Source organism: Pseudomonas frederiksbergensis (genome assembly GCF_003732665.1).
Lineage (GTDB): Bacteria > Pseudomonadota > Gammaproteobacteria > Pseudomonadales > Pseudomonadaceae > Aquipseudomonas > Aquipseudomonas frederiksbergensis_G.
This window is the reverse complement of sequence record NZ_MOBP01000015.1, coordinates 166,995-265,954: the sequence shown is the minus strand read 5'-3', so window position 1 is coordinate 265,954 and position 98,960 is coordinate 166,995. Positions and strand designations below refer to the sequence as shown.

The 98,960-nt window shown below is 60.4% G+C and carries 95 protein-coding genes (1 of these 95 only partly in view); 80 read left to right on the top strand and 15 right to left on the bottom strand.

Translation table 11 applies throughout. The features are described from left to right. Nucleotides 1-472 precede the first annotated feature (472 nt). The 6 genes from BK665_RS25015 to BK665_RS24990 all read right to left on the bottom strand — a co-directional run bounded on the left by BK665_RS25015 (nt 473) and on the right by BK665_RS24990 (nt 4,808). Complete coding sequence (locus BK665_RS25015) at nt 473-1,813, bottom strand: sensor histidine kinase (RefSeq protein WP_123409239.1); 1,341 nt, start codon at nt 1,811-1,813, stop codon at nt 473-475. Nucleotides 1,814-1,991: 178 nt separating this feature from the next. After that, entirely contained in the window at nt 1,992-2,441 is a 450-nt protein-coding gene (locus BK665_RS25010; RefSeq protein ID WP_123409238.1) for a Spy/CpxP family protein refolding chaperone, read from the bottom strand. 260 nt (nt 2,442-2,701) lie between these two features. Next, nucleotides 2,702-3,379, bottom strand: a complete 678-nt coding sequence (locus BK665_RS25005; protein ID WP_123409237.1) for a response regulator transcription factor — start codon at nt 3,377-3,379, stop codon at nt 2,702-2,704. 7 nt (nt 3,380-3,386) lie between these two features. Beyond that, nucleotides 3,387-3,800 (bottom strand): SH3 domain-containing protein, encoded by a 414-nt coding sequence (locus BK665_RS25000; RefSeq protein WP_123409236.1) that lies wholly within the window; start codon nt 3,798-3,800, stop codon nt 3,387-3,389. Nucleotides 3,801-3,910: 110 nt separating this feature from the next. Continuing rightward, a complete protein-coding gene (locus BK665_RS24995; protein ID WP_123409235.1) occupies nt 3,911-4,210 on the bottom strand; it encodes a YciI family protein in 300 nt (99 codons plus the stop codon). A gap of 1 nt (nt 4,211) precedes the next feature. Further along, nucleotides 4,212-4,808, bottom strand: coding sequence for a septation protein A (locus BK665_RS24990; RefSeq protein ID WP_123409234.1), 597 nt, complete (start codon nt 4,806-4,808; stop codon nt 4,212-4,214). 87 nt (nt 4,809-4,895) lie between these two features. On the opposite strand from BK665_RS24990, the gene BK665_RS24985 reads away from it, so the two are divergent. The 6 genes from BK665_RS24985 (at nt 4,896) to rluB (ending at nt 10,121) form a co-directional block, all read left to right on the top strand. Further along, nucleotides 4,896-5,759, top strand: a complete 864-nt coding sequence (locus tag BK665_RS24985; RefSeq protein ID WP_123409233.1) for a PHP domain-containing protein — start codon at nt 4,896-4,898, stop codon at nt 5,757-5,759. Nucleotides 5,760-5,772: 13 nt separating this feature from the next. Then, complete coding sequence (locus BK665_RS24980) at nt 5,773-6,402, top strand: L-threonylcarbamoyladenylate synthase (RefSeq protein ID WP_123409248.1); 630 nt, start codon at nt 5,773-5,775, stop codon at nt 6,400-6,402. Then, nucleotides 6,403-7,221: a segregation and condensation protein A gene (locus tag BK665_RS24975; RefSeq protein WP_123409232.1), complete on the top strand. Its 819-nt coding sequence runs from the start codon at nt 6,403-6,405 to the stop codon at nt 7,219-7,221. An 11-nt stretch (nt 7,222-7,232) separates the two neighbouring features. Continuing rightward, nucleotides 7,233-8,219, top strand: coding sequence for an SMC-Scp complex subunit ScpB (gene scpB, locus BK665_RS24970; RefSeq protein WP_123409231.1), 987 nt, complete (start codon nt 7,233-7,235; stop codon nt 8,217-8,219). Nucleotides 8,220-8,480: 261 nt separating this feature from the next. Next, entirely contained in the window at nt 8,481-8,672 is a 192-nt protein-coding gene (locus BK665_RS24960; protein WP_123409230.1) for a DUF1289 domain-containing protein, read from the top strand. A 156-nt stretch (nt 8,673-8,828) separates the two neighbouring features. Next, nucleotides 8,829-10,121: a 23S rRNA pseudouridine(2605) synthase RluB gene (rluB, locus tag BK665_RS24955; protein ID WP_123409229.1), complete on the top strand. Its 1,293-nt coding sequence runs from the start codon at nt 8,829-8,831 to the stop codon at nt 10,119-10,121. 218 nt (nt 10,122-10,339) lie between these two features. On the opposite strand, the gene BK665_RS24950 is transcribed toward rluB, so the two are convergent. Both BK665_RS24950 and BK665_RS34975 read right to left on the bottom strand, forming a co-directional pair. Further along, nucleotides 10,340-11,305, bottom strand: coding sequence for a M29 family metallopeptidase (locus BK665_RS24950; RefSeq protein ID WP_123409228.1), 966 nt, complete (start codon nt 11,303-11,305; stop codon nt 10,340-10,342). 70 nt (nt 11,306-11,375) lie between these two features. Continuing rightward, nucleotides 11,376-11,510, bottom strand: coding sequence for a hypothetical protein (locus tag BK665_RS34975; RefSeq protein WP_259699656.1), 135 nt, complete (start codon nt 11,508-11,510; stop codon nt 11,376-11,378). Nucleotides 11,511-12,405: 895 nt separating this feature from the next. Here BK665_RS34975 and BK665_RS24945 point away from each other — a divergent pair. Continuing rightward, complete coding sequence (locus BK665_RS24945) at nt 12,406-13,818, top strand: amino acid permease (protein WP_123409227.1); 1,413 nt, start codon at nt 12,406-12,408, stop codon at nt 13,816-13,818. 319 nt (nt 13,819-14,137) lie between these two features. Here BK665_RS24945 and BK665_RS24935 read toward each other — a convergent pair whose 3' ends face one another. Continuing rightward, entirely contained in the window at nt 14,138-14,980 is an 843-nt protein-coding gene (locus BK665_RS24935; RefSeq protein WP_123409225.1) for an alpha/beta fold hydrolase, read from the bottom strand. A 352-nt stretch (nt 14,981-15,332) separates the two neighbouring features. On the opposite strand from BK665_RS24935, the gene arfB reads away from it, so the two are divergent. Next, a complete protein-coding gene (arfB, locus tag BK665_RS24930) occupies nt 15,333-15,746 on the top strand; it encodes an alternative ribosome rescue aminoacyl-tRNA hydrolase ArfB (protein ID WP_123409224.1) in 414 nt (137 codons plus the stop codon). On the opposite strand, the gene BK665_RS24925 is transcribed toward arfB, so the two are convergent. The 6 genes from BK665_RS24925 to phhA form a co-directional block, all read right to left on the bottom strand. Then, on the bottom strand, nt 15,743-16,942 hold the full coding sequence (locus BK665_RS24925; RefSeq protein WP_123409223.1) for an MFS transporter: 1,200 nt from the start codon (nt 16,940-16,942) through the stop codon (nt 15,743-15,745). The two genes, arfB and BK665_RS24925, sit on opposite strands and share 4 nt — an antisense overlap. Before the next feature lie 104 nt (nt 16,943-17,046). Continuing rightward, nucleotides 17,047-17,229, bottom strand: coding sequence for a hypothetical protein (locus tag BK665_RS24920; protein WP_123409247.1), 183 nt, complete (start codon nt 17,227-17,229; stop codon nt 17,047-17,049). A 76-nt stretch (nt 17,230-17,305) separates the two neighbouring features. After that, nucleotides 17,306-17,437, bottom strand: coding sequence for a hypothetical protein (locus BK665_RS34970; RefSeq protein ID WP_259699655.1), 132 nt, complete (start codon nt 17,435-17,437; stop codon nt 17,306-17,308). A gap of 274 nt (nt 17,438-17,711) precedes the next feature. Next, on the bottom strand, nt 17,712-18,905 hold the full coding sequence (locus tag BK665_RS24910) for an amino acid aminotransferase (protein WP_123409222.1): 1,194 nt from the start codon (nt 18,903-18,905) through the stop codon (nt 17,712-17,714). Continuing rightward, nucleotides 18,905-19,261 (bottom strand): 4a-hydroxytetrahydrobiopterin dehydratase, encoded by a 357-nt coding sequence (locus BK665_RS24905; protein ID WP_123409221.1) that lies wholly within the window; start codon nt 19,259-19,261, stop codon nt 18,905-18,907. The genes BK665_RS24910 and BK665_RS24905 overlap by 1 nt, the downstream gene beginning before the upstream one ends. 113 nt (nt 19,262-19,374) lie before the next feature. Further along, on the bottom strand, nt 19,375-20,166 hold the full coding sequence (gene phhA / locus BK665_RS24900; RefSeq protein ID WP_123409220.1) for a phenylalanine 4-monooxygenase: 792 nt from the start codon (nt 20,164-20,166) through the stop codon (nt 19,375-19,377). 421 nt (nt 20,167-20,587) lie between these two features. On the opposite strand from phhA, the gene BK665_RS24890 reads away from it, so the two are divergent. The 72 genes from BK665_RS24890 to BK665_RS24525 all read left to right on the top strand — a co-directional run. Further along, nucleotides 20,588-22,147: a sigma-54-dependent transcriptional regulator gene (locus BK665_RS24890; protein ID WP_123409218.1), complete on the top strand. Its 1,560-nt coding sequence runs from the start codon at nt 20,588-20,590 to the stop codon at nt 22,145-22,147. A 310-nt stretch (nt 22,148-22,457) separates the two neighbouring features. Then, nucleotides 22,458-23,198: a flagellar basal-body rod protein FlgF gene (gene flgF, locus BK665_RS24885; protein WP_123409217.1), complete on the top strand. Its 741-nt coding sequence runs from the start codon at nt 22,458-22,460 to the stop codon at nt 23,196-23,198. Between the two features lie 46 nt (nt 23,199-23,244). Further along, entirely contained in the window at nt 23,245-24,030 is a 786-nt protein-coding gene (flgG, locus tag BK665_RS24880; protein ID WP_054049256.1) for a flagellar basal-body rod protein FlgG, read from the top strand. Nucleotides 24,031-24,082: 52 nt separating this feature from the next. Continuing rightward, entirely contained in the window at nt 24,083-24,778 is a 696-nt protein-coding gene (flgH, locus tag BK665_RS24875) for a flagellar basal body L-ring protein FlgH (protein ID WP_123409216.1), read from the top strand. 27 nt (nt 24,779-24,805) lie between these two features. Then, a complete protein-coding gene (locus BK665_RS24870) occupies nt 24,806-25,894 on the top strand; it encodes a flagellar basal body P-ring protein FlgI (RefSeq protein WP_054049260.1) in 1,089 nt (362 codons plus the stop codon). 14 nt (nt 25,895-25,908) lie between these two features. Next, nucleotides 25,909-27,219, top strand: coding sequence for a flagellar assembly peptidoglycan hydrolase FlgJ (flgJ, locus tag BK665_RS24865; RefSeq protein WP_123409246.1), 1,311 nt, complete (start codon nt 25,909-25,911; stop codon nt 27,217-27,219). A gap of 23 nt (nt 27,220-27,242) precedes the next feature. Continuing rightward, nucleotides 27,243-29,282, top strand: coding sequence for a flagellar hook-associated protein FlgK (flgK, locus tag BK665_RS24860; RefSeq protein WP_123409215.1), 2,040 nt, complete (start codon nt 27,243-27,245; stop codon nt 29,280-29,282). 13 nt (nt 29,283-29,295) lie between these two features. Beyond that, nucleotides 29,296-30,876, top strand: coding sequence for a flagellar hook-associated protein 3 (locus tag BK665_RS24855; RefSeq protein WP_123409214.1), 1,581 nt, complete (start codon nt 29,296-29,298; stop codon nt 30,874-30,876). 116 nt (nt 30,877-30,992) lie between these two features. Then, nucleotides 30,993-34,583 carry a glycosyltransferase gene (locus BK665_RS24850; protein ID WP_123409213.1) on the top strand — a complete coding sequence of 1,197 codons (3,591 nt, stop codon included), beginning with the start codon at nt 30,993-30,995 and terminating at the stop codon, nt 34,581-34,583. 133 nt (nt 34,584-34,716) lie between these two features. Next, entirely contained in the window at nt 34,717-37,320 is a 2,604-nt protein-coding gene (locus BK665_RS24845) for a beta strand repeat-containing protein (protein WP_123409212.1), read from the top strand. A 315-nt stretch (nt 37,321-37,635) separates the two neighbouring features. After that, complete coding sequence (gene rfbF / locus BK665_RS24840) at nt 37,636-38,409, top strand: glucose-1-phosphate cytidylyltransferase (protein ID WP_123409211.1); 774 nt, start codon at nt 37,636-37,638, stop codon at nt 38,407-38,409. Continuing rightward, nucleotides 38,391-39,473 carry a CDP-glucose 4,6-dehydratase gene (gene rfbG, locus BK665_RS24835; protein ID WP_123409210.1) on the top strand — a complete coding sequence of 361 codons (1,083 nt, stop codon included), beginning with the start codon at nt 38,391-38,393 and terminating at the stop codon, nt 39,471-39,473. The genes rfbF and rfbG overlap by 19 nt, the downstream gene beginning before the upstream one ends. Further along, on the top strand, nt 39,470-40,030 hold the full coding sequence (locus BK665_RS24830; protein ID WP_123409209.1) for a dTDP-4-dehydrorhamnose 3,5-epimerase family protein: 561 nt from the start codon (nt 39,470-39,472) through the stop codon (nt 40,028-40,030). Before rfbG ends, BK665_RS24830 begins: the two co-directional genes overlap by 4 nt. Next, nucleotides 40,027-41,253: a class I SAM-dependent methyltransferase gene (locus BK665_RS24825; protein WP_123409208.1), complete on the top strand. Its 1,227-nt coding sequence runs from the start codon at nt 40,027-40,029 to the stop codon at nt 41,251-41,253. The genes BK665_RS24830 and BK665_RS24825 overlap by 4 nt, the downstream gene beginning before the upstream one ends. Next, nucleotides 41,250-42,107: an NAD-dependent epimerase/dehydratase family protein gene (locus tag BK665_RS24820; protein ID WP_123409207.1), complete on the top strand. Its 858-nt coding sequence runs from the start codon at nt 41,250-41,252 to the stop codon at nt 42,105-42,107. Before BK665_RS24825 ends, BK665_RS24820 begins: the two co-directional genes overlap by 4 nt. Then, a complete protein-coding gene (locus BK665_RS24815; protein WP_123409206.1) occupies nt 42,097-43,167 on the top strand; it encodes a class I SAM-dependent methyltransferase in 1,071 nt (356 codons plus the stop codon). The genes BK665_RS24820 and BK665_RS24815 overlap by 11 nt, the downstream gene beginning before the upstream one ends. 17 nt (nt 43,168-43,184) lie before the next feature. After that, nucleotides 43,185-43,922: a cephalosporin hydroxylase family protein gene (locus BK665_RS24810; protein WP_123409205.1), complete on the top strand. Its 738-nt coding sequence runs from the start codon at nt 43,185-43,187 to the stop codon at nt 43,920-43,922. Between the two features lie 54 nt (nt 43,923-43,976). Beyond that, a complete protein-coding gene (locus BK665_RS24805; protein WP_123409204.1) occupies nt 43,977-46,895 on the top strand; it encodes a glycosyltransferase family 2 protein in 2,919 nt (972 codons plus the stop codon). A 31-nt stretch (nt 46,896-46,926) separates the two neighbouring features. Then, nucleotides 46,927-47,928 (top strand): UDP-N-acetylglucosamine 4,6-dehydratase (inverting), encoded by a 1,002-nt coding sequence (gene pseB / locus BK665_RS24800; RefSeq protein WP_123409203.1) that lies wholly within the window; start codon nt 46,927-46,929, stop codon nt 47,926-47,928. Further along, nucleotides 47,925-49,082, top strand: a complete 1,158-nt coding sequence (pseC, locus tag BK665_RS24795; protein ID WP_123409202.1) for a UDP-4-amino-4,6-dideoxy-N-acetyl-beta-L-altrosamine transaminase — start codon at nt 47,925-47,927, stop codon at nt 49,080-49,082. The genes pseB and pseC overlap by 4 nt, the downstream gene beginning before the upstream one ends. A 210-nt stretch (nt 49,083-49,292) precedes the next feature. Beyond that, nucleotides 49,293-49,913, top strand: a complete 621-nt coding sequence (locus tag BK665_RS24790) for a pseudaminic acid biosynthesis-associated methylase (protein ID WP_123409201.1) — start codon at nt 49,293-49,295, stop codon at nt 49,911-49,913. Continuing rightward, entirely contained in the window at nt 49,910-50,611 is a 702-nt protein-coding gene (gene pseF, locus BK665_RS24785; protein WP_123409200.1) for a pseudaminic acid cytidylyltransferase, read from the top strand. The genes BK665_RS24790 and pseF overlap by 4 nt, the downstream gene beginning before the upstream one ends. Then, nucleotides 50,608-52,113, top strand: a complete 1,506-nt coding sequence (gene pseG / locus BK665_RS24780) for a UDP-2,4-diacetamido-2,4,6-trideoxy-beta-L-altropyranose hydrolase (RefSeq protein WP_123409199.1) — start codon at nt 50,608-50,610, stop codon at nt 52,111-52,113. Before pseF ends, pseG begins: the two co-directional genes overlap by 4 nt. Continuing rightward, nucleotides 52,106-53,158, top strand: coding sequence for a pseudaminic acid synthase (pseI, locus tag BK665_RS24775; RefSeq protein WP_123409198.1), 1,053 nt, complete (start codon nt 52,106-52,108; stop codon nt 53,156-53,158). The genes pseG and pseI overlap by 8 nt, the downstream gene beginning before the upstream one ends. Before the next feature lie 229 nt (nt 53,159-53,387). After that, nucleotides 53,388-54,314: a ketoacyl-ACP synthase III gene (locus tag BK665_RS24770; protein WP_123409197.1), complete on the top strand. Its 927-nt coding sequence runs from the start codon at nt 53,388-53,390 to the stop codon at nt 54,312-54,314. 79 nt (nt 54,315-54,393) lie between these two features. Next, on the top strand, nt 54,394-55,686 hold the full coding sequence (locus BK665_RS24765; RefSeq protein WP_123409196.1) for a motility associated factor glycosyltransferase family protein: 1,293 nt from the start codon (nt 54,394-54,396) through the stop codon (nt 55,684-55,686). Next, complete coding sequence (locus BK665_RS24760) at nt 55,683-55,949, top strand: hypothetical protein (protein ID WP_123409195.1); 267 nt, start codon at nt 55,683-55,685, stop codon at nt 55,947-55,949. Before BK665_RS24765 ends, BK665_RS24760 begins: the two co-directional genes overlap by 4 nt. A 244-nt stretch (nt 55,950-56,193) precedes the next feature. Further along, the gene (locus BK665_RS24755) at nt 56,194-57,057 is read left to right on the top strand and encodes a flagellin domain-containing protein (RefSeq protein ID WP_123409194.1); all 864 of its coding nucleotides are present in this window, start codon (nt 56,194-56,196) and stop codon (nt 57,055-57,057) included. A gap of 72 nt (nt 57,058-57,129) precedes the next feature. Then, entirely contained in the window at nt 57,130-57,510 is a 381-nt protein-coding gene (locus BK665_RS24750; RefSeq protein WP_123409193.1) for a flagellar protein FlaG, read from the top strand. 82 nt (nt 57,511-57,592) lie between these two features. Continuing rightward, nucleotides 57,593-59,014 (top strand): flagellar filament capping protein FliD, encoded by a 1,422-nt coding sequence (gene fliD / locus BK665_RS24745; RefSeq protein WP_123409192.1) that lies wholly within the window; start codon nt 57,593-57,595, stop codon nt 59,012-59,014. 131 nt (nt 59,015-59,145) lie between these two features. Then, nucleotides 59,146-59,541, top strand: a complete 396-nt coding sequence (gene fliS / locus BK665_RS24740) for a flagellar export chaperone FliS (protein WP_054049312.1) — start codon at nt 59,146-59,148, stop codon at nt 59,539-59,541. A 10-nt stretch (nt 59,542-59,551) separates the two neighbouring features. Continuing rightward, a complete protein-coding gene (gene fliT, locus BK665_RS24735) occupies nt 59,552-59,848 on the top strand; it encodes a flagellar protein FliT (protein WP_123409191.1) in 297 nt (98 codons plus the stop codon). 172 nt (nt 59,849-60,020) lie between these two features. Continuing rightward, nucleotides 60,021-61,496, top strand: coding sequence for a sigma-54 dependent transcriptional regulator (locus tag BK665_RS24730; protein ID WP_054049316.1), 1,476 nt, complete (start codon nt 60,021-60,023; stop codon nt 61,494-61,496). A 128-nt stretch (nt 61,497-61,624) separates the two neighbouring features. Then, nucleotides 61,625-62,818, top strand: a complete 1,194-nt coding sequence (locus BK665_RS24725; RefSeq protein WP_185076630.1) for a sensor histidine kinase — start codon at nt 61,625-61,627, stop codon at nt 62,816-62,818. 5 nt (nt 62,819-62,823) lie between these two features. Continuing rightward, nucleotides 62,824-64,203 carry a sigma-54-dependent transcriptional regulator gene (locus tag BK665_RS24720; RefSeq protein WP_123409189.1) on the top strand — a complete coding sequence of 460 codons (1,380 nt, stop codon included), beginning with the start codon at nt 62,824-62,826 and terminating at the stop codon, nt 64,201-64,203. 228 nt (nt 64,204-64,431) lie between these two features. Further along, entirely contained in the window at nt 64,432-64,761 is a 330-nt protein-coding gene (gene fliE / locus BK665_RS24710; RefSeq protein ID WP_054049322.1) for a flagellar hook-basal body complex protein FliE, read from the top strand. A 15-nt stretch (nt 64,762-64,776) separates the two neighbouring features. Then, nucleotides 64,777-66,564, top strand: a complete 1,788-nt coding sequence (gene fliF / locus BK665_RS24705; protein ID WP_123409187.1) for a flagellar basal-body MS-ring/collar protein FliF — start codon at nt 64,777-64,779, stop codon at nt 66,562-66,564. Further along, on the top strand, nt 66,557-67,576 hold the full coding sequence (fliG, locus tag BK665_RS24700; RefSeq protein WP_054049327.1) for a flagellar motor switch protein FliG: 1,020 nt from the start codon (nt 66,557-66,559) through the stop codon (nt 67,574-67,576). Before fliF ends, fliG begins: the two co-directional genes overlap by 8 nt. Before the next feature lie 7 nt (nt 67,577-67,583). Beyond that, complete coding sequence (gene fliH, locus BK665_RS24695; RefSeq protein ID WP_123409186.1) at nt 67,584-68,402, top strand: flagellar assembly protein FliH; 819 nt, start codon at nt 67,584-67,586, stop codon at nt 68,400-68,402. After that, complete coding sequence (gene fliI / locus BK665_RS24690) at nt 68,392-69,750, top strand: flagellar protein export ATPase FliI (protein ID WP_123409185.1); 1,359 nt, start codon at nt 68,392-68,394, stop codon at nt 69,748-69,750. The genes fliH and fliI overlap by 11 nt, the downstream gene beginning before the upstream one ends. A 6-nt stretch (nt 69,751-69,756) precedes the next feature. After that, nucleotides 69,757-70,206: a flagellar export protein FliJ gene (gene fliJ, locus BK665_RS24685; RefSeq protein ID WP_123409184.1), complete on the top strand. Its 450-nt coding sequence runs from the start codon at nt 69,757-69,759 to the stop codon at nt 70,204-70,206. 217 nt (nt 70,207-70,423) lie between these two features. Beyond that, the gene (locus BK665_RS24680) at nt 70,424-70,729 is read left to right on the top strand and encodes an STAS domain-containing protein (protein WP_123409183.1); all 306 of its coding nucleotides are present in this window, start codon (nt 70,424-70,426) and stop codon (nt 70,727-70,729) included. Between the two features lie 5 nt (nt 70,730-70,734). After that, nucleotides 70,735-72,441, top strand: coding sequence for a fused response regulator/phosphatase (locus BK665_RS24675; RefSeq protein ID WP_123409245.1), 1,707 nt, complete (start codon nt 70,735-70,737; stop codon nt 72,439-72,441). A 31-nt stretch (nt 72,442-72,472) separates the two neighbouring features. Beyond that, on the top strand, nt 72,473-72,820 hold the full coding sequence (locus tag BK665_RS24670) for an Hpt domain-containing protein (protein WP_123409182.1): 348 nt from the start codon (nt 72,473-72,475) through the stop codon (nt 72,818-72,820). Between the two features lie 105 nt (nt 72,821-72,925). Continuing rightward, nucleotides 72,926-74,296, top strand: coding sequence for a flagellar hook-length control protein FliK (locus BK665_RS24665; RefSeq protein ID WP_123409181.1), 1,371 nt, complete (start codon nt 72,926-72,928; stop codon nt 74,294-74,296). 225 nt (nt 74,297-74,521) lie between these two features. Then, nucleotides 74,522-75,028: a flagellar basal body-associated protein FliL gene (gene fliL / locus BK665_RS24660; RefSeq protein WP_123409180.1), complete on the top strand. Its 507-nt coding sequence runs from the start codon at nt 74,522-74,524 to the stop codon at nt 75,026-75,028. Nucleotides 75,029-75,037: 9 nt separating this feature from the next. Next, complete coding sequence (gene fliM, locus BK665_RS24655; RefSeq protein WP_123409179.1) at nt 75,038-76,006, top strand: flagellar motor switch protein FliM; 969 nt, start codon at nt 75,038-75,040, stop codon at nt 76,004-76,006. A 63-nt stretch (nt 76,007-76,069) separates the two neighbouring features. Continuing rightward, nucleotides 76,070-76,528, top strand: coding sequence for a flagellar motor switch protein FliN (fliN, locus tag BK665_RS24650; protein ID WP_123409178.1), 459 nt, complete (start codon nt 76,070-76,072; stop codon nt 76,526-76,528). Next, a complete protein-coding gene (gene fliO, locus BK665_RS24645) occupies nt 76,529-76,975 on the top strand; it encodes a flagellar biosynthetic protein FliO (RefSeq protein ID WP_123409177.1) in 447 nt (148 codons plus the stop codon). It abuts the gene before it with no gap. Then, complete coding sequence (gene fliP / locus BK665_RS24640) at nt 76,975-77,733, top strand: flagellar type III secretion system pore protein FliP (protein WP_123409176.1); 759 nt, start codon at nt 76,975-76,977, stop codon at nt 77,731-77,733. The genes fliO and fliP overlap by 1 nt, the downstream gene beginning before the upstream one ends. After that, the gene (gene fliQ, locus BK665_RS24635; protein WP_123409175.1) at nt 77,730-77,999 is read left to right on the top strand and encodes a flagellar biosynthesis protein FliQ; all 270 of its coding nucleotides are present in this window, start codon (nt 77,730-77,732) and stop codon (nt 77,997-77,999) included. The genes fliP and fliQ overlap by 4 nt, the downstream gene beginning before the upstream one ends. A gap of 3 nt (nt 78,000-78,002) precedes the next feature. Continuing rightward, nucleotides 78,003-78,785: a flagellar biosynthetic protein FliR gene (gene fliR / locus BK665_RS24630; RefSeq protein ID WP_123409174.1), complete on the top strand. Its 783-nt coding sequence runs from the start codon at nt 78,003-78,005 to the stop codon at nt 78,783-78,785. 3 nt (nt 78,786-78,788) lie between these two features. Further along, complete coding sequence (gene flhB / locus BK665_RS24625; protein WP_123409173.1) at nt 78,789-79,928, top strand: flagellar biosynthesis protein FlhB; 1,140 nt, start codon at nt 78,789-78,791, stop codon at nt 79,926-79,928. A 262-nt stretch (nt 79,929-80,190) separates the two neighbouring features. Next, nucleotides 80,191-80,394: a cold-shock protein gene (locus tag BK665_RS24620; protein ID WP_123409172.1), complete on the top strand. Its 204-nt coding sequence runs from the start codon at nt 80,191-80,193 to the stop codon at nt 80,392-80,394. A gap of 339 nt (nt 80,395-80,733) precedes the next feature. Further along, nucleotides 80,734-82,863, top strand: coding sequence for a flagellar biosynthesis protein FlhA (gene flhA / locus BK665_RS24610; protein WP_123409171.1), 2,130 nt, complete (start codon nt 80,734-80,736; stop codon nt 82,861-82,863). Between the two features lie 11 nt (nt 82,864-82,874). Continuing rightward, complete coding sequence (gene flhF / locus BK665_RS24605) at nt 82,875-84,209, top strand: flagellar biosynthesis GTPase FlhF (RefSeq protein ID WP_123409170.1); 1,335 nt, start codon at nt 82,875-82,877, stop codon at nt 84,207-84,209. 116 nt (nt 84,210-84,325) lie between these two features. Further along, nucleotides 84,326-85,156, top strand: coding sequence for a flagellar synthesis regulator FleN (gene fleN, locus BK665_RS24600; RefSeq protein WP_003222917.1), 831 nt, complete (start codon nt 84,326-84,328; stop codon nt 85,154-85,156). Then, entirely contained in the window at nt 85,153-85,893 is a 741-nt protein-coding gene (gene fliA / locus BK665_RS24595; RefSeq protein WP_007894214.1) for an RNA polymerase sigma factor FliA, read from the top strand. The genes fleN and fliA overlap by 4 nt, the downstream gene beginning before the upstream one ends. A gap of 168 nt (nt 85,894-86,061) precedes the next feature. Continuing rightward, nucleotides 86,062-86,433, top strand: a complete 372-nt coding sequence (locus BK665_RS24590; RefSeq protein WP_003183998.1) for a chemotaxis response regulator CheY — start codon at nt 86,062-86,064, stop codon at nt 86,431-86,433. 22 nt (nt 86,434-86,455) lie between these two features. Beyond that, a complete protein-coding gene (locus BK665_RS24585; protein WP_123409169.1) occupies nt 86,456-87,244 on the top strand; it encodes a protein phosphatase CheZ in 789 nt (262 codons plus the stop codon). 36 nt (nt 87,245-87,280) lie between these two features. Continuing rightward, nucleotides 87,281-89,521, top strand: coding sequence for a chemotaxis protein CheA (locus BK665_RS24580; RefSeq protein ID WP_123409168.1), 2,241 nt, complete (start codon nt 87,281-87,283; stop codon nt 89,519-89,521). 49 nt (nt 89,522-89,570) lie between these two features. Further along, nucleotides 89,571-90,698: a protein-glutamate methylesterase/protein-glutamine glutaminase gene (locus BK665_RS24575; protein WP_123409167.1), complete on the top strand. Its 1,128-nt coding sequence runs from the start codon at nt 89,571-89,573 to the stop codon at nt 90,696-90,698. Next, nucleotides 90,698-91,438, top strand: coding sequence for a flagellar motor protein (locus tag BK665_RS24570; RefSeq protein WP_054049369.1), 741 nt, complete (start codon nt 90,698-90,700; stop codon nt 91,436-91,438). The genes BK665_RS24575 and BK665_RS24570 overlap by 1 nt, the downstream gene beginning before the upstream one ends. Nucleotides 91,439-91,453: 15 nt before the next feature. Beyond that, a complete protein-coding gene (gene motD, locus BK665_RS24565) occupies nt 91,454-92,344 on the top strand; it encodes a flagellar motor protein MotD (protein ID WP_123409166.1) in 891 nt (296 codons plus the stop codon). A gap of 43 nt (nt 92,345-92,387) precedes the next feature. Beyond that, a complete protein-coding gene (locus tag BK665_RS24560; RefSeq protein WP_123409165.1) occupies nt 92,388-93,176 on the top strand; it encodes a ParA family protein in 789 nt (262 codons plus the stop codon). 115 nt (nt 93,177-93,291) lie between these two features. Next, nucleotides 93,292-94,179 carry a CheW domain-containing protein gene (locus BK665_RS24555; protein ID WP_123409164.1) on the top strand — a complete coding sequence of 296 codons (888 nt, stop codon included), beginning with the start codon at nt 93,292-93,294 and terminating at the stop codon, nt 94,177-94,179. A gap of 87 nt (nt 94,180-94,266) precedes the next feature. Next, nucleotides 94,267-94,752 carry a chemotaxis protein CheW gene (locus tag BK665_RS24550; RefSeq protein ID WP_008155806.1) on the top strand — a complete coding sequence of 162 codons (486 nt, stop codon included), beginning with the start codon at nt 94,267-94,269 and terminating at the stop codon, nt 94,750-94,752. Continuing rightward, nucleotides 94,753-95,145: a DUF2802 domain-containing protein gene (locus BK665_RS24545; RefSeq protein WP_123409163.1), complete on the top strand. Its 393-nt coding sequence runs from the start codon at nt 94,753-94,755 to the stop codon at nt 95,143-95,145. Nucleotides 95,146-95,501: 356 nt separating this feature from the next. Further along, nucleotides 95,502-96,440, top strand: coding sequence for a tyrosine-type recombinase/integrase (locus tag BK665_RS24540; protein WP_123409162.1), 939 nt, complete (start codon nt 95,502-95,504; stop codon nt 96,438-96,440). A gap of 551 nt (nt 96,441-96,991) precedes the next feature. Next, complete coding sequence (locus BK665_RS24535; RefSeq protein ID WP_123409161.1) at nt 96,992-97,354, top strand: acyl carrier protein; 363 nt, start codon at nt 96,992-96,994, stop codon at nt 97,352-97,354. Continuing rightward, nucleotides 97,347-98,474 carry a hypothetical protein gene (locus BK665_RS24530; protein ID WP_123409160.1) on the top strand — a complete coding sequence of 376 codons (1,128 nt, stop codon included), beginning with the start codon at nt 97,347-97,349 and terminating at the stop codon, nt 98,472-98,474. Before BK665_RS24535 ends, BK665_RS24530 begins: the two co-directional genes overlap by 8 nt. Further along, nucleotides 98,471-98,960 carry the beginning of a beta-ketoacyl-[acyl-carrier-protein] synthase family protein gene (locus tag BK665_RS24525; protein ID WP_123409159.1) on the top strand. It continues 770 nt past the right edge of the window, so only the first 490 of its 1,260 coding nucleotides appear in the window; it begins with the start codon at nt 98,471-98,473; its stop codon lies off the right edge, out of view. The genes BK665_RS24530 and BK665_RS24525 overlap by 4 nt, the downstream gene beginning before the upstream one ends.

Genomic DNA, 98,960 nt, shown 5'->3' with positions numbered 1-98,960 from the left:
GTCTCCGGTTTAAAACGTAAAGGATGTCCCCGGTTTCTACCCGAGCAAGCCCGCTCCCACAGGAGATTGAGGTCAAATTGCAAATCCTGCGTTCGCCAAAGATCCAATGTGGGAGCGGGCTTGCTCGCGAATGCGGCTTCACTTTCAACAGAGATGTTGACTGACCCGACGCCTTCGCGAGCAAGCACGCTCCCACAGGAGATTGAGATCAAATTGCAAATCCTGCGTTCGCCAAAGATCCAATGTGGGAGCGGGCTTGCTCGCGAATGCGGGTTCACTTTCAACAGAGATGTTGACTGACCCGACGCCTTCGCGAGCAAGCTCGCTCCCACAGGGATTGAGGTCGTACACAAATGCTGTGGTCGCCGAAGATCCAATGTGGGAGCGGGCTTGCTCGCGAATGCGTCGTGTCAGTCGATGATGGGTCGACTGACACACCCTCTTCGCGAGCAAGCCCGCTCCCACAGGTGGCTCAGGGTTGTACGACGGCTCCCGGCACCAACGGTAATTCCAGGCTGGCGATAAACCCGCCGTCCGGGTGATTGGCCAGGACCAGGCTGCCGCCATGCCGTTCGGCGGCTCGCCGGGCGATGGCCAGGCCCAGGCCATGACCGGCCGCAGTCTGCCCCGGCGCGCGGTAGAAGGGTTCGCCCAGCAGGTTCAAGTGCTCGGCCTCGACTCCCGGCCCATGATCACGCACGCTGACCACCATTCGCTCGCCCTGGCGCGAGGCCTGCAATTCAATCGGCTGACCCACCGGGTTGAAGCGCTGGGCATTGCGCAGCAGGTTGTCCACAGCGCGTTCGATCATGGTCGGCCAGCCCTTGAGGTTCAACTGCGGCTCAGCTTGCAGGTGCACGGTCTGTTCCGGGAAACCCAGTTGCGCGTCCTTTTGCAGGGTGTGAAGCAAAGCGTTGAGATCGACTTCTTCGGCACTGGCGTTGTCCGCATCGACCCGAGCCAGGACCAGGATTTCGCTGATCAAGGCTTCCAGTCGGTCGCATTCCCGCGTCAGGCGCGGCCAGAGTTTTTCCCGTTCTTCGGGGTTGGCCCGCTCGGCCAGGGCCAGGGCAATGCGCAACCGGGCCAGGGGCGAGCGCAGCTCGTGGGACACATCCCGCAGCAATTGCCGCTGGCTGCCGATCAGGCTTTGCAGGCGCGCACCCATGCGGTTGAAGTCGTTGGCCAGCACACCGAATTCATCGCGGCGGTTGGCCAGTTTTACCAGGCTGTTCTGCTGATAGGTGGTTTGCCCCAGGTCATGCACCGCGCCGCGCAAACGGCTGAGGGGGCGGGTGATCGAGAGTGTCACCAGCAAACTGAACAAGGTCAGCACCACCAGCGCGATACCCAGCGCACTCAACGGCCAGAGCAGGCTTTCGCGGTGCCAGGAATCCAGTTCCGGGTGCGGGATGCGGTAGATCAGCAGATAGGTGTTGCCGGTTTTTTCGCTGGTGTACTCGGCGGTCAGGCGGCGCCATGGCAGGCGACGATCATCATCATTCTGCCGCGCTTCAAACGCTGCCGCCCGGCGCGGGAAAGTGCCGCGCACCACCGGGTCGCCGCTCTCGTTAAGCACCTGGACGTCGATGTGATATTGGCGTTTGCGTTGTTCGAGAATGTCCTGTGCGGCGTCTTCACCCTGGGCTTCGTAGGTTTGTGTCCATTCTTCGGCCAGTGTGTTGAGGCCCGGATGGCGGCTGAGAATCCACGCGTCCTGGTTGAGCATGTGCCCCAGCAAAAGGGAAAGCCCTGCAACCAGAGCGATGGCCAGCCAGAAGCTGGCCAGGATACGCCAAAACAATGAACGCACGGAAAATCCTCAAGCAAACACAAGATCCTTGTAGGAGCGAGGCTTGCCCGCGAAGGCGATTTAATGACCAACAGAGATGTTGAATGTTAAATCGCCTTCGCGGGCAAGCCTCGCTCCTACACGGATCTAAATGGCAAAAAAACCGACGGGGTTAACCGTCGGGTCTGTGGTTAACGCATTATTGCGCTTTTTGCGGCTGCTGCGCTTTCCAGGCCTTGAACTCGGCCCATTCCGCACGACGCTCGGCCTGTTTCTTCTGGATCTCGTCGAATTTCTTCTGTTGATCCGGTTTCAGCACGGCGCGGACATCGGCCTGGGCTTTCTGATGCTTGGTGGCCATTTCGTCTTTCATGGCTTTCTGGTCAGCCGGGGAGAGTTTCTCCAGGTATTTCTCGACCAGTTGTTTGCGATCATGCATCTGCTCGCCCATGATTTTACGGATCTGCTCACGTTGTTCGCGGCTCAGGTCCAGTTGGCTGTACGGGCCGCCTTTACCGTGATGGTACATCTGACCGCCGTGGCGCGGGCCGTCCAGCGGGCCACCCATCGGGCCGGCACCTTCAGGCATGGCCATGGCAACGGTCGGCAGGGCGGCGGCGAACATCAGAGCGATAAGAGTCTTGCGCATGGTGAATCTCCTTGTCTCGTTCCCGGTAAGTTCCGGATGAGTTCAGATTACGGAGATCAAGGTCAGCGGCGGTCAGCGGAGCGTAAAGCTTGGGTAAAGACAGTTTTGCGCCGACCTGACACTTCTGCGAGGCACTGGTCTGTGGCGAGGGAGCTTGCTCCCGTTGACTGCGCAGCAGTCTGCTTCTTTTCAGGTCAAGAGAGGGCCGCTTCGCAGCCCAGCGGGAGCAAGCTCCCTCGCCACAGGTCGCATTTAGCCAGTTAGAGGCTGTAGTAGTAGCCGCGGCTACGCAGGGCGACGATGCGCGGGCGACCATCGGGGTGCGGGCCGATCTTTTTGCGCAGGTTGCTGACGTGCATGTCCAGGCTGCGGTCGTACAGGGTCAGCTTGCGACCCAGGGCGATTTGCGCCAGTTCCTGTTTATCCAGGGGCTCGCCGGGTTGCTTGATGAGGGCTTCGAGCAAGCGGCTTTCAGAGACGGTGAGGGTGAATTCCTGTTCATCGATGCTGACCACGCCGCGCACCGGGCTGAAGCAAAGGTCACCGAGTTCGAGCTGGCTCGACACGGCTGCCGGATGACTGCGGCGTAATACGGCGCGCAACCGGGCTGTCAGTTCTCGTGGGTCGCACGGCTTGGCCAGGTAATCGTCGGCGCCCAGTTCCAGGCCGAGAATGCGGTCCAGGGGTTCGCCCCGGGCCGAGAGCATCAGCACCGGCAAGTCGGGGTGGTCGCTGCGCAACTGCTTGAGCAACTCCAGGCCACTGCCGTCGGGCAGCATCACGTCCAGCACCACGGCGGCGGGGGAGGTTTCGGCCAACGCACGGCGGGCACTCTGGCCATCGTGACAGGCACGGACCACAAAACCTTCCTGGCTCAACCAACTGCCCAGGAGCTCACACAGCTCCTGGTCATCATCAATTAATAACAGCTCGCTCATGACTCACTCAATTTAGCCATTGCCGACGTTTTCGACTTGCTCCACTGGCAAAGATACCGCAGAGCAGGGCCAATAGCGCTACTCCGCCACCGGTGACGAACCATTGTTGCTGATCGGTCAGCAAGCGAGGCAGCGGGCTGCTGGCCAGGGCCTCCTTGAGTTGCAGCTTCAAACGCTGATTCTCCTGGCGCAGCCGGCTCAACTGGGCGCTTTCGCGTTCGCCATCGGCACTTTGCAGTTGTTTGTTCAGTTCTTCTCGTTGCTGCTCGCTGACCTTCAAGCGTTGCTGCAACTCGGCGATCTGGCTGCCGGCGCTCAAGGACAGCGGCGTGGAATTGCTGCCAGCGGCAGCCTCTTCACCGTGCGCGGGAGCCACGATCGACAACGTCACCAACATCAGACACAACGGACCCTTGCGCATCACGACTCCTGATTCCAATCGAGTTATTGGGCAAGTTGTCGGCAGGCAAACGAGAATAATGAGCGATTGAGAGCGCGATGAACCGACAAGGTTCATCGCGAGGGGGAAATTTACGGCAGGACTTGCTTGAACGGCTTCACGGAAACGTTGGCGTAGACGCCTGCGGCGACGTACGGGTCAGCGTCGGCCCAGGCTTGCGCAGCGCTCAGGGAATCGAATTCGGCGACAATCAGGCTGCCGGTGAAACCCGCAGCGCCCGGATCATTGCTGTCCACGGCCGGGTTGGGGCCGGCCAGCACGATGCGGCCTTCGCCCTTGAGCACTTGCAGGCGCTCAAGGTGTGCCGGGCGTGCGCCCAGGCGAGCTTCCAGGGAGTTGGCGACGTCTGTTGCAACGATGGCGTAGAGCATGTCAGTCCTCGGTTTTTGGCGTTGTAGTGTCGGCGTCATGCAGGTGGCGGGACAGGTAGATGCCCTGCGCAACCAGGAACAGCAGCGTCATGCCCAGGCTGCCGAACACCTTGAAGTCAACCCAGTAGTTCTGGAAGGTGAAGGCGACGAACAGGTTGGCAGCGCCGCAGAACAGGAAAAAGGCGATCCAGGCGATGTTCAGGCGGGTCCAGACTGCATCCGGCAGGGTCAACGCGTGGCCCATAATGCGTTTGATCAGCAGTTGATCACCGATGAAGTGACTGCCGATGAAGGCCAGGGCGAACAGCCAGTTGACTACCGGGGCTTTCCATTTCAGGAAGGTTTCGCTGTGGAACGCCAGGGTCAGGCTACCGAAGACCAGGCAGGCGATCAGCGTCAGCCACTGGCTTTTCTCCAGCTTGCGCTGCTTGATGAAGATCGTGCCGTATACCACCAGGGAACTGATGATCAGCATCGCCGTGGCGCTGTAAATACCGCCTACAGTGACCTCATGTCCGGCAATGTCGACGACCCGTGGATCGATTTTGAAGACGATGAAAAACAGCAGAAGCGGGATGAAGTCGATGAATTGTTTCACAGTGGCAGCCAGAAGCAGGATGTGTCGGCATAATAACAAACATATTGGCGCGCGATAGCGCCAGCTGATTTGAGGTTACAAAGCCCTGTGAATGTTGATTTGCACTGCCATAGCACGGCCTCCGATGGCGCCCTGGCGCCTGCGGTACTGGTTGCGCGTGCGTTCGAGAAAGGCGTGCGAGTCCTGGCCTTGACCGATCACGACACCCTCGAAGGCCTCGATGAGGCCCGCAGCGCCGCCACCGCGTTGGGGATGCAACTGGTCAACGGTGTCGAATTGTCCTGCACCTGGGGCGGTGCGACCATTCATGTGTTGGGCTACGGTTTCGACGTCAACGCCATACCATTGGTCGAGGCAATCGCCAGATTGCACGATGGCCGTTGGCTACGGTCAGAAGAAATAAGCCGCAAACTGGCGCTTAAAGGTATGCCAGGCGCGATGGACGGTGCCCGGGAGATGCAACAAGCATTGGGCGACAGCGGCAACGCGCCGGCCCGTCCGCATTTTGCCGACTGGATGGTGCGTGAAGGTTACGTCAAGGATCGCGCCGAGGCCTTCCGCAAATGGCTGGGCGCCGGCAAGCTGGGGGACGTCAAGCAACACTGGCCGACCCTCGAAGACACCGTCGCGACCCTGCGTGCCGCCGGTGCCTGGGTCAGCCTGGCGCATCCGTGGCATTACGATTTCACTCGCAGCAAGCGTCGTCGCCTGATTTCTGACTATATTCAAGCGGGGGGCCACGCGATTGAAGTGGTCAATGGCCATCAGCCCGCCGAACAGGTCGGCAGCCTGGCCATTCTTGCTCGCGAGTTCGGTCTGCTGGTCAGCGCCGGCAGTGATTTTCATGGCCCTGGAGGCTGGTCGGAAATCGGTGAATACCGCCCGGTTCCGGAGGATCTGCCACCGTTATGGTGTCGATTCAAACATGACCCAATTATTGCCGCCGTCTGAACAGGTAGAGAATGTGAGTCAATTTTTCCAGATTCATCCGGAAAACCCGCAAGCGCGCCTGATCAAACAGGCGGTCGAGATCATCCGCAAAGGCGGGGTGGTGATTTACCCTACAGACTCGTCCTACGCCATTGGTTGCCAGATCGGCGACAAAAACGCTGTGGAGCGCGTGCGACGGTTGCGTGGGCTGGATGACAAACACAACTTCGCGCTGATTTGCAGCGACCTGTCGCAACTGGGGCTGTTCGCCAAGATCGACACCGGCACCTTCCGCATCCTCAAGGCCCACTTACCTGGGCCTTATACGTTCATTCTCAACGCCACCCGGGAAGTGCCGCGCCTGTTGCTGCACGCCAAGAAGCGCACCATTGGCCTGCGGGTGCCGAGCCATCCAATTGCCCTGGCGCTGCTGGCCGAATTGGGCGAGCCGCTGATGAGCGTGACCCTGATCATGCCCGGCGACACCGATCCGCTGAGCGATCCCCATGAAATGCGCCAGTTGCTGGAGCACCAGGTGGACCTGATCATCGACGGCGGTTTCGGCGGGATCAAGGCGTCCACGGTGATCAACCTGGCCGACGGCGAGCCCGAAGTGATCCGCGTCGGTTGCGGCGACCCCACGCCGTTCATGGCCGAGGCCTAGATGTCCGCAGTAGAACCCGTCGACAGTCAGGCCGGAGCCCAGCAAGAGCTGCCCTTCGCCATGGTCTATGGCCAGGCGGTCATGGAAATGCCGCTGGACCTGTACATCCCGCCGGATGCCCTGGAAGTCTTTCTCGAAGCCTTTGAAGGCCCGCTCGATTTGCTGCTGTACCTGATCCGCAAACAGAACATCAACATCCTCGACATCCCGGTGGCGGAAATTACTCGCCAATACATGGGGTATGTCGAGCTGATGCAGTCGGTGCGCCTGGAACTGGCCGCCGAGTACCTGGTGATGGCGGCGATGCTGGCCGAGATCAAGTCGCGGATGCTCCTGCCCCGTGCCGAATCCATCGAAGCCGAAGAAGACGATCCTCGGGCCGAACTGATCCGTCGCTTGCAGGAATACGAGCGCTTCAAAGCCGCTGCCGAAGGCATCGACGGCCTGAGCCGGGTCGGTCGCGATGTGGTGGTGCCCAAGCTCGATGCCCCGGAAGCCCGGGCGCGCAAGCTGTTGCCGGATGTCAGCCTGGAAGAATTGCTGATGTCCATGGCCGAGGTGCTGCGCCGGGGCGACATGTTCGAAAGCCACCAGGTCAGCCGCGAGGCGTTGTCCACTCGCGAGCGCATGAGCGATGTGCTGGAGCGGCTCAAGGGTGGCGGTTTCGTGCCCTTTGTCGAGCTGTTCACTGCTGAGGAAGGACGGCTTGGGGTGGTGGTGACCTTTATGGCGATCCTCGAACTGGTCAAGGAATCCTTGGTCGAGCTGGTGCAAAATGAAGCGTTCGCGCCGATCCATGTGCGGGCCCGAGCCGAATAACGAGTTGAATCATGAACCTGACTGAACCCCGCGAGCTGGCGCCACTGCTTGAAGCCTTTCTGTTGGCCTCGGGAAAACCGCAATCCCTTGAACGCCTGTTCGAACTCTTCGAAGAGGGCGAACGGCCCGAGCCACCGGTATTCAAGAAAGCCCTGACGATCCTGGCCAAGTCCTGCGACGGTCGCGCCTTCGAACTGAAGGAAGTCGCGTCCGGCTATCGCCTGCAGATTCGCGAAAAGTTTTCGCCGTGGGTCGGCCGCTTGTGGGAAGAACGCCCGCAGCGTTATTCCCGGGCCATGCTCGAAACCATGGCGCTGATCGCCTACCGCCAGCCGATCACCCGGGGCGAGATCGAAGACGTGCGCGGAGTGGCGGTCAACAGCCACATCGTCAAGACGTTGCTGGAGCGCGAGTGGATTCGCATCGTCGGTTACCGCGATGTGCCGGGCAAACCGGCGATGTTCGCCACCACCAAGGTGTTTCTCGATCACTTCAACCTGAAAAACCTCGACGATTTGCCGCCGCTCGCTGAGCTGCGGGAAATGGAGCCGGACCCCGTGCTCGATTTCGACGACGCGCCGGTGCCGGCCGGGTTGCAGGAACTGGCCGACGCCAGCGCCGAGCCGGAAGAACCCAAGGAAGAAACCAGTTTCCACACGCTGTTGCTGGAACTGGATGATATGGAGCAGGGGATCAAGACCGACTTTGATGACTTGTTGCGTGATGGGGCGGTGACGGAGGGCGAGGAGGTTCAGGAGCAGTCCGAGCCTGAGATTGAAGTTGAACTTCAGCCTGAGCCTGAAGCCACAATCGAAGATGAGCCGCAAGCAGAGCTTGAAGACGATGTCCTCGGCGTGGCCGAAGCGCGAGAGAAACTCCTGGCCGCCGTCGCTGCTTTAGAGCAGCACAAACCGGAACCCGAGCTCAGCGACGAAGAAGCCGAAGCCCGCGCCCTCGCCGAAGCGATCGAAGCCGAACGCCGGGAATTCGACGACTGACCCCACACCCGCGGGCAACGCAGCTCCCCTTGTGGGAGCGGGCTTGCTCGCGAAGGCGGCTTATCATTCAACATAGATGTCGCCTGACACTGCGCATTCGCGAGCAAGCCCGCTCCCACAGTGGACCTGAGCCGCACCGAACCCTGTGGGAGCGAGCTTGCTCGCGATAGCAATCTATCAGTCACTCAGATGTTGAATGTGCCGCCCTCATCGCGAGCAAGCTCGCTCCCACAAGGGTTTGTGGAGTTTTCTGGAGTAGGTATGAGCTCAACCAAAGACCCCTGCATCAGCATCTGCAAGTTCACCGACGACATCTGCGTCGGTTGCGGGCGCAGCAAGCGCGAAATCAAGGCCTGGAAGAAACTCGACAAGGCCGACAAGCGCACGGTGCTGGCCGAGGCGGCGCTGCGCTTGATCAAGCTCGGCGCCACCGGTCGGCGGAAAAGCAAGTGAATCTGCATTCATCAGCTAGTCTCTGATGCGCGAACGCTGACATGAGCGTATGATTCGCGACCCTCCGGCGATCCCTTCGTCCGAGACCCAGTTTTACATCGCTTCAGGCCCCTCACCCCAGAGCTGCCTGAACAGACCACACCGGGAGGTGCCCAGATGAGTATCAACGACCAGAAAGACGACGCCGAAATCGGCCCAGCAGGCGAAAAACTGCAGAAAGTCCTCGCCCGTATCGGCGTCGGCTCGCGCCGTGACGTGGAAGCCTGGATCAGCCACGGCCGCATCAAGGTCAACGGCAAAGACGCCACCCTTGGTCAGCGCGTCGACATGCACGACGCCATCACCATTGATGGCCGTGTGATCAAGCGCGAAGAAGCCGCCGAGTCGGTACGCCGCGTGATCATGTACAACAAGCCCGACGGCGAAATCTGCACCCGCCTTGACCCGGAAGGCCGTCCGACCGTATTCGACAAGATGCCAAAACCGAAAGAAGGTCGCTGGATCAACATCGGTCGCCTGGACATCAACACCACCGGTCTGCTGATGTTCACCACCGACGGTGAACTGGCCAACCGCCTGATGCACCCTTCCTACGAAATGGACCGTGAATACGCGGTACGTGTGCGTGGCGAAGTCGATGACGAGATGATCGAGCGTCTGAAAGCAGGCGTCGTCCTCGAAGACGGCCCGGCCAAGTTCACCGACATCAAGCAGGCGCCGGGTGGCGAAGGTTTCAACCACTGGTATCACTGCGTGGTGATGGAAGGTCGCAACCGCGAAGTTCGTCGCTTGTGGGAATCCCAGGGCCTGGTGGTCAGCCGTCTGAAGCGCGTGCGTTTCGGTCCGGTGTTCCTCAACTCCGACCTGCCGATGGGCCGCTGGCGCGAAATGAGCCAGTACGAAGTCGACATTCTCAGTGCCGAGGTTGGCCTGACGCCTGTGGCCATGCCGCAGATGAACGCCAAGAGCAAAGACAAGCTTGATCGCATGCAGCGTAAATCGTCGCGTCCGATGGGCAAGACCGAGCGTGTGCGTTCGTTGCGTCCAGCCATCGGCAACCAGACCGCTGCAACCCCGCGTGATACCCGTGAACCGCATTTCGAAGGCGAGCGTCCAGCACGCAAGCCGGCAGAACCGCGTGCTGATGGTGAGCGCGGTCCACGCACGCCACGTCCGGCCAACGGTCGCACCGAGCGCGGCGAAGGCCGTGGTGCTCCGTCCGGTGGTCGTAGCGATCGCGGTGCTCCTCGTGGTGAGTCCCGTGGTGATTCGAGTCGCGGTACGCCGGTGGCAGACCGTCCGGCCGACACCAAGCGTCCGGCCAAGGCACCGGCGAAGAAACGCCCAGGCATCGTTCTGGTCAACAAGGACGCGCCATCGGGCAAACGCCGTGGCGCGCCAGCCGGTTCGGGTCAGCGTCCTGGGTTTGGGCGTCGTAAGCCGGAGTGAAGCAGCGGTGAGTTTTTAGCTGCAAGCTGCAAGTGAAAAACGCCAACCTTAGGGTTGGCGTTTTTTTTGGACGGGCTTTAAGGGTGTAGTGAATGTTCGGGCCTCTTCGCGAGCAAGCCCGCTCCCACAGGTGACCGAGTTCTATCAGGGGAATGCGATCAACTGTGGGAGCGGGCTTGCTCGCGAAGGCGCCAGCAACAGCACCGCTTTCTCACGGACTAAAACACAAACCGCCCATCAAACACCGGCTCATCATCCAGCGCCAACACGCCTCCGGAGAAGATCAGGTCCAGGTGATGACTGCCCTTGGCCCCGCCACCCAACCCAAGGTGCAAGCCGCAATGGCGCTCCTCGAACCCGGCGTTGCGCGCATAGAGCGCCTTCACGCCTTCGTTGGTGCCGATGCCCAGCTCCTCGATCCGCCGATTCGACGGATTGGCGTCCAGGAACTTATTGAAATCATGTTCCAGCCCCGGCACGTCCGTGGCGATTTTGCTGATGGTCGAGTTCTCGATCCACAACTCCAGCGGCGACTCCAGCACCCCATATTTGCGGGCAAACGGAATGGTGCTGAGGAACGTCCCCATAAACTTCACACGGCCGTTAATGTCTTCGCTGTGGGTGGCTATTTCACCGGGCGCCAAATCAAAGTTGCCGACACCGTTGATGTCCGTCCACTTCTTGATACTGCTTAGCGGTGTTTCGAACCATGAGCCGTGATCATCTTTGAAACTCAGGGTCGTGGCGTGGGACATGCGCTGGATCAGGTGGCTGTTCAACCCGGCAATACGCTGTGGGGTGACGCTGAACGTGTCGTAGAAGTAATCGCCGTAATCCTTGAACAGCAGCGACTTCTTCCAGTTTTCTGCCATCACCCCTTGCAGTGCGCGGAGGAATTCCGGGCCTTCGGGGCGCGGGTTGGGCAGGGTGGAAGAGTCGTAGAAGAAAATGTACAGATCGCTGTCGGCAATCGCCTCGGCCAGCAAGTCCGTGGGTTCGAGGTCCAGGCGCAGCGCGCTGAAGCTGAAGAGAGGGCTGTTACCTGCCTGTTCGGCAATGGCGCCGGTCAGTGCTTCGTAATCAGCGGTGTGGCCGAGCAAGACCTTCGCCGGGTTGATGCCGACTAGGGCCGGGTGTTGTTCGAGGTAGTAAAGGAAATGCGAGATGGCGCGTTGCTTATCCATGTAGTCCTCCCTGACAAACCGAGCAAATGGGGCAGGCACAACCGGCCGGATCGTACCTGCCGGGGATGGCTTACAGAGGCCACATCGCCGTGCCGAACGGAACAACCGCGTCGGCTTGCATCATTTCTACGGCGGCTTCATGGGTCGGTGCTTCAAACCATTCGTCCAGTTGCAGTTCAGTTTCCAAGTCTTTGTCCAGTTGCATAGTGAATCTCCCAGATGACTTTTGAGGTAAAAAACTGGCCGGTCGATGCGGCTCGGCAAGTCGCTGAAAACCTAGTTCACAGGGTTTTGGAATGCAAAAAAATAATCAAATAAGATTTATTTGATTTTTTTATTCTGTTTTTTGCCGGGCACTTTGTTATTAAAAAACAGAAAACTAACTCGACCATTTCCGTAGGAAGCTTCCTTTCGTCAATTTGCAGTCGTCTTACGAAAAGATCTGATTTGGCAATATTTCGTTACGCTTTGTCAGAGAATCTTTACGAAATACAGCGCCAAACCTCGCCGGATCAGTCTTTCAAAAGCGTTGTAAGGAAATCCTTCCGCCCATCCTCCGATCAGCCGTGCCTGAGGGCTCTGGTCCGCTTGTTTCGGCGGCGTTTGCAGGGTGAGATGCGCCCCATGCCTGTCGTGCAGGTGCATAACAAGAAGGAGGCGCAATGAACGCCGTGAATCATCTCCATCTCTCCCCGTGGGCCGATTTTTCCATCGTCCGCGCCGATGACCTGCAAAGGTCTGACTCTCTTTTTGCAGCCGCCCGAGACCCTCGGGGCGGACACAGGCAATCCCGGCAACCGACGCGCTGATCCAGCGGTGTCTGGCAGCAGGGGGTTAGCGGTGTACAATGCGCCGCGTTTTAACTGTGACCTCCTGCGCACCTGCGCAAACTTCAAGGCTATCCGTCTTGTTCACTCCGCCGCGCCACAAGCGTGTCGGGTTCGATTTCGTCACAGATAAAAACAAACAGGTGACGCATGACCGTAGTAAATACGCTGAACTCCTGGTGCTTGCGCTGGGGTTTGATCGGCGCTGCTTGAAATTGCAACCGAGCAGCAACGTCTACTGAACATCATCAAACCTTGCGTGAGACCCTTTTCATGAGTGGACAAAACTCGCATTCAGGCGAGCTTAAACGCGGCCTGAAAAATCGCCATATCCAGCTGATCGCCCTCGGTGGCGCGATCGGCACCGGGCTGTTCCTCGGCTCGGCGGGCGTCCTCAAATCCGCTGGCCCGTCGATGATCCTCGGCTACGCCATTTGCGGCTTCATTGCGTTCATGATCATGCGCCAGCTCGGCGAAATGATCGTCGAAGAGCCGGTGGCCGGTTCCTTCAGCCACTTCGCGCACAAATACTGGGGCGGTTTCGCCGGTTTTCTCTCGGGCTGGAACTGCTGGATCCTGTACATCCTGGTGGGCATGTCGGAGCTGACCGCAGTCGGCAAGTACATCCACTACTGGGCGCCGGATATTCCGACCTGGGTCTCGGCGGCCGGTTTCTTCGTGCTGATCAACCTGATCAACCTGGCCAACGTCAAAGTGTTTGGCGAGGCCGAGTTCTGGTTCGCGATCATCAAGGTCGTGGCGATTGTCGGCATGATTGCCCTGGGCAGCTATTTGCTGGTCAGCGGCAACGGCGGCCCGCAGGCGTCGGTGAGCAACCTGTGGTCCCACGGCGGCTTCTTCCCGAACGGTGTGAGCGGTCTGGTGATGGCCATGGCGATTATCATGTTTTCCTTCGGCGGTCTGGAAATGCTCGGTTTCACCGCAGCTGAAGCCGACAAGCCGAAAACCGTGATCCCGAAAGCGATCAACCAGGTGATTTACCGGATCCTGATTTTCTACATCGGCGCCCTGGTGATCCTGCTGTCGCTGACGCCATGGGACAGCCTGCTGGCGACCCTGAATGCGTCCGGCGATTCCTACAGCGGCAGCCCGTTCGTGCAAGTGTTCTCGATGTTGGGCAGCAACACTGCCGCGCACATCCTCAACTTTGTGGTCCTGACAGCGGCATTGTCGGTGTACAACAGCGGCACCTACTGCAACAGCCGCATGTTGCTGGGCATGGCCGAGCAGGGCGATGCGCCGAAGGCCCTGGCGAAGATCGACAAGCGCGGCGTGCCGGTGCGTTCGATCCTGGCGTCGGCGGCGGTGACGTTGATCGCCGTGTTGCTGAACTACCTGATCCCGCAAAACGCCCTGGAGCTGTTGATGTCCCTGGTGGTGGCGACCCTGGTGATCAACTGGGCGATGATCAGCTTCTCGCACTTCAAGTTCCGCCAGCACATGAACAAGACTAAACAGACGCCGCTGTTCAAGGCCTTGTGGTATCCGTACGGGAACTACATCTGCCTGGCGTTCGTGGCGTTCATCCTGTGCGTGATGCTGTTGATCCCGGGCATCCAGATCTCGGTGTACGCGATCCCGGTGTGGGTCGCGTTCATGTGGGTCTGCTACGGCATCAAGAACAAACGCAGCGCGCAGCACGCGTTGCACACTGCAGTGAAATAAACGCAGCACGCAGAAACCACAAACCCGGCCATGTGCCGGGTTTGTGGTTTTCAGGGTTCACACAACCCCCTGTAGGAGCAAGGCTTGCCCGCGAAGAGGCCAGCACATTCAGCATTGATTCCGACTGACCCACCGCCTTCGCGAGCAAGCCCGCTCCCACAGTGGATTTGTGTTGAACACAGCATCCGCGAACACCACCCCACCCCTGTAGGAGCGAGGCTTGCCCGCGAAGGCGTCGGTACATTCAGCATTGATGTTGGAGGTGCCGACGCCTTCGCGCGCAAGCTCGCTCCCACAGTGGATTCGGTGCTGTCAGTGATTATTTTTCATCCAGGAAGCTCTGCACCGATGCATTGAAAAACGCCGGGTCCTGGATGAAGGCGAAATGGCTGACATTCGGCAGGATCAACAGGCCGGCACCGGGAATGGCCGAGGCCATGTATTCGGTGTGTTCGCGCTTGATCGCCTCGTCATGGTCGCCATCAACGATCAAAACCGGGCTTTTGATCTTGGCCAGGTCTTCGGTGGTCCAGTTGGGCTGGCTCGCCCACATATGGCTGATTTGTTCGACGAACGCATCGTATTCCTTAGGTGTGGGCGACAGCTTCGCGTACTCCTTGCCGGCGCGTTCAATGTAGGCGGCGAAGGTCGGGTTCTTCTCGACGCCTTCCTTGACCCCCGATGTCTGAGTATTGGCGGCGAAGGCGAACACTTTGCCGACGCGCTGCGGATAGCGCATGGCCAGATCCAGCCCGAGAATCGCGCCGTCACTCCAGCCCACGAAGTCGGCGCGCTCGATCTTCAGCTTGTCGAGTACCGCGATGACGTCGTCCGCCATCAGGTCATACCCGAAAGGTCGCGCATCTCGCGAACTGCGACCATGGCCACGGCTGTCGAGGGTGATGACCGTGTGCTTTGCCGAGAGCGCCTTGACCTGATTGCCCCAGTAATCGGAGTTGGCCAGACCGCCATGAAGCAGTACAACGGGTGAGCCGTGACCGGTGATCGAGTAATAAAGCTTGATGCCGTTGACGTCGGCACGGCCGGTTTTTGCGCTAGTGATCGGGGCGGGGGTGGCCGGCAGTGTTTCCCAGCGCTCGGTGGCGTGAGCCGTGTTGAATGACATCAGCAAACAGAAAGCAGCGAGTAAGCGACGAGGCATGGGTCTCTCCGTTAAAAAGGCCTGATCGGCGTGATCCGGATTCTTTAGCGTAGAGCAAACCCCTGTGGGAGCGAGCCTGCTCGCGAAAGGGTCATTACATCCAGCATTGATTTCGACTGGTACACCGCATTCGCGAGCAAGCCCGCTCCCACAAGGATCTATGCGAGCCCATCCTCCGCGAACACCACAAATCTCCTGTGGGAGCGTGGCTTGCCCGCGAAGGCGTCGGTACATTCAGCATTGATGTTGGATGTGCCGACGCCTTCGCGAGCAAGCCACGCTCCTACAGGGGCTGCATTCGTTCAGCGCATTCGCGGTATCCTGCACGCCCTGAACCCGGACGCTTTTTTCCATGCTGGTAATCTCCAACAATGTGCATCTGCCAGATGCCGAGATCGAGTTGACCGCCATCCGCGCTCAGGGCGCCGGTGGGCAGAACGTCAACAAGGTCTCCAGCGCGATGCACCTGCGCTTCGACATTCCGGCCTCGTCCTTGCCCGAGTTCTACAAGGAGCGGCTGCTGGCGCTGCGGGACAGTCGCATCACCAGCGAAGGTGTGTTGATCATCAAGGCCCAGCAATACCGCACGCAGGAAGCCAATCGCGCCGATGCGCTGGAGCGGTTGGTGGAGTTGATTCTCAGCGCCACCAAAGTCGAGAAGAAGCGTCGCCCGACCAAGCCGACCCTCGGTTCGAAGAAGCGTCGGCTGGAATCGAAGACCAAGCGCGGCAGCATCAAGGCTGGGCGCGGCAAGATCGACTTTTAGCGGGCGTCGCGTTCTTCGCGATACTTGGGCGCTTGTCGGTACAGATAAATGCTCAGCATCAAACCGCTGAGCGCGGCGAGGGCCGCAAACAGGAAGATCGAAGCAAAACCAAACCCGGCCGCAATCGCCCCCGCCAACGGCCCGGTAATCCCCAGCGACAAATCGATAAACAACGAATAGGCCCCCACCGCCGCGCCGCGACTGGACGCCGGCACCAGGTTGACCGCTTCCACGCCCAGCGCCGGGAACACAAGCGAGAAGCCGAAACCGCTCAGCGCCGCACCGGCCAGCGCCCAATGGGCATCCGGCGCCAGCCACAGCAGCAACAAGCCCAGGGTTTCCACCGACAGGCAGGCAATCGCCACGCGAAAGCCGCCGAGGCGGTTGATCAGGTTGCCGAACAACAGTCGCGCACCAATGAAACTGGCACCGAACAGGCTCAGGCACAGCACGGCATTCGACCAATGCTGCGTCGCGTAGTACAGGGTGATGAAGGTGGCGATAGTGCCGAAACCGATGGAGCCCAGCGCGAGGCCGCAACCGTGGGGCAATACCCGGCCCAGCACATGCATGAACGGCAGGCGTTCACCGACGACAATCGGCGCGGCGGTTTTCGGCCAGGCCAGCGCCAGACCCAGTATGGCCAGCAACACAATGCTCACGCCCATGCTCCACAAGCCCAGTTCACCGACCAGCCACACCCCCAGCGGTGCGCCGATGGCGATGGCGCCGTAACTGGCGATGCCGTTCCAGGAGATGACTTTGGCGGTGTTCGCCGCGCCAACCCGGCCGATGCCCCAGCCGATCGAGCCCGAGCCCACCAGGCTTTCCGCGCTGCCGAGTATCAGGCGGCCGATCAACAGGCTGATCAGGCTGAGCATCGGCAGGCTTTGGGTCCAGGCCGAAATCAGCATGAACACCCCACTCAAGCCGCAGCCAGCGAGGCCGTACATCACCGCCAGTTTGCTGCCTTTGTTGTCGATGATGCGCCCGGCGTAAGGGCGACTGAGCAGGGTGGCAAGGTATTGCACGCTGATCACCAGCCCGGCGATCACCGCGCCGAAGCCCAGGTCACTGTGGACATAGCCCGGCAACACGGCCAAGGGAATGCCGATGTTGAGGTAGCCGATGAAGGTGAACAGGACGATGGAAACGACTTGCAGCGTGACCGCCAGGGGGCGCTGGTTTTCTGACATGGGTAAAGGTCCACGGGGCAGCAGGATAGATAGGCTGCTTATGATAGCGGCGGGAAGGGCGGGCGGTCGTGGAAAAGTAAAACTATTTGCCGGGCGGGGGTGAATCAGGATTTGGCAGGGGCGACCAGTTGCGTGGTAACCAGGGCGGCGAGGGCGTTTTCTTCGCTGCCGAAGCGGGCCAGCAGGGCGGCTTGTTTTTCCGGGGAGAGGCGATTCCAGATCTCGATCATTTTCTCGGCGGTGCCGATTAGAACGCTGGCCTGGGTTTCAGAAAATTCATCGGTCATGGCGGGGTGCTCGGGGTTCAGGCGGTGTGGAAAGCGCATGTTAGCGCTTTCCACACGGTCTGGCATTGCAGGTGTTTCAGTCTTCGCTGTCAGTCTTTCGACTGTCAGTGGCTTCTTTCGGCTCGGGCTGTTGGGCGCCGGCTTGTTGCGTGGTTGTCTGCTCAGTTTCGTGCAGGCTTGGGAAGGGGAGATTAGGGATCTCGTGCATGTTCGCGCTCCTCGCAAAGTCTGTTGATAGATCTGGTAGATCCGCGCTTTTAAAAAGCTTGGGCAGGATACAGCAGGAGAAATGACAAACAGACTTTTATATCCATTTGTTTCGACGAGTGGGATTGTCTAGACAGGTCGCTAGCAGTCACACAAATCAAATGTGGGAGCGGGCTTGCTCGCGAATGCGGTGTGTCAGTCGACATCAACATTGACTGACACTGCGCTTTCGCGAGCAAGCCCGCTCCCACAGGGGAATTACCAATGTTTGAGGGTTATTTGCAGACTTCGGCAATCGCCTCGGCCAACAGCGCCAGCCGCGTTGCATCAATCCCCGCCACGTTCGCCCGCCCGGAGCTGACCATGTACACGCTGTGATGCTCGCGCAGTTGCTTGACCTGCTCCGGCGACAAACCGGTGTAGGAGAACATCCCGCGTTGCACGCCAATGTGCGCAAAGCGCTCGCGCAAGCCGTGGGGCTCAAGGGCTTCCACTAGACCGCTGCGCAGTTGCGCGATACGCAAGCGCATGGCTTCCACTTCGTCGGCCCACAGGCTTTTCAGCTCCGGGTCGCCAAGGATGGTCGCCACTACGGCCGCGCCGTGATCCGGCGGTGTCGACCACAGGTTGCGGGCGATGTTGGCCAGTTGGCTGCGGATATCCACCAGTTTGTCGGCGGTTTTCGCACAGACAATCAGCGCGCCGGTGCGGTCGCGGTACAGGCCGAAGTTCTTCGAGCAGGAGCTGGTGATCAGCACTTCCGGCAACGCATCGACGAATAATCGGGTGGACCAGGCGTCCTGTTCCAGGCCATCGCCGAAACCTTGATAAGCGAAGTCGATCAGCGGCAACAACTCGCGGCGGCGGACCACGTCGAGCACCCGGCGCCAATCGTCATGGGACAGATCGAAACCGGTTGGGTTGTGGCAGCAGGCGTGCAGCAGCACCACGTCGCCCTTGGGCGCTTCGTTGAGCACCGCCAGCATGGCATCGACATCGAGACGGTTGTCGCTGCCCACGTACGGGTAGTGGCTGACCTTGACCCCGGCCGTGGCGAAAATCGTTTCATGGATCGGCCAGGTCGGGTTGCTCAGCCATACGCCACGGCCCGGCAGCATGTGCGCGATGAAGTCCGCGCTCAAACGCAGGGCGCCAGTGCCGCCCGGGGTCTGGGTGACACCGGCCCGCTGCTCGGCGATCAGAGGCGAATCGGCACCCAGCACCAACTCGTTCATGACTTTGCCGAACGCCGGTTCGCCGTGACCACCGATGTAGGTCTTGGTGTTCTGGCGATCCACCAGACGCGCCTCGGCGAGTTTTACCGCTTGCGGAATCGGCGTCAGGCCCTGGGCGTCTTTATAGACACCCACGCCCAGGTCGAATTTGCGCGGGTTGGGGTCCTGCGCATAGGCCTCCATCAGGCCGAGAATCGGGTCGCCGGGTACTCGGCCGATGGCGTCGAAATGCATTATTTGCGGCCCTCGGCGTCCTTGGCCACTTCATCAGTGCGCGCGGCCATGATGAAGTCGTTGCGGTGCAGGCCTTTGATGGAGTGGCTCCACCAGGTCACGGTGACTTTGCCCCACTCGGTCAACAGGCCCGGGTGGTGACCTTCGGCCTCGGAGATTTCACCGACCGCGTTGGTGAACGCCAGGGCATGTTTGAAATTCTTGAACAGGAAAACTTTTTCCAGCTGCATCACGCTGTCGCGCACTTCAATGTTCCAGTCAGGGATCTGCTTGATCAGGACCGGCAGTTCTTCGTCGCTGACCTGGGGGGCGCCGGCTTGGCAGGCTTCGCAGTGGGCTTGGTTCAAAGCGGACATGGTCTGTTTCCTGTATCGAGTTTTTTTATATGGGCTATATCGGCCGTCAATGCCGACACGCTAAACCAAAGCCGCGCCGACTGACAGGCTCACTTGTCAGTAAAAGTCGCGGTTCACGCGGCCTTCGGTTTGGGTGGGAATTTCGGAGCGTGCAAGCCCAGCTGCATGCCTTGCTTGACCATGGCCATGATGTCTTCATGGGCCACGTCGAACAGACGCTTGAGGTTGGGCAGCACAAAGTACAGCGGTTGCAGAATGTCGATGCGATACGGCGTGCGCATGCATTCCAGCGGATCGAAGGCCTGATGTTCCGGTTCGTCCGACAGGCAGTAAACTGTTTCTTTGGGTGAGGACAGGATGCCGCCGCCGTAGATGCGCAGGCCCTCTGGCGTGTCGACCATGCCGAACTCGATGGTCATCCAGTACAGGCGCGCCAGGTAAACGCGTTCTTCCTTGGTGGCCTGTAGGCCGAGTTTGCCGTAGGTGTGGGTAAATTCAGCAAACCAGGGGTTGGTCAGCAGCGGGCAGTGGCCAAAGATCTCGTGGAAAATGTCCGGCTCTTGCAGGTAATCCAGCTCCTCGCGGGTACGAATAAAGGTCGCCACCGGAAACTGCTTGCTGGCGAGCAATTCGAAAAAGGTCTGGAAGGGAATCAGCGCCGGAACCCGGGCTACTTGCCAACCGGTGGTTTCACCGAGGACTTTGTTGATCTCGCCCAATTGCGGAATGCGGTCGTGGGGCAGACCGAGTTTTTCGATACCGTCCCGGTATTCCTGGCACGCACGCCCTTCGATCACTTTCAGTTGACGAGTGATCAGCGTGTTCCACACCGCATGTTCTTCGGCGGGGTAGTCGATAAAACCTTGCGCATCGGGCTCGCGGGCCACGTATTGCGTCTGCTTCATGCTGCTCTCCTGCTAGGGGAATTCGTTCTTGTTATGTACAGCTATGGACCTAGAGATACCCCAAGGCGTGCGGTGATGCAGCGGGTGGATTGCAGCTCGCGTAGGAAAAGTCCGTGATTTTCGTAAAGTTTTCGTTACGGATTGGTGGGTGTGGCGCAGGTATTGAGTTTTTCGGGTTTGAAAAGGGCTGTGGGTGTCACATAATCTTGACGACTAACTTTGCGCCCTGTCAGAAAATTCCATCCGCAGGCACCGCAATAACCCTGTGGGAGCGGGCTTGCTCGCGAAGGCGTCGTGTCAGCCAATGATGATGTCGACTGACACTCCCTGTTCGCGAGCAAGTCGAATCGTCGCACCGCCGCTCCCACAGGAGGTATGTGTTTGGCATCCAATTCACTCACCGCTTTTTCGGGCCTTTTATATGCGTATCAAAGTCCACTGCCAAAACCGCATCGGCATCCTGCGCGACATCCTTAACCTGCTGGTGGAATACGGGATCAACGTCGCCCGCGGTGAGGTGGGCGGTGAGCATGGCAACGCGATCTACCTGCATTGCCCGAACCTGATCAACATCCAGTTCCAGGCGTTGCGTCCGAAATTCGAGGCGATTGGCGGAGTATTCGGCGTCAAGCGTGTAGGGCTTATGCCCAGCGAGCGTCGGCACATGGAGCTCAATGCGCTGCTCGGCGCCCTGGAATTCCCGGTGCTATCGATCGACATGGGCGGCTCGATCGTCGCGGCCAACCGGGCGGCGGCGCAGTTGCTCGGTGTGCGGGTGGACGAGGTGCCAGGGATCCCTTTGTCCCGTTACGCCGAAGATTTCGACTTGCCGGAGCTGGTGCGCGCCAACAAATCGCGGATCAATGGCCTGCGGGTCAAGGTCAAGGGCGACGTGTTTCTCGCCGACATTGCGCCGTTGCAATCGGAGCACGACGACAGCGAGGCCATGGCCGGCGCCGTTTTGACATTGCACCGGGCGGACAGGGTCGGGGAGCGCATCTATAACGTGCGCAAACAGGAACTGCGCGGTTTCGACAGCATCTTCCAGAGTTCGAAAGTCATGGCGGCAGTGGTGCGCGAGGCCCGACGCATGGCGCCACTGGACGCGCCGCTATTGATAGAAGGCGAAACCGGCACCGGCAAGGAACTGCTGGCCCGGGCCTGTCACCTGGCCAGCCCTCGCGGTCAGTCGCCGTTGATGGCGCTCAACTGCGCCGGTCTGCCGGAGTCCATGGCCGAGACCGAGTTGTTCGGTTATGGCCCCGGCGCCTTCGAAGGGGCGCGGGCCGAAGGCAAACTCGGGCTGCTGGAGCTGACGGCGGGCGGCACGTTGTTTCTCGATGGCGTCGGGGAAATGAGCCCGCGCCTGCAGGTGAAATTGCTGCGCTTTTTGCAGGACGGTTGCTTCCGGCGTGTCGGCAGCGATGAAGAGGTCTACCTCGATGTACGGGTGATCTGCGCGACCCAAGTGGACCTGTCCGAGTTGTGTGCCCGAGGCGAGTTTCGCCAGGATTTGTATCACCGCTTGAACGTGCTGTCGTTGCACATCCCGCCGCTGCGCGAATGCCTCGACGGTTTGACGCCGTTGGTGGAGCACTTCCTCGACCAGGCCAGTCGGCAGATCGGTTGTCCGTTGCCGAAACTGGCACCGGCGGCGATGGAGCGGCTCAGTCATTACCACTGGCCGGGCAATGTGCGGCAGTTGGAGAACGTATTGTTCCAGGCGGTTTCCCTGTGCGAGGGCGGGACGGTCAAGGTCGAGCATATTCGCCTGCCGGACTACGGCGTGCGTCAGCCCCTTGGCGATTTCTCGCTGGAAGGTGGATTGGATGCGATTGTCGGGCGCTTTGAGAAAGCGGTGCTGGAGCGCTTGTATTCCGAGCATCCGAGCAGTCGGCAACTGGGGAAACGGTTGGGGGTTTCGCACACGACCATTGCCAATAAATTGCGCGAGTACGACGTTGGTAAGACTGAGTCATAGCCAATAGGTGTTGTGTCTGTGATGGCCTCTTCGCGAGCAAGCCCGCTCCCACAGGGGAATGCGATCACCTGTGGGAGCGGGCTTGCTCGCGAAGGCGGCAGTCCGGTCAACCTCCAGGTCAAGCCTTGCCACCAAACGGCATAACACCGCCGGTTTTTCGACTTCGACACAATCCCCTCATCCCCTCAAAACCCCTCAAGTCCTTTGTTTGCCGGGCCCGGCGCTGTCAGAAAAAAGTTGGTCTGCAAATTGCTTAAGGCTCAGAAGTACAGCAGTGGGCGGCAAACGTCCGGCAGGCAGAGGAAAGAGCGTGGACAAGTACCTTTATGTGGCAATGACCGGCGCCAGCCAGAATGCACTGGCGCAGAAGGCTCATGCGAACAACCTGGCGAACATCTCCACCAACGGTTTTCAGAAGGACCTGGAACAGGCCCGTTCGATGCCGGTGTTTGGTGACAGCTTTCCGGCGCGTGCCTATGCCATGACCGAACGCCCGGCCACTGACTTCTCGCCTGGTTCGATGGTGGAAACCGGCCGTGACCTCGACGTCGCCGTGACCGGCAATGGCTGGATCGCGGTGCAGAGCCCCGATGGCAGCGAAAACTACGTGCGCACCGGCAGCCTGAACATTGACGCCCTCGGCGTGTTGCGGGCCGGCAATGGTATGCCGGTAATGGGCAATGGCGGGCCGATTGCCGTGCCGCCCGAGCAGAAAATCGAAGTGGGCGAGGACGGCACCATCAGCATTCGTTCGATGGGTGAAGGCCCACGGGTGATGGCCGAAATCGACCGCATCAAACTGGTCAACCCAGACCTGAAGAACATGACCAAAGGCCTGGATGGTTCGATCCACACCAAGGACGGCAAGCCGGCGCAAGCCGATGCGGGCGTCAAACTGGTGTCCGGGTTCCTTGAGTCGAGCAACGTCAACGCCGTGGAAGAGATGACCTCGGTGCTGGCTTTGTCGAAGCAATTCGAGCTGCACATCAAGATGATGAACACCGCCAAAGACGATGACCAGGCCATGGCTCGGGTCTTGCAGATCAGCTAATTACCAGAACGTCGCGCCGTAAAACAGGCGCACGAGGAGAATCGAAATGCTTCCGGCTCTATGGGTTGCCAAAACAGGTCTGTCCGCCCAGGACACTAACCTGACCACCATTTCCAACAACCTGGCGAACGTATCGACCACGGGTTTCAAACGTGATCGCGCCGAGTTCCAGGACTTGCTGTACCAGATCAAACGCCAGCCTGGCGCCCAGTCGACCCAGGACAGCGAATTGCCGTCCGGCCTGCAATTGGGTACGGGTGTGCGCATCGTCGGCACCCAGAAAAACTTCTCCGCCGGCAGCCTGCAAACCACCGAGCAGCCGCTGGACCTGGCGGTCGACGGTCGCGGTTTCTTCCAGATCCTGCAACCGGACGGCACCACGTCCTACACCCGTGACGGCACGTTCCACCTCGATTCCAACGGCCAGATCGTCAACGCCAGCGGTTTCGCCCTGGAACCGGCCATTGTCATCCCGAACAACGCCCAGACCTTCACCGTCGGCACTGACGGCACGGTGTCCATCACCGTTCCCGGCAACCCGGCCTCCCAGGTGATCGGCAACCTGCAAACCGCCGACTTCATCAACCCGGCCGGTCTGCAAGCAGTGGGTAACAACCTGTTCCTGGAAACCGCCGCCAGCGGTGCGCCGCAAGTCGGCACGCCGGGCCTGAACGGTTTCGGCACCACGCTGCAGAACACCCTGGAAGGTTCCAACGTCAGCACCGTTGAAGAGATGGTCAACATGATCACCACTCAACGCGCCTACGAGATGAACTCCAAGGTGATCTCCACCGCCGACCAGATGCTCTCGTTCGTAACGCAGAATCTGTAATCAAGTCTATGGGGCGGCCATACGGGCGCCAGCAACACCGTGAGGTAGGGTCATGAATCGCTTTGTATCTGTTGTGGCACTGAGTGGGGTGGTCGCGCTCGCGGGCTGCGTCGCGCCGACGCCTAAACCCAATGACCCTTACTACGCCCCGGTGTTGCCGCGAACGCCGTTGCCGGCGGCCGCCAACAATGGCTCGATCTACCAGGCCGGTTTCGAACAGAACCTGTACAGCGACCGCAAGGCGTTCCGGGTCGGTGACATCATCACCATCACCCTGAACGAGAAGACCCAGGCCAGCAAAGGCGCCAACTCGCAGATCGATAAGACCAGCAAGACCGGCATCGGCCTGTCGTCGCTGTTCGGTGGCGGCTTGAGCACCAATAACCCGGTGGGCGGCGGTGACCTGAGCCTGGACGTCGGCTACAGCGGCGACCGCGCCACCAACGGCGCCAGCAAGTCCGGCCAGAGCAACAGCCTGACCGGTTCGATCACCGTGACCGTCGCCGACGTCTTGCCCAACGGCATCATCGCCGTGCGCGGCGAGAAGTGGATGACCCTCAACTCCGGTGATGAGCTGGTGCGGATTGCCGGTCTGGTGCGCGCCGATGACATCGCTACCGATAACACCGTGTCGTCGACCCGCGTCGCCGATGCACGTATCACCTATTCGGGCACCGGTGCGTTTGCCGATGCGAGTCAGCCAGGCTGGTTCGACCGTTTCTTCCTCAGCCCGCTGTTCCCTTTCTAGGTGGCTACGTTGAACTTCAGAAGTCTCATGGTCGCTGCCTTGTTGATGTCCGCAGCCTTCACCGCTCAAGCCGAGCGGTTGAAGGACATCGCCAGTATTTCCGGCGTGCGGTCCAACCAATTGATCGGTTACGGCCTGGTGGTCGGGCTTAACGGCACCGGTGACCAGACGACCCAGACCCCGTTCACCCTGCAGACCTTCAACAACATGCTCTCGCAGTTCGGCATCAAGGTGCCGCCGGGTTCGGGCAACGTGCAGTTGAAGAACGTCGCGGCGGTGTCGATCAGTGCGGATTTGCCGGCGTTTGCCAAACCGGGTCAGCAGGTCGATATCACCGTCTCGTCCATCGGTAACTCCAAGAGCCTGCGCGGCGGCACCTTGCTGCTGACGCCGCTCAAAGGTATCGACGGCAACGTCTACGCCATCGCCCAGGGCAACCTGGTGGTGGGCGGTTTTGATGCGGAAGGTCGCGACGGGTCGAAGATCACCGTCAACGTTCCGTCGGCCGGTCGTATCCCAGGCGGTGCGTCGGTCGAGCGTTCGGTGCCGAGCGGTTTCAACCAGGGCAACAGCCTGACGTTGAACCTCAACCGTTCCGACTTCACCACCGCCAAGCGTGTGGTGGACAAGATCAACGACCTGCTCGGCCCAGGTGTCGCCCAGGCCATCGACGGCGGTTCGATCCGCGTCACCGCGCCACTGGATCCGAGCCAGCGGGTCGACTATCTGTCGATCCTGGAAAACCTTGAAGTCGATCCGGGCCAGGCGGTGGCGAAAGTCATCATCAACTCGCGCACCGGCACCATCGTGATCGGCCAGAACGTGAAAGTGTCCCCGGCCGCCGTGACCCACGGCAGCCTGACCGTGACCATCACCGAAGACCCGATCGTCAGTCAGCCCGGCCCTCTGTCCAACGGGCAGACGGCGGTCGTGCCGCGCTCGCGGGTCAACGCCCAGCAAGAAGCCAAGCCCATGTTCAAGTTCGGTCCGGGCACCACCCTCGACGAAATCGTGCGTGCGGTGAACCAGGTCGGCGCGGCGCCGGGTGACTTGATGGCCATCCTTGAAGCACTGAAACAGGCCGGCGCGTTGCAAGCCGACCTGATCGTGATCTGAGGACGACGACCATGGTGGATATGCGCAAAGGCGCTTTGGTCGGCACTGGCGATTCGGGTTCGTACTCGGACCTCAATCGCCTGAACCAACTGAAAGTCGGCGACAAGAACAGCGACAGCAACATGCGCAAAGTTGCGCAGGAATTCGAATCGCTGTTCCTCGGTGAAATGCTCAAGTCCATGCGCTCGGCCACCGACGAGTTGGGTAAGGACAATCCGCTCAACACGCCGGCCGCCAAGCAATACCAGGAAATGTCCGACCAGCAGTTGGCCGTTTCCATGTCCCGTGAGGGTGGCGGTATTGGCCTGGCCGACGTGTTGATGCGCCAGATGTCGAAGAACAAACCTCTGGCACCGGGTGAGGCGGCGGCCAATTCGGCGGCCAAGCAGGAAGCGGCGAAAGCCAAGGCCGAGGCAATCACCACCCCGGTGGCTGCCGGTACGACCGCCACCAATGGCCCGTTGTCGCGCCTTAATGGCGAGCGTCCGTTGTGGGCTTCGCGCGGGGTCAAGGCACCGACGGCGACCGCCGCTCACAGCAATGACGTGGCGCTGCTCAACCAGCGGCGCCTGGCCCTGCCACCGAAACTGGCGGATCGCTTGCTTGCCGGCCTGGTGCCGTCCACCGCGACCAGCACCACCGCTGCGGCCCCTCTCAAAAACCTGCTGCCTGAACGCGCCACCGCCACGACGACTGGCGCCGGCCCGCTGTACAACGGCGATTGGCTGGCCACGGCCACGGCAACGTCTACGGCGTCGAGCGGGCAGATGCAGATTTACGGTCGCGCCATGGCCCAGATTCCGTTGGCGCCGGCGAAAAAAGCGTTCAGCTCCGCCGACGAATTCGTCAACACCATGTTGCCGATGGCCAAAGAAGCCGCCGATCGCATCGGCGTCGATCCGCGTTACCTGGTGGCTCAGGCTGCCCTGGAAACCGGTTGGGGCAAATCGGTCATGCGCGCCCAGGATGGCAGCAGCAGTCACAACCTGTTCGGCATCAAGACCGGCAGCAGTTGGAAAGGCGATTCGGCGCGGGCGATCACCAGCGAATTCAGGGATGGCGCGATGGTCAAGGAGACGGCGGAGTTCCGTTCCTATGCCTCGTACAAGGACAGCTTCCATGACCTTGTGACTTTGCTGCAATCCAATAATCGCTATCAAGATGTGGTGAAGTCGGCCGATAACCCAGAACAGTTTGTGCGCGAGTTGCAAAAGGCCGGTTATGCAACCGACCCGAACTACGCCAACAAGATTTCGCAGATAGCCAAGCAGATGACGAGTTACCAAAACTACGCTGCGGCGGGCGCTTCCACCACGCCTCTATAGGCACAAGGCATAAGGTCTGAACCATGAGTTTGCTCAATATCGGGATGTCGGGTCTGGCGGCTAGCCAATCCTCCCTGGCTGTGACAGGCAACAACATTGCCAACGTCGACACCGCCGGTTATTCGCGTCAGCAAACCGTGCAGGGCACCAAGGCCTCGCAGCAGTACGGCAACGTCTTCATCGGCACCGGTACGACCCTGGCCGACGTGCGCCGGGTGTACAACTCCTACCTCGATTCGCAATTGCGCACTGCGACTTCGCTCAACAGCGAATCCGCCTCGTACCTGGCCCAGGCCACGCCGCTGGACGCCTCGCTGTCCGATACCAACACCGGCCTGACCGGCGTGTTGCAAAAATTCTTCACCTCCATGCAAGGCGTCTCGACCTCGGCGACCGACGACACTTCGCGCCAGGGCGTACTGACCGGTGCCCAGGCCTTGAGCGCCCGCTTCAACGCCCTTGCCAAGCAGTTGAACGACCAGAACACCACCGTCAACGGCAGCCTGGCGGACATGGCGGCCCAGGTGAACAAGTTGGCGACTTCTATTGCCAACCTGAACCAGAAGATCGGCGAAATCTCCACCAGCGGCGGCCAGCCGAACGACCTGCTCGACACCCGTAACGAAGCCGTGCGCCAACTGTCCGAAATGGTCGGTGCGCAGGTCGTCGAGCGCGGCACCAGCTACGACATCTATGTCGGCAGCGGCCAGCCATTGGTGATGGGCAACACCACCAACACATTGGAAACCGTGCCGAGCAAGGACGATCCGTCGCGCATGGGCCTGCAGATGAACCGCGGCTCCAGCACCATCGACATCACGTCCGTGGTGACCGGCGGCGAAATCGGTGGTTTGCTCACTTACCGCAAGGAAGTGCTCGACCCGTCGCTCAACGAACTGGGGCGCGTGGCCCTGGTGGTGGCCGACCAGATCAACAGCCAGCAAGCCCAGGGCATCGACAAGAACGGTGACTTCGGCGCGGCGATTTTCAACAACATCAACAGCGCCGCCCTGATCAGCCAGCGCAGCATCGGCCAGGCGGGCAACAGCGCCGGCTCGGGCAACCTCGATGTCACGATCAAGGACACCGGCAAGCTGACCACCAGCGATTATCAGGTGACCTTCACCAGCGCCACCGACTACAGCGTCAAGCGTTCCGACGGCACCGACATGGGCGCCTTCAGTACCTTGACCACGCCGCCACCGGTGATCGACGGCTTCAGCCTGTCGTTGAACGGCGGTGCGTTGAGCGCGGGCGACAGCTTCAAAGTCACGCCGACGCGTGGTGCCGCAGCCAGCATCCAGACCATACTGACCGACCCGAAGAAAGTCGCTGCGGCAGCGCCGTTGACCGGCGTGGCCAGCTCCAAGGCCACCGGCACCTACACCCAGCCGACGCTGACCAGCACCATCGATATCTACAACTCGACCAACCAGTCCGACATGCAGACCGGGCTCAAGTATTCGACGCCGGTCAAGATCACCTTCGGTGCGCCGAGCGGTGGCAGCCAGACTTACACGCTGAGCGACGCCCAAGGCAATCCGCTGGGCAGCGGCAGCATCGTTCCGGGGCAGAACAACACCCTGAACCTGAATGTGCCGATGGTCGACGCCAGCGGCAATCCGATCACCAGCGGTACGCCGCCGGTGCAGAAAACCTTCACCGTGCAGACCACCGTGGGTGGCTCGCCCGGCAACGGCGAAAGTTTCTCGATGTCCCTGACCGGCGCGGCGTCCTCGGACAACCGCAACGCCCAGGCGCTGGTCGGCCTGCAAACCAAACAGACCGTGGACACCGGTTCGGCGAGCAAGGGCATCAGCCTGACCGACGCCTACAACACCCTGGTGACCAACGTCGGCAGCAAGGCTGCCCAGGGCAAGTCCGACAGTGCTGCCACCACGGCGATCCTGACCCAGGCCAAAGGCGCCCGGGACTCGCTGTCCGGGGTCGACCTGGATGAAGAAACCGGCAACCTGGTCAAATACCAGCAGTACTACACCGCCTCTTCGCAGATCATCAAGGCTGCGCAGGAAACTTTCAGCACGCTGATCAACAGCCTTTAAGGAGTCGTAATTCATGCGCATTTCTACCGCCCAGTATTACGAGACAACCGCTGCCAACTACCAGCGCAACTTCAACAAGGCGATCGCGACCAGCAACGAAGCCAGCAGCCTGACGCGCGTCAACACCGCCGCCGATGATCCGATCGGTGCCGGTCGTTTGCTGCAGCTCGGCCAGCAGAGCGCGATGCTGGATCAGTACAACACCAACATCAGTTCGACCAAGAGCTCGTTGAGCCTGCAGGAAACCACCCTGGATTCCATTGGCACCGCGTTGCAGCGCGCCAAGGAAATCGGCCTCAGTGCCAACAACGGCATTGCCACCGATGCTGACCGCAAGGCCTTCGCAGCGGAATTGGGCCAGATCCAGCAGCAAGTACTGGGCCTGATGAACTCCAAGGATTCGTCCGGCAATTACCTGTTCTCCGGTTCGAAAACCGACACCCCGCCGTACTCGCAGAATTCCGACGGCACCTACACCTACAACGGTGACCAGACCAACATCAACCTGGGCATCGGCGACGGTTTGACCGTGGCCAGCAACACCACTGGCTGGGACGCGTTCCAGCAGACCATCAACACCAGCCGCACCCAGGTCGCCATGACCGTTCCGGCGGTGGATGATGGTCGCGTGGTCCTGTCCAACGGCCAGGTGACCAACAGCGCCACCTACGATTCCAAGTTCGCCGCCGGCCAGCCGTACACGGTCACCTTCCTGAGCAGCACTCAGTTGAAGATCACCGACGGACTGGGCAACGATGTCACGACCGAAGCCAGCCAGAACGGCGCCTTTAGCAACAGCAACGGCGCGAACCAAGTGGTCAATTTTCGCGGCGTCGACCTGAACCTGAACATCAACCTCAAGTCGGGCGATGTGGCGGACACGGTCATTGCCGGCCACACCTTCCAGTTGACGGCCAACCCGGACACCATCGGTGCCGTGCGCAGCGCCGGTAACCCGTCCACCGCCGTCATCACCGGTTCCAGCGTGACTGACCCGGTGGCCTACAACAAAGCCTTCCCGAACGGCGGGGCGGTCCTCAAGTTCACCAGCGCCACCGCGTTCGATTTGTACGCGGCGCCAGTGACGGCCGACAGTCGTCCGGTATCGTCGGGCGCCGTGGTGGCCGGACCTCCCTCCACCGCCACCGCAGCGGGCGTGACCTTCACCCTGGGCGGCGGCAGCGCACCGGCTGCCGGCGACCAGTTCGCCGTGCAGGCCAACGATCATCAGACCCAGAACGTGCTCGACACCCTGGGCAAGATGATCAACGCACTGAACTCGCCGGTTGACGGCAACACCGTGGCCAAACAGCAATTCCAGGCCGCCATGGATTCGGGCCTGGCGAATCTGGACAGCGCGAGCAACCAGTTGGGTTCCGCCGTTACTTCGATTGGTGCACGCGGTCAGTCGCTGGATGACCAGTCCACGACCAACGAGAGTCTGAGCCTGGCGAACACCGCCACCCAGGGCTCGATTCGTGACTCCGACCCTGCCGAAGTCATGACCCGCCTGACCCTGCAACAGACCATGCTGCAAGCCGCGCAATTGGCGTTCAGCAAGATCACGTCGCTGGGTCTGTTCAACAAGATCTGACCGTGGCCGGGCGCGCAAGCGCCCGGTGACCGCTGACCCTGCAATATCTACTGTCTTTTTCCGCGGTTCAAAGGGCTCGCTTTCCCGGGCGAGCTCTCGCCGCCTGCGAGTCCGCCGTGAATTCACTCCCTCTTGTCAGCCTTGTCATTCCCGCCTTCAACCCACGCTTTTTCAGTCGGGCGTTGCACAGTGCCGTGAGCCAGGGCTATGGCAATCTCGAGATCATTGTGTGCGACGACAGTCGTGGCACTGAAATCGAAGAGGCGGTCATTTCGGTGTCCGAACAAACCGGCGTGGCCGTGCACTACGTGCGCAATCCGCGAACCCTGGGCATGGTGGGCAACTTGCAGGCCTGCCTGGAACAAGCCCGGGGCGAGTTCATCAAGTTTCTGTGTGATGACGATCATCTGTTCACGGCCTGCGTCGAGCAACAGGCCCAGGAGCTGATGGCGCGCGATGAAGTGAGCCTGGTGCTGGCCCAGCGTCTGTTCTGGGACGCCGACGACATGCTGCTGCCGTCGCGCCTGGAAAACACATCGCTGTCCCCGGTGAGCGGCCTGTTCAAGGGCGACGACCTGCTGGCAATCTTCGAGAATTTCCCGGTCAACATCCTCGGTGGTTTCAGTAATGCGCTGTTCCGCCGGGCAGACGTGCTGGAATTGCTGCCCGCCCTGTCCGAGGCAGGCTTCGTGGCGACCCTCGATTTTGCCTTGTACGTGTGCCTGTTGCGGCGCGGCAATATGGTGATGTCCAACAACGTGCTCAGCGTCGAGCGCTTGTACCCGGAGCGCTTGAGTGCCCAGCAGGCGATGAAGGACGCGGTAGAGGTCGAGCGCGAATGGGTGTTGCAAATGCTCAAGGCCCGCAGCGGCGAGTCAGCCCCGGCGCCTGGCTGGGTGCGCTATCTGCCGTTGACCCGCACCGAAGAGTCGCCCCGGGTCTGGGAAGAACTGCCCCTGAGCCGAACCCTGGGCACCAAGCAAAGTGCTCAGGAATGGCTGGTGGGCATTGCCAGCAGCAGTTTTGCCGAACTTTATGCCCAATGGCTGGCGTGCCGTGTGCTCAACGAGGGTCAGCGCCTGCTGTTGCCGGACACCATTGCCGGTTGGACCCACACGCCGAAAATCGTCCCGGTCATCCTCGATGAGCTCGGCAGCCGCTCCGCGCTGGACCTGACGTTGCAGTCGCTCGCCGCCCAGGACTACGCGCCCGAGTTGACCCTGGTGTTGTCCGCTTCGTGCATCGAAGCCGCGCTGGAAGAACGGGTATTGCGTTTGCCGTTGCAAGAGGACTGGCTGGCGCAGGTCAATGAACTGTTGCCGCAGTTGCAAGGGGCTGACTGGTTCTACTTGTTGTGTGCCGGTGATCGCCTGGTGGCGCCGGCCTTGCTGGCCATGGCCGAGCGGATTGTCCTTTCGCCCGCGCTGACGTGCCTGTACAGCGATGAAGGCAGCTTGCGTCAGGGGGAATCGGCCGAGCCTGCATTCAAACCTGACTTCAACCTCGACCTGCTGCGCAGCTACCCTTACGTGGGCCGCGCCTTGGCATTCGAGCGTGAACGTTTCCTGGCCCTGGGCGGTTTCGATTCGGTGCATGGCGAGCTTGCGCCACACGATGTGCTCTGGCGCCTGGTGGAGCAGGACGGCACCCAAGTGATCGGGCACATCGCCGAAGTGCTGGTGGAATCGACGTTCGACCTGGCCAAGTGGCTGGCCCAGCCCGATGTGGTGGATAACAGCCCGTTGCTGCTGGACGCGCATTTGCAGCGTTTGGGCGTGCCCTATGAAAACCGCAGCGCCGAAGGCGAATTGATCAACCGTGTCGACTATCGGCACGGGGTACGGCCGCTGGTGTCGATCATCATCGTCAGCAAGGATCAGACCGTCGCGGTGCAGCGCTGCGTCGAAAGTCTGCTGGAGAAAACCGCCTACAGCGATTACGAGTTGTTGCTGGTCGACAATGGCAGCGAAAGCGCCGAGGCCCGTGCCTGGCTGGCCGGCATGGCAGGCTTGGGCAGCGAACGGATTCGCGTGTTGCCGTATCCGCAACAGGGCAATGCCGCGGCGCTGCATAACTTTGCGGTGAAGCAGACGGCTGGCGAGTACGTCCTGATGCTCAACCCGTACACGGTGATCACCCAGGGCGACTGGCTGGATGAGCTGCTCAATCACGCCCAGCGCCCGGAAGTCGGCGTGGTCGGTGCCAAGCTGTTCAACCCGGATGGCCGGGTGTTGCATGCGGGTCTGATCCTTGGCCTGCAAGGGCCGGCCGGCGTACCGTTTTATGGCGAGTCCTTGCAGGCGCCGGGCTACATGTTCCGTTTGCAGGTCGCGCACAACCTGAGTGCTGTCGGTGGCGATTGCCTGATGGTGCGCAAGGCTGTGTTTAATGCGGTCGGCGGGCTGGACGAGCAACACCTTGCGCACTCCCTCAATGAAGTGGACCTGTGCCTGCGTATCGGCCAGGACGGTTACCTGGTGGTGTGGACGCCCTACGCCAAACTGGCCCTGGGCGCACGTCCGGTGGTGGCCGCGCAGGACGGCGAGCAGGCGTTGCGCAGCCAGGAACAGGAAGAGTTTTATAAGCGCTGGCTGCCGGTTATCGCCCGTGACCCGGCCTACAACATCAACCTGTCATTGCAGGGGCTGGGCGGTTCAAGCTTCAGCCTTGAGCCGGGTTTGCGCACCGGATGGAGCCCTTTTTCCAAGGCGCAGTTGCCCAAGATCCTTGCTGTGCCGATCAACGCCTCCGCGATCGGTCATTACCGCGTGACCCAGCCGATGATCGAGCTGGAAGCCGCAGGCCGGGCCGAAGGGCGGATTCACTACAACATGCCGTCGATGATTGAGATCGAGCGCCAGTCGCCTGACGTGATCATCCTGCAGGGGCGTTACTCCGAAGGCACGATCAACGAAATCGTGCCGCTGCAAACTTACTCCAATGCCCGGCGGATCTACGAGCTGGACGACTACGTGATTCACGTTCCCCATCGCAACGCGCACATCCGCAACATGCCGAACAAGGACGAAATGGAGCGCCTGGTACGCCGCGCCATCGGTATGTGCGACCGCGTGGTGGTCTCCACCGAGGCCCTGGGTAATGCGCTGTCGGACATGCATCAAGACATTCGGGTAGTGCCGAACATGCTGTCCCGACACCTGTGGAATGACATGCGCAGCCAGCGCCGCACCTCGAAAAAGCCTCGGGTCGGCTGGGGCGGAGGCACCAGTCACCACGGCGACCTGGCGGTGATTGCCGAGGTGGTCCGCGAACTGGCCAATGAAGTCGACTGGGTGTTTTTCGGCATGTGCCCGGATGATTTGCGTCCGTACATGCATGAATTCCACGGCGTGATCGGGCTGGATGTCTATCCGGCGAAACTGGCCAGCCTGAACCTCGACCTCGCGTTGGCACCGCTTGAGTTCCACATTTTCAACGACTGCAAGAGCAACCTGCGCCTGCTGGAATACGGCGCGTGCGGCTACCCGGTGATCTGCACCGACACCGAGGCCTACCGCGGGTATCTGCCGTGCACCCGGATCAAGACCAATAGCACCGACGAATGGCTGCAAGCCATCCGCATGCACCTGGCCGACCCGGACGCCAGTTACCGCATGGGCGATCAATTGCGCGAAGTGGTGCTGCGCGACTATGTGTTGCGCGGCGACAACCTGCGTTACTGGGAGAACGGTTGGTTGGCGGACTGATTGTCATGCCCTTCCAAAAAAACAGGCGACGTTGAGTCGCCTTTTTTTTTGCCCGACATTCAAGCATCCGGTTCCAGTGGCCGATAGTTGCCCATGGATTTGGTTTTTTTCACACCACGGCAAGGAAGAAGACATGACAGTTATTAACGGAACAAACGGCACGGATACGCTGATCGGTAGCAATGAGGATGACGTGATCAATGGACGGCGCGGCGATGACATCCTGATCGGCGGCGCCGGCGCGGACCAGCTCGACGGTGGTGCCGGGTTTGATACGGCTGATTATTCCTGGTCTTCGGCCGGCATCAATATCGACCTGCGCAGCGGCGTCAGCCAGCCCGGGACCGGCGGCGATGCCGAAGGCGACACGCTGAGGAATATCGAGAAGGTCATTGGCAGTGATTACGATGACACCTTCACCACCACATTGGGCAGCCGGACCCTTGAAGGCGGTCGGGGCAACGACACCTACATCGTCAATGCCGGCGGCACGAAAATCATTGAAGAGAGCGGCTGGGCGGGTGGTTATGACGATCAGGTCCTGACCAACCAGAGCCACTACACCCTGGATGCCAACATCGAACGCCTGACCTACACCGGCACCGGCAAATTCACCGGTTATGGCAACGCCAGCGATAACGTGATCACCGGCGGGGCCGGCAATGACGTGCTGCTGGGCGGCGGCGGGGCCGACCATTTGATCGGCGGCGCAGGGTGGGACACCGCGAGCTACACCGACAGCACCGAGGGTCTGACTTTCGATCTGAAGTACGGCTCCAACACCTCCGGAATCGCCGTTGGCGACACCTTCACCGATATCGAAGCGATCCGTGGCTCGAACCACGACGACGTGTTTATGAACGTTGGAAATTTCAAGGCCCTGGACGGTGCCGGTGGTTTTGACACGGTGGACTACTCGATGTCGGAAGCGGCGGTCACCCTCGACATCCGCAATGGCACGAGCAAGCCCGGGATTGGCGGTGATGCCGAAGGCGTTACGCTGAAAAACATCGAGCACATCGTTGGCACCATCTGGGGCGACACCTACGTGGTCAACACCCCTGGCGTCACGATTTCCGAGCAGGGCTTCGGGTCGGGCATCGACGAAATTCGTACCGGCCTGGGTTCCTACACCATGGACGCCAACATCGAGTCGCTGACCTACACCGGGAAGGGCTCGTTCACCGGTTATGGCAATGCCGGCGACAACACCATCACCGGCGGCACCGGTAACGATGTGCTGGTGGGCGGGGAGGGCGCGGACCACTTGATCGGCGGCGCCGGCCTGGACACTGCGAGCTATGCCGACAGCACCGAGGGTGTAACGGTTGATCTGATCTCCGGGCAACTGAACACCGGCGTGGCGGAGGGTGATACCTACGCCGGTATCGAGCTGATCCTGGGTTCGAACTTCGATGACTTTTTCCGAGCCAATGACTTACCGATCGGCTTCGATGGCGGGGCCGGTTTCGATACCGTGGATTACTCCTGGTCCAATGGCGCAGTGAACGTCGATATCCGCGAAGGGGTCGGCATGCCCGGCGTCGGCAACGGAGCAGAAGGCGACACCCTGGCCAATGTAGAAAAAGTCATTGGTTCGTTCGACGCCGACACTTTCACCAGCTCCATCGGCGGCGTGACGTTCGAAGGTGGCCGCGGCAACGACATCTACAACATCAACGCCGAGGGCGTGAACATCATCGAAGAGGACTTTCTCGGCGGTTACGATGAAGTACGCACGAGCCTCGCAGTGACGCACTTGGACTCGTTCATCGAAAAAATGACCTACACCGGCACCGGTGACTTCACCGGTTTTGGCAATGACCTGGAGAACACCCTCACGGGCGGCGCGGGTAACGACGTGCTGTTTGGCGGCGGTGGCCCGGACCTTTTCATTGGTGGCGAAGGCGTGGATACCGTCAGCTATGCCGACAGCGAGGTGGGGGTCAGCATTGATCTGCAGGCGCGGCAGAATTCCGGTATCGCCGAAGGTGACCATTATTGGGATATTGAGATCTTGCGTGGCAGCCACTTCAACGACACGCTGACAGGTAACAGCCTGGCAAGTAATTACTTTGAAGGCGGCCTGGGCGATGACGTCATCCAGGGTGGCTGGGCCGCCGATCACCTTTATGGGGGTTTTGGGCCGGTCAACGGGCCTTCGAACGAGATCGATACGGGCAATGTTGCCCAGGCCGACATGCTGTATGGCGGCGCAGGCGACGACATCATTGTCACCGCCGTAAACGATCGGGGCAGCGTTGCCTATGGCGACGGTGGTAATGACCACATCACCGTGGCCCACGGCACTGCCGACGGTGGTGGAGACGATGATGTGTTGACCGGCACCGCTGACAGCTATGTGCTGCTGGGCGATATTGGCTTTGATCAGTTGATCATGAACGCCAGCGGCTTCGCCAATGGTGGGGAGAACGACGACACCTACATCGTCAACACCAGCAACCTGGTAACGATCCGTGATGACGGCCATGACATGTTCGGCAATGACACGCTGATCCTGAACAACGTCGCCAGCGCCGCCGACCTGAGCGTCACGCGGGTGGGGGATGATCTCTACCTCGGCAACGCCAACCCGACGTCGGGCGCGGTTCCGGATAACGGCGTGAAACTCCAGGATTGGTTCGCCGGTTTTGCCACCATCGAACACATCCAGACCGCTGATGGCCAGGCCTTCAACCTGCCGACCGGCGCTGATGGGTTTGCCATGTTCGGCTAATCCCACGATCCCCAGCCAAGCACCACCCCCTTGTGGGAGCGGGCTTGCTCGCGAAAGCGGAGTGTCAGTGACATTGATGCTGACTGACACACCGCTTTCGCGAGCAAGCCCGATCCCACAGGTTCTCTCCCTTCGGCGCCTTCTGGGCTCACAGAGCTGGCGCGTTTCCTGCAAGTCCCCCTTCATATCGCCATAAAACGAGCACTTGCGCCTCGGCGGGCAGTGCATACAGCGGCGTTGAGCGTTTTATCCAGAAGGCCGGCAAAAGCTTGATACAGCTTGGCCGGGCCCTGTGACGAACAAGAGGGGAAGAGGATGAAGGCAGTTATTTTGGCGGGTGGCCTGGGCACGCGAATCAGCGAAGAGTCGCACCTCAAGCCCAAGCCGATGATCGAGATCGGCGGCAAGCCAATTCTCTGGCACATCATGAAGCAGTACTCCGCGCACGGAATCCACGATTTCGTGATTTGCCTTGGCTACAAGGGCTACGCGATCAAGGACTTCTTCGCCAACTACTTCCTGCATACCTCCGACGTCACCTTCGACATGTGCAACAACCGCATGGACGTTCACCAGAACTACAGCGAACCGTGGCGCGTGACCCTGATCGACACCGGTGAAGACACCATGACCGGCGGCCGTTTGCGCCGCGCCGCGCGTTATCTGGAAGGCGAACAGGCCTTCTGCTTCACCTACGGCGATGGCGTTTCGGACCTCAATATCGGTGCGCTGGTGGACTTTCACCTGGCCCACGGCAAGCTCGCCACCGTCACTGCCGTGCAACCGCCGGGACGCTACGGCGCCCTGGAGCGCGACGGGGACAGCGTCAAAGGTTTCATCGAGAAGCCGCGTGGTGACGGCGGCTGGATCAATGGCGGCTTCTTTGTCCTGTCGCCGAAAGTCTTGCCCTACATCGCCGATGATCAGACTTCCTGGGAAGCCGAGCCCCTGGCGGCATTGGCCAGCGAAGAGCAATTGCAGGCCTTCCAGCACGACGGCTTCTGGCATCCGATGGACACCCTGCGTGACAAGAACCACCTCGAAGCCTTGTGGCAGAGCGGGGAGGCCCCATGGAAGCAATGGGTCTGAGCCCGGAATTCTGGCGCGGCAAGCGAGTCCTGCTGACCGGCCACACCGGTTTCAAAGGCAGTTGGTTGACGCTGTGGCTGCAAAGCCTCGGCGCCGAAGTCAGTGGGTTTGCTCTGGATCCGTCCACCGAACCGAGCCTGTTTGAACTGGCGCGGGTTCACGAAGGCATCAACGATCAGCGCGGCGACTTGCGTGACCTCGGTGCGCTGCTGGAACTGATCGCCGAGACCCAACCGGAAATCGTCCTGCACCTGGCAGCCCAGCCGCTGGTGCGCGAAGGCTATCGCGATCCGTTGGGCACTTACTCCAGCAACGTCATGGGCACCCTCAACCTGCTGGAAGCGATTCGTCAGGTGGGCGGTGTGCGTGCCTGCGTGCTGGTGACTACGGACAAGGTCTACGCCAACAAGGAATGGCTGTGGCCATACCGCGAGGACGAAGCCCTCGGCGGCCACGACCCTTACAGCAGCAGCAAGGCTTGCTGCGAATTGCTGGCGCAGTCCTACGCCGCGTCGTTCTTCCCGGCGGACAAGCATGCCGAGCACGGTCTGGCCCTGGCCACGGCGCGGGCCGGCAACGTGCTGGGCGGCGGTGATTTTGCCCCGGAGCGCTTGATTCCCGACGTGCTCAAAGCCTGGTCCGCCGACGAACCGGTGACCCTGCGCTACCCCCAAGCCGTGCGCCCTTGGCAACACGCGCTGGAGCCGCTGGCCGGCTACCTGCAACTGGCCGCCGGCCTCTACGAACAAGGCCCGGAATACGCCGGTGCGTGGAACTTCGGCCCAAGCGAAGCGGACATGTGCAGCGTCGGCGAAGTGGTCGAATTGCTCGCCAGTCGCTGGCCGCAAGCCCGTGGCCTGCGCATCGAACCGAGTGATTTGCATGAGGCCGGCCTGCTGCGCCTGGACAGCAGCCGCGCCCGTCAACTGCTGGGCTGGCAACCGCGCTGGTCGTTGCAGCAATGCCTGACCCAGACCCTCGACTGGCACATGGCGTGGCAAAACGGCGACGACATGCGCGCCATTACCCTTGGCCAGTTGAACCTGTACCGAGGCGCGCTGTGAGCGAATTTCTAGTGAAAGCGTTGCCGCTGAACGGCTTGTTCAGCGTGCAGCACAAACGCTTTGAAGATGATCGTGGACACTTCGCACGGCTGTTCTGCGAAGGCAGCCTGAGCGCGTTCGGCCAGGCGTTTCATATCCGCCAGATCAACCATTCCTGCACCCGCGCGCGGGGCAGTGTGCGTGGCTTGCATTACCAGAACGCCAACGCCCCGGAAGCCAAATTGATCACTTGCCTGCGCGGTGAAGTCTGGGACGTGGCGGTGGATTTGCGCCCCGACTCCGAAACCTTTCTGCACTGGCACGCCGAGCACCTGCGCGCCGGTGACGGTCGCAGCCTGTTGATCCGGGCCGGGTTCGCCCACGGTTTCCAAACCCTCACCGATGACGCCGAGTTGCTCTACCTGCACAGCGCCGATTACGCGCCGGCCCATGAGGGCGGTTTGTCGGTGAACGATCCACGCCTGGCGATTGCCTGGCCGTTGCCTGTCAATAATCTGTCAGCCCGGGACGCCAGCCATCCCGTGCTCGATGAACACTTCGCCGGAGTGCGTCTATGAATTGCCGTGGTTGCGCTACGCCGCTGGCCTTGCCGCTGATCGACCTCGGCACGTCGCCGCCGTCCAACGCCTACGTGCGTGCCGATCAACTCGAGCAGGCCGAGCAGTGGGTGCCGTTGAAAGTCGCGGTGTGCCAGCAATGCTGGCTGGTGCAGACCGAGGATTACACCAGCGCCGACAGCCTGTTCGACGCCGAGTATGCGTATTTCAGTTCGTTCTCCAGCACGTGGCTGGCCCATGCCGAGCGCTATGTGACCGGGATGGTCGAGCGCTTTGGTTTGAGCGCCGACAGCCGCGTAGTGGAAATCGCCGCCAATGACGGTTACTTGTTGCAGTACGTCGCCGGGCGCGGCATCCCGTGCCTGGGCGTCGAGCCGACCCGCAGCACCGCCCAGGCTGCGCGGGACAAGGGCCTGGAAATCCGTGAGTTGTTCTTCGGTCGCGACACCGCGTCGCAACTGGTCACTGAAGGCTGGTCCGCCGACCTGATGGCCGCCAATAACGTGCTGGCCCACGTGCCGGACATCAATGATTTCCTCGGCGGTTTTGCGACCCTGCTCAAACCGACGGGCGTGGCGACGTTCGAATTTCCGCAACTGCTGACGCTGATGGCCGGCCAGCAGTTCGACACGCTGTATCACGAACACTATTCCTACCTGTCCCTGACCGCCGTGCAAACCCTCTGCGCGCGCAATGGCCTGGAAGTGTTCGACGTCAGTCAGTTGTCGACCCATGGCGGTTCGCTGCGGGTGTTCGTGCAGCGCCTCGATGGCGAACGTCGTGACGTGCAACCGGCGGTGCAACAACAGTTGCAAGCCGAACTTGCGGCAGGCGTGAAAACCCCCGAGTACTACACAACCCTGGCGCCAGCGGCCGAACGCATCAAGCACGAACTGCTGCGCTTTCTGTTGCAGGCCAAGGCCGACGGCAAACGCGTGGTCGGTTACGGCGCGGCAGCCAAGGGCAACACCTTACTCAACTACGCCGGGGTCAAGCCGGACCTGCTAGCCTGGGTCGCCGATGCCAACCCGCACAAGCAGGGCAAGTACCTGCCGGGGAGCCGCATTCCGATTGTTTCGCCGGCGCAGATTGACCTCGAAAAACCCGATTACGTGCTGGTCCTGCCCTGGAACCTGCTGCACGAAGTCAGTCAGCAACTGGCCCAGGTGCGTCAGTGGGATGGCCGTTTCGTGATCGCCGTGCCCGAGTTGACCGTCCTGTGAAGGTGCTGGTCAGCGGCGCAACCGGGTTCGTCGGCCGGCATCTGGTCGCGGCGTTGCTCGCCCGTGGCTGTGAAGTCCGCGCCGTGGCGCGCAATGCCGAGACCGCTGTGGGTTTGCCGTGGATCAATGACGTGGAATTCATCGCGGCGGATATTCACGCTGCCGATCTGGACATTGGCGCGCTGACCGAGGGCGTCGATGCCTTGGCGCATCTGGCCTGGCCCGGTTTGCCGAACTATCAGGCGCTGTTCCATTTCGAGCACAACCTGATGGCCGATTACCGGTTCATCAGGGGCGCGGTCGAGGCGGGGGTATCGCAGGTATTGGTCACCGGCACCTGTTTTGAATACGGCATGCAGAGCGGACCGCTCACCGAGCAGACCGCGCCGCAGCCGGGTAATCCTTACGGCTTGGCCAAGAACACCCTGCGCCTGTTTCTGGAAAATTTGCAGCGGGTTCAGCCGTTCACCTTGCAGTGGGCGCGGCTGTTCTATCTGCACGGCGAAGGCCAGAACCCCAGCAGTTTGCTGGCGGCGCTGGACCGGGCGATCGATGCCAGGGACGCCACGTTCAATATGTCGGCTGGCGAACAGTTGCGCGATTACCTGGCCATCGACGTCGCGGCGGGTTACCTGGCGGCGATCCTGCAACAGCGGGATTTCAACGGGGTGGTCAATTGTTCCAGCGGCCAGCCGATATCGGTCAGGACACTGGTGGAACAGCGATTGCGCGAACGCGGCGCGTCCATTGGTTTAAACCTCGGCCACTATCCATACCCGACCCACGAACCGATGGCGTTCTGGGGCGTGGCGGACCGTTTGCAGCAGCTACTGGGAGGCAATCATGAAGCATGAGTTGTATCGGGTCGCCGACCTGCCGGTGTTGCAGAATCGCACCTTCGCCGACCCGCAATCGGCCCGTGCCTCGGCCTGCGCCGACATGGTGCTGGTGCAGGATGAACAGAGCGGGTTGATCTTCAACGACGCCTTCGACGCCGACAAGCTCAGCTACGACGCCGACTACCAGAACGAACAGGCCCATTCCGGCCAGTTCCAGCAGCACCTGAGCGACGTGGAAGGGATCATCGCCCGTCACTTCAAGGGCCAGGAACTGATCGAAGTCGGCTGCGGCAAAGGCTACTTTCTCGAACTCCTCAAAGGCCTGGGTTACGCCATCACCGGCATCGACCCGGCTTACGAAGGCAGCAATGCCGACGTGATCAAGGCCCCGTTCACCCGCGGCCTGGGGCTGGCGGCAGACGCTATCGTGCTGCGCCATGTGCTGGAACACATCCAGGACCCGGTGAATTTCCTCGCGCAGATGGCCGAGGCCAACCAGGGCGGGCAGATCTACATCGAAGTGCCGTGCTTCGACTGGATCCTGGAGCACCGCGCCTGGTTCGACCTGTTCTACGAACACGTCAATTATTTCCGCCTCGATGACCTGCGCCGGATGTTCGGCACCGTGCACGAGGCCGGTCACCTGTTCGGTGGCCAATACCTGTACATCGTCGCCGACCTGTCGACCCTGCGCCTGACCCCGGAACAACCGGTGCCGCGCCTGGAACTGCCAGACAATTTCACCAGCAGCCTCAAGCGTGCGGTGCAGATTATTCAGGCGAATCCAGAGCAAGGTTCGGCCATCTGGGGCGCGTCGTCCAAAGGCGTGATCTATTCGCTGTTCCTGCAACGGGCCGGCGTGGCGGTGGATCGCGTGGTGGACATTAACCCGGCCAAACAGGGACGTTACCTGCCCCTGAGCGGTGTGCGGGTGTCTTCGCCCCAAGAGGCCATGGACGCGTTGCCCGAAGGCGCCAACCTGTTTGTGATGAATTCCAACTACCTCGAAGAAATCAAGCGGATGACCGGTGGACGCTACGTCTATCACGCCGTAGACAGCGCTTCGTTCCAGTGACTATTGAGACTTATAAAATGACCGACAACACCATCAATAAAGCCTTCGAAGCTGAGTGCCAGGCAGAAATCGCACGTCAGGGCGATGACCAGAAACTCACCGGCCTGGCCCGGGATTTCTTCAACGAATCGGCCAAGCACAAGTACAGCTACCATTTCTCGTGGATGGGCCGTCCGATCATCCAGTTGCCGCAAGACATGATGGCGATGCAAGAAATCATCTGGAACGTCAAACCGGACCTGGTGATTGAATGCGGTATCGCCCACGGTGGCTCGATCATCTACTACGCGTCCCTGTTGGAGTTGCAAGGTCACGGCGAAGTTTTGGGCATCGACCTGGACATCCGCCCGCACAACCGCGAAGCCATAGAAAGCCACCCGATGAGCAAGCGCATCAAGATGATCGAAGGTTCGAGCATCGACCCGGCCATCGCCGCTCAGGTCCGCGCGGCGGCCGAGGGCAAGAAAGTCATCCTGGTGCTCGATTCCAACCACACCCACGACCACGTCCTGGAAGAGCTGCGTCTCTACGCACCACTGGTTTCCATCGACAGCTACTGCGTGGTGATGGACACCGTGGTTGAAGACATGCCGGCCGATTTCTTCCCGGACCGTCCATGGGGCCCGGGCGACAACCCGAAAACCGCCGTGTGGAAATACCTGGAAGAGAACAAGGATTTCGAGATCGATCAGCAGATGCAAAACAAGCTGCTGCTCACCGTGGCGCCGGACGGCTACCTGCGTCGCGTTCGTTAATTTCGGCACATCATTAAGCGTTAACCAGGCGTTTCGCCGGTCGTGGGAGAGGTTATGCAAGGCAAGTCGGTTTCTGAGCACATGTTGCCGTTGAATGAGCTGCTGACGGTGGTGTTGATTTCCCACAACCGTCCGGCTTTTTTGCGCAGGGCAATGAAGTATTACGGCGACTTGCCTTGCAAGGTGCTGGTGCTCGATTCCGCCACCGAGCATTTCCAGGGCGAGCTCCCCGACGTCGAATACCGCCATGTGCCGCAGTTTGCCTACAGTGGCTTCCAGGCCAAGATCGCCTATGGCGTGGAACAAGTGACCACGCCGTACATGGTGCTGGCCGCCGACGATGACTTCATCGTGCATGAGGCGCTGGCCGAGTCGGTGGACTTCCTTGAAGCCAACGGCGATTACGGCATGTGCCACGGCTATTGCCTGATGTACCTGACCCTCGCCGGCAGCGTGAGCTACTACCGGCGCGACAAGAAGGTGTGCGAGGACTACTCGTCCGAGCGCCCGCAGGATCGCGTGGTCGAATACATGCGTCAGTACCTGCCGCCGTTCTACGCGGTGACCCGCACCTCGCTGATGAAATCCTGGTACGCGCTGTTGCCGCCGGGCACCAGTTTCCAGTGGCAGGAAATCGGCCACGTTTACTACATGCTGGCCTGCGCCAAGGCGCGGATCCTGCCCACCGCTTACGTAGTGCGTGAGATCAACTACGGCAACTCCGAACACAACACCGAGGTGTATCACTCGCTGACCTACACCGACAGCAAGTCGGTGGCCGAGCGTGAGGCCTTCGTCGATTTCCTGGTCTCGTTGCCCACCGGCATCAAGGACCTGGACCTGTCCCAGGGCAAGGCGTTCGTGCAGGACAGTTTCGATGCGATGATCGACAGCCTGCAAACCGGCCGGGCCCTGACGGCGGAGCTGATTTTCGGTTCCATCTGGAACAATGACCTGAAAGAGCCCAAGCGTCGTTTCGGGCCACAGCAGTACGTTGAGATGCCGTTCTATAACCAGGCCTTTTTCGATCAGTTGACCCGCTTCGAATTCCTGCTCCACACACTGCCGGCCGGTCGTCTGCAACTCGAAGAGCTGGAGGGGATATGGGCGCGCCAGGAACACTTGCTGGCCCCGCGCAATAACGACACGCCGGAAAGCGTGGTCGACCGCTTGTGGCAGGCCTACGACGCCAACGCGTTCAACCGTACGGTGAACAAGCGTCTGGCAGCGCAACTGGAATTGCTCGGCGAGGACGAAGACGCGCAATCAATGCGTGACTGGATCGAGCGCATTGAAGTGGTGTCGGCCGACGATCACCGCCCGACGTTCGACAAGATGCGTTCGGGTCGCCTGCTCAAGTGGCTGGCTCCCCGTCAGCCAGACGCCGAACAGGTCGAGTCGATTGCCCGGCACCTAGCGGCCAATGACGGTGGTCCGCAGTTCGGCATCTTCCTGCTGGACCTGGACAACAACGTCGACAAATTGCAGATCAGCCTCGACAGCTTGCTCGAAGGCCACAGCAAGGCCTTCAAGGTCGTGGTCTTCACCACCGGCGAAGCTCCGGCGGCGACTACCGCGCAAAACACCCTGCACTTTGTGCGGGTCACCCCGAGCAACTTCGTCGACAAGCTGAACCTGAGCGCCCATCAGTCACCGTGCGACTGGCTGCTGCTGGCCGAGGCCGGCGATGAGTTCACCGCTGGCGGCTTGTTGCGTGCCAGCCTGGAGCTGTCGGGCGCCGCCGACGTGCGCGCCGTGGCCACCGATGAAATCCAGCGGACCGACAATGGCGCGCTGGTGGATGTGTTCCGTCCGGGCTTCAACCTTGACCTGCTGCAAAGCCTGCCGGCCCTGATGGCGCGGCACTGGCTGATCCGTCGAGACGTATTGATCGAAGTCGGTGGCTACCAGGCCGATTTCAGCAAGGCCCTGGAATTTGACCTGTTGCTGCGCATCATCGAGGAGGGTGGACTGAACGGTTTGGCTCACCTCGACGAGCCACTGCTGATCGCCCAGGCGCCGGTGCTGGAAGAAAATGCCCACGAGCGCCTGGCACTGCTGCGTCACCTGGGCAACCGTGGCTACAAGGCCAAAATCACCTCGGCCACGCCGGGCACTTACCAGATCGACTACCGCCATACCGAACGCCCACTGGTGTCGGTGATCATCCCGGCCGGGGACGACCTGGCGCTGCTGCAACAATGCCTGCAAGGTGTGCTGCTGCGCACCCGCTACACCCGCTACGAAGTGCTGATCGCGGTCAACCCGAACCAGTCGGCCGAGGTCAACGATTGGCTTGGCGCATACCAGCATGCCAAGGTGCGCGTGCTGTGCGCTGATCGTCCATTGAGCGACGTCGCGCTGTACAACGCGGCAAGTCAGGAAGCGAAAGGTGAATATCTGGTGCTGCTGGCGGTCGACGGTGAAGTGGTCAACCCGAACTGGATCGAGTCGCTGCTCAACCATGCCCAGCGTCCTGAAGTGGGCGTCGTCGGTGCCAAACTGGTGGATCGCGACGGCAAGGTGACCCAGGCCGGTTTGATCCTGGGCATGAATGGCGGCGTCGGCTCGGCGTTTGTCGGCGAGCGCTATGACGCCAGCAGCAGCTATATGCAGCGATTGGTGCTGGAGCAGAACTATTCGGCGGTGTCCCAGGCCTGCCTGATGGTGCGCAAAGAACTGTTCGACGCTTTGGGCGGTCTGGACGACGCGACATTTGCCGAAGGCTTGAGCGATGTCGATCTGTGCCTCAAGGCCGGTCAGGCCGGTTACCTCACCGTGTGGACGCCGCTGGTCCAGGTTGTGCATTCGGGCGTTGTGCCACAGGGGCCGCAGGTTCTCGCCGCCCTGCGTGAAAAATGGACTGCAGCGTTCGACCAGGACCAGGCTTACAACGCCAACCTGGCACTGACCGGCAAGGGTTTTGCCCTGGGTGAAAGCGCGCCGATCAACTGGGCGCAACTACTCGCATAAACCTGGCTGACAGGCACAAGGAACTCTAGGCATGTTCAACGGTAAATCGATATTCATCTCCGGCGGCACCGGTTCGTTCGGGCGCAACTTCATCCGCCGCTTGCTGGAGCAATACCAGCCCAAGCGCGTGGTGGTGTTCTCCCGTGACGAGCTCAAGCAGTACGAGATGCAGCAGACGTTCAACGCCCCGTGCATGCGCTATTTCCTTGGGGATGTGCGCGACGCCGAGCGTTTGCGCCAGGCCATGCGCGGCATCGATTACGTGGTGCATGCCGCGGCCCTTAAGCAAGTGCCGGCCGCCGAGTACAACCCGACCGAATGCATTCGCACCAACGTCAACGGCGCGGAAAACATCATCGCCGCCGCCATCGACAATGGCGTCAAGCAAGTGGTCGCGCTGTCCACCGACAAGGCGGCCAGCCCGATCAACCTGTACGGCGCGACCAAGCTGCTGTCGGACAAACTGTTCGTGGCCGCCAACAACATCGCCGGCGAACAGCAGACCCGCTTTGCCGTGGTGCGCTACGGCAACGTGGCCGGCTCGCGCGGCTCGGTGGTGCCTTTCTTCAGCAAGCTGATCAACGAGGGTGCTACCGAACTGCCGATCACCGACGAGCGTATGACGCGCTTCTGGATCACCCTCGATCACGGCGTGCAATTCGTGCTCGACAGCTTTGCCCGGATGCACGGCGGTGAAGTGTTCGTGCCGAAGATTCCGTCGATTCGCATTGTCGATCTGGCGCGAGGCATGGCCGAACACTTGCCGCACAAACACGTGGGCATTCGTCCGGGGGAAAAACTCCATGAGCTGATGGTGCCGCTGGATGATGCGCGCATGACCCTGGAATTCGCCGATCACTACACCATCCAGCCATCGATCCGTTTCACCAGCGTCGACGTGGATTTTGCCGTGGACAAATTGGGCGAGCAGGGCAAGCCGGTCAGCGAAGATTTCGAGTACCGCTCCGACACCAATCCGCATTACCTGTCGGTCGGCCAGATCGCCGATCTGCACGCGGAGTTGCCGGCATGATTCCCTACGGTCGGCAGAGTCTTGATCAGGCGGACATTGACGCGGTCGTCGCCGTGTTGCAATCCGACTGGCTGACCCAGGGGCCGACCATCGAGCGTTTCGAACAGGCCATGGCCGAGCGTTGCCAGGCGGATTTCGCGGTGGCGGTGTGTAACGCCACGGCGGCGTTGCACATTGCTTGCCTGGCCGCCGGCCTGGGGCCAGGTGATCGCTTGTGGACCACACCGAATACCTTTTTGGCCTCGGCCAATTGCGGTCTGTACTGCTGCGCCGAGGTGGATCTCGTCGATATCGACCCGCTGACCTGGAACCTCGATGCCTATGCCCTGAAGGCCAAACTCGAAGCGGCGCAGGACAACGGCACGCTGCCCAAGGTGCTGGTGGCGGTGGCGTTCTCCGGGCAGAGCTGCGATATGCGCGTGCTCGCCGAGCTGGCCGAGCGTTATGGCTTCACGATCATTGAGGACGCCTCTCACGCGGTCGGCGCCTCCTATGCCGGGCGACCGGTGGGCTGCGGTGAATTCGCGGCGATGACGGTATTCAGTTTTCATCCGGTGAAGATCATTACCAGCGCCGAAGGTGGCATGGTGCTGACCAATCGCCGGGACCTGGCCGAGCGCCTGCAACGCCTGCGCAGCCACGGCATGACCCGTGACCCCGCACAGATGACCCAACCCAGCCACGGCCCCTGGTACTACGAGCAAGTGGAGCTGGGCTTCAACTACCGCATCACCGACCTGCAAGCGGCCCTCGGGTTGTCGCAACTGGGCAAACTGGATGAGTTCATCGCGCGTCGGCGTGAACTGGCGGCGCGGTATGACCGCTTGCTGGCGTATTTGCCACTGACCTTGCCCAGCCCTCAGCCCGAGGCCGAGTCGGCGTGGCATCTGTACGTGGTGCGCTTGCAGCTGGATCGCATCAGCCTTAGCCATCGCCAGGTGTTCGAAGGGTTGCGAGCGGCCGGTGTCGGGGTGAACTTGCACTACATTCCGGTGCATTTGCAGCCGTACTACCGTGACTTGGGTTTTGCCGAAGGGGACTTCCCGCAGGCCGAGCGTTACTACGCCGAAGCCATCAGCCTGCCGCTGTTTCCGTTGCTCAGTGATGAACAGCAGGATTATGTGGTCGAGCAATTGCGACGACTGACTGAATAAACGCCGCAGACCCCAATGTGGGAGCGGGCTTGTGTGGCGAGGGGGCTTGCCCCCGTTCGGCTGCGAAGCAGTCGTAAAATCATTACACGCGGTGAATCTCATATATCGCGTTTGCAGGTTTTGGGGCCGCTTCGCGACCCAACGGGGGCAAGCCCCCTCGCCACACAAGCCCGCTCCCACAGGGTGCAGCGTTTTAAATGAGAGTGTGCAATGCGTGAATTGAGTGAGCAGGAAAAATTCTGGCAAGGCGACTTCGGCAATCAATACGTCGATCGCAATGTCGGCCAACCGTTGGTGGCCGCCAACCTGGCGTTGTTTGCCAAGGCGTTGACCCGTGCCGGGCGGATTGAAAGCCTGGTGGAGCTGGGCACTAATGCCGGCAATAATTTGCAGGCGTTGCATCAGTTATTGCCACAGTGCGAGCTGTTCGGTGTGGAGATCAATGCCAGCGCCCATGCCCAAGCCCAGGCACTGGGGATCGCGCAGATCTGGCACGGCTCGCTGTTCGATTTTCCCCGGGAGCGCCGCTTTGACCTGACTTTGAGCAAAGGCGTGCTGATCCACTTGGCGCCGGAGTTGCTCTCGGCGGCCTATGCGCAGCTGTATGAATTGAGCCAGCGTTACATCCTGATTGCCGAGTACTACAACCCAGCGCCGGTCGAGGTCTCGTATCGCGGCAACAGCGGCAAGTTGTTCAAGCGTGATTTTGCCGGTGAGATGCTCGATCGGTATGCTGACCTGCAACTGGTGGATTACGGTTTCGGTTACCACCGCGATCCGCAATTCCCGGTGGATGACATCACCTGGTTTCTCCTGGAAAAACGCCCTTGAACAACGTCGCAATCATCCCGGCCCGCGGTGGCAGCAAACGCATACCGCGCAAGAACCTCAAGCCGTTCGACGGCGTGCCGATGATTGCCCGTTCGATTAAAACCGCCCTCGATTCGGGGTTGTTCGCACAAGTGGTGGTCAGCACCGATGACGAAGAAATCGCTGACCTTGCCCGGGCTTGCGGTGCGCAAGTGCCGTTCATGCGGCCGGTGGCATTGGCCGATGATTTCACCGGCACGGCGGCGGTGATTGTTCATGCGCTGCAAGCGATGTCGGATCAGGACGTTGATTTCGCCTGTTGTCTCTATGCCACGGCGCCGCTGCTGCAAACCCGGTTTCTGCAACAGGGGTTGAACCTGTTGGAACAGCATCCGGACAAATCCTTCGCGTTCTCGGTCTGCGATTTCGGCTTTCCGGTGCAGCGTGCCCTGACCCTGGATGATCAAGGCGCGTTGACCGCGTTGTACCCACAGTTTCGCGAGACACGCTCCCAGGACCTGCCGCCGGCCTATCAGGACGCCGGGCAGTTCTACTGGGGCCGCAGCGATGCCTGGTTGCGCGGCGAGGTGCTGTATTCACCGCAAAGCCTGCCGGTGATCCTGCCGCGCTACCTGGTGCAGGACATCGATACACTCGAAGACTGGAAACGCGCCGAATACCTCTACGCCGCGTTGAAGGCCGGTGGTGAATTGCAATGAGGATGCTGATTCGTTCCGACGCCTCGCCGACCATCGGCAGCGGCCACATCGCCCGTTTGCTACCCCTGGCCCGGACCTTGCGCAAGCAGGGCGTACATGTCGCGTTTGCCTGTCGCGAGTTGCCGGGCCATCGGCTTGCCAGTCTCGCCGCCGAAGGCTTTGAAACCTTCGCGCTACCTGACCGCTATCCCGACGAAGACCCGCAACAGGCCATCGAATCGATGCTGCCGTGGCAGGCGGACATTGCCGCGCTGGATGTGTTGCTGAAAAACCAGGCGTCCTTCGACTGGGTCATCGTCGACCACTACGGCCTCGATCATCACTGGCAGAGCGCAGCCCGGCGCTGGGCGCCTCGGATCGCGGCAGTGGATGATCTGGCGACACGCACCTACTGCGTCGATCTGCTGCTCAACCAGAATCTGTCGGGCACGGCCCAAGCCTATGTCGGACTGATCGGGGCCGATTGCCGGACCTTGTTCGGGCCGCGTTTCGCCATGCTGCGCGATGAATTCCGCTGCCCGGCCATTGCCATCAAGCCCCAGGCCAGACGCGTGCTTGTGAACTTCGGCGGCTTCGATGCGGCGATGCAGACCCACCATGCGATGCAGGCACTGGCGGATTTTCATGAGCTGGAAGTCGACTTCGTTGCCGGTGCCGACAACCCGGCCTGGGAGGCGATGCAAGCCCTGGCGGCCCATCGGCCGAATTGGCGTTTGCACAGTTTTGTCAGCGACTTTTATCGCTTGATGACCGAGGCCGACCTGTTTGTCGGCGCCGGTGGCGGCACCAGTTGGGAGCGGGCGGCGATGGGGCTGCCGACGATTTGCATTGCCGTGTCGAACAATCAACAGGCCAACGGCGAGGTCATGGCCACTTCCGGTGCCCATGTGTATCTCGGGGCGCGTGAGCAGGTCAGTGTCGAGCAACTGCGCCAGGCCATCGGTTTTGTCGCCGCTAATCAGGGCTTGCGCCAGAGTCTGGCCGAGCGTTCCCGTCGGTTGGTCGATGGCCGTGGTGCACAGCGGGTGGCGGCGGCGCTGGTCGGGGCGGTGTTGCCCGTGCGCGAGGCGACGCTCGACGATGCGCCCTTGTTGTTCGACGGGCGCAATGCCGAGGTCGTGCGACGTGGGTCGCTGGACAGTCGTGTTATCGATTGGCCGTCGCATCAGGCCTGGCTGGCGGCGAGTCTGGACAACGAGCAGCGCTTGCTGTTGATCGCCGAGGCAGGGGATGGTCCGGTCGGAGCGCTGCGCTACGACCTGCACGGGTTGAGCGCCGAAGTCTCGATTTATTTGTTCGAAGGCCACTTCGGGCTGGGTTGGGGCAGGGCGCTGCTGGAGCGTGGCGAAACATTCGTCCGCGCCCGTTGGCCACAGTTGCAAAGCATCACCGCGCAAGTATTGCCCGCCAACCAGCCGTCGCTGAGTCTGTTTCGCGAAGCCGGTTTCACCCAGAGTGCTTGCGCGTTCACCCGCGCTTTAAAGGATCACCGCAATGTCTAGCTTCAAGATTGGCGACCGCTTGATCGGTGCCGATGCGCCGCCGTTCATCATTGCCGAGATGAGCGGCAACCATAACCAGTCCCTGGACGTGGCGCTGCAAATCGTCGAGGCCGCCGCCAAGGCCGGCGCCCACGCGTTGAAGCTGCAAACCTATACCGCCGAAACCATGACCCTGGATATCGACGAAGGCGAGTTCTTCATCAAGGACCCGAACAGTCTGTGGACCGGCACGTCGTTGTACGCGTTGTACGAGAAAGCCCATACGCCCTGGGAATGGCACGCACCGATTTTCGCCCGGGCCAAAGAGCTGGGCATGCTCGCCTTTTCGACGCCGTTTGATGACACCGCCGTGGACTTCCTCGAAAGCCTCGACGTGCCGGCCTACAAGATCGCCAGTTTCGAAAACACTGACCTGCCGCTGATTCGTCGGGTCGCCGCCACCGGCAAACCGCTGATCATCTCCACCGGCATGGCCAGCATCGCCGAGCTCGACGAAACCGTGCGGGCCGCCCGCGAGGCCGGTTGCAAGGACCTGGTGCTGCTCAAGTGCACCAGCACCTACCCGGCGACCCCGGCCAACAGCAATGTGCGAACGATTCCACATCTGCGCGAGTTGTTTGGTTGTGAAGTCGGTTTGTCGGATCACTCCATGGGCGTCGGCGTTTCTGTCGCGGCGGTGGCGCTCGGGGCGACGGTGGTGGAAAAGCACTTCACCCTCGACCGTGCCGCCGGCGGGGTGGACGCCAGTTTCTCCCTGGAACCGGCGGAACTGGCCAGCCTGGTGATCGAAACCGAGCGTGCCTGGCAAGCCATGGGCCAGGTGCATTACGGCGTGACCGAGGCCGAGCGCAAGTCGCTGGTGTACCGGCGCTCGCTGTACGTCACCCAGGACATGGCCGCCGGTGAACCCTTCACCACCGCCAATCTGCGAGCCATTCGCCCGGGCCTGGGGCTGGCGCCCAAACACGCTGAAAGCCTTCTGGGCCGCCGCGCTCGCCAGGCGATCAAGCGCGGAACCGCGCTGGACTGGTCCTTGGTCGAATAACCCTTGTCGGGTTGATTCGGCAAAATAGCGTGACCTGTGAGTCATAACGCGCATCTTCACTGTATTGTATTGACCGGGGAGATGGCGCCTGGCCCTTGAACGGGTCCAGTGATAGCCCTTAACGCTTCCCGCTGCGGCCCTTGATGGGCGGCTGAAAATCTCTGTATGTCGGCGCCCCTCGAATCCTTGCGAGCGGTGGTATTGGGCTGTTTATTATTGGGAAGCCGTAATGATTGGCATAAAAAGCATTGCGAGCTACGTTCCTGTAGCCGGCGTGGACAATTACGCACAAGGTGCAAAATTCGAGAAGGATGAAGAATTCATCCTGGGCAAGATCGGTTCGGCCTTCCTGCCGCGCAAAGACGCTGAGCAAGAAACCTCGGACCTGTGTGTCGAAGCAGCCAACGCGCTGTTCGCCAACAACCCCGATTTGAAACGCGAAGCCGTCGACGTGCTGATCGTCGTCACCCAGAACGGTGACGAAGAAGGCCTGCCGCACACCGCCGCCATCGTCCAGGACAAACTGGGCCTGTCGACCAATGTGGCGGCGTTTGATATTTCCCTGGGCTGCTCGGGTTATGTCTACGGCATCTACGCGATCAAGGGCTTCATGGAAGCCACTGGCCTGAAAAACGGCCTGCTGATCACCGCCGATCCGTACTCCAAGATTGTCGACCCGGAAGACCGCAACACCACCATGCTGTTCGGCGATGCCGCCACGGCGACATGGATGGGCGAAGGCGCACCGTGGCAACTGGGCAAGGCCAAGTTCGGCACCGACGGTTCCGGCGCACCGCATTTGAAGGTCACCGACGGCGTGTTCTATATGAACGGTCGTCAGGTCTTCAACTTCGCGCTGCTCAAGGTTCCGGCGCATTTGCATGAGTTGCTCGATGAATCCGGCCTCAAGGCTGACGATATCGACGCCTTCTGCATTCACCAGGGCAGCGCGGCGATTGTCGATGCGGTGGCCCGGCGTTTCGAAGGCGAGCCGGAGAAATTCATCAAGGACATGGTCGAGACCGGTAATACCGTGTCGTCGAGCATTCCGTTGCTGCTGGAAAAACACGTCCTGGACTCGAGCTGGAAGCGCGTGGCGCTGAGCGGTTTTGGTGTGGGGCTGTCGTGGGGTTCGGCGATCATCTACCGTCCGTGAGCCACAACCTGATATAAAAATAGCGTTCAAGGTTAACCCTTGAACGCTATTTTTTTGCTTGTAGGAAAAGCGAGGCCGCATGAGCGAATGCTTTGACGATAATGCCCGGGTGATCGAACGGCGCTGGCCGAACCTGTTTGCGCGGTTGATGCTCGAAGACACCACGGCGATCCCGGCCGAGTTGGCCGAAGGGCAGGGGTCGACGCTGAGTATCGGCGGTATTCAACTCACCAGTCGGCATGACCGTGTGCATGAAGCTCGGGTGCAGGCGGCCAGCCTGCCGACGGACAAGGCGCGGTTACATGTCTATGGCACCGGCCTGGGGGATTTGCCCGCCGTGCTGCTTGAGCGCGACAACCTTGAGCGGCTGTATGTGCACATTCTCAACGGCGCTCTGTTCGCCTTGGTCCTGCAACTGCTCGACCAGCGGCAATGGCTCGACGACCCCCGCGTGGAGTTGCTGTACGCCGGTGATCAAGCGGATATCTACACGCCGTTCTTTGCGCTGCCCTCCGAGATGGTACTGGCGGACGACTTCAACGCGAAAATTCGCGATCGGCTGGTCAGTGAAGTGCACCTGAGCTTCAACAACCGTGATTTCGATCCGCAGTCCCCGTTCATTCTCCAGCGTTTGAAGGACAGCCTTGAAGTGTTGCTTGCCGACGATGATGTTGCGCAACTGTTCGGTACGTGCGCGGGCCGGGAGATCTATGTGATCGGCACCGGGCCCAGCCTGGAGAGCCATTTCCAGCAATTGGCGGCGATACGCGAACAGGCACAGCGACCGCTGTTCATTTGCGTCGACACCGCGTATAGACCGCTGCGAGAGCACGGGATCAAGCCCGACCTGGTGGTGACCATTGATCAGCGCATCACCTTCCGGCATTTGCCCTTTGAGGAGTCCGATGGCATCCCGCTGGTGTACCTGCCCATGAGCGATCCGCAGGTATTGAAGGCCTGGAAGGGCAAACGTTATGGCGGCTACTCGGCCAGCCCGATCTACGCCACGCTGCGTCAACAACATGCCAGGGCGCAACTGTACGTGGGCGGCAGCGTGATTCATCCGGCCGTGGACCTGGCCGTGAAGATGGGCGCCGAGCGCATTACGTTGTTTGGCGCCGACTTTGCCTTCCCGATGAACAAGACCCATGCCGGCTGGGGCGATGGCGATCTGGGGCCAGGGGTGAATCTGGCCCGGCACTGGGTGCGCGACGGGCATGGCGAGCGGGTCAGGACGCAGCTGAATTTCCGTAGTTACCTGTGTGAGCTGGAGCGCTACATCGCCGGACACCCCGAGGTGCGCTTCTATAACAGCAGTCGTGCCGGCGCGCTGATCGCCGGCACGCAGTTCAACCGGGAGTTCGTGCAGTGAGTGCGCTATCGCAATGTGTCGACGACTGTCGGCAGTGTGCAGGGTTGTTTCGTCTGGGCCGGGATGTCGAAGCGGCGCTGAGCATGGTCGATGTCTTCGATGAGGCACAGCGCTTGTTGTCGACGGCACCCCGGGACATTCAGCTGGAATGGACGCAGGTACTCACACAAATGCTCGCGTGCCAGGAGCGCCAGGATTGGTTAGGACTGGCCGACTTCATGGAATACGAACTGGTCGATTTGCTGGAAAGCGTCCAGCTTTGAAAGTCGACCAACGGCTCTGGTTGGGATGTTTGGGTATCGGACGGTTTTATGGCGTCATTTTTCGGGTGGAGGGAGGCCGCTAAGCCTTTGTTTTCTAGGGGGTGGCAGTGTGATGGCAATATTTTTTAAAAAAGCCCTCAAGCAACCTGCATTCCCGACGATAACTATTACGAAGGTTCTCTAGGCCATACCCGGCGGTTGCCAGGGCCGGAAGCCGCAGTACCCAACCAACGAGGATTTCGTCATGGCTTTAACAGTAAACACCAACACCACGTCGTTGAACGTTCAGAAAAACCTGAACCGCGCTTCCGACGCTCTGTCGACTTCGATGTCTCGTCTGTCTTCCGGCCTGAAAATCAACAGCGCTAAAGACGACGCTGCCGGCCTGCAGATCTCCAACCGTATGTCCTCCCAGATCCGTGGCCAGAACGTAGCGGTAAAAAACGCCAACGACGGTATCTCGATGGCTCAGACCGCTGAAGGCGCTCTGCAAGAATCGACCAACATTCTGCAACGTATGCGTGAACTGGCTGTACAAGCACGTAACGGCACCAACGGCACTGCTGACCAGACCGCAACCAACGCTGAATTCGCTCAGATGTCTGACGAACTGACTCGTATCGCGGCTTCGACCAACCTGAACGGCAAGCAACTGCTGGACGGTTCGGCTGGCACCATGACCCTGCAGGTTGGTTCCAACACTGGTACTGCCAACCACATCGACCTGACCCTGAGCTCCAAGTTCGACGCCGTCAGCCTGTCGGTTGGTAGCGGTACTGTTGCTCTGACTGGTACTACCGCTGTTTCGGGTGCTGGCTCCGCTGCAACCAACATCGACAACGCGATCACCGCGATCGACGCTGCAATCGCTGCCATCGGTGCAACCCGTGCAAACCTGGGTGCTTCGCAAAACCGTCTGACCAGCACCATCTCCAACCTGCAAAACATCACTGAAAACGTTACTGCTGCTCAAGGTCGCGTACAAGATACCGACTTCGCCGCAGAAACCGCTAACCTGACCAAACAGCAAACTCTGCAACAAGCTTCCACCGCTGTTCTGGCCCAGGCTAACCAGCTGCCATCCGCTGTACTGAAACTGCTTCAGTAATTTCGGATTGAGTTTTGGCGGGGGAGTGCGCTTGCGTGCTCTCTCGCTTTTTCCGTTTAAGAGGTGATGGTCATGGACATGAGCGTGAAGCTGAACTTGTCTTACCCGGCCCCGAAACCGGCGGTCAGCACTACCGATAAGCCGGCGGATGCGCCTCGCGCCGAAATTCCCCAGGCTGTCGCTGCAACTGCAAAAAGCTCGAATTCAGACAATTCGGACACTTCGGACAACTCGGATAAGTTGAAAATGGCCGTTCAGGAGATCGAAAAGTTTGTTCAGTCGGTCAAGCGTAACCTGGAGTTTTCCATCGACGAAACGTCCGGCAAGGTCATCGTCAAGGTGATTGCCAGCGAATCCGGTGAAGTGATTCGACAGATTCCCTCAGCCGAAGCCATGAAACTGGCTGAAAGCCTGCACAACGCCAGTAATGTTTTGTTCGATGCCAAGGCCTGACACTGGCATGAAACGTGTTTGTACGATCATTGTCCGCGCATAGTGGTCAAAAGACCGGCGACACTCAGATAGGGAGATGCACATGGCAAGTCCAATTCTACCGGGTTCGGGTCTAGGGTCCGGTCTCGACATCGGTGCGATCGTGACCGCGCTGGTCAACTCCGACAAATCGGCCAAGCAGACGCTGATCACCAATCAGACGACGATCAACACGGCCAAGATTTCCGCTACGGGTTCGTTGAAGTCGGCGCTGGCAGCGTTCCAGACCGCGATGACCAACCTGGGCAAAAAAGACGCGCCTGCGTTTTCCGGTTTTACCGCGACGTCGAGCACCCCGACGACGCTGACCGTCACCTCGGATAACACCGCGGTAAACGGTACTTACAACGTGACTGTCACTAACCTGGCAACCAGTTCGAAAGTGGCCAGCGCGGCATTTGCCGGCGGTGCCAGCAGTGCCATTCCGACTGGTACGTTGAAAATCAGTCAAAATGGTATTGATTACCCGGTGACCATTCCCAGCGGTGCGACCCTGCAGTCGACCCGTGACGCAATTAACACCTCGCTGCAAGGCAAGGGCATCAGCGCCAACATCATCACCGACGCCAACGGTTCGCGCCTGGTCATCGGCTCCACGGTGACGGGCGCAGGCTCGGACCTCAAGGTCAGCGGCATTGCCGGGCTGGAGATCGACGGTTCCACCAGTCTGGGTTCGACCCCGGCTGCGGGCGCGTCGGGCAACATCGGTGGCCTGGCCGAGGACGCAACTGTCGTCATCGATGGCCTGACCGTTACCAGCAAGAGCAACACGATCAGCGGCGCGGTCGGCGGCATCAACATGACCCTGGTGGCGGAAAGCCCAACGCCGGTCAAGGTGACTGTCGGCACCAACACCGATGGCCTGAAAACCTCGTTGCAAACGTTCGTCGATGCCTACAACACCGTGATCAACACCCTGACCACGCTGACCAAGCCAAGCCTTGATGACGAGGGCAACCCGACCATCGGCGCGGCCATGACCGGTGACTCTCTGCCACGTAACCTGATCACTGCCGTGCGCAATGAACTGGTGGCTCCAGGGGCTGGCGGGCAATTGTCGGTACTGTCGCAGTTGGGCATCCAGACCGATCAGAAGACCGGTACGCTGACCATCGATGCGACCAAGTACGCCAAGGCCATGGCCACACCGGGCATGAGCAATTCGGTACAGAACCTTTTCACTGGTACTGATACCAAGAATGGCCTGCTGGCGCGCATGTCGGCGGCGATCACGCCTTACTCCCAGACGGGTGGCATCCTCGATCAGCGCAACACCAGCCTGAGCAAGGTTCAGAAAGACCTGAGCTCCCAGCAGACCGCGCTCGACCTGCGAGTGACCAACCTGACGGCATCCCTGACCGCCAAGTACAACGCGATGGACCTGTTGGTCGGCCAGATGAAGGCCACCGCCAGCAACATCACGGGCTTCTTCGCGTCGTTGAACGCCCAGCAGTCCGCCAAGTAGTCATGGGCTGACGACAAAAACCCGGCTACGCTTTTCGGCGTGCGCCGGGTTTTTGTCTTGTGATCTAAAGTTTCTGGGTTTGCAGGCGATACACTGGTCATACGAGTCATTGAGTGGCAATGAGGTAGAAAATGAATCCGATGTTAGCCCTTCGGCAATATCAGAAGGTTGGGGCACAAGCCCAGACGTCCGAAGCCAGCCCGCACCGCCTGGTGCAGATGCTGATGGAAGGCGGCCTGGATCGCATTGCCCAGGCCAAAGGCGCCATGGAGCGCAAGGACATTCCTGGCAAGGGAACGTCAATCAGCAAGGCTATCGGGATCATCGGTGGCTTGCGAGAAGGTCTGGATCTTGAAAAAGCCGCCGATACCGTCGGTGAGCTCGATCGTCTCTACGCTTACATGATGAAGCGCCTCGCCGAGGCGAACATCAAGAGCGACCCGCGGATTCTCGATGAAGTCGCCGGTCTGCTGCGCACGGTAAAAGAAGGCTGGGATGCCATCGCCGCGCCTGGTCCGCAGTTTTAAGGAGATCACCATGAGTCTTGTATTGCAGCGAATCGAACAAACCCGTGAAGCGTTGGTCGGTGCATTGGCCGAGCGCAACTGGGAGGCTATCGGTCAGTTGGACCTGCATTGCCGTTCCTGCATGGAAGATGTCTTGAGTGAAGCTTCGCTGGACGAGGTGGCGTTGCGCGCCAATCTTGAGGAGTTGCTGGGGGTCTACAAGGAACTTCTTGAGGTGGCGATGGGGGAGAGACAGGCGATAGTCGACGAGATGTCTCAGATCCACCAAGCGCAAAACGCTGCAAAGGTTTACCATCTGTTTGGTTAATTAATCCCCGGTTAATCCAAACTAGTGCGCCATAAATTTGACTGTGCACGGTTTTTTGACTTAACTAGTGGCTGTATCCAGATTTCAGGCGTCTACAGGCATAACGTGTCTGCAAGCGTCTAGCTTGCCCCCTCATTTCGGGCATTGAGTTGACTAGGGAAGTTGCTATTGCATGTGGCGTGAAACCAAAATTCTGCTGATTGATGACGATAGCGTCCGTCGCCGCGATTTAGCGGTGATTTTAAATTTTCTCGGTGAAGAAAATTTACCCTGCGGCAGCCATGACTGGCAGCAGGCGGTCGGCTCGTTGTCATCAAGTCGTGAAGTCATTTGCGTACTAATCGGGACAGTCAGTGCTCCTGGTGCGCTTTTGGGCCTGTTAAAGACACTCTCAACCTGGGATGAGTTCCTTCCGGTTTTGTTAATGGGCGATAATTCCTCCGTTGACCTGCCTGAAGACCAGCGTCGCCGAGTGCTTTCGACGCTCGAAATGCCCCCCAGCTACAGCAAATTGCTCGACTCCCTGCACCGTGCCCAGGTCTATCGCGAGATGTACGACCAGGCCCGCGAGCGCGGTCGTCACCGTGAACCCAATCTGTTCCGCAGCCTCGTCGGCACCAGCCGGGCGATCCAGCACGTGCGCCAGATGATGCAGCAAGTGGCCGACACCGATGCCAGCGTGCTGATCCTCGGCGAGTCCGGCACCGGCAAGGAAGTGGTCGCGCGCAACCTGCACTACCACTCCAAGCGGCGTGACGCGCCGTTCGTGCCGGTCAACTGCGGCGCGATCCCGGCCGAGTTGCTGGAAAGCGAACTGTTCGGCCACGAGAAGGGCGCCTTCACCGGGGCAATCACCAGCCGCGCCGGGCGTTTCGAGCTGGCCAATGGCGGCACCCTGTTCCTCGACGAAATCGGCGACATGCCGTTGCCGATGCAAGTCAAGCTGCTGCGGGTTCTGCAAGAGCGCACCTTCGAGCGCGTGGGCAGCAACAAAACCCAGAGCGCCGATGTGCGGATCATCGCGGCGACCCACAAGAATCTCGAAAGCATGATCGAGATCGGCGCCTTCCGCGAAGATCTCTACTATCGCCTGAACGTGTTCCCGATCGAGATGGCGCCATTGCGCGAACGTGTCGAGGACATCCCGCTGCTGATGAACGAGTTGATCTCGCGCATGGAGCACGAGAAGCGTGGTTCGATCCGGTTCAACTCGGCGGCGATCATGTCCCTGTGCCGTCACGGCTGGCCGGGCAACGTCCGCGAGCTGGCCAACCTGGTGGAGCGCATGGCGATCATGCATCCGTACGGGGTGATCGGCGTGGTCGAGCTGCCGAAGAAATTCCGCTACGTCGATGATGAAGACGAGCAACTGGTCGACAGCCTGCGCAGCGATCTGGAAGAACGGGTGGCCATCAATGGACACACCCCGGACTTCAGCGCCAATGCGCTGCTGCCGCCCGAAGGCCTGGACTTGAAGGACTACCTCGGTGGTCTGGAACAAGGCCTGATTCAACAGGCGCTGGATGATGCCAATGGCATCGTCGCCCGCGCTGCCGAACGCCTGCGTATTCGTCGCACCACCCTGGTGGAAAAGATGCGCAAGTACGGTATGAGTCGTCGTGATGGTGATGAACAGGCGGATGATTGACGCCTGTTTTTCAAGTCCTTCATTTATAGGCGGTTTTTTTTAGGCACGGGTATTGCTACATCCCTCGCAACGTTCCGTTTCACTGACGGTCAGCCAAGCGAGAGAGCACGATGCCCCAAGCCGCCCAGATGTCTTCTGCCCCTGACGCTCCGGGGCAACCGTCGTCCGTAGAGCAGGCAAGCCGACTCGGCCTCGAGCAGGCGTTTGCCCTGTTCAACCAGATGTCGAGCCAATTGACTGACTCCTACAGCATGCTCGAAGCCCGGGTCACCGAGCTCAAGGGCGAGCTGGCGGTGGTCAGTGCTCAGCGCATGCAGGAACTGGCGGAAAAAGAACGTCTGGCCAACCGTCTGCAAAACCTCCTGGATCTGTTACCCGGTGGCGTTATCGTCATCGACGCCCACGGCATGGTGCGCGAAGCCAACCCGGCGGCCTGCGAACTGCTTGGTCTGCCCCTCGAAGGCGAGTTGTGGCGCCAGGTGATTGCCCGCTGCTTTGCCCCCCGTGAAGACGACGGTCATGAAATCTCCCTCAAAGACGGTCGGCGCCTGTCGATTGCCACCCGTTCGCTGGATGCCGAGCCCGGTCAGTTGGTATTGCTCAACGACCTGACGGAGACCCGGCAACTGCAAGGTCAACTGGCCCGCCACGAGCGCCTGTCGTCCCTGGGGCGCATGGTCGCCTCGCTGGCTCATCAGATTCGCACACCGCTGTCCGCCGCGTTGCTGTACGCCAGTCATTTGACTGAGCAGGAGCTGCCGGTCGCCACCCAGCAACGCTTCGCCGGGCGCTTGAAAGAACGCCTGCACGAACTGGAGCACCAGGTGCGTGACATGCTGGTATTCGCCCGCGGCGAACTGCCGCTGACCAATCGTGTTACCCCCAAAGAACTCATGCAATCGCTGCAAGCGGCGGCGCTGACCCATGTCCAGGAGCTGCCGATTCGCTGGCAGTGCGACAGTCATGCCGGGGAGTTGCTGTGCAACCGCGACACCCTGGTCGGCGCCATCCTGAATTTGATCGAGAACGCGATTCAGGCCAGTAACGGCGACGTGCGCCTGAAGGTTCACCTCTATACCCGTGGCAACAACTTGCGCCTGTCTGTCAGCGACAGCGGCAGCGGTATCGACGACGTGGTGCTGGCGCGCCTGGGCGAGCCGTTTTTCACCACGAAAACCACCGGTACTGGCCTGGGCCTGACCGTGGTCAAGGCAGTGGCCCGCGCCCATCAGGGAGAATTGCACTTGCGCTCGCGGCTCGGTCGCGGCACCTGTGCGCTGGTGTCCCTGCCGTTGTTTTCCAGCGCATCGGATGCGGAGTGAAGGACATGGCAATCAAGGTTTTACTGGTCGAGGATGACCGCGCGCTACGGGAGGCACTGGCCGATACGCTGCTGCTCGCGGGGCACGATTACAAGGCTGTCGGTTCGGCTGAGGAAGCGCTGGCGGCGGTGGGCATCGAGGCGTTCAACCTCGTCGTCAGTGACGTCAACATGCCAGGTATGGACGGGCACCAGTTGCTCAGTTTGCTGCGGGCCCGCCAGCCGCAATTGCCGGTGCTGTTGATGACCGCGCACGGCGCGGTGGAGCGCGCCGTCGATGCCATGCGCCAGGGCGCGGCGGATTATCTGGTCAAACCGTTCGAGCCCAAGGCCTTGCTCGATCTGGTAGCGCGTCATGCGTTGGGCAGTCTCGGCGCCACCGACGGTGAAGGGCCGATTGCTTTCGAGCCGGCCAGTGCGCAATTGCTTGAATTGGCGGCGCGGGTCGCACGCAGCGATTCGACCGTGTTGATTTCCGGCGAGTCCGGCACCGGCAAGGAAGTGCTGGCGCGCTACATCCACCAGCATTCCCACCGCGCCAGCCAACCGTTCATCGCGATCAACTGCGCGGCGATCCCGGACAACATGCTCGAGGCCACGCTGTTCGGCCACGAGAAAGGCTCGTTCACCGGCGCCATCGCGGCCCAGGCCGGTAAGTTTGAGCAAGCCGATGGCGGGACCATCCTGCTCGACGAAATTTCCGAAATGCCCATGGGCTTACAGGCCAAGCTGTTGCGGGTGTTGCAAGAGCGGGAAGTGGAGCGGGTCGGCGCACGCAAGCCCATCAGTCTGGATATCCGCGTCGTTGCCACCACCAACCGTGACCTGGCGGGTGAAGTGGCGGCGGGACGCTTCCGTGAAGACCTTTACTATCGCTTGTCGGTGTTCCCCCTGGCCTGGCGTCCGTTGCGCGAGCGCACCGCCGACATCCTGCCGCTGGCCGAGCGTCTTTTGGCCAAACACGTCAATAAAATGAAGCATGCGGCGGCCAGACTGTCCCCCGAGGCCCAGGCGTGCCTGATCGGTTATCCGTGGCCGGGCAATGTGCGGGAGCTGGATAACGCCATTCAGCGTGCACTGATTCTGCAGCAGGGCGGGTTGATCCAGCCCCAGGATTTCTGCCTGTCGGGCCCCGTCGCTTGTGCGCCGTTGCCGGCGTTGACGCCAGTGCGAGTCGTGGAGGTCGAGGCCGAATCCGCCAGCGCCCTGGGCGATGACCTGCGCCGCCACGAGTTCCAGATGATCATCGACACCCTGCGATCCGAGCGTGGCCGACGCAAGGAAGCCGCCGAACGCCTGGGCATCAGCCCCCGCACCTTGCGCTACAAACTCGCGCAAATGCGCGATGCCGGCATGGATGTCGAAGCTTATCTGTTTGCCACCTGATCAAACTGTGGGAGCGGGCTTGCTCGCGAAGAGGGCGTGTCAGTCGACATCATTGCTGAATGACACACCGCTTTCGCGAGCAAGCCCGCTCCCACAATGTTTTGTAGTCATCCAGGCCCTGAGCGGCTTTTGTGAAACAAGCCCCCGGAGCTGGCACCCTTGTTGCTAACACCTCAGTACCCGCCGAGTGAGTGTCAAAAAATTGCGGGTCGCCAGAGAGAGTAGATCATGAGCCAAGGTATTGAATTCAATCGATTGATGTTGGACATGCGCTCCATGCAAATGGATGCCATGTCGGCACCTAAATCGACTGCCGCCGTTCCTGAACTGGGGGGCAGCAGTTTTGCCGATATGCTCGGTCAGGCCGTCAATAAAGTGAACGACACCCAGCAAGCGTCGAATCAGCTGTCCAGTGCCTTTGAAATTGGCAAGAGCGGCGTTGATCTGACGGATGTAATGATTTCTTCGCAGAAGGCCAGTGTGTCTTTCCAGGCGTTGACCCAGGTGCGTAACAAGCTGGTTCAGGCTTACCAAGACATCATGCAGATGCCGGTTTAAGGACGAGATTGAGTCATGGCAGAAGCAGTCGCCGATAATGTTCCGGCCAAGGCCACCCCAGTAGACGGCAAACCGCCGCTGTTCGGGTTGTCCTTCCTGGAAAACCTCTCCGAGATGACCATGTTGCGTCAGGTGGGCCTGTTGGTCGGCCTGGCTGCGAGCGTGGCGATTGGCTTTGCCGTGGTGTTGTGGTCGCAGCAGCCGGACTACCGGCCTCTGTACGGCAGTCTTGCCGGTATGGACGCCAAGCAGGTCATGGAAACCCTGGCCGCCGCTGACATTCCTTATACCGTTGAACCGAATTCCGGTGCCTTGCTGGTCAAGGCCGATGATGTGTCCCGTGCGCGACTCAAGCTCGCGGCCGCTGGTGTCACTCCCAGCGATGGCAACATCGGTTTTGAAATCCTCGACAAGGACCAGGGCCTGGGCACCAGCCAGTTCATGGAAGCGACCCGTTATCGTCGCGGCCTCGAAGGTGAACTGGCGCGCACCATCTCCAGCCTGAACAACGTCAAGGGCGCCCGCGTCCATTTGGCGATTCCGAAAAGCTCGGTGTTCGTGCGCGATGAGCGCAAGCCAAGTGCGTCGATTCTGGTGGAACTGTATTCCGGCCGCTCCCTTGAGCCAGGCCAGGTACTGGCGATCATCAACCTGGTCGCCACCAGCGTGCCTGAGCTGAGCAAATCGCAGATCACCGTCGTCGACCAGAAGGGCAACCTGCTGTCGGATCAGGCGGAGAACTCCGAACTGACCATGGCCGGCAAGCAATTCGATTACAGCCGCCGCATGGAAAGCATGCTCACCCAGCGTGTGCACAACATTCTGCAACCGGTACTGGGCAACGACCGCTATAAAGCCGAAGTGTCGGCCGACGTGGATTTCAGTGCCGTCGAATCGACCTCCGAGCAGTTCAACCCGGATCAACCGGCGCTGCGCAGCGAGCAATCGACGTCTGAACAACGCACCGCCAGCAATGGCCCGCAAGGCGTGCCGGGTGCTCTGAGCAACCAGCCACCGTCGCCAGCCTCGGCGCCGCAAACCACCGGTGGCGCTACTGCTTCGGCCGGCATGGTGCAGCCAGGTCAGCCGTTGCTCGATGCCAATGGTCAGCAAATCATGGACCCGGCCACCGGGCAGCCTATGCTTGCACCGTACCCGGCGGACAAGCGTCAACAATCCACCAAGAACTTCGAGCTTGATCGCTCCATCAGCCACACCAAGCAGCAACAGGGCCGTTTGAATCGCCTGTCGGTGTCGGTGGTGGTGGATGACCAGGTCAAGATCAACGCGGCCAACGGGGAAACCACCCGTGCGCCGTGGAGCGCCGACGAATTGGCGCGCTTCACTCGCCTGGTGCAGGACGCCGTTGGTTTCGACGCCAGCCGTGGCGACAGCGTCAGCGTGATCAACATGCCGTTCTCCGCCGAACGCGGCGAAGTGATTGCCGATATTCCGTTCTACTCCCAGCCTTGGTTCTGGGACATCGTCAAGCAAGTGCTGGGTGTGTTGTTCATCCTGGTGCTGGTGTTCGGTGTGCTGCGCCCGGTGCTCAACAACATCACCGGTGGCGGCAAAGGCAAACAACTGGCTGGCTTGGGCAGCGACGTAGAGTTGGGTGGCATGGGCGGCCTGGACGGCGAACTGGCCAACGACCGCGTCAGCCTGGGCGGGCCGCAAAGCATCCTGTTGCCGAGCCCGAGCGAAGGCTATGACGCACAGTTGAATGCAATCAAGAGTCTGGTGGCAGAAGATCCGGGTCGTGTGGCCCAGGTCGTGAAAGAGTGGATTAACGCAGATGAGTGATAACCGAGCCGCTGTCGCCAAACTGTCCCGGGTCGATAAAGCCGCGATTTTGCTGCTGTCCCTGGGTTCGACCGACGCTGCCCAAGTGCTGCGCCACATGGGGCCTAAAGAGGTCCAGCGTGTGGGCGTGGCCATGGCGCAAATGGGTAACGTGCACCGCGAGCAGGTCGAGCAGGTGATGAGCGAGTTCGTCGAGATCGTCGGCGACCAGACCAGCCTGGGCGTCGGCTCCGACGACTACGTGCGCAAAATGCTCACCCAGGCCCTGGGCGAAGACAAGGCCAACGGCCTGATCGACCGCATCCTGCTGGGCGGCAACACCAGCGGCCTCGACAGCCTGAAGTGGATGGAACCACGCGCCGTCGCCGACGTGATCCGTTACGAGCACCCACAGATCCAGGCGATCGTCGTGGCGTACCTCGACCCGGACCAGGCCGGTGAAGTACTCGGGAACTTCGACCACAAGGTGCGCCTGGACATCATCCTGCGCGTCTCGTCGTTGAACACCGTGCAGCCAGCGGCCCTGAAAGAACTCAACCAGATTCTCGAGAAGCAGTTCTCCGGCAACTCGAATGCCTCGCGCACCACCCTGGGTGGTATCAAGCGTGCGGCCGACATCATGAACTTCCTCGACAGCTCGATCGAAGGTCAGCTCATGGACTCGATCCGCGAAGTCGACGAAGACCTGTCCGGTCAGATCGAAGACCTCATGTTCGTGTTCAACAACCTGTCCGATGTCGACGACCGTGGCATCCAGGCGTTGCTGCGCGAAGTGTCTTCCGACGTGCTGGTGCTGGCCCTCAAGGGTTCGGACGAAGGCGTCAAGGAAAAGATCTTCAAGAACATGTCCAAACGAGCGGCCGAACTGTTGCGCGACGACCTCGAGGCCAAAGGCCCGGTGCGTGTCAGCGACGTGGAAACCGCGCAGAAAGAAATCCTCACCATTGCCCGCCGTATGGCCGAAGCCGGAGAAATTGTTCTCGGTGGGAAGGGTGGCGAAGAGATGATCTAAGGTCACTATGTCGTCCAAACATGATGAGTCCAACACCGACCTGATCCGTGGCAAAGGGGTCAGCGGTTTCGACGTGTGGTCGTTGCCCAGCTTCGACCCGCATGTGCCGGAGCCCGAGCCGGAACCCGAGCCCGAACCGCCGGAAATGGAAGAAGTGCCGCTGGAAGAAGTCCAGCCACTGACCCTGGAAGAACTCGAAAGCATCCGTCAGGAGGCCTACAACGAAGGCTTCGCCACGGGTGAAAAAGAAGGTTTTCACAGCACTACGCTCAAGGTTCGTCAGGAAGCTGACGTAGCGCTGTCGGCCAAGATTGCCGGCCTGGAACAGCTGATGGCCAACCTGTTCGAGCCGATCGCCGAGCAGGACTCCCAGATCGAAAAGTCCCTGGTTGATCTCGTGCAGCACATCACCAAACAGGTGATTCAGCGCGAACTGGCCATCGATTCCACTCAGATCGAAAGCGTCATGCGTGAAGCCCTCAAGCTGTTGCCGCTGGGCGTGGGCAATGTGCGGCTGTACATCAATCCCCAGGATTTCGAACAGGTCAAAGCCCTGCGCGAGCGCCATGAAGAAACCTGGCGCATCGTCGAGGACGAAGCGCTGTTGCCCGGTGGTTGCCGGGTCGAAACCGAACACAGCCGCATCGACGCCACCGTCGAAACCCGCGTTACCCGGGTCATGGATAAGCTCTTCGACCAATTGCACGAACAAGCCCTGCACCCGGCCGAGCCGGACATGAGCCTTGAGCTGCCCGTCGAGTCCAAGCCTGCGGCCGAACCGCAAGCCGAGCTGCCGCCAGAACCGGACACCCCCGATGCGCCTTGATCGCACCAGTTTCGCCAAGCGCCTGGGCAGTTATGCCGAGGCCACGGAACTGGCCGGTGCGCCGATCCTCGAAGGACGCCTGCTGCGCATGGTCGGCCTGACCCTCGAAGCCGAAGGTTTGCGCGCCGCCATGGGCAGCCGCTGCATGGTCATCAACGACGACAGTTATCACCCGGTGCAGGTCGAAGCCGAAGTCATGGGCTTCTCCGGCAGCAAGGTGTTCCTGATGCCGGTCGGCAGCGTCGCGGGTATTGCCCCCGGCGCGCGCGTGGTGCCGATGGCCGATACCGGGCGTTTGCCGATGGGCATGAGCATGCTCGGGCGGGTGCTCGACGGTGCCGGTCGCGCACTCGACGGCAAGGGCGGGATGAAGGCTGAAGACTGGGTGCCGATGGACGGCCCGACGATCAACCCGCTCAAGCGTCACCCGATCAGCGAGCCGCTGGACGTGGGCATTCGCAGCATCAACGGTTTGTTGACGGTCGGTCGCGGTCAGCGTCTGGGCCTGTTCGCCGGTACGGGTGTGGGTAAGTCGGTGTTGCTGGGCATGATGACCCGCTTCACCGAGGCCGACATCATCGTGGTCGGGCTGATTGGTGAGCGGGGTCGAGAAGTTAAAGAGTTCATCGAGCATATCCTCGGTGAGGAAGGGCTCAAGCGCTCGGTGGTCGTCGCCTCCCCGGCGGATGATGCGCCGCTGATGCGTTTGCGCGCGGCGATGTACTGCACGCGCATCGCCGAATATTTCCGCGACAAGGGCAAGAACGTCCTGTTGCTCATGGATTCCCTGACCCGTTTCGCTCAGGCCCAGCGGGAAATCGCCCTGGCCATCGGCGAGCCGCCAGCCACCAAGGGCTATCCGCCGTCGGTGTTCGCCAAGTTGCCGAAACTGGTGGAACGGGCCGGTAACGCCGAGAAGGGCGGCGGTTCGATTACCGCGTTCTACACCGTGTTGTCCGAAGGCGATGACCAGCAAGACCCGATCGCGGATGCCGCACGGGGCGTGCTCGACGGCCACATCGTGCTGTCCCGGCGCCTGGCCGAGGAAGGGCATTACCCGGCCATCGACATCGAAGCGTCCATCAGCCGGGTCATGCCATCGGTGGTCACGCCGGAACACATGATGCGCGCCCAGTACTTCAAGCAGTTATGGTCGCGGTATCAGCAGAGTCGCGACTTGATCAGCGTCGGCGCCTATGTGGCCGGTGGTGATCGGGAAACCGACCTGGCCATCTCCCTGCAACCGCAACTGGTCAAATACCTGCGTCAGGGGCTCAACGACAAAATCAGCCTGGGCGAAAGCGAAGCCTACCTCGGCACGATCTTCGCCCCAGCGGCCGGCGGCTAATCGGCCATGGCCCAGACTCGCGCAGGGCGCCTGGCACCGGTGGTCGAAATGGCTGAAAAAGCCGAGAAAACCGCGGTCCAGCGTTTGGGGCATTTCCAGGGCCAGGTGCGCCTGGCGCAAAGCAAGCTCGACGACCTTGAAGCGTTTCGCCTCGACTACCAGGAGCAATGGATCGTGCGCGGCAGCAGTGGCGTGTCCGGCCAGTGGTTGCTGGGTTATCAGGGCTTCCTGGCACAACTGGGCACGGCCATCGATCAGCAGCGACAGAGCCTGGTCTGGCATCAAAACAATCTGAACAAGGCGCGTGACGCCTGGCAGCAGGCGTTTGCCCGGGTCGAAGGCTTGCGCAAACTGGTCCAGCGCTACATGGACGAGGCGCGCAGGCTCGAAGACCGGCGTGAGCAGAAGTTGCTGGATGAGTTGTCCCAGAGGTTGCCGCGCCAGGATCCGTATTGAGTCAGTTGGACCGCGTTATCGTTCTTCGCGAGCAAGCCCGCTCCCACATTCGATCTCCGGCACGACGAAGATCCCCTGTGGGAGCGGGCTTGCTCGCGAAGAGGCCCTCACATTCATCAAATCTTTTGACGAACCACTGACATCTCCCGCCTTGCCGCCGCCCCCGCCAAGTGCTAAACCTTGTACACACGTTGTTCAATGACAAGGAAGCCGTTAAATGTCAGTCGTTACAGAAGTCTCCCCAGATGGGCAAAAGCTGACGATTTCGATCAAGGGACGATTCGATTTTGCCAAGCATCAGGAATTTCGCGAGTCCTACGAAAAACTCGAGCCCAAACCCGGATCCTTTGAAGTGAACCTGAAGGATGCCACTTATCTCGACAGCTCCGCGCTCGGCATGTTGTTGCTGTTGCGCGATCACGCCGGTGGCGAGGACGCCGATATCTCGTTGACCCATGCCAACGCCGACGTGCGCAAGATCCTGGCGATCTCCAACTTCGAACAAATCTTCGACGTGGCGTGATCGCCGTGCAGTCGTTGTTTGAACCGCTGACGATCCTGATCGCCGAAGACAGCGCGGCTGATCGCATGCTGTTGTCGAGTATTGTCCGGCGTCAGGGCCATCAGGTGCTGACGGCGGCCAACGGTGCCGAAGCGGTTGAAGCGTTCCGCGAGCAACGACCGCAACTGGTGTTGATGGACGCCATGATGCCGGTGATGGACGGTTTCGAGGCGGCGCAGCAGATCAAGGCACTGGCCGGGGAAACACTGGTGCCGATCATCTTTTTGACCTCGCTGACCGAAAGCGAAGCCCTGGCCCGTTGTCTGGAGGCCGGCGGCGACGACTTTCTGGCGAAGCCCTACAACCAGGTGATCCTTGCCGCCAAGATCAAGGCGATGGACCGCTTGCGCCGCTTGCAGGCCACCGTGCTCGATCAGCGTGACCAGATTGCCAGGCACCACGAGTACTTGCTCAACGAGCAGCGGGTGGCCAAGGCTGTGTTCGACAAGGTTGCCCACTCCGGTTGCCTGAACGCGCCGAATATCCGCTACCTGCAATCGCCTTACGCGCTGTTCAACGGTGATCTGCTGCTGGCGGCGTTTACCCCGGCCGGCGACATGCACGTCTTGCTCGGCGACTTCACCGGCCATGGCTTGCCGGCCGCCGTCGGCGCCATGCCCCTGGCTGAAGTGTTCTACGGCATGACCGCCAAGGGCTACGGCTTGCCCGAAACCCTGCGGGAGATGAACGCCAAGCTCAAGCGCATCCTGCCGGTGGATATGTTCTGTTGCGCGACCCTGCTGTGCCTGAGCTTCCAGCGCCGTTCGGTGGAAGTCTGGAATGGCGGCATGCCCGACGGTTACCTGCACAGCAATGCCACCGGCGAGCGCACGCCGCTGCGGGCGCGGCACTTGCCATTGGGTGTGTTGAGCCCGACCACCTTCAACGATCGCACGGAAGTGTTTCCGATGGCGGTCGATGATCGGGTGTTCCTGATGTCCGACGGGGTGATCGATACCTGCGATGCCAACGAGCAATTGTTCGGCGTGGAGCGCCTGGAGCAGGTGTTTGCCGCCAATCGCCGGCCAGACGCATTGTTCGAGGAGATCGAGCAGGCCCTGCGGGATTTCCGTGGCGAGTTCCGCGACGATGTGAGCATGGTCGAGGTCCGGCTGCTGGATCCGGCGCAGTTGAGCCCGCCGGCCCTGGTGTATTCCGACAGCGGCCAGTCGTGCCCGCTGGACTGGTCGGTGAGTTTCGAGTTTCGCGCCGCCACCCTTAAACGCTTCAACCCGCTGCCGTATCTATTGCAATTGCTGCTGGAAGTCCACGGCCTGCGGGCGCAAAGCGGCGCGTTGTATAGCGTGTTGGCCGAGTTGTATTCCAACGCCCTGGAGCACGGCGTGCTGGGCCTGGATTCAAGCCTCAAGCGCGATGCCTCGGGATTTGCGCGTTATTATCAGGAGCGCAATACCCGTCTGGACCAATTGCAGGACGGTTACGTGCGCTTGCATTTGCAGGTCACGCCGAAGGGCGAGGGCGGTTGCCTGTCGATTCGGGTCGACGACAGCGGCAAGGGCTTCGATGTGGCGCGGGTGATGGAGCGGCCGGTGGATGGCGTCCGTCTGTCCGGACGCGGTGTCGGTTTGATCCGTCAATTGAGCCGCAAGGCCAGTTGGTCAGACGATGGTCGTAGTGCGCACGTGGAGTTTTATTGGGAGGCTCTGGCATAATCCCGCGAATTCTTGATCAAGGAGTGAACAAGTGGCTGACACACATCTGGATCGCGACGTGCTGAGCGCGTTGCAAGAAGTGATGGAGGACGAGTATCCGACCTTGCTGGATACCTTCATCGCCGACTCCGAAGAGCGTTTGCGTGTACTGCGAAAGGCAGACGACGCCGCGCAACTCATGAATGCGGCCCACAGTTTCAAAGGCAGCAGCAGCAACATGGGCGCCATTCGCCTGGCTGAGCTGTGCAATGAGCTGGAGCAGCGCGCCAAGCAAAAAAGCCTCGCCGGTATCGAAAAACTGGTCGGGGAAATCGACGGCGAATTTGCCATCGTCCGCCCGCTCTACGAAGCGGAGCGCCAGCGTTCCCTGGCCGAGTAGCGCGACCGTCCGGCGCTCCAAGCGACTATTGAGCAAACCTGGCTCGACCTTTGCAGTTATCCCGGTCAACTGTACAAACGATCCCAGTGCAGCGGAGACCGCGTCATGCCCGTTACCCCCAATTCGCTTCTTCAGGCCACTGCAAAGGCCAAGCCTCAAGCCACCCCGGCCAACAACCCGGTGGTGGCCGCTGAGCCTGGGGATAAGGCCTCCAGCTTCGCCAACGTCTTCGCCAATCAGGCCCAGAAAAAGCCTGCGGTATTGGCTGACGCACCGCTCAAACCGGCACGGGACAAGACCCCTGACAGCCCTGCCAAAAAGGACGTCGGCAAGGATAAGCCTGCCGCTGCGGACCCGGCCGTTGCCGATAGCGGCAAATCCTTGCCCGCCGACAAACCGGCAGCAGCATCGACCGATGACAAAAGCGCCGACGATAGCGACGCGCAGACAGATACCCCGGTCGCCGCCGACACCCCGCCAGTTGACCCGACGCTGGACCCGGCCCTGATGCAAGTGGCTCAGCCAGCGACTCCCGCGCCGGCGCCGGAAACGCCGCCCGTGGTGACCACCGCGCAACCGCAAGTCGAAGCGACCGTTGCCGCCGCCGTGACTGTGCCGACGCCAGCCCCGGCGACCACCGACACCGATTTCGATCCCGAGGCCGACCCGCTCGATGCGCTGCCAGCTCTGCGCATGGCCATGGAGCAGAGCGGTCACGTCTCCGCCTCCAGCCAGGCCCAGCCCAAGGCGACGCCGGCCCAGGCCTCCGCCGATGGCGACCTGACCTCGGCACAGAATTTCGCCGCTGGCATGGCGACCATGCTCGATGTGAAGGCCGATAAGGACAGCACCAGCCAGGGCGGTGGTGAAAAGGCCTTTAGTGGCTTGCTCAATGACGGCCTCAAGGACCTGACGTCCGCCAGCAGCGATACCCGTGTCGATGATTTCGCCAGTCGTCTGGCGGCGTTGACCCAGGCGGCCACGCCGAAAACCGCCAATGCGCTGCCGGTCAATCAGCCGATCGCCATGCACCAGAGCGGCTGGACCGAAGAAGTGGTCAATCGGGTCATGTACCTGTCCAGCGTCAATCTCAAGGCGGCGGACATTCAGTTGCAACCGGCCGAATTGGGGCGCCTGGATATTCGGGTGAACATGGTCCCGGACCAGCAGACCCAAGTGACTTTCATGAGCGCCCACCCGAGCGTGCGCGAAGCACTGGACGGGCAAATGCATCGCCTGCGTGACATGTTCGCCCAGCAGGGCATGGGCCAGGTCGACGTCAACGTCTCCGACCAGTCCCGTGGCTGGCAGGGTCAGGGCCAGGAACAGCAAGCGCAACAAGGGCAGGGCGGTCGTACCAGCGCCAGCGGTGGCCGTGTGGATGCCATGGACGATGAGATCGTGCCGACCGTCGCGGAAATCGCGGCCAGCACCACCAGCGTCATCGGTTCCAGCGCCGTCGACTACTACGCCTGATCCAACACACATCACTCCTGTGGGAGCGGGCTTGCTCGCGAATACGATTTAACATTCAACATTTATGTCGACTGTCATACCGCTTTCGCGAGCAAGCCCGCTCCCACATTGGATCTGCGCTCGCCGATCCATCACCGTCTACATAGCCCTCCACACTTCTGGCATAACACTTGCTCTTGCCTTGCCGTGCGACTGTGAAAACCTGAATAGTGACGGATTATTGGCATGGCGAAGAGCGAAGCAGCAGCAGTGGTTAAAGACCCTGCAACCAAAGGCAAACTCAAGCTGATCATTGCGATCGTGCTGGCAGTGCTGCTGGCGATCGGCTTGTCCGTGGGGGCCACCTGGTACTTCATGCACAGCGCCCAGAGCAAACCTGCGGTCGCGGCCGAGACGGCCCCGAGCGGCAAGCAACCGGCGATTTTCGAACCGATGGCGCCGGCCTTCGTCGCCAACTACAACCAGAACGGTCGCCCGCGCTACATGCAGGTGAGCATCACCATGCTCGGCCGCAACCAGGCGGATCTGGAAGCACTCAAGGTGCACATGCCGGTCATCCGCAATAACCTCGTCATGCTGTTCTCGGGCCAGGACTTCGCTACGCTGGCGACGCCGGTCGGCCAGGAAATGCTGCGCCAGAAGGCCACCGCCAGCGTCCAGGAAGTGGCGCAGAAAGAGCTCGGCAAAGTGGTGATCGAACAGTTGCTTTTCACTAATTTCGTACTGCAGTAGGAACACGACATGGCCGTGCAAGACCTGCTGTCCCAGGATGAGATCGATGCGCTGCTGCATGGCGTCGACGATGGTCTGGTACAGACCGATACCGCCGCCGAACCCGGCAGTGTCAAAAGTTATGACCTGACCAGCCAGGACCGGATCGTCCGCGGACGCATGCCGACCTTGGAAATGATCAACGAACGTTTCGCCCGCTACACCCGCATCAGCATGTTCAACATGTTGCGCCGCTCGGCGGACGTTGCCGTCGGTGGCGTGCAGGTAATGAAGTTCGGCGAATACGTGCACTCGCTGTACGTGCCGACCAGCCTCAACCTGGTCAAGATCAAACCGTTGCGCGGCACCGCGCTGTTCATCCTCGACGCCAAACTGGTGTTCAAGCTGGTGGACAACTTCTTCGGCGGCGATGGCCGTCACGCGAAGATCGAAGGGCGTGAATTCACCCCCACCGAGCTGCGTGTGGTGCGCATGGTGCTGGAGCAGGCCTTCATCGATTTGAAGGAAGCCTGGCAGGCGATCATGGAAGTGAACTTCGAGTACATCAACTCGGAAGTGAACCCGGCCATGGCCAACATCGTCGGCCCGAGCGAAGCGATCGTGGTGTCCACGTTCCACATCGAACTCGATGGCGGTGGCGGCGACCTGCACGTGACCATGCCGTACTCGATGATCGAGCCGGTGCGCGAAATGCTCGACGCCGGCTTCCAGTCGGACCTCGATGACCAGGACGAGCGCTGGGTCAACGCCCTGCGCCAGGACGTGCTGGACGTGGACGTGCCGATCGGTGCTACGGTGGCCCGTCGTCAACTGCGCCTGCGAGACATCCTGCACATGCAGCCGGGGGACATCATCCCGGTCGAGATGCCGGAAGAAATGATCATGCGCGCCAACGGCGTGCCTGCGTTCAAGGTCAAGATGGGCTCGCACAAAGGCAACCTCGCGTTGCAGGTGATCGAGCCGATCGAGCGCCGCTAACCGGCGCTTAACTCCCCCATTTAACACTGGCCGCTTCTCAGAGCTGCCCGCCGAGGACAAACGATGAACGACGATATGAACGCCCAGGACGACCAGGCACTGGCTGATGAATGGGCTGCCGCGCTGGAAGAAACCGGTGATGCCGGCCAGGACGATATCGATGCGCTGCTGGCTGCCGATACCGGTAGCTCGGCGTCCAACCGTCTGCCGATGGAAGAATTCGGCAGCGTGCCGAAAAACAACGAACCGGTGACCCTGGACGGCCCGAACCTGGACGTCATCCTCGACATCCCGGTGTCGATTTCCATGGAAGTGGGCAGCACCGACATCAACATCCGTAACCTGCTGCAACTCAACCAGGGTTCGGTGATCGAGCTTGATCGCCTGGCCGGCGAACCGCTGGACGTGCTGGTCAACGGCACGCTCATCGCCCACGGCGAAGTGGTTGTGGTCAACGAGAAGTTCGGCATCCGCCTGACCGACGTGATCAGCCCAAGTGAACGCATCAAGAAGCTGCGCTAAGTGAACAAGGTTCTGGGGTTGTTGCTGGCGCTGCCGTTCAGCGCCTTGGCGGCTGAACCGGTGGCCACGACGGCGGCGGCCGTTGCACCGGCGGTCAACAGCGGTGTGGCCGGGCAATTGACGCAATTGGTGTTCGGCCTGTTGTTTGTGCTGGCGTTGATCTTTTTCCTCGCCTGGCTGTTGCGCCGGGTCCAGCAGGCCGGGCCGGCGGGCAAGGGGCAGGTGATCGAGATCATCGGTTCCCGGGCGCTGGGTCCCCGTGACCGGCTGATGCTGGTGCAGGTCGGCAACGAACAGATCCTGCTCGGCCTGAGCCCCGGCACCATCACCGCGCTGCATGTGCTCAAGGAGCCGGTGCACGTGCCGAGCACCACGGAAAAATCGACCCCGGAATTTGCCCAGCGCCTCATGGAACTGTTGGGCAAGGATCAGAAGGATAAGAAGTAATGGGTGCGCTCCGCATCGTCTTGACGCTGGCCCTGATGCTGGCGGCGCCGTTGGCGCTGGCCGCCGATCCGTTGTCGATTCCGGCCATCACCCTGGGCACCAATGCGCAGGGTGCGCAGGAATACTCGGTCAGCCTGCAAATCCTGCTGATCATGACTGCGCTGAGCTTTATTCCGGCGTTTGTCATGCTGATGACCAGCTTCACGCGGATCATCATCGTCTTCTCGATCCTGCGCCAGGCCCTGGGCCTGCAACAGACGCCATCGAACCAGATCCTCACCGGCATGGCGCTGTTCCTGACCCTGTTCATCATGGCGCCGGTGTTCGACCGGGTGAACAACGATGCCTTGCAACCGTACCTGGCGGAGAAGCTCACCGCCCAGGACGCCGTGCTCAAGGCGCAAGTGCCGATCAAGGACTTCATGCTGGCCCAGACCCGCACCAGCGATCTGGAGCTGTTCATGCGCTTGTCCAAGCGCACTGACATCGCCACGCCGGATCAGGCGCCGTTGACCATCCTGGTGCCGGCGTTCGTCACCTCGGAACTGAAAACCGCGTTCCAGATCGGTTTCATGATTTTCATCCCGTTCCTGATCATCGATCTGGTCGTGGCCAGTGTGCTGATGGCGATGGGGATGATGATGCTGTCGCCGCTGATCATTTCCCTGCCGTTCAAGATCATGCTGTTCGTGCTCGTCGATGGCTGGGCGTTGATCATCGGTACATTGGCCAGCAGTTTCGGAGGTGTTTCGCCATGACGCCAGAAGTCGCCGTAGACATCTTTCGGGACGCGCTGTGGCTGACCACGATGATGGTGGCGGTGCTGGTGATTCCGAGTCTGTTGGTGGGGCTGTTGGTGGCGATGTTCCAGGCCGCGACCCAGATCAACGAACAGACCTTGAGCTTCCTGCCGCGCCTGCTGGTGATGCTGGTGACGCTGATTGTCGCCGGCCCGTGGCTGGTGCAGACCTTCATGGAATACATCCTGCGGTTGTACGGCAATATTCCCATGGTCATCGGCTAAGCCATGTCGCTGCTGCAACTGACCGATACCCAGATCAGCACCTGGGTGGCGACGTTCATGTTGCCGCTGTTTCGCGTCGGTACGCTGCTGATGGTCATGCCGATCTTCGGCACGACCCTGGTGCCCCGGCGGGTGCGGGCGTATCTGGCCCTGGCGATCACGGTGGTGATTACGCCGGCACTGCCGCCCATGCCGCCCGTCAATCCTCTGGACCTCAGCGGACTGCTGCTGATCGGGGAGCAGATCCTCATCGGCGCGGTGCTCGGTTTCTCCTTGCAGTTGTTCTTCCAGGCGTTTGTCATCGCCGGGCAGATTGTCGCGATCCAGATGGGCATGGGCTTCGCGTCCATGGTCGACCCCACCAACGGCGTGTCGGTGGCGGTGATCGGGCAGTTCTTCACCATGCTGGTAACGCTGATGTTCCTGGGGATGAACGGCCATCTGGTGGTGTTCGAAGTCCTCACCGAAAGCTTTACCACGTTGCCGGTCGGCAGCGGCTTCATGGTCAATCATTTCTGGGAGCTGGCCGGCAAGCTCGGCTGGGTCCTGGGGGCGGCGCTGGTGCTGGTGTTGCCGGCGATCACCGCGCTGCTGGTGGTCAACATCGCGTTTGGCGTGATGACCCGGGCGGCGCCGCAACTGAACATCTTCTCCATCGGTTTTCCACTGACCCTGGTGCTCGGCATGTTCATTCTCTGGGTCAGCCTGGGGGACATCCTCAACCAGTATCAACCCATGGCCGTCGAGGCCTTGCAGTTTTTACGCGAACTGGCACAGGCGCGCTGAGTCATGGCTGAGAGCGAAAGCGGTCAAGACAAAACAGAAGACCCCACGGACAAGCGCAAGAAAGACTCCCGCGACAAAGGCGAGGTGGCGCGCTCCAAGGAACTCAACACCCTGGCGATCATGCTGGTCGGTGCCAGTGCGTTGCTGATTTTCGGCGGTGCCTTGGCCCAGGACATGATGGAGCTGATGCGCATCAACTTCAGCCTGCCACGGGAAGTGATCATGGATCAGAAGTCCATGGCCAACTACCTGCTGCACTCCGGGCAAATCGGTTTGTGGGCGATCCAGCCGATCATGATTTCACTGGTGCTGGCGGCGATCATCGGCCCGATTTCTTTGGGTGGCTGGCTGTTTGCGTTCGGTTCCCTGGCACCGAAGTTCAGTCGGATGAGCCCGCTCAGTGGCCTCAAACGGATGTTTTCCACCAAGGCCCTGGTGGAGTTGCTCAAGGCATTTGCCAAGTTCATCATCGTCCTGTTCGTGGCGCTGGCGGTGCTGTCCTCGGACATCGACGACTTGCAGCGCATCGCCCATGAACCGCTGGAGCTGGCGATCATTCACAGCCTGCAAGTGGTGGGCTGGAGCACCTTGTGGATGGCCTGCGGCCTGATCATCATCGCCGCCGTCGACGTGCCGGTGCAGTTGTGGGAAAGCCACAAGAAACTGCTGATGACCAAGCAGGAAGTGCGCGATGAGCACAAGGACTCGGAGGGGCGGCCGGAGGTCAAGCAACGCATTCGTCAGCTCCAGCGCGAGATGTCCCAACGGCGGATGATGGCGGCGATCCCGGATGCCGACGTGGTCATCACCAACCCGACTCACTACGCCGTGGCCCTCAAGTACGACCCCGAGAAGGGCGGCGCGCCGATGCTGATCGCCAAGGGCAGCGACTTCCTGGCCTTGAAAATCCGCGAAATCGCCGTGGCCAACGAAGTGCTGCTACTCGAATCGCCAGCCCTGGCGCGTTCGATCTACTACTCCACCGAACTCGACCAGGAAATCCCTGGCGGCCTGTACCTGGCAGTCGCCCAGGTCCTGGCCTACGTCTACCAGATCCGCCAGCACCGCGCCGGCAAAGGCAAACGCCCGGATCCGCTCAAAGACGACCTGCCGATCCCGCCGGATCTTCGCCGCGACTCCTGACCACACCCCAAAACCTGTGGGAGCGAGCTTGCTCGCGAAGAGGCCGTGTCAGTCGATGGAAATGTCGCCTGACACACCGCTTTCGCGAGCAAGTCGAATCGTCGCACCGCCGCTCCCACAAGAGGGTGGTTGGTCCCCGGCCGTTAGTCCGAAACAGAGCGGAACCTGTCAACTTTGACAGTAGGCAGCGTTGGGTCCTTGTTGTTTTATCGTCGTAAGGGCACAACAAGCGTGCCTTTTCGGTCATTCAAGGAGAAGGGTCATGGCTACTGGTACGGTTAAGTGGTTCAACGAATCAAAGGGGTTTGGTTTTATCGCGCCGGATGACGGGTCGGCAGAAGTTCCTGTGCACTATTCGGCGATTGCTAGTGATGGTTATAGAGCTTTGACGGAGGGCCAGAGGGTCAGCTTTGAGGTAACTCCGGGGCCCAACGGGCCGAATGCTGCCAATGTTCAGCCGCTTTGATTTCTTCGAATAGGTTCAACCTCGAAAAGCCGAGAAAGCCTGGCTTTGCAACCTGTGGGAGCGGGCTTGCTCGCGAAGAGGTCATGTCAGTCAATAGAGATGTCGACTGACACACCGCTTTCGCGAGCAAGCCCGCTCCCACATTGATCGTTCTCGGCCACAGAATCGTTGTGAAAACACGGTCTCCTGTAGACGCTGCCGAACTGCGATCTTTTGATCCTGCGCGCTTGCACCCACCTCTATTTCCTGCCCCGGCAAAAGTTGGAAGGCTTCTTGCAGTAGCCGCTCTGCGCCTGCTTCAGGCGTCAAAAGTTTGCTTTAAAGGAACGGGGAAAACCGGTGGATCGCTCTCAGTTAATCAACAGTGCTCGCACAAACGTCGCCGACTTGAGTCGGGGCAATCTGGGTGTGCCGCTGTTGCTGCTGGTCATGCTGGCCATGATGATGTTGCCGGTGCCGCCGTTCCTGCTGGACGTGTTCTTCACGTTCAACATCGCCTTGTCGATCGTCGTGCTGTTGGTCTGCGTCTACGCCTTGCGGCCACTGGATTTCGCGGTGTTCCCGACGATTTTGCTGGTGGCGACGCTGATGCGCCTGGCACTGAACGTGGCCTCCACGCGGGTGGTGATGCTCCACGGTCAGGAAGGGCATGCCGCCGCCGGTAAGGTGATCCAGGCCTTCGGTGAGGTGGTGATCGGCGGTAACTACGTGGTCGGTATCGTGGTCTTCGCGATTTTGATGATCATCAACTTCGTCGTGGTGACCAAGGGTGCCGGGCGGATTTCCGAGGTGAGCGCACGTTTCACCCTCGACGCCATGCCCGGCAAACAGATGGCCATCGACGCCGACCTGAACGCCGGCCTGATCGATCAGAACCAAGCCAAATTGCGCCGCATGGAAGTCGCCCAGGAAGCCGAGTTCTACGGTTCCATGGACGGTGCCAGCAAGTTTGTGCGCGGTGACGCCATCGCCGGCCTGCTGATTCTGTTCATCAACCTGATCGGCGGCATGGCCGTCGGTATCTTCCAGCACGGCATGAGCTTCGGCGATGCCGGCAAGGTTTACGCGTTGCTGACCATCGGTGACGGTTTGGTGGCGCAATTGCCATCACTGTTGTTATCCACAGCAGCGGCGATCATGGTGACCCGTGCTTCCGGCTCGGAAGACATGGGCAAACAGATCGGTCGCCAGATGTTCGCCTCGCCCAAAGCGTTGGCCGTCGCGGCAGGTTTGATGGCAGTGATGGGCCTGGTGCCCGGCATGCCGCACTTCTCGTTTCTCAGCATGGCGGCCCTGGCCGGCGGCGGCGCCTACCTGTTCTGGAAGAAGCAGAGCGTGGTCAAGGTCCAGGCCCTGCAAGAGGTCAAGCGTCAACAAGAGCTGCTGCCATCTCCGGCCCGCGCCCAGGAAACCAAGGAATTGGGCTGGGACGACGTGACCCCGATCGACATGATCGGCCTGGAAGTGGGCTATCGCCTGATTCCGCTGGTGGATCGCAACCAGGGTGGTCAGTTGCTGGCGCGGATCAAGGGTGTGCGCAAGAAGCTGTCCCAGGACCTGGGCTTCCTGATGCCGACTGTGCACATTCGTGACAACCTCGACCTGGCGCCGAGCGCCTACCGGCTGACCCTCATGGGCGTGATCCTCGCTGAAGCGGAGATTTACCCGGACCGCGAGCTGGCGATCAACCCTGGCCAGGTCTACGGCACGCTCAACGGCATTACCGCCAAAGATCCGGCTTTTGGCCTGGAGGCGGTCTGGATCGAAATCAGCCAGCGCGCCCAGGCCCAGTCCCTGGGATACACCGTGGTCGATGCCAGTACGGTGGTGGCAACCCACTTGAACCAGATTCTGTACAAGCACTCCAGTGAGCTGATTGGCCACGAAGAAGTGCAGCAACTCATGCAATTGCTGGCCAAAAGCTCGCCGAAACTGGCTGAAGAGCTGGTGCCGGGTGTGGTGTCGCTGTCGCAACTGCTCAAGGTCTTGCAGGCGCTGCTCGCCGAACAAGTGCCGGTGCGCGACATTCGCAGCATCGCCGAGGCCATCGCCAACAATGCCGCCAAGAGTCAAGATACTGCCGCGCTGGTGGCCGCGGTGCGCGTCGGCGTAAGCCGCGCAATCGTCCAAAGCATTGTAGGGACTGAGTCGGAGCTGCCAGTTATCACCTTGGAGCCAAGGTTGGAACAGATATTGCTCAATAGTCTTCAGAAGGCAGGACAAGGCTCGGAAGAGGGCGTTCTGCTGGAGCCAAGCATGGCAGAGAAGCTGCAACGTTCGTTGATCGATGCGGCACAGCGTCAAGAGATGCAAGGTCAACCGGTGATTCTGCTGGTAGCCGGTCCGGTTCGCGCGATGCTCTCGCGATTCGGCAGGCTGGCAGTCCCGGGTTTGCACGTGTTGGCGTATCAGGAAATCCCTGACAACAAGCAAGTGACCATCGTTGCGACAGTAGGGCCCAACGGCTGAGGTAGTGGTTTATGCAAGTTAAGCGTTTTTTCGCCGCCGATATGCGTCAGGCCATGAAACTGGTTCGTGATGAGCTGGGCGCTGACGCGGCCATTATTGGCAACCGCCGGATCGCCGGCGGTGTCGAGCTGACGGCTGCCCTGGATTACAAACTGTCGGCGCTGGCCCCGCGCGTTCCGAACATGGAACTCGAGGATGAGCTGCGCAAGACCCAGTCGCGTATCGTCACCGCCCAGGCCGAACTGAGCCTGCGCGGCGAAGGCGAAACCGACGGAGACAAGACTACCAATCGCCAGTTGTTCGCCGGCCTGCCGTTGACCGCCGCCGAGCCGCTGATCGAACCGACTTATAGCGAACCTCGTCGTGCAGCGCCGGCCCCAGCGCCTGCCGCCGGCGGTGTTGATCCGCGGGCTTTCGATTCGATGCGCTTCGAGCTCAACAGCCTGCGCGAACTGATGGAAGTGCAGCTCGGCTCCCTGGCCTGGAATCAGCTGCAAGGCAGCCGTCCGGCCCAGGCCAACCTGTGGCGTCGCCTGCAACGCATCGGCTTGTCCGGCCCGTTGTCCCGGGACCTGCTGGCGCTGATTACCGATATTGAAGAACCCCGTCAGGCCTGGCGCATGTTGCTGGCGCACCTGGCGCGGATGATTGCCACACCGGAAGTCGAACCACTGGAAGAGGGCGGCGTGATTGCCATGGTCGGCCCCGCCGGCATGGGCAAGACCACCACCCTGGCCAAGCTCGCGGCCCGTTACGTGCTCAAGTACGGCGCGCAGAACATCGCGCTGGTGAGCATGGACAGCTACCGTATTGGCGCTCAGGAACAATTGAAAACGTTGGGTCGCATTCTTAACGTGTCGGTGACCCACGTCGATCCGGGCCAGTCCCTGGTGCAGGCGCTGGATCCGTTGCTGCGCAAACGCGTGATTCTGATCGATACCGCCGGCCTTCAGGCCAGTGACCCGGCCCTGCGCATGCAGCTCGAAAGCCTGGCCGGTCGCGGGATCCGATCGAAAAATTATCTGGTCCTGGCAACCACCAGCCAGAAACAGGTTCTAACCGCCGCTTATCACAGTTACAAGCGGTGTGGGCTGGCCGGCTGCATCCTGACTAAACTGGATGAAACGGCGAGTCTGGGCGAGGTGTTGAGCCTGGCCATCAGTCATGAATTGCCGGTGGCTTACCTCACCGATGGCCCGCGCATTCCAGATGATTTGCATCTGCCGCGGCGTCACCAGTTGGTCAGTCGCGCGGTCAGCGTGCAAATGCAGGAAGAACCCAGCGAAGAAGCCATGGCTGACATGTTCGCTGATATTTACCACAGCCCGACCAAGCAGGTTGGCTGAGGTACTAATGAACAGTTTTTGTACCTACATCGATGGTCTGCCATGCATTGTTCAGTTAATGAACGCGCAGCCAGTAATGTGGCCTCCGTCTATGCAAGACAAGGTAAAGAAATAACATGGGCAGCATGCATCCCGTACAGGTGATCGCGGTGACCGGCGGCAAAGGTGGCGTCGGGAAGACTAACGTGTCAGTGAACTTGTCCCTGGCTCTAGCAGAGCTTGGCCGACGCGTCATGCTGCTGGACGCCGACCTGGGTCTGGCGAACGTCGACGTTCTGCTGGGACTGACTCCCAAACGTACCCTGGCCGACGTGATCGAAGGCCGCTGCGAGCTGCGCGACGTTCTGTTGCAAGGCCCTGGCGGTATCCGTATCGTCCCGGCCGCGTCCGGCACCCAGAGCATGGTTCATCTGAGCCCGGCCCAGCATGCCGGCCTGATCCAGGCCTTCAGCGATATCGGCGATAACCTCGATGTATTGGTCATCGACACCGCTGCGGGTATTGGTGACTCGGTAGTCAGTTTTGTCCGCGCCGCGCAAGAAGTGTTGCTGGTGGTGTGCGATGAGCCGACCTCGATTACCGACGCCTACGCCCTGATCAAATTGCTCAACCGCGATTACGGCATGAACCGCTTCCGCGTCCTGGCCAACATGGCCCAGAGCCCGCAGGAAGGTCGCAACCTGTTCGCCAAGTTGACCAAGGTCACGGACCGCTTCCTCGACGTCGCCCTACAATACGTCGGCGCCGTGCCTTACGACGAAAGCGTGCGCAAGGCCGTGCAGAAGCAGCGTGCCGTCTACGAAGCCTTCCCGCGCTCCAAGTGCGCCCTGGCGTTCAAGGCGATTGCGCAGAAAGTCGACACCTGGCCGCTGCCGGCCAACCCGCGCGGGCACCTGGAATTTTTCGTCGAGCGTCTCGTGCAACAGACCGCAGGACCCGTCCTATGACAGCCAGTGGCTACAACCTCTACAAGAAGTCGGCACGTGATGCGCAGTACGAGCTGATCGAGCGTTACGCGCCACTGGTCAAACGCATTGCTTACCACTTGCTGGCGCGTTTGCCGGCCAGTGTTCAGGTGGAAGATCTGATTCAGGCCGGGATGATTGGCCTGCTTGAAGTGTCGACCAAATACGACGCCAGCAAAGGCGCGAGTTTCGAGACGTACGCGGGCATTCGAATCCGTGGCGCGATGCTCGATGAAGTACGCAAGGGGGACTGGGCACCACGTTCGGTCCACCGCAATACCCGCATGGTCAGCGACGCAATTCGCTCGATTGAAGCTAAAACCGGCCGTGATGCTAAAGATCACGAGGTTGCGGCCGAACTCCAATTGAGTCTCGACGATTATTACGGGATTTTGAACGATACCTTGGGCAGCCGCCTGTTCAGTTTCGACGACCTGTTGCAGGACGGCGAACACGAAGGGCTGCACGAGGATGGCGCCAGTGCTCATCTGGAGCCGTCACGCGATCTGGAAGATGAACGCTTCCAGGCTGCATTGGCGGACGCGATTGCCAATTTGCCGGAGCGTGAGCGACTGGTGTTGGCGCTGTACTACGACGAAGAGCTGAACCTCAAGGAAATCGGTGAGGTCCTGGGTGTCAGCGAATCCCGTGTCAGCCAGTTACACAGCCAGTGCGCGGCCCGTTTGCGGGGGCGTTTGGGGGAGTGGCGAGCGCGCTGAAGGCAGTGTGGGGACACTGCGAACGAGGCTGGTGTGGTGTTGAACTGCAGCGGTCTCGATCTGTTGTGCTCCAGACAGTCATTTGAGTGCTTTGCCGGATTGATTGAAATGGCGCGTCCAGGTGCTGGGCGCGTTTAAGACTGCTTGGAGGTCGAATTGGACAAGAACATGAAAATCCTCATCGTTGATGACTTCTCAACGATGCGGCGGATCATTAAAAACCTGTTGCGTGACCTTGGGTTCACCAACACGGTCGAGGCTGATGATGGCACCACTGCCATTCCGGTCCTCAACAGCGGCAGCATCGACTTTCTGGTAACAGACTGGAACATGCCGGGCATGACCGGTATCGACCTGCTGCGCCACGTGCGCGCCGATGAAAAACTCAAGCACTTGCCAGTGCTGATGGTGACCGCTGAAGCCAAGCGCGAACAGATCATCGAAGCGGCCCAGGCCGGTGTTAACGGCTATGTGGTCAAACCCTTCACGGCCCAGGCGTTGAAAGAAAAAATCGAAAAGATTTTCGAACGCATCGGTTGAGTAACTGCGCCACGGGGGAGCTATGGACCACAACGAATCTTCACAGGGCGATTTTGAGTCGACCCTGAAAAAACACGCGGTCGAACTGGTCGAAAGCCTTGAAAAAGGCAGGTTCGGCGACGCTGTGCAACTGATCCATGAGCTCAACCAGACCCGTGACCGCGGCCTGTACCAGGAAGTGGGCAAGCTCACTCGTGAGCTGCATAGCGCGATCGTCAATTTCCAGATTGACCCGAACATGCCGCAAGCCGAGGAAGTCTCGCAGATCACGGACGCTACCGAGCGCCTGGGGTATGTGGTCAAGCTGACCGAGGCCGCAGCCAACCGCACCATGGACCTGGTGGAAAACGCCACGCCGCTGGTCAATGGCCTGAGCACCGAAGCCCAGGCCTTGAGCGCCGACTGGGGACGCTTCATGCGCCGCGAAGTCGGGGCTGAAGAGTTCCGCGAACTGGCCCGCCGGGTCGACGGTTTCCTGACGCGCAGCAGCGCGGACAATCGCACGGTGTCGAGCAACCTCAACGACATTCTGCTGGCCCAGGATTACCAGGACCTCACCGGTCAAGTGATCAAGCGCGTGACCCAATTGGTCACCGAAGTTGAAAGCAACCTGCTCAAGCTCGTGCTCATGGCCAGCCAGGTAGACCGCTTTGCGGGTATCGAACATGACCGTGAAGCGATGCTGGCTGAAAAAGATCCACAAAAACATCTCTCGCAGGGTGAAGGTCCGCAGATTCATGCCGATAAAAGAGAAGATGTTGTGTCCGGTCAGGACGATGTGGACGATTTGTTATCCAGTCTTGGATTTTAGGTTTTTTAGGTTTTAGACCTTAGGAGCACCCCCTTAATGAGCTTCGGCGCCGATGAAGAGATCCTTCAGGATTTCCTGGTTGAGGCCGGCGAGATTCTAGAGCAACTGTCCGAGCAACTGGTCGAGCTGGAAAGTCGACCGGATGATGCGGATTTGCTCAATGCAATTTTTCGCGGTTTTCACACTGTAAAAGGGGGCGCCGGCTTCCTCCAGCTCAATGAGCTGGTGGAGTGCTGTCACATCGCCGAGAACGTGTTCGACATCCTGCGCAAGGGTGAACGACGCGTCGACTCGGAACTGATGGACGTAGTTCTCGAAGCGCTGGATGCGGTGAACGGCATGTTCACCGAAGTCCGCGAACGCAGCCCGATCACGGCCGCCACTCCAGAATTGCTTGAAGCCTTGGCCCGTCTGGCCGAGCCGCAATCCGCCGACGCAGCCCCGGTTGCCGACGTAGTGGAAGAACCCGCCGCCGAGAGCGAATCGGGCGACATCACCGATAACGAATTCGAACAACTGCTGGACTCGCTGAACGCCGTCAAGGCCCAGGCCGAAGCCCCGGCGGCTGCGCCAGCGCCGAGCAGCAATGCGGCGGCCAGCGACGAAATCACCGATGCCGAGTTCGAGTCATTGCTCGATCAGTTGCACGGTAAAGGTCAGTTCGCGGTGGATGCCGTGGCAGCCCCGGCGGCACCGGCAGCCAAGGCCCCGAAAGCGGCCGGCGACAGCTCGGACATCACCGACGACGAATTCGAAGCCCTGCTCGATCAGCTGCACGGCAAGGGCAACTTTGCCGTTGATGCGCTGGAATCGGCCATTGCTTCGGCACCGGCCCCGGCTGCACCCACCGCTAAGGCGGCCGGTGGCGATCTGATCTCCGATCACGAGTTCGAATCGCTGCTCGACGAATTGCACGGCAAAGGCAAGTTCACCGAAGTCGGCACCGGCACTGTGGTCACAGCGCCCGTCGCCAAGGCACCCGCGCCGGCAGCGAAACCTGCGGCCAAAGCGCCAGAACCTAAAGCTGAAGCGCCGAAACCGGCGGCAGCAGCGGCACCGGCTCGCGCCGCGCCTTCTGCGCCGCCAGCGGAAAAACCGGCCAGTGAAGCCGAGACCACCGTGCGGGTTGATACCGCGCGTCTCGACGAAATCATGAACATGGTGGGCGAACTGGTACTGGTGCGTAACCGCTTGGTCCGTCTGGGCCTCAACAGCGGCGACGAAGCCATGTCCAAGGCTGTGTCGAACCTCGACGTGGTCACGGCCGACCTGCAAACCGCGGTCATGAAGACCCGGATGCAACCGATCAAGAAAGTCTTCGGGCGCTTCCCGCGCCTGGTTCGCGACCTGGCTCGCCAGCTCAAGAAAGAGATCAACCTGGAATTGGTCGGCGAAGAAACCGACCTCGACAAGAACCTCGTCGAGGCCCTGGCCGACCCGTTGGTCCACTTGGTGCGCAACTCGGTCGACCACGGTATCGAAGAGCCGACCGAACGCGAAGCGATGGGCAAGCCACGCAGCGGCAAGGTGATTCTGTCCGCCGAACAGGAAGGCGACCACATCCTGCTGTCTATCTCCGATGACGGCAAGGGCATGGACGCTGACGTTCTGCGCGGTATCGCGGTCAAGAAAGGCTTGATGGACAAGGATGCGGCGGACCGTCTCAGCGAGTCGGATTGCTTCAACCTGATCTTCGCCCCGGGTTTCTCGACCAAAACCGAGATCTCCGATGTGTCGGGTCGTGGCGTGGGCATGGACGTGGTGAAAACCAAGATCGCCCAGCTCAACGGCACCATCAATATCTACTCGACCAAGGGCAAAGGCTCGAAGATCGTGATCAAGGTCCCGTTGACCCTGGCGATCATGCCGACGCTGATGGTCATGCTCGGCAACCAGGCCTTTGCGTTCCCGCTGGTGAACGTCAACGAGATCTTCCACCTCGACCTGTCGCGCACCAACGTGGTGGACGGTCAGGAAGTGGTGATCGTGCGGGACAAGGCGCTGCCCTTGTTCTACCTCAAGCGCTGGCTGGTCAGCTCCGCCGCTCATGAAGAGCAGCGCGAGGGCCATGTGGTGATCCTTTCGGTGGGCACCCAGCGGATCGGCTTTGTCGTCGATCAACTGGTGGGCCAGGAAGAAGTGGTCATCAAGCCATTGGGCAAAATGCTCCAGGGAACCCCGGGCATGTCCGGCGCCACCATCACCGGTGACGGCCGCATCGCGCTGATTCTCGATGTCCCGAGCATGCTCAAGCGTTACGCCGCACGGCGTATTTGATTCTGCCGCAGCGGGGCGACAACGCCCCGCTGCGTCTAACGGAGTGTTTATGGTAGTCAAAGTCCTGGTGGTGGACGATTCGGGGTTTTTCCGCCGCCGCGTCTCGGAAATTCTTTCAGCGGATCCGAACATCCAGGTTGTCGGTACGGCGACCAACGGAAAAGAGGCGATCGATCAGGCCCTGGCCCTCAAGCCAGACGTGATCACCATGGACTACGAGATGCCGATGATGGATGGCATCACGGCAGTGCGGCACATCATGCAGCGCTGCCCGACCCCGGTCTTGATGTTCTCCTCGCTCACGCACGAAGGCGCCCGGGTCACCCTGGATGCGCTGGACGCCGGTGCGGTGGACTTCCTGCCGAAGAATTTCGAAGACATCTCCCGCAACCCGGAGAAGGTCAAGCAACTGCTGTGCGAAAAGATCCTGAGCATTTCGCGCAGTAACCGTCGCGCCAATACCTACACCGCACCGGCCCCGGTGGCTGCTCCGGCACCAGCGCCTTCGAGCGTCAGCAGCTACGCCAGCACGGCGCCTGCGCGTCCGGCCCCGGCAGCGTTGCCGACCCGTGCGCCAGCGGCTTCCAGCCCATCGTCGCCCGCGCCGAAACGCAAAGCCTACAAACTGGTGGCCATCGGTACGTCCACCGGCGGCCCGGTTGCCCTGCAACGGGTGTTGACCCAATTGCCGGCCAACTTCCCGGCGCCAATCGTGTTGATCCAGCACATGCCGGCGGCCTTCACCAAGGCCTTCGCCGAACGCCTGGACAAGCTGTGCCGCATCAACGTCAAGGAAGCCGAGGATGGCGACATCCTGCGTCCGGGCCTGGCGTTGCTGGCACCGGGTGGCAAGCAAATGATGATCGATGGCCGTGGCGCGGTGAAAATCCTGCCCGGCGACGAGCGTCTGAACTACAAACCGTGCGTGGACATCACCTTCGGTTCGGCGGCCAAATCCTACGGTGACAAAGTTCTGGCGGTGGTGTTGACCGGCATGGGCGCCGACGGTCGCGAAGGCGCGCGTCTGCTCAAGCAGGGCGGCAGCGCGATCTGGGCTCAGGATGAAGCCAGCTGCGTGATCTACGGCATGCCGATGGCCATCGTCAAAGCCGATCTCGCCGACGCGATTTACAGCCTCGACGACATTGGCAAACACCTGGTTGAGGCTTGTATCTGATGGATGTACTGAGCCTTATCGGGATCATCATGGCGTTCGTCGCCATCATTGGCGGCAACTACCTTGAAGGCGGTCACCTCGGCGCTCTGGCCAACGGCCCGGCGGCGTTGATCGTCATTGGTGGGACCGTCGGTGCGGCGCTGTTGCAATCGCCGATGAGCGCGTTCAAGCGCGCCATGCAGATCCTTGCCTGGATCCTGTTTCCACCCCGTGTGGATCTGGCTGGTGGCGTCGATCGCGTCGTGAACTGGAGCCTGACCGCCCGCAAGGAAGGCTTGCTCGGTCTGGAAGGGGTGGCCGACGCCGAACCGGACAACTACTCGCGCAAAGGCCTGCAACTGCTGGTCGATGGCGCCGAGCCGGAAGCAATTCGCAGCATCCTGGAAGTGGATTTCTACACCCAGGAAAGCCGCGACATCGAGGCCGCCAAAGTCTTCGAAAGCATGGGCGGTTACGCGCCGACCATCGGCATCATCGGCGCCGTCATGGGCCTGATCCACGTCATGGGCAACCTCGCCGATCCGTCGCAACTGGGCAGCGGGATTGCCGTGGCGTTCGTCGCGACCATCTACGGCGTGGCCAGTGCCAACCTGGTGTTGCTGCCGGTAGCGGCCAAGCTCAAGTCCATCGCGTTGCGTCAGTCGCGTTATCGCGAAATGTTGTTGGAAGGGATTCTGTCGATCGCCGAAGGTGAAAACCCTCGCTCTATTGAGTTGAAGCTTCAGGGCTTCATGGATTGATGGGAGACATGGACCATGGCACGTCGTCGCCAACCTGAAGAACATGTAAACCATGAACGCTGGCTGGTTTCCTACGCCGACTTCATCACCTTGCTGTTTGCGTTCTTCGTGGTCATGTACTCGATCTCTTCGATCAACGAAGGCAAGTACAAGGTCATTTCTGAAGCGTTGATCGGCGTGTTCACTGATTCGGATCGTGCCCTCAAGCCGATCCCGATTGGTGAAGAGCGCCCGGTGACCGTGACCCCGGCCAAGCCGCTGGTCAAGGACGCCGAGCAGGTTGACGCCGGCATCTCAGGTGCCAGCGATCCGCTCAAAACCATTGCCGATGACATCAGCGCCGCGTTCGGCGACTTGATCAAGTCCAACCAGATGACCATTCGCGGCAACGAGTTGTGGGTCGAGATCGAACTCAACTCCAGCCTGTTGTTCGGCAGCGGCGATGCCATGCCCAGCGACATGGCGTTCAGCATCATCGACAAGGTCGCGGCGATCCTGAAGCCGTTCGATAACCCGATCCACGTCGAAGGCTTTACCGACGATCAACCGATCCGCACCGCGCAGTACCCGACCAACTGGGAACTGTCCTCGGCCCGTTCGGCGAGCATCGTGCGCATGCTCGCGATGCAGGGCGTGAACCCCGGGCGCCTGGCCTCGGTGGGCTACGGTGAATTCCAGCCAGTGGCCAACAACGCCACGGCGGAAGGCCGGGCGCGCAACCGTCGGGTGGTGCTGGTGGTTTCGCGAAATCTCGATGTACGCCGCAGCCTTACGGGCACCGGAACCGCCAATGCGAAACCGGATGCCGCGTTGAAGCGCGCTGGCACACAAACTGCACCGACCCCGGTCAAGTCGCCGGTACGAGAGAGCGCCGTCAATTCTCCGTCACCCGCATTAACACATTGAGCTATTTCTCGGTCGAGCTGATCGACCGGGAGGAACAATCCGAATGAGAGTCTGGGCAGTTGCCAATCAAAAGGGTGGTGTTGGTAAAACCACTTCCTCTATCGCTTTAGCCGGGTTGCTGGCCGAGGCGGGCAAGCGCGTGGTCATGGTTGACCTGGACCCGCACGGCTCGATGACCAGCTATTTCGGCTACGACCCTGACACCCTGGAACACAGCTGCTACGACCTGTTCCTGCACAAGGGCAGCGTGCCTCACGGCTTGCCCGGCCAGTTGCTGATGCCCACCAGTCACAACAATATTTCCTTGTTGCCGTCGAGCACCGCGCTGGCGACCCTTGAGCGTCAGTCGCCAGGCCAGAGTGGCCTGGGCCTGGTGATCGCCAAGAGTCTGGCGCAATTGTGGCAAGACTTCGATTACGCGGTGATCGACAGCCCGCCGTTGCTCGGTGTGTTGATGGTCAACGCCCTGGCTGCGAGCCAGCAGTTGGTGATCCCGGTGCAGACCGAACACCTGGCCGTCAAAGGCCTTGAGCGCATGGTCAACACCCTGGCGATGATCAACCGTTCGCGCAAACAGGCGTTGCCGTTCACCATCATCCCGACACTGTTTGACCGCCGCACCCAGGCCTCCCTCGGGACCTTGCGCGTGCTGCGCGACAAGTACCCGGAAGAAATCTGGCAAGGCTACATCCCGGTGGACACCCGCCTGCGCGATGCGAGCCGGGCAGGGGTCACGCCTTCGCAGTTCGACGGCAAGAGCCGTGGCGTCCTCGCCTACCGAGCGCTGCTCAAGCACCTGCTGGCTGCACAACTCGTCCCGGCGGTGGCCTGATGAACCTGATTTCTGTAGGAGCGAGGCTTGCCCGCGAAGGCAGCACCTCGGTCTTAACCGTTAAACCGCGTTATCGTTCTTCGCGGGCAAGCCTCGCTCCTACACAGGTGTGCGCATGAACCGGCCGGTGAAGGTGACTTCGCGTCCGCAATTGGCGCTCCAGTCTTATCTGGACAGCTTGCTGATGGAGGCGACTGAAGAGCTGCCGCCGGAAGTCGAGGCGGTGGCTGAAGTCATCGAGGTTGTCGAAGCGGTCGAGGTTGAAGCGGCGCTGGATGAGTTCCAGTTGGCGGTGCTTGAAGAACAGGCCCGTGATGCGCGTCCAGCGGCTGCCGTTGCTGCGCCGGACGTGGCGCCAGTGATTGCCAAAGCGCCAGTCGCCCTGATCGAAGCCCCGGCCCCGATCCTGGCGCCGGTGTCGACCATCGCGCCGCTGCTGCAAGCCTTGGTGCCGCCCGTCGTTGAAGTTCACCTGCCACCGAGCAACACGCCGCCACCGGTGGAAACCGATGATCGTCCGTCCTGGGCCGCCGAGCCGTTCGAATGCCTGTTGTTCGACGTCGCCGGGCTGACCCTGGCCGTGCCGTTGGTGTGCCTGGGTTCGATTTATTCCCTGGCCGGCCACGAGCTGACGCCGTTGTTCGGCCAGCCGGAGTGGTTCCTCGGGATCCTGCCGAGCCAGGCCGGCAACCTGAAGGTCCTGGATACGGCGCGCTGGGTCATGCCGGACCGTTATCGCGATGATTTCCGCCAGGGCCTGCAATACGTTATTTCGGTGCAGGGCTATGAGTGGGGGCTGGCGGTGCATCAGGTCAGCCGCTCGTTGCGTCTGGACCCGAACGAAATCAAATGGAGAAGTCATCGAGGTCAGCGGCCATGGCTCGCCGGCACGGTGATTGAGCACATGTGTGCATTGCTGGACGTTTCCGCACTGGCCGAGTTGATCGCCAGCGGCGGGGCAAAGCACATGGGCGGCAGTAAGCCGCTACACAAATCGACATAGCAGCCGACATAACAAGTAGGCGACGGCATTGTTGAATGCCGCCAACAGAACACACACCGCCAGAAGCGGTTTTTTGAGGGGTCAGGTATGAGTAATCAGGCGACGAATGCAAAAGGTTCTGAAGATCCGATCCTGCAATGGGTGACCTTCAAACTGGACAACGAAACCTACGGCATCAACGTGATGCGCGTTCAGGAAGTCCTGCGTTACACCGAAATCGCCCCGGTCCCGGGTGCCCCGAGCTACGTGCTGGGCATCATCAACTTGCGCGGTAACGTGGTCACCGTGATCGACACCCGTCAGCGCTTCGGCCTGATGAATGCCGAGATCAGCGACAACACCCGTATCGTCATCATCGAAGCCGACAAGCAAGTGGTCGGGATCATGGTCGACAGCGTGGCCGAAGTGGTTTACCTGCGTCAGTCGGAAATCGAGACCGCGCCGAACGTCGGTAACGAAGAGTCCGCCAAGTTCATCCAGGGCGTGTGCAACAAAAACAACGAACTCCTCATCCTGGTCGAACTCGACAAGATGATGAGCGAAGAAGAATGGTCGGATCTGGAGAACATCTGATTGATTCTTGAGGTTGCAGTCATTGTCCTGTTCCTGTTTTGGGCAGGCACGCTGGCGATGTTCCTGGCCTACATCCGTAGCCAGCGAGTGATCGCTGCGCAACAGGCCGAGGGCGATGCGCTGCGCGATCAGCGCATCAAAGACCTGGCCAAGCGCGTCGACAACTACCAGAGCGGCAACGTGCGCATGGGTGAAGATCTGCACGAACTGCGCGCGGTGGTCAGCCCGTTGCCGGACAAACTGGCCCAACTGGAACAGCGCGACCCGTCGAGCCTGTCGTTCGCCCAAGCGGCGCGACTGGTGGGCATGGGCGCTACTGTTGATGAACTGACTCAGTCCTGCGGCTTGACCCAGGCTGAGGCGGAGTTGATGCGTAAGTTGCACAAGAACTGATCAATAAAGAATCGTAGCTTTTGGCGACGCCTTCCGGATATTCACGGTAGACGTTGCTGAAAACTGCGATTTTTTTTTGCCTGGGCGTTGAACATACAGAGCATTTTGGAAGACTTGAAAGTCGTACTGGTTAGTACATTATTGGCTTCCTTAGCGCAAAAAGCCCTTTGCAGTATTTAATATTTAAATTGTAGTGAGATTTTTACCGGGTAGCGCCAGGGTTATCTTTATTTGGTCGGGCGCGGTGTTGATTTAAAAGATTTCAAATGATAGTTTGCCCGCCTCGATTTTGTTGTGTGTCTTACCTGATACATGACATTGGGATATCCATAACAATAATTCAAGGATGATCGGGGATGTTGTCGGACAAGGCGTGCATGGATGCCGCACCCAGGGAGAGACTCTATCGTCTCCATGATGGTCGGGGCCTGTATCTTGAAGTGAAGTCCACGGGTGTAAAAGCGTGGCGTTATCGGTTTACGCTACACGCCAAGGCTTCGATGTATGCACTGGGTAACTATCCCGAACTAAGCCTGGAAGACGCACGTCTGGCATGTGATGCTGCCCGCCATCAGGTAGAGCGCGGTATCAATCCGGCTCATTTGCGCAAATCCGAAAGAATTAAACATATCCTTGATGCCTCCCAGACGTTTGAGGTAATGGCTGAGCGTTGGCTGGCTTCTCGTCCCTGGGCGCCAATTACCAAAATCAGACGACTTTCATTACTGCAAAAAGTAGCTTTCCCGATTATTGGTAAACACCCCGTATCTGGCATTACCTGCGACCATATTCGTTTTATTGTCGATGCGGCGGTGGAGCGCGGTGCGATCAGTGTGGCGCTGCAAGTGGGGCGCACCATCAATGCCATTATCGAGTTTTCACTGCAGCACCGAGGGGTATTCCATCAATTCCCGGCGTCGTACTTTAACGCAGGGCACGCGAAGGCTCAGGTGTTACCCGGTCGCGACGTGACCTTGACTGAGTACGAGGCGCGACAACAAAAGCTGAAGTTTCGTTGTTATGCCGAGCTGCAAAAGCTGAGTTCATGCGGCACTCAGACGCTCTCGATGGCGCAGTGGCCCGAGTTCAAGCTCGATCAGCAAGTCTGGGAAATACCGGCGCAGCGCAGTCCGACGGGAGATCAGTTGTCCCTGAGCCTTCCTACGTCGGTGGTGGGGTTGTTGAAAGAGCTGGCGGATATCATCGGCCCGCAACGCTACGTGTTTCCCAACAAACACCGCAATGGTCCCATGTCTGTGCGCTCCTTGAAGCAAGGCCTCAAAGTACTGTCCTGATTTTCAAGGCTCGCCTTTTTCAATCAAAACTATTTTCATTCCTTGTGTTGTATCAACAGGCGGGGGGGGGGCTCGGCGCCTGCCTGTTATTTTTTAACTTGATTAATAAGAATGCAGCGCCGTCTCTATGCAGTGCGGTCTTGTTTGTTCGCCTCAAAAAAGTGCATTTTCCTCGGGCGTGGATTAAAAGAGGGCCGTTAATTCGCGGGTGGTTACTGCTTGATCCTGTTGGATGTTCTCAGATTGGCTGGGTGTCAATTGTGGTGGGTTTTTAGATGGCGTTCCAGTCGAGTATCAGGACGAGTACAAATGTGTTCTAAGTTGATCAGGGGCTCTATTTTGCTGGGGCTCGCGAGGGGTGAACTGTTCCGCGTGCAATTCCAATACAAGAACTGTATTGAGGGCTAATAGATGGCTCAAAAAAAACAATTGAATGTCTCCAGAATCAGGGGTTTTCTTCTGTTGTGAATTGAAATATCTTTTGCCCCGGGATGATATCTGCAACATAAACAGCATCGACCATCGAATGCTGAAAAATAATAAGGAATTATATGTACCTCGATAAGGTCAAGGAAATTACCGCGAATATACTGTTTCTGGATTCGCCAAACGATATTGATGCCGCCGCTTCTTTTGAACAGATCGGCTTTACTTCAATTGACTTTATTGACTTCTGTTATGAGGTCAAGGCGCAAATAAGTCCAACCATCGAGTCTCACGATATCTGGCCTTTTGCGCAACTTCTGGTCGATCCGTTGTTTTATGCCGAAGGGCGCTGGACCGAGAAAGGCAAAGTACGAGTCAACGAAATATTAGGCCTTGAGGCCGGTGTTGAGCTTGATCCAAAGTCCCTGGATAAATACTGGACGCCTGGATTCTGCGCACACCGGATCGAGACCGTTCTGAATGGCTAACCTATTTATTACTGGCTATGGCATTGAACAGGCCTCTTTAAATACCCATGACCTGCTTCAACGCCTGGCTGAGCCACCGGTTCCCATGCCGGACACTCAGCCAGGGGAGCCGAAGTTGTCTGCGGCGCTGGTGCCACACATCGCGCGAGAAGATCGCGCGATGCTGACCCCGCAAACGATGTGCAGCCTGAATGTCGGTTTCTCGGCCATGAACATGGCCGAACAAAACGCTGCATTCACGCCGGCTGAAAAAGATGCCATGTGTGTGTACACCACCTATGAAACGATCCGCGATTTCCATGAGGTGGTCTGGCAGTTCAAATCGTCCAGCGAATGCTATGCGGACAAGGCGTGCCTGTTTCGTAACCTGGGGAAAATGGCCAACGCCGTGCATCCGTTGCGGCTGTTTCGCAAGTTGCCCACCAACGGTCTCTACCATTTATCCAAGCTCTTCGGACTCCGGGGCGGTGGCTATCCGTTGCGCAAGATGTCGTTGGGCGGGCTCTCATTGCTGGAGGAAGCTTTTTATAACCTGTCGTGCAGCGAGTCGAGCGGCGCCTTGATTTGTGCTTATGGCGACATGTTGAAAGCCGATAACGCCCAAGTGTTCAAGAAAATGGGCCTGATGGACACCCGGGAACCCGATCGTTCAACGGTCCAGGGCACCAGCGGTGCTGTGTCGCTGGTTGTCGAGACCGAGGAGCGGGTTTCCCGGTCGCAGGTCCAGCCACTGGCGCACGTGTTACTGGCGGTCAGTCGGTTCTCCACCAGCATGTTCGCCACGCGCCAGGATTGGCTCGAGGCGTACGCACAACTTGAACCCTGGGTCCGTGAAAGTCATCCGGTCGTGGTGCTGTATGACAACGGCGCGCCAGGTATCGGTGAGGCAGAGGTGCAGGCGCTGGAGAGCAGCCTGAACACCTTCGAAGTGCGTCGATACAAACCCTGGTCACGCTATGCAGTGGCCACCAGCGGCCTGGCAGATCTGGTGTGTGCATTGGCCGACCCGTCGATCGAGCCCGGACGCGTCATCATCATCCATGGCGAAGGTGCCGGGATGGGGCTGGGGTTGATTGTGTTGCGCAAATTGTCCACGCCATCACCGGGGATGCCGTCATGAGTCAGAAAAGGGTTGTCATCAGCAGCTTCGGTTGCTGTACCCCGTTGGGCGATCACTATGCAGCCATTGAAGAATCGCTGCGCGATGGTCGCTCCGGGGTGAGAAAAATCGCCAAATATGACACCGCGACATTCAAGAGCCATTTTGCCGGGATTCCGCTGTCGGGAAACTTCCCCACACACGACGTTCGGCGGCGGTTCAGTCACGATGAGTTCTATACCCGTACCGCCATGGAAAATCTGCTGGCGTCGGTGTCCTTTGATCCTGGCGCGATCGGTGAGCAGCGCATTGGTTGTTTCCTGGGGGTTGACGAGCCCGTAGTGGACATTCAGCAAACGGTCGACCTGGCCTACGATCTGAACAAGGTGGACGGGCAGTTTGCCAATCTCGACCCGGCACTCGAAAGGCATTTTCGCGTACAGGATTTCATTCGATACGACCCGACCAATGCGTTGCGCACGGTGCATAAGTTTGTGCCGTTCAAGG

What these genes read in the sequence shown, in the direction of transcription:
- flhB (WP_123409173.1), top strand. Translation starts at nt 78,789, where the DNA reads ATGGCTGAGAGCGAAAGCGGTCAAGACAAAACAGAAGACCCCACGGAC.
- BK665_RS24585 (WP_123409169.1), top strand. Translation starts at nt 86,456, where the DNA reads ATGGACCACAACGAATCTTCACAGGGCGATTTTGAGTCGACCCTGAAA.
- fliE (WP_054049322.1), top strand. Translation starts at nt 64,432, where the DNA reads ATGAGCCAAGGTATTGAATTCAATCGATTGATGTTGGACATGCGCTCC.
- BK665_RS24725 (WP_185076630.1), top strand. Translation starts at nt 61,625, where the DNA reads ATGTCTTCTGCCCCTGACGCTCCGGGGCAACCGTCGTCCGTAGAGCAG.
- BK665_RS24935 (WP_123409225.1), bottom strand. Translation starts at nt 14,980, where the DNA reads ATGCCTCGTCGCTTACTCGCTGCTTTCTGTTTGCTGATGTCATTCAAC.
- BK665_RS24680 (WP_123409183.1), top strand. Translation starts at nt 70,424, where the DNA reads ATGTCAGTCGTTACAGAAGTCTCCCCAGATGGGCAAAAGCTGACGATT.
- fliG (WP_054049327.1), top strand. Translation starts at nt 66,557, where the DNA reads ATGAGTGATAACCGAGCCGCTGTCGCCAAACTGTCCCGGGTCGATAAA.
- fliI (WP_123409185.1), top strand. Translation starts at nt 68,392, where the DNA reads ATGCGCCTTGATCGCACCAGTTTCGCCAAGCGCCTGGGCAGTTATGCC.
- BK665_RS24805 (WP_123409204.1), top strand. Translation starts at nt 43,977, where the DNA reads ATGCAAGGCAAGTCGGTTTCTGAGCACATGTTGCCGTTGAATGAGCTG.
- BK665_RS24790 (WP_123409201.1), top strand. Translation starts at nt 49,293, where the DNA reads ATGCGTGAATTGAGTGAGCAGGAAAAATTCTGGCAAGGCGACTTCGGC.
- BK665_RS24530 (WP_123409160.1), top strand. Translation starts at nt 97,347, where the DNA reads ATGGCTAACCTATTTATTACTGGCTATGGCATTGAACAGGCCTCTTTA.
- rluB (WP_123409229.1), top strand. Translation starts at nt 8,829, where the DNA reads ATGAGTATCAACGACCAGAAAGACGACGCCGAAATCGGCCCAGCAGGC.
- fliD (WP_123409192.1), top strand. Translation starts at nt 57,593, where the DNA reads ATGGCAAGTCCAATTCTACCGGGTTCGGGTCTAGGGTCCGGTCTCGAC.
- phhA (WP_123409220.1), bottom strand. Translation starts at nt 20,166, where the DNA reads ATGAAGCAGACGCAATACGTGGCCCGCGAGCCCGATGCGCAAGGTTTT.
- rfbF (WP_123409211.1), top strand. Translation starts at nt 37,636, where the DNA reads ATGAAGGCAGTTATTTTGGCGGGTGGCCTGGGCACGCGAATCAGCGAA.
- scpB (WP_123409231.1), top strand. Translation starts at nt 7,233, where the DNA reads ATGAACCTGACTGAACCCCGCGAGCTGGCGCCACTGCTTGAAGCCTTT.
- rfbG (WP_123409210.1), top strand. Translation starts at nt 38,391, where the DNA reads ATGGAAGCAATGGGTCTGAGCCCGGAATTCTGGCGCGGCAAGCGAGTC.
- BK665_RS24855 (WP_123409214.1), top strand. Translation starts at nt 29,296, where the DNA reads ATGCGCATTTCTACCGCCCAGTATTACGAGACAACCGCTGCCAACTAC.
- BK665_RS24750 (WP_123409193.1), top strand. Translation starts at nt 57,130, where the DNA reads ATGGACATGAGCGTGAAGCTGAACTTGTCTTACCCGGCCCCGAAACCG.
- BK665_RS25005 (WP_123409237.1), bottom strand. Translation starts at nt 3,379, where the DNA reads ATGAGCGAGCTGTTATTAATTGATGATGACCAGGAGCTGTGTGAGCTC.
- pseC (WP_123409202.1), top strand. Translation starts at nt 47,925, where the DNA reads ATGATTCCCTACGGTCGGCAGAGTCTTGATCAGGCGGACATTGACGCG.
- fliF (WP_123409187.1), top strand. Translation starts at nt 64,777, where the DNA reads ATGGCAGAAGCAGTCGCCGATAATGTTCCGGCCAAGGCCACCCCAGTA.
- pseI (WP_123409198.1), top strand. Translation starts at nt 52,106, where the DNA reads ATGTCTAGCTTCAAGATTGGCGACCGCTTGATCGGTGCCGATGCGCCG.
- BK665_RS24890 (WP_123409218.1), top strand. Translation starts at nt 20,588, where the DNA reads ATGCGTATCAAAGTCCACTGCCAAAACCGCATCGGCATCCTGCGCGAC.
- BK665_RS24765 (WP_123409196.1), top strand. Translation starts at nt 54,394, where the DNA reads ATGAGCGAATGCTTTGACGATAATGCCCGGGTGATCGAACGGCGCTGG.
- BK665_RS24960 (WP_123409230.1), top strand. Translation starts at nt 8,481, where the DNA reads ATGAGCTCAACCAAAGACCCCTGCATCAGCATCTGCAAGTTCACCGAC.
- fliQ (WP_123409175.1), top strand. Translation starts at nt 77,730, where the DNA reads ATGACGCCAGAAGTCGCCGTAGACATCTTTCGGGACGCGCTGTGGCTG.
- BK665_RS34975 (WP_259699656.1), bottom strand. Translation starts at nt 11,510, where the DNA reads ATGCAACTGGACAAAGACTTGGAAACTGAACTGCAACTGGACGAATGG.
- BK665_RS24620 (WP_123409172.1), top strand. Translation starts at nt 80,191, where the DNA reads ATGGCTACTGGTACGGTTAAGTGGTTCAACGAATCAAAGGGGTTTGGT.
- fleN (WP_003222917.1), top strand. Translation starts at nt 84,326, where the DNA reads ATGGGCAGCATGCATCCCGTACAGGTGATCGCGGTGACCGGCGGCAAA.
- fliL (WP_123409180.1), top strand. Translation starts at nt 74,522, where the DNA reads ATGGCGAAGAGCGAAGCAGCAGCAGTGGTTAAAGACCCTGCAACCAAA.
- BK665_RS24950 (WP_123409228.1), bottom strand. Translation starts at nt 11,305, where the DNA reads ATGGATAAGCAACGCGCCATCTCGCATTTCCTTTACTACCTCGAACAA.
- BK665_RS24905 (WP_123409221.1), bottom strand. Translation starts at nt 19,261, where the DNA reads ATGTCCGCTTTGAACCAAGCCCACTGCGAAGCCTGCCAAGCCGGCGCC.
- BK665_RS24870 (WP_054049260.1), top strand. Translation starts at nt 24,806, where the DNA reads ATGGTCGCTGCCTTGTTGATGTCCGCAGCCTTCACCGCTCAAGCCGAG.
- flgG (WP_054049256.1), top strand. Translation starts at nt 23,245, where the DNA reads ATGCTTCCGGCTCTATGGGTTGCCAAAACAGGTCTGTCCGCCCAGGAC.
- fliP (WP_123409176.1), top strand. Translation starts at nt 76,975, where the DNA reads ATGGGTGCGCTCCGCATCGTCTTGACGCTGGCCCTGATGCTGGCGGCG.
- fliJ (WP_123409184.1), top strand. Translation starts at nt 69,757, where the DNA reads ATGGCCCAGACTCGCGCAGGGCGCCTGGCACCGGTGGTCGAAATGGCT.
- BK665_RS24825 (WP_123409208.1), top strand. Translation starts at nt 40,027, where the DNA reads ATGAATTGCCGTGGTTGCGCTACGCCGCTGGCCTTGCCGCTGATCGAC.
- flgK (WP_123409215.1), top strand. Translation starts at nt 27,243, where the DNA reads ATGAGTTTGCTCAATATCGGGATGTCGGGTCTGGCGGCTAGCCAATCC.
- fliS (WP_054049312.1), top strand. Translation starts at nt 59,146, where the DNA reads ATGAATCCGATGTTAGCCCTTCGGCAATATCAGAAGGTTGGGGCACAA.
- BK665_RS24910 (WP_123409222.1), bottom strand. Translation starts at nt 18,905, where the DNA reads ATGCATTTCGACGCCATCGGCCGAGTACCCGGCGACCCGATTCTCGGC.
- BK665_RS24815 (WP_123409206.1), top strand. Translation starts at nt 42,097, where the DNA reads ATGAAGCATGAGTTGTATCGGGTCGCCGACCTGCCGGTGTTGCAGAAT.
- motD (WP_123409166.1), top strand. Translation starts at nt 91,454, where the DNA reads ATGGCACGTCGTCGCCAACCTGAAGAACATGTAAACCATGAACGCTGG.
- BK665_RS24920 (WP_123409247.1), bottom strand. Translation starts at nt 17,229, where the DNA reads ATGACCGATGAATTTTCTGAAACCCAGGCCAGCGTTCTAATCGGCACC.
- fliH (WP_123409186.1), top strand. Translation starts at nt 67,584, where the DNA reads ATGTCGTCCAAACATGATGAGTCCAACACCGACCTGATCCGTGGCAAA.
- BK665_RS24665 (WP_123409181.1), top strand. Translation starts at nt 72,926, where the DNA reads ATGCCCGTTACCCCCAATTCGCTTCTTCAGGCCACTGCAAAGGCCAAG.
- BK665_RS24720 (WP_123409189.1), top strand. Translation starts at nt 62,824, where the DNA reads ATGGCAATCAAGGTTTTACTGGTCGAGGATGACCGCGCGCTACGGGAG.
- BK665_RS24755 (WP_123409194.1), top strand. Translation starts at nt 56,194, where the DNA reads ATGGCTTTAACAGTAAACACCAACACCACGTCGTTGAACGTTCAGAAA.
- BK665_RS24975 (WP_123409232.1), top strand. Translation starts at nt 6,403, where the DNA reads ATGTCCGCAGTAGAACCCGTCGACAGTCAGGCCGGAGCCCAGCAAGAG.
- BK665_RS24540 (WP_123409162.1), top strand. Translation starts at nt 95,502, where the DNA reads ATGTTGTCGGACAAGGCGTGCATGGATGCCGCACCCAGGGAGAGACTC.
- BK665_RS24945 (WP_123409227.1), top strand. Translation starts at nt 12,406, where the DNA reads ATGAGTGGACAAAACTCGCATTCAGGCGAGCTTAAACGCGGCCTGAAA.
- BK665_RS25000 (WP_123409236.1), bottom strand. Translation starts at nt 3,800, where the DNA reads ATGCGCAAGGGTCCGTTGTGTCTGATGTTGGTGACGTTGTCGATCGTG.
- fliA (WP_007894214.1), top strand. Translation starts at nt 85,153, where the DNA reads ATGACAGCCAGTGGCTACAACCTCTACAAGAAGTCGGCACGTGATGCG.
- fliN (WP_123409178.1), top strand. Translation starts at nt 76,070, where the DNA reads ATGAACGACGATATGAACGCCCAGGACGACCAGGCACTGGCTGATGAA.
- flgH (WP_123409216.1), top strand. Translation starts at nt 24,083, where the DNA reads ATGAATCGCTTTGTATCTGTTGTGGCACTGAGTGGGGTGGTCGCGCTC.
- BK665_RS24555 (WP_123409164.1), top strand. Translation starts at nt 93,292, where the DNA reads ATGAACCGGCCGGTGAAGGTGACTTCGCGTCCGCAATTGGCGCTCCAG.
- BK665_RS25010 (WP_123409238.1), bottom strand. Translation starts at nt 2,441, where the DNA reads ATGCGCAAGACTCTTATCGCTCTGATGTTCGCCGCCGCCCTGCCGACC.
- BK665_RS24730 (WP_054049316.1), top strand. Translation starts at nt 60,021, where the DNA reads ATGTGGCGTGAAACCAAAATTCTGCTGATTGATGACGATAGCGTCCGT.
- fliM (WP_123409179.1), top strand. Translation starts at nt 75,038, where the DNA reads ATGGCCGTGCAAGACCTGCTGTCCCAGGATGAGATCGATGCGCTGCTG.
- BK665_RS24995 (WP_123409235.1), bottom strand. Translation starts at nt 4,210, where the DNA reads ATGCTCTACGCCATCGTTGCAACAGACGTCGCCAACTCCCTGGAAGCT.
- pseB (WP_123409203.1), top strand. Translation starts at nt 46,927, where the DNA reads ATGTTCAACGGTAAATCGATATTCATCTCCGGCGGCACCGGTTCGTTC.
- BK665_RS24570 (WP_054049369.1), top strand. Translation starts at nt 90,698, where the DNA reads ATGGATGTACTGAGCCTTATCGGGATCATCATGGCGTTCGTCGCCATC.
- BK665_RS24560 (WP_123409165.1), top strand. Translation starts at nt 92,388, where the DNA reads ATGAGAGTCTGGGCAGTTGCCAATCAAAAGGGTGGTGTTGGTAAAACC.
- arfB (WP_123409224.1), top strand. Translation starts at nt 15,333, where the DNA reads ATGCTGGTAATCTCCAACAATGTGCATCTGCCAGATGCCGAGATCGAG.
- BK665_RS24845 (WP_123409212.1), top strand. Translation starts at nt 34,717, where the DNA reads ATGACAGTTATTAACGGAACAAACGGCACGGATACGCTGATCGGTAGC.
- BK665_RS24580 (WP_123409168.1), top strand. Translation starts at nt 87,281, where the DNA reads ATGAGCTTCGGCGCCGATGAAGAGATCCTTCAGGATTTCCTGGTTGAG.
- BK665_RS24550 (WP_008155806.1), top strand. Translation starts at nt 94,267, where the DNA reads ATGAGTAATCAGGCGACGAATGCAAAAGGTTCTGAAGATCCGATCCTG.
- BK665_RS34970 (WP_259699655.1), bottom strand. Translation starts at nt 17,437, where the DNA reads ATGCACGAGATCCCTAATCTCCCCTTCCCAAGCCTGCACGAAACTGAG.
- fliR (WP_123409174.1), top strand. Translation starts at nt 78,003, where the DNA reads ATGTCGCTGCTGCAACTGACCGATACCCAGATCAGCACCTGGGTGGCG.
- BK665_RS24925 (WP_123409223.1), bottom strand. Translation starts at nt 16,942, where the DNA reads ATGTCAGAAAACCAGCGCCCCCTGGCGGTCACGCTGCAAGTCGTTTCC.
- fliT (WP_123409191.1), top strand. Translation starts at nt 59,552, where the DNA reads ATGAGTCTTGTATTGCAGCGAATCGAACAAACCCGTGAAGCGTTGGTC.
- BK665_RS24535 (WP_123409161.1), top strand. Translation starts at nt 96,992, where the DNA reads ATGTACCTCGATAAGGTCAAGGAAATTACCGCGAATATACTGTTTCTG.
- BK665_RS24810 (WP_123409205.1), top strand. Translation starts at nt 43,185, where the DNA reads ATGACCGACAACACCATCAATAAAGCCTTCGAAGCTGAGTGCCAGGCA.
- BK665_RS24575 (WP_123409167.1), top strand. Translation starts at nt 89,571, where the DNA reads ATGGTAGTCAAAGTCCTGGTGGTGGACGATTCGGGGTTTTTCCGCCGC.
- BK665_RS24770 (WP_123409197.1), top strand. Translation starts at nt 53,388, where the DNA reads ATGATTGGCATAAAAAGCATTGCGAGCTACGTTCCTGTAGCCGGCGTG.
- pseG (WP_123409199.1), top strand. Translation starts at nt 50,608, where the DNA reads ATGAGGATGCTGATTCGTTCCGACGCCTCGCCGACCATCGGCAGCGGC.
- BK665_RS24590 (WP_003183998.1), top strand. Translation starts at nt 86,062, where the DNA reads ATGAAAATCCTCATCGTTGATGACTTCTCAACGATGCGGCGGATCATT.
- flhF (WP_123409170.1), top strand. Translation starts at nt 82,875, where the DNA reads ATGCAAGTTAAGCGTTTTTTCGCCGCCGATATGCGTCAGGCCATGAAA.